Annotated in this window: 95 protein-coding genes and 4 tRNA genes (2 of these 99 running past the window's edge); 49 read left to right on the top strand and 50 right to left on the bottom strand. The window is 57.3% G+C overall.

Annotated features, from left to right (window positions below; genetic code table 11):
• Window positions 1-1,023, top strand: the 3' portion of a protein-coding gene (locus tag EC836_RS07990; protein ID WP_123331829.1) for a Na+/H+ antiporter. It extends 627 nt beyond the left edge of the window; only the last 1,023 of its 1,650 coding nucleotides appear in the window; its start codon lies off the left edge, out of view; its stop codon occupies window positions 1,021-1,023.
• Between the two features lie 42 nt (window positions 1,024-1,065).
• On the opposite strand, the gene EC836_RS07985 is transcribed toward EC836_RS07990, so the two are convergent.
• Window positions 1,066-1,968: a LysR family transcriptional regulator gene (locus EC836_RS07985; protein WP_123331827.1), complete on the bottom strand. Its 903-nt coding sequence runs from the start codon at window positions 1,966-1,968 to the stop codon at window positions 1,066-1,068.
• A gap of 109 nt (window positions 1,969-2,077) precedes the next feature.
• Between EC836_RS07985 and EC836_RS07980 the strand changes: the two genes are divergently transcribed.
• The 4 genes from EC836_RS07980 to EC836_RS07965 all read left to right on the top strand — a co-directional run bounded on the left by EC836_RS07980 (window position 2,078) and on the right by EC836_RS07965 (window position 5,316).
• On the top strand, window positions 2,078-2,509 hold the full coding sequence (locus EC836_RS07980) for a CidA/LrgA family protein (RefSeq protein WP_199735055.1): 432 nt from the start codon (window positions 2,078-2,080) through the stop codon (window positions 2,507-2,509).
• Window positions 2,502-3,200 carry an LrgB family protein gene (locus EC836_RS07975; RefSeq protein ID WP_123331825.1) on the top strand — a complete coding sequence of 233 codons (699 nt, stop codon included), beginning with the start codon at window positions 2,502-2,504 and terminating at the stop codon, window positions 3,198-3,200. Before EC836_RS07980 ends, EC836_RS07975 begins: the two co-directional genes overlap by 8 nt.
• Window positions 3,201-3,344: 144 nt before the next feature.
• On the top strand, window positions 3,345-3,890 hold the full coding sequence (locus EC836_RS07970; RefSeq protein ID WP_123331823.1) for a YfaZ family outer membrane protein: 546 nt from the start codon (window positions 3,345-3,347) through the stop codon (window positions 3,888-3,890).
• A gap of 451 nt (window positions 3,891-4,341) precedes the next feature.
• The gene (locus tag EC836_RS07965) at window positions 4,342-5,316 is read left to right on the top strand and encodes an Rpn family recombination-promoting nuclease/putative transposase (RefSeq protein WP_123331821.1); all 975 of its coding nucleotides are present in this window, start codon (window positions 4,342-4,344) and stop codon (window positions 5,314-5,316) included.
• A 66-nt stretch (window positions 5,317-5,382) separates the two neighbouring features.
• Here EC836_RS07965 and actP read toward each other — a convergent pair whose 3' ends face one another.
• The 3 genes from actP to acs form a co-directional block, all read right to left on the bottom strand.
• Complete coding sequence (gene actP, locus EC836_RS07960; RefSeq protein ID WP_123331819.1) at window positions 5,383-7,041, bottom strand: cation/acetate symporter ActP; 1,659 nt, start codon at window positions 7,039-7,041, stop codon at window positions 5,383-5,385.
• Complete coding sequence (locus EC836_RS07955) at window positions 7,038-7,349, bottom strand: DUF485 domain-containing protein (RefSeq protein ID WP_123331817.1); 312 nt, start codon at window positions 7,347-7,349, stop codon at window positions 7,038-7,040. Before EC836_RS07955 ends, actP begins: the two co-directional genes overlap by 4 nt.
• 160 nt (window positions 7,350-7,509) lie before the next feature.
• Window positions 7,510-9,465, bottom strand: coding sequence for an acetate--CoA ligase (acs, locus tag EC836_RS07950; RefSeq protein ID WP_123331815.1), 1,956 nt, complete (start codon window positions 9,463-9,465; stop codon window positions 7,510-7,512).
• Window positions 9,466-9,985: 520 nt separating this feature from the next.
• On the opposite strand from acs, the gene gltP reads away from it, so the two are divergent.
• Window positions 9,986-11,284, top strand: a complete 1,299-nt coding sequence (gene gltP / locus EC836_RS07945) for a glutamate/aspartate:proton symporter GltP (protein WP_123331813.1) — start codon at window positions 9,986-9,988, stop codon at window positions 11,282-11,284.
• Between the two features lie 146 nt (window positions 11,285-11,430).
• Window positions 11,431-12,198 (top strand): helix-turn-helix domain-containing protein, encoded by a 768-nt coding sequence (locus tag EC836_RS07940; protein WP_123331811.1) that lies wholly within the window; start codon window positions 11,431-11,433, stop codon window positions 12,196-12,198.
• Here EC836_RS07940 and leuA read toward each other — a convergent pair.
• Window positions 12,177-13,853: a 2-isopropylmalate synthase gene (leuA, locus tag EC836_RS07935; protein ID WP_123331809.1), complete on the bottom strand. Its 1,677-nt coding sequence runs from the start codon at window positions 13,851-13,853 to the stop codon at window positions 12,177-12,179. The two genes, EC836_RS07940 and leuA, sit on opposite strands and share 22 nt — an antisense overlap.
• Window positions 13,854-14,544: 691 nt before the next feature.
• On the opposite strand from leuA, the gene EC836_RS07930 reads away from it, so the two are divergent.
• Window positions 14,545-16,185, top strand: coding sequence for a dihydroxyacetone kinase subunit DhaK (locus EC836_RS07930; protein ID WP_123331808.1), 1,641 nt, complete (start codon window positions 14,545-14,547; stop codon window positions 16,183-16,185).
• 162 nt (window positions 16,186-16,347) lie between these two features.
• Here EC836_RS07930 and sbmA read toward each other — a convergent pair whose 3' ends face one another.
• Window positions 16,348-17,574 carry a peptide antibiotic transporter SbmA gene (sbmA, locus tag EC836_RS07925; RefSeq protein WP_123331806.1) on the bottom strand — a complete coding sequence of 409 codons (1,227 nt, stop codon included), beginning with the start codon at window positions 17,572-17,574 and terminating at the stop codon, window positions 16,348-16,350.
• A 452-nt stretch (window positions 17,575-18,026) separates the two neighbouring features.
• On the opposite strand from sbmA, the gene EC836_RS07920 reads away from it, so the two are divergent.
• On the top strand, window positions 18,027-20,105 hold the full coding sequence (locus EC836_RS07920) for an EAL domain-containing protein (RefSeq protein WP_123331804.1): 2,079 nt from the start codon (window positions 18,027-18,029) through the stop codon (window positions 20,103-20,105).
• Window positions 20,106-20,149: 44 nt separating this feature from the next.
• Here the strand turns inward: EC836_RS07920 and EC836_RS07915 are convergent, their stop codons facing one another.
• The 12 genes from EC836_RS07915 to EC836_RS07860 form a co-directional block, all read right to left on the bottom strand.
• Window positions 20,150-21,565 (bottom strand): MFS transporter, encoded by a 1,416-nt coding sequence (locus EC836_RS07915; RefSeq protein WP_123331802.1) that lies wholly within the window; start codon window positions 21,563-21,565, stop codon window positions 20,150-20,152.
• Window positions 21,566-22,531: 966 nt separating this feature from the next.
• Window positions 22,532-23,230 carry an L-ribulose-5-phosphate 4-epimerase gene (gene araD, locus EC836_RS07910; protein ID WP_370347050.1) on the bottom strand — a complete coding sequence of 233 codons (699 nt, stop codon included), beginning with the start codon at window positions 23,228-23,230 and terminating at the stop codon, window positions 22,532-22,534.
• The gene (locus EC836_RS07905) at window positions 23,227-24,084 is read right to left on the bottom strand and encodes an L-ribulose-5-phosphate 3-epimerase (protein ID WP_123331798.1); all 858 of its coding nucleotides are present in this window, start codon (window positions 24,082-24,084) and stop codon (window positions 23,227-23,229) included. The genes araD and EC836_RS07905 overlap by 4 nt, the downstream gene beginning before the upstream one ends.
• Window position 24,085: 1 nt before the next feature.
• Window positions 24,086-24,748 (bottom strand): 3-keto-L-gulonate-6-phosphate decarboxylase UlaD, encoded by a 663-nt coding sequence (gene ulaD, locus EC836_RS07900; protein WP_123331795.1) that lies wholly within the window; start codon window positions 24,746-24,748, stop codon window positions 24,086-24,088.
• A 3-nt stretch (window positions 24,749-24,751) separates the two neighbouring features.
• On the bottom strand, window positions 24,752-26,227 hold the full coding sequence (locus EC836_RS07895) for an FGGY-family carbohydrate kinase (RefSeq protein ID WP_123331793.1): 1,476 nt from the start codon (window positions 26,225-26,227) through the stop codon (window positions 24,752-24,754).
• Window positions 26,224-27,522, bottom strand: coding sequence for an MFS transporter (locus tag EC836_RS07890; protein WP_123331791.1), 1,299 nt, complete (start codon window positions 27,520-27,522; stop codon window positions 26,224-26,226). Before EC836_RS07890 ends, EC836_RS07895 begins: the two co-directional genes overlap by 4 nt.
• Entirely contained in the window at window positions 27,519-28,004 is a 486-nt protein-coding gene (locus EC836_RS07885; RefSeq protein ID WP_123331789.1) for a YhcH/YjgK/YiaL family protein, read from the bottom strand. Before EC836_RS07885 ends, EC836_RS07890 begins: the two co-directional genes overlap by 4 nt.
• Window positions 28,005-28,017: 13 nt before the next feature.
• The gene (gene yiaK, locus EC836_RS07880; RefSeq protein ID WP_123331787.1) at window positions 28,018-29,016 is read right to left on the bottom strand and encodes a 3-dehydro-L-gulonate 2-dehydrogenase; all 999 of its coding nucleotides are present in this window, start codon (window positions 29,014-29,016) and stop codon (window positions 28,018-28,020) included.
• Between the two features lie 284 nt (window positions 29,017-29,300).
• Complete coding sequence (locus EC836_RS07875) at window positions 29,301-30,152, bottom strand: SMP-30/gluconolactonase/LRE family protein (RefSeq protein ID WP_123331785.1); 852 nt, start codon at window positions 30,150-30,152, stop codon at window positions 29,301-29,303.
• Window positions 30,153-30,162: 10 nt separating this feature from the next.
• Complete coding sequence (locus EC836_RS07870) at window positions 30,163-31,263, bottom strand: substrate-binding domain-containing protein (RefSeq protein ID WP_123331783.1); 1,101 nt, start codon at window positions 31,261-31,263, stop codon at window positions 30,163-30,165.
• The gene (locus tag EC836_RS07865; protein ID WP_123331781.1) at window positions 31,260-32,357 is read right to left on the bottom strand and encodes an ABC transporter permease; all 1,098 of its coding nucleotides are present in this window, start codon (window positions 32,355-32,357) and stop codon (window positions 31,260-31,262) included. Before EC836_RS07865 ends, EC836_RS07870 begins: the two co-directional genes overlap by 4 nt.
• 40 nt (window positions 32,358-32,397) lie before the next feature.
• On the bottom strand, window positions 32,398-33,924 hold the full coding sequence (locus EC836_RS07860) for a sugar ABC transporter ATP-binding protein (protein ID WP_123331779.1): 1,527 nt from the start codon (window positions 33,922-33,924) through the stop codon (window positions 32,398-32,400).
• 336 nt (window positions 33,925-34,260) lie between these two features.
• Between EC836_RS07860 and EC836_RS07855 the strand changes: the two genes are divergently transcribed.
• Entirely contained in the window at window positions 34,261-35,073 is an 813-nt protein-coding gene (locus EC836_RS07855; RefSeq protein WP_123331777.1) for an IclR family transcriptional regulator, read from the top strand.
• A 113-nt stretch (window positions 35,074-35,186) separates the two neighbouring features.
• On the opposite strand, the gene EC836_RS07850 is transcribed toward EC836_RS07855, so the two are convergent.
• The gene (locus EC836_RS07850; RefSeq protein WP_123331775.1) at window positions 35,187-36,524 is read right to left on the bottom strand and encodes an MFS transporter; all 1,338 of its coding nucleotides are present in this window, start codon (window positions 36,522-36,524) and stop codon (window positions 35,187-35,189) included.
• A gap of 365 nt (window positions 36,525-36,889) precedes the next feature.
• On the opposite strand from EC836_RS07850, the gene EC836_RS07845 reads away from it, so the two are divergent.
• Entirely contained in the window at window positions 36,890-37,669 is a 780-nt protein-coding gene (locus EC836_RS07845) for an L-threonylcarbamoyladenylate synthase (protein WP_123331773.1), read from the top strand.
• 161 nt (window positions 37,670-37,830) lie between these two features.
• On the opposite strand, the gene EC836_RS07840 is transcribed toward EC836_RS07845, so the two are convergent.
• The gene (locus EC836_RS07840; protein ID WP_123331771.1) at window positions 37,831-38,727 is read right to left on the bottom strand and encodes a LysR family transcriptional regulator; all 897 of its coding nucleotides are present in this window, start codon (window positions 38,725-38,727) and stop codon (window positions 37,831-37,833) included.
• A 139-nt stretch (window positions 38,728-38,866) separates the two neighbouring features.
• On the opposite strand from EC836_RS07840, the gene EC836_RS24935 reads away from it, so the two are divergent.
• Window positions 38,867-39,037: a hypothetical protein gene (locus tag EC836_RS24935; protein ID WP_233599166.1), complete on the top strand. Its 171-nt coding sequence runs from the start codon at window positions 38,867-38,869 to the stop codon at window positions 39,035-39,037.
• Between the two features lie 193 nt (window positions 39,038-39,230).
• On the opposite strand, the gene EC836_RS07830 is transcribed toward EC836_RS24935, so the two are convergent.
• Both EC836_RS07830 and EC836_RS07825 read right to left on the bottom strand, forming a co-directional pair.
• Entirely contained in the window at window positions 39,231-39,857 is a 627-nt protein-coding gene (locus tag EC836_RS07830; protein ID WP_123331769.1) for a LysE family translocator, read from the bottom strand.
• 141 nt (window positions 39,858-39,998) lie between these two features.
• Window positions 39,999-41,417 carry an MFS transporter gene (locus EC836_RS07825; protein WP_123331767.1) on the bottom strand — a complete coding sequence of 473 codons (1,419 nt, stop codon included), beginning with the start codon at window positions 41,415-41,417 and terminating at the stop codon, window positions 39,999-40,001.
• A 465-nt stretch (window positions 41,418-41,882) separates the two neighbouring features.
• On the opposite strand from EC836_RS07825, the gene treF reads away from it, so the two are divergent.
• The 3 genes from treF (at window position 41,883) to EC836_RS07810 (ending at window position 45,510) form a co-directional block, all read left to right on the top strand.
• On the top strand, window positions 41,883-43,514 hold the full coding sequence (gene treF / locus EC836_RS07820) for an alpha,alpha-trehalase TreF (RefSeq protein ID WP_255416838.1): 1,632 nt from the start codon (window positions 41,883-41,885) through the stop codon (window positions 43,512-43,514).
• A gap of 112 nt (window positions 43,515-43,626) precedes the next feature.
• On the top strand, window positions 43,627-44,406 hold the full coding sequence (locus EC836_RS07815) for an ABC transporter substrate-binding protein (protein WP_123331765.1): 780 nt from the start codon (window positions 43,627-43,629) through the stop codon (window positions 44,404-44,406).
• Window positions 44,407-44,409: 3 nt separating this feature from the next.
• The gene (locus tag EC836_RS07810) at window positions 44,410-45,510 is read left to right on the top strand and encodes a DUF2817 domain-containing protein (protein ID WP_123331763.1); all 1,101 of its coding nucleotides are present in this window, start codon (window positions 44,410-44,412) and stop codon (window positions 45,508-45,510) included.
• Window positions 45,511-45,513: 3 nt separating this feature from the next.
• Here the strand turns inward: EC836_RS07810 and EC836_RS07805 are convergent, their stop codons facing one another.
• Together EC836_RS07805 and EC836_RS07800 are read right to left on the bottom strand one after the other, a co-directional pair.
• A complete protein-coding gene (locus EC836_RS07805; protein WP_123331762.1) occupies window positions 45,514-46,293 on the bottom strand; it encodes a 2OG-Fe(II) oxygenase in 780 nt (259 codons plus the stop codon).
• Window positions 46,294-46,402: 109 nt separating this feature from the next.
• Window positions 46,403-46,825, bottom strand: a complete 423-nt coding sequence (locus tag EC836_RS07800; protein WP_123331760.1) for an NUDIX hydrolase — start codon at window positions 46,823-46,825, stop codon at window positions 46,403-46,405.
• Window positions 46,826-46,981: 156 nt separating this feature from the next.
• On the opposite strand from EC836_RS07800, the gene EC836_RS07795 reads away from it, so the two are divergent.
• On the top strand, window positions 46,982-48,313 hold the full coding sequence (locus EC836_RS07795) for a VOC family protein (RefSeq protein ID WP_123331758.1): 1,332 nt from the start codon (window positions 46,982-46,984) through the stop codon (window positions 48,311-48,313).
• Window positions 48,314-48,478: 165 nt separating this feature from the next.
• On the opposite strand, the gene EC836_RS07790 is transcribed toward EC836_RS07795, so the two are convergent.
• Window positions 48,479-49,282 carry a Cof-type HAD-IIB family hydrolase gene (locus EC836_RS07790; RefSeq protein WP_199735093.1) on the bottom strand — a complete coding sequence of 268 codons (804 nt, stop codon included), beginning with the start codon at window positions 49,280-49,282 and terminating at the stop codon, window positions 48,479-48,481.
• A 230-nt stretch (window positions 49,283-49,512) separates the two neighbouring features.
• Here EC836_RS07790 and EC836_RS07785 point away from each other — a divergent pair, with 230 nt between their 5' ends.
• Window positions 49,513-50,250 carry a DeoR/GlpR family DNA-binding transcription regulator gene (locus EC836_RS07785; protein ID WP_158612774.1) on the top strand — a complete coding sequence of 246 codons (738 nt, stop codon included), beginning with the start codon at window positions 49,513-49,515 and terminating at the stop codon, window positions 50,248-50,250.
• Between the two features lie 372 nt (window positions 50,251-50,622).
• Window positions 50,623-51,288, top strand: coding sequence for a fructose-6-phosphate aldolase (gene fsa / locus EC836_RS07780; RefSeq protein ID WP_123331752.1), 666 nt, complete (start codon window positions 50,623-50,625; stop codon window positions 51,286-51,288).
• Window positions 51,289-51,495: 207 nt separating this feature from the next.
• Here fsa and EC836_RS07775 read toward each other — a convergent pair whose 3' ends face one another.
• A complete protein-coding gene (locus EC836_RS07775) occupies window positions 51,496-52,725 on the bottom strand; it encodes an MFS transporter (protein ID WP_123331750.1) in 1,230 nt (409 codons plus the stop codon).
• A gap of 104 nt (window positions 52,726-52,829) precedes the next feature.
• On the opposite strand from EC836_RS07775, the gene EC836_RS07770 reads away from it, so the two are divergent.
• Window positions 52,830-53,765 carry a LysR family transcriptional regulator gene (locus EC836_RS07770; RefSeq protein ID WP_123331748.1) on the top strand — a complete coding sequence of 312 codons (936 nt, stop codon included), beginning with the start codon at window positions 52,830-52,832 and terminating at the stop codon, window positions 53,763-53,765.
• 93 nt (window positions 53,766-53,858) lie between these two features.
• Here EC836_RS07770 and EC836_RS07765 read toward each other — a convergent pair whose 3' ends face one another.
• The gene (locus EC836_RS07765) at window positions 53,859-55,385 is read right to left on the bottom strand and encodes an MFS transporter (protein ID WP_123331746.1); all 1,527 of its coding nucleotides are present in this window, start codon (window positions 55,383-55,385) and stop codon (window positions 53,859-53,861) included.
• Between the two features lie 157 nt (window positions 55,386-55,542).
• Here EC836_RS07765 and EC836_RS07760 point away from each other — a divergent pair, with 157 nt between their 5' ends.
• Complete coding sequence (locus EC836_RS07760) at window positions 55,543-56,151, top strand: TetR/AcrR family transcriptional regulator (RefSeq protein ID WP_123331745.1); 609 nt, start codon at window positions 55,543-55,545, stop codon at window positions 56,149-56,151.
• Window positions 56,152-56,163: 12 nt separating this feature from the next.
• Here EC836_RS07760 and EC836_RS07755 read toward each other — a convergent pair whose 3' ends face one another.
• Together EC836_RS07755 and EC836_RS07750 are read right to left on the bottom strand one after the other, a co-directional pair.
• The gene (locus EC836_RS07755; protein WP_123331743.1) at window positions 56,164-57,216 is read right to left on the bottom strand and encodes an ATP-binding protein; all 1,053 of its coding nucleotides are present in this window, start codon (window positions 57,214-57,216) and stop codon (window positions 56,164-56,166) included.
• A 1-nt stretch (window position 57,217) separates the two neighbouring features.
• Window positions 57,218-57,922: a response regulator gene (locus EC836_RS07750; RefSeq protein WP_123331741.1), complete on the bottom strand. Its 705-nt coding sequence runs from the start codon at window positions 57,920-57,922 to the stop codon at window positions 57,218-57,220.
• Between the two features lie 154 nt (window positions 57,923-58,076).
• Here EC836_RS07750 and EC836_RS07745 point away from each other — a divergent pair, with 154 nt between their 5' ends.
• From EC836_RS07745 to EC836_RS07715, 7 genes are all read left to right on the top strand, one after another.
• Window positions 58,077-59,204, top strand: coding sequence for an efflux RND transporter periplasmic adaptor subunit (locus EC836_RS07745; protein ID WP_123331739.1), 1,128 nt, complete (start codon window positions 58,077-58,079; stop codon window positions 59,202-59,204).
• Window positions 59,205-59,234: 30 nt separating this feature from the next.
• Window positions 59,235-62,351, top strand: coding sequence for an efflux RND transporter permease subunit (locus EC836_RS07740; RefSeq protein ID WP_123331737.1), 3,117 nt, complete (start codon window positions 59,235-59,237; stop codon window positions 62,349-62,351).
• 427 nt (window positions 62,352-62,778) lie between these two features.
• Window positions 62,779-63,387, top strand: coding sequence for a fimbrial protein (locus EC836_RS07735; protein WP_123331735.1), 609 nt, complete (start codon window positions 62,779-62,781; stop codon window positions 63,385-63,387).
• Between the two features lie 90 nt (window positions 63,388-63,477).
• Entirely contained in the window at window positions 63,478-64,179 is a 702-nt protein-coding gene (locus tag EC836_RS07730) for a molecular chaperone (RefSeq protein ID WP_123331733.1), read from the top strand.
• A gap of 11 nt (window positions 64,180-64,190) precedes the next feature.
• Entirely contained in the window at window positions 64,191-66,677 is a 2,487-nt protein-coding gene (locus tag EC836_RS07725) for a fimbria/pilus outer membrane usher protein (protein WP_123331731.1), read from the top strand.
• Window positions 66,668-67,663 (top strand): fimbrial protein, encoded by a 996-nt coding sequence (locus tag EC836_RS07720; protein WP_123331729.1) that lies wholly within the window; start codon window positions 66,668-66,670, stop codon window positions 67,661-67,663. Before EC836_RS07725 ends, EC836_RS07720 begins: the two co-directional genes overlap by 10 nt.
• Before the next feature lie 14 nt (window positions 67,664-67,677).
• Complete coding sequence (locus EC836_RS07715) at window positions 67,678-68,328, top strand: fimbrial protein (RefSeq protein ID WP_370347026.1); 651 nt, start codon at window positions 67,678-67,680, stop codon at window positions 68,326-68,328.
• A gap of 36 nt (window positions 68,329-68,364) precedes the next feature.
• Here EC836_RS07715 and EC836_RS07710 read toward each other — a convergent pair whose 3' ends face one another.
• Both EC836_RS07710 and EC836_RS07705 read right to left on the bottom strand, forming a co-directional pair.
• Window positions 68,365-69,078, bottom strand: a complete 714-nt coding sequence (locus EC836_RS07710) for an EAL domain-containing protein (RefSeq protein WP_123331727.1) — start codon at window positions 69,076-69,078, stop codon at window positions 68,365-68,367.
• A 98-nt stretch (window positions 69,079-69,176) separates the two neighbouring features.
• Window positions 69,177-69,887 carry a flagellar brake protein gene (locus tag EC836_RS07705; RefSeq protein ID WP_123331725.1) on the bottom strand — a complete coding sequence of 237 codons (711 nt, stop codon included), beginning with the start codon at window positions 69,885-69,887 and terminating at the stop codon, window positions 69,177-69,179.
• A gap of 735 nt (window positions 69,888-70,622) precedes the next feature.
• Between EC836_RS07705 and EC836_RS07695 the strand changes: the two genes are divergently transcribed.
• From EC836_RS07695 to EC836_RS07680, 4 genes are all read left to right on the top strand, one after another.
• Window positions 70,623-73,130, top strand: coding sequence for a TonB-dependent receptor (locus tag EC836_RS07695; protein ID WP_123331722.1), 2,508 nt, complete (start codon window positions 70,623-70,625; stop codon window positions 73,128-73,130).
• Between the two features lie 160 nt (window positions 73,131-73,290).
• Window positions 73,291-73,803, top strand: coding sequence for a sigma-70 family RNA polymerase sigma factor (locus tag EC836_RS07690; RefSeq protein ID WP_123331720.1), 513 nt, complete (start codon window positions 73,291-73,293; stop codon window positions 73,801-73,803).
• Window positions 73,804-73,823: 20 nt separating this feature from the next.
• Entirely contained in the window at window positions 73,824-74,732 is a 909-nt protein-coding gene (locus tag EC836_RS07685; RefSeq protein ID WP_158612773.1) for a FecR domain-containing protein, read from the top strand.
• 211 nt (window positions 74,733-74,943) lie between these two features.
• Window positions 74,944-75,759 (top strand): TonB family protein, encoded by an 816-nt coding sequence (locus tag EC836_RS07680; RefSeq protein WP_123331716.1) that lies wholly within the window; start codon window positions 74,944-74,946, stop codon window positions 75,757-75,759.
• A gap of 332 nt (window positions 75,760-76,091) precedes the next feature.
• On the opposite strand, the gene EC836_RS07675 is transcribed toward EC836_RS07680, so the two are convergent.
• From EC836_RS07675 to aspA, 5 genes are all read right to left on the bottom strand, one after another.
• A tRNA-Phe gene (locus tag EC836_RS07675) sits at window positions 76,092-76,167 on the bottom strand.
• A gap of 110 nt (window positions 76,168-76,277) precedes the next feature.
• Window positions 76,278-76,856 carry a transcriptional regulator gene (locus EC836_RS07670; protein WP_123331714.1) on the bottom strand — a complete coding sequence of 193 codons (579 nt, stop codon included), beginning with the start codon at window positions 76,854-76,856 and terminating at the stop codon, window positions 76,278-76,280.
• Window positions 76,857-76,920: 64 nt separating this feature from the next.
• The gene (gene dsbD / locus EC836_RS07665) at window positions 76,921-78,804 is read right to left on the bottom strand and encodes a protein-disulfide reductase DsbD (RefSeq protein WP_123331712.1); all 1,884 of its coding nucleotides are present in this window, start codon (window positions 78,802-78,804) and stop codon (window positions 76,921-76,923) included.
• 178 nt (window positions 78,805-78,982) lie between these two features.
• Window positions 78,983-80,284 (bottom strand): anaerobic C4-dicarboxylate transporter, encoded by a 1,302-nt coding sequence (locus tag EC836_RS07660; RefSeq protein WP_123331710.1) that lies wholly within the window; start codon window positions 80,282-80,284, stop codon window positions 78,983-78,985.
• A 122-nt stretch (window positions 80,285-80,406) separates the two neighbouring features.
• Window positions 80,407-81,837 (bottom strand): aspartate ammonia-lyase, encoded by a 1,431-nt coding sequence (gene aspA, locus EC836_RS07655; RefSeq protein ID WP_123331708.1) that lies wholly within the window; start codon window positions 81,835-81,837, stop codon window positions 80,407-80,409.
• Window positions 81,838-82,294: 457 nt separating this feature from the next.
• Between aspA and EC836_RS07650 the strand changes: the two genes are divergently transcribed.
• The 3 genes from EC836_RS07650 to groL all read left to right on the top strand — a co-directional run bounded on the left by EC836_RS07650 (window position 82,295) and on the right by groL (window position 84,968).
• Window positions 82,295-82,756: an FxsA family protein gene (locus EC836_RS07650; protein WP_123331706.1), complete on the top strand. Its 462-nt coding sequence runs from the start codon at window positions 82,295-82,297 to the stop codon at window positions 82,754-82,756.
• Window positions 82,757-82,983: 227 nt separating this feature from the next.
• Window positions 82,984-83,277 carry a co-chaperone GroES gene (locus EC836_RS07645; RefSeq protein WP_105592113.1) on the top strand — a complete coding sequence of 98 codons (294 nt, stop codon included), beginning with the start codon at window positions 82,984-82,986 and terminating at the stop codon, window positions 83,275-83,277.
• Window positions 83,278-83,324: 47 nt separating this feature from the next.
• Complete coding sequence (gene groL, locus EC836_RS07640) at window positions 83,325-84,968, top strand: chaperonin GroEL (protein WP_123331704.1); 1,644 nt, start codon at window positions 83,325-83,327, stop codon at window positions 84,966-84,968.
• A gap of 73 nt (window positions 84,969-85,041) precedes the next feature.
• On the opposite strand, the gene EC836_RS07635 is transcribed toward groL, so the two are convergent.
• The 4 genes from EC836_RS07635 to EC836_RS07620 form a co-directional block, all read right to left on the bottom strand.
• Window positions 85,042-87,474 (bottom strand): fimbria/pilus outer membrane usher protein, encoded by a 2,433-nt coding sequence (locus tag EC836_RS07635; RefSeq protein ID WP_123331702.1) that lies wholly within the window; start codon window positions 87,472-87,474, stop codon window positions 85,042-85,044.
• A 51-nt stretch (window positions 87,475-87,525) separates the two neighbouring features.
• On the bottom strand, window positions 87,526-88,227 hold the full coding sequence (locus EC836_RS07630; protein ID WP_123331699.1) for a fimbria/pilus chaperone family protein: 702 nt from the start codon (window positions 88,225-88,227) through the stop codon (window positions 87,526-87,528).
• Window positions 88,228-88,302: 75 nt separating this feature from the next.
• A complete protein-coding gene (locus EC836_RS07625) occupies window positions 88,303-88,980 on the bottom strand; it encodes a DUF1120 domain-containing protein (RefSeq protein WP_123331697.1) in 678 nt (225 codons plus the stop codon).
• Between the two features lie 252 nt (window positions 88,981-89,232).
• On the bottom strand, window positions 89,233-89,889 hold the full coding sequence (locus tag EC836_RS07620) for a hypothetical protein (protein ID WP_123331695.1): 657 nt from the start codon (window positions 89,887-89,889) through the stop codon (window positions 89,233-89,235).
• 358 nt (window positions 89,890-90,247) lie between these two features.
• Between EC836_RS07620 and EC836_RS07615 the strand changes: the two genes are divergently transcribed.
• Window positions 90,248-90,592: a DUF4156 domain-containing protein gene (locus EC836_RS07615; protein ID WP_123331694.1), complete on the top strand. Its 345-nt coding sequence runs from the start codon at window positions 90,248-90,250 to the stop codon at window positions 90,590-90,592.
• Window positions 90,593-90,675: 83 nt separating this feature from the next.
• Here the strand turns inward: EC836_RS07615 and epmB are convergent, their stop codons facing one another.
• Window positions 90,676-91,704, bottom strand: coding sequence for an EF-P beta-lysylation protein EpmB (gene epmB / locus EC836_RS07610; RefSeq protein WP_123331692.1), 1,029 nt, complete (start codon window positions 91,702-91,704; stop codon window positions 90,676-90,678).
• 42 nt (window positions 91,705-91,746) lie between these two features.
• Here epmB and efp point away from each other — a divergent pair, with 42 nt between their 5' ends.
• Window positions 91,747-92,313 carry an elongation factor P gene (efp, locus tag EC836_RS07605; protein ID WP_123331690.1) on the top strand — a complete coding sequence of 189 codons (567 nt, stop codon included), beginning with the start codon at window positions 91,747-91,749 and terminating at the stop codon, window positions 92,311-92,313.
• Between the two features lie 138 nt (window positions 92,314-92,451).
• Window positions 92,452-92,583, top strand: coding sequence for an entericidin A/B family lipoprotein (locus tag EC836_RS07600; protein ID WP_105592104.1), 132 nt, complete (start codon window positions 92,452-92,454; stop codon window positions 92,581-92,583).
• Between the two features lie 85 nt (window positions 92,584-92,668).
• On the opposite strand, the gene frdD is transcribed toward EC836_RS07600, so the two are convergent.
• Genes frdD through frdA form a run of 4 tightly spaced genes read right to left on the bottom strand, consistent with a single transcriptional unit; the run spans window position 92,669 to window position 95,938 of the window.
• A complete protein-coding gene (gene frdD / locus EC836_RS07595) occupies window positions 92,669-93,025 on the bottom strand; it encodes a fumarate reductase subunit FrdD (protein WP_123331688.1) in 357 nt (118 codons plus the stop codon).
• A 9-nt stretch (window positions 93,026-93,034) separates the two neighbouring features.
• Window positions 93,035-93,430: a fumarate reductase subunit FrdC gene (gene frdC / locus EC836_RS07590; protein WP_123331686.1), complete on the bottom strand. Its 396-nt coding sequence runs from the start codon at window positions 93,428-93,430 to the stop codon at window positions 93,035-93,037.
• An 11-nt stretch (window positions 93,431-93,441) separates the two neighbouring features.
• A complete protein-coding gene (locus tag EC836_RS07585; protein WP_123331684.1) occupies window positions 93,442-94,176 on the bottom strand; it encodes a succinate dehydrogenase/fumarate reductase iron-sulfur subunit in 735 nt (244 codons plus the stop codon).
• On the bottom strand, window positions 94,169-95,938 hold the full coding sequence (frdA, locus tag EC836_RS07580; protein WP_233599210.1) for a fumarate reductase (quinol) flavoprotein subunit: 1,770 nt from the start codon (window positions 95,936-95,938) through the stop codon (window positions 94,169-94,171). The genes EC836_RS07585 and frdA overlap by 8 nt, the downstream gene beginning before the upstream one ends.
• 268 nt (window positions 95,939-96,206) lie before the next feature.
• Between frdA and epmA the strand changes: the two genes are divergently transcribed.
• A complete protein-coding gene (gene epmA, locus EC836_RS07575; RefSeq protein ID WP_123331679.1) occupies window positions 96,207-97,184 on the top strand; it encodes an elongation factor P--(R)-beta-lysine ligase in 978 nt (325 codons plus the stop codon).
• 116 nt (window positions 97,185-97,300) lie between these two features.
• Here epmA and mscM read toward each other — a convergent pair whose 3' ends face one another.
• From mscM to rsgA, 3 genes are all read right to left on the bottom strand, one after another.
• Entirely contained in the window at window positions 97,301-100,636 is a 3,336-nt protein-coding gene (gene mscM / locus EC836_RS07570) for a miniconductance mechanosensitive channel MscM (RefSeq protein WP_123331677.1), read from the bottom strand.
• 9 nt (window positions 100,637-100,645) lie between these two features.
• Window positions 100,646-101,545: an archaetidylserine decarboxylase gene (gene asd, locus EC836_RS07565; protein WP_123331675.1), complete on the bottom strand. Its 900-nt coding sequence runs from the start codon at window positions 101,543-101,545 to the stop codon at window positions 100,646-100,648.
• Between the two features lie 162 nt (window positions 101,546-101,707).
• Entirely contained in the window at window positions 101,708-102,769 is a 1,062-nt protein-coding gene (gene rsgA, locus EC836_RS07560; protein WP_123331673.1) for a small ribosomal subunit biogenesis GTPase RsgA, read from the bottom strand.
• Between the two features lie 102 nt (window positions 102,770-102,871).
• On the opposite strand from rsgA, the gene orn reads away from it, so the two are divergent.
• Window positions 102,872-103,417 carry an oligoribonuclease gene (orn, locus tag EC836_RS07555; RefSeq protein ID WP_123331671.1) on the top strand — a complete coding sequence of 182 codons (546 nt, stop codon included), beginning with the start codon at window positions 102,872-102,874 and terminating at the stop codon, window positions 103,415-103,417.
• A gap of 208 nt (window positions 103,418-103,625) precedes the next feature.
• Window positions 103,626-103,701, top strand: a tRNA-Gly gene (locus tag EC836_RS07550).
• A gap of 180 nt (window positions 103,702-103,881) precedes the next feature.
• Here the strand turns inward: EC836_RS07550 and EC836_RS07545 are convergent.
• Complete coding sequence (locus tag EC836_RS07545) at window positions 103,882-104,823, bottom strand: siderophore ABC transporter substrate-binding protein (RefSeq protein WP_123331669.1); 942 nt, start codon at window positions 104,821-104,823, stop codon at window positions 103,882-103,884.
• 293 nt (window positions 104,824-105,116) lie between these two features.
• Here EC836_RS07545 and EC836_RS07540 point away from each other — a divergent pair.
• Both EC836_RS07540 and EC836_RS07535 read left to right on the top strand, forming a co-directional pair.
• Window positions 105,117-105,192, top strand: a tRNA-Gly gene (locus tag EC836_RS07540).
• 597 nt (window positions 105,193-105,789) lie between these two features.
• Window positions 105,790-105,865: transfer RNA gene (locus EC836_RS07535), tRNA-Gly, on the top strand.
• A gap of 314 nt (window positions 105,866-106,179) precedes the next feature.
• On the opposite strand, the gene queG is transcribed toward EC836_RS07535, so the two are convergent.
• Entirely contained in the window at window positions 106,180-107,319 is a 1,140-nt protein-coding gene (queG, locus tag EC836_RS07530) for a tRNA epoxyqueuosine(34) reductase QueG (RefSeq protein WP_123331667.1), read from the bottom strand.
• Between queG and nnr the strand changes: the two genes are divergently transcribed.
• The 7 genes from nnr to hflX form a co-directional block, all read left to right on the top strand.
• Entirely contained in the window at window positions 107,318-108,841 is a 1,524-nt protein-coding gene (nnr, locus tag EC836_RS07525) for a bifunctional ADP-dependent NAD(P)H-hydrate dehydratase/NAD(P)H-hydrate epimerase (RefSeq protein WP_123331666.1), read from the top strand. The two genes, queG and nnr, sit on opposite strands and share 2 nt — an antisense overlap.
• A complete protein-coding gene (tsaE, locus tag EC836_RS07520; protein ID WP_123331664.1) occupies window positions 108,838-109,314 on the top strand; it encodes a tRNA (adenosine(37)-N6)-threonylcarbamoyltransferase complex ATPase subunit type 1 TsaE in 477 nt (158 codons plus the stop codon). The genes nnr and tsaE overlap by 4 nt, the downstream gene beginning before the upstream one ends.
• On the top strand, window positions 109,311-111,014 hold the full coding sequence (gene amiB, locus EC836_RS07515; RefSeq protein ID WP_199735052.1) for an N-acetylmuramoyl-L-alanine amidase AmiB: 1,704 nt from the start codon (window positions 109,311-109,313) through the stop codon (window positions 111,012-111,014). Before tsaE ends, amiB begins: the two co-directional genes overlap by 4 nt.
• 12 nt (window positions 111,015-111,026) lie before the next feature.
• Entirely contained in the window at window positions 111,027-113,039 is a 2,013-nt protein-coding gene (mutL, locus tag EC836_RS07510) for a DNA mismatch repair endonuclease MutL (RefSeq protein WP_123331662.1), read from the top strand.
• Window positions 113,032-113,982, top strand: coding sequence for a tRNA (adenosine(37)-N6)-dimethylallyltransferase MiaA (miaA, locus tag EC836_RS07505; RefSeq protein WP_123331660.1), 951 nt, complete (start codon window positions 113,032-113,034; stop codon window positions 113,980-113,982). The genes mutL and miaA overlap by 8 nt, the downstream gene beginning before the upstream one ends.
• 102 nt (window positions 113,983-114,084) lie before the next feature.
• Window positions 114,085-114,396: an RNA chaperone Hfq gene (hfq, locus tag EC836_RS07500; protein WP_123331658.1), complete on the top strand. Its 312-nt coding sequence runs from the start codon at window positions 114,085-114,087 to the stop codon at window positions 114,394-114,396.
• Window positions 114,397-114,595: 199 nt separating this feature from the next.
• Window positions 114,596-115,343, top strand: partial view of a ribosome rescue GTPase HflX gene (hflX, locus tag EC836_RS07495; protein WP_123331656.1) — the 5' portion only. It continues 533 nt past the right edge of the window; 748 of the gene's 1,281 nt are visible here — the first part of the coding sequence; it begins with the start codon at window positions 114,596-114,598; the stop codon falls past the right edge of the window.

The raw sequence follows: 115,343 nt of genomic DNA, 5'->3' as shown, positions 1-115,343 counted from the left end.
TTCAGCCGCTGGAGCGGTGACGATCCGGCAACGCAGACCGTGCTGCTGCTGCTACTGCCGTTTGCTTCCTACCTGATTGCGGAACATATCGGCGTGTCCGGCATTCTGGCCTCGGTCGCCGCCGGGATGACCATCTCCCGCTCCGGCATTATCCGCCAGGCCCCGCTGGCCATGCGGCTGCGCGCTAACGGCGCGTGGCAGATGCTGGAGTTCGTCTTTAACGGCATGGTGTTCCTGATGCTGGGCCTGCAGCTGCCGGGCATTCTGGAGATCTCCGTCAAACAGGCCGATGCCGATCCGAACGTGGAACTGTGGGCGCTGTTTGCCTCCGTCGTCACCATTTATGCCGCGCTGATGATAGTGCGCTTCGGCTGGCTGTGGGGCATGCGTTATATCAGCCGCCATATGCTGAAGAAGCGGCCGATGGAGTTTTCCAGCTACACCACCCGTGAGCTGTTGATTGCCTCCTTCGCTGGCGTGCGCGGTGCGATCACCCTCGCCGGTGTGCTGTCGATTCCGCTGCTGTTAAGCAACGGCAACGACTTCCCGGCGCGCTACGAGCTGGTGTTCCTCGCCACCGGGGTGATCCTTTTCTCCCTGCTGGTGGGCGTGGTGATTCTACCGCTGCTGCTGCGCGGCATTGAAGGGACGGATAAAACCGTTCACCGCCGCGAAGTACAGATGGCGCGGGCGGTGATGGCCGGCTCGGCGATTGAAAGCCTGTACAAAATGGAAGAGCGCCTGCTGGCCGACAGTGAAGAGACCTCCGATCCCGAGCTGTTGAAAGAGGTCAGCTCGCGGGTGATTGGCAATCTGCGCCGTCGGGTGGATGGCAAAGAGGATCTGGAGCGCGCGCTGTATGCGGAGAATCTGGAACGCCGCTTCCGCCTGAACGGCCTGCGTGCCGAACGCGCTGAGCTGTATCACCTGCGCGCGACGCAGCAGATCAGCGACGAAACGATGCACAAGCTGCTGCACGACCTCGACCTGCTGGAAACGCTGCTGAGCGAAAAAGAAGAGTAATATCAAAAAGGGCGGCCACCGAGGCCGCCCTTTTTGATGGCGTTAAACCGCCAGTCCGGGCGTGCTGTCCGGCCAGAATTCGCGGCAGCAGGCGATCCACGCCTGGGCGCTGCGTGACAGATAGCTTCCTTCCCGCCAGATCAGCCCCAGCTTCCACACCAGATCCGACTCCAGCGGCAGCCACAGCAGCTGGCTTTTATCCAGCCGCTGACAGATCGGCTCGGGCAGGATTGCCACGCCCATTCCCGCCTGCACCATCGCCGCCAGAAAGTCCCACTGCCCGCTGCGTACGGCGATTTGCGGCGTGAAGCCGCTGGCCTGGAACGCGCGCATCAGCTGGCGGTTGAGCGAGAACTCTTCGTTGTAGATCAGGATCGGCTGCCCGGCCAGCTCGCTGAGTTTTAAGTGCGTACGACGCAGCCAGGTTTCGGTGCGCGGCACCAGCACGCACAGCGGGTGGCTCATCAGCGGCAGCGAGTTAAGCGGCAGATCGTCGGCCACCGGCAGGGCGGTCATGGCAATATCCAGGCTGCCCGACAGCACCGCCTGCTGCACGGTCAGCCCGCCGAATTCGGAAATTTTTAGCTCCACGCCGGGATAGCGCTGGCGAAAAGCCGATATCGACCCGGCAATCTGCATGCCGACCATCGGCGGGATGCCCAGCCGCAGCTCGCCGGTTTTCAGCTCGTTGAGGTCGCTGATTTCCGCCTCCAGCTGCTTAAATTCCTGCAGAATGGTCACTCCACGCTGATAAACCGCCTGCCCGGTATCGGTCAGATGCAGCTTGCGGCCCTCGCGCATTAACAGGATGCAGCCCAGTTCGTCCTCCAGCTGGCGCAGCATTTTGCTGATGGTCGGCTGCGTGACATACAGCTGTTCAGCGGCCCGGGTAAAGCTTTGCTGGCGGACAACTTCAACAAAATAGCGTAGGGCGCGAACGTCCATAATCATTCCTGTTTGGCATAGTTGAAATAATATTAAGTCATTTTTTTCACGCTTTGTTACCCCTTTATAATAAAACCAGCAAAAATGCTCCTTCAGAGGTAATGAAGCAATGGCCACCATGACAGACCCGGTGAAAACGGGCTGGCTGCTACGGGTTCAGGTTCCGCTACAGGTGATGCTGTACGTCGGTTTGTTTGTTTTCTCACAACATCTGGTGGTCTGGCTGCACCTGCCGCTGCCGGCCAACATCGTCGGCATGCTGCTGCTGCTGGCGATGATTATGCTGCGTATCCTGCCCATCCGCTGGGTGAAGGCCGGGTCTAACTGGCTGCTGGCCGAAATGCTGCTGTTCTTTATTCCGGCGGTGGTGGCAGTCGTTAATTACTCCGAACTGCTACGGGTAGAGGGCTGGCGTATCCTGCTGGTGATTACCCTCAGCACGCTGCTGGTGCTGGCGGCAACCAGCATCGTGGTCGATCGCGTCAGCCGCTTTGAACTGTGGCTGGCCGCACGTAAACAGCAGAGGCAGCACGATGAATGATTTTGTCCTGAGTATCCTGTGCCTGCTGGCAACGCTGCTGATCTACTTTGCCAATAAACGGCTGTATCACCGCTGGCACCGGCTGCTGCTGATGCCGCTGGTGATGACCCCGATGGTGCTGGTGGCGCTGCTGGTGACCACCCATATCAGCTGGCAGGACTACATTGGCGAAAGCCGCTGGCTGCTGTGGCTACTCGGCCCGGCAACGCTGGCCTTTGCGGTGCCGGTGTATGAAAACACGGCGATTATCCGCCGTCACTGGCTGTCGCTGACCGCCGGGGTGATCACCGCCACGCTGGTGGCGATCTGCAGCTCGGTGTGGCTGGCGCGGCTGCTAACGCTGCCGGAAGAGATCCAGCGCAGCCTGGCGGTGCGTTCCATCACCACGCCTTTTGCGCTGGCGGCGGCAGAGCAGTTGGGCGGTAAGCCCGACCTCGTGGCGTTGTTCGTGGTGATCACCGGCGTCTTCGGCATGGCGGTCGGCGACCTGCTGTTCCTGCGCCTGGCGATTAAGCAGGGGATGGCGAAAGGCGCAGGTTTCGGGGCTGCCTCTCACGGTGCCGGTACGGCGCGTGCCTATGAACTGGGTCCGCAGGAGGGCGTGGTGTCCAGCCTGGTAATGATGCTCTCCGGGGTGCTGACGGTGATTATCGCGCCGGTAGTCGGCCATATTATGTGGGTCAGCGCCTGACGGAAATATCTGGTTACTTACTCTTTTGTAAGATTAATCAAATTTATTACCATTTAGTTCATTCTCATATAATTCTTAAAACAGTTGGTTTACGCTGCACCACCGCCGTTTTCAGGCGTGAGTAAATTAAATTGGGAGAGAACAATGAAAAAAGTGGCAATGACGACCGGCGCTCTGGCGCTGCTGGCGCTGGCAGGAACGGCTCAGGCGATTGATGGCGGCGTGAGCGTCGGCAAAGATTACACCGACGTTCACGTTGGTCTGGGCACCAGCACGCCAGGATTCGCCTTATCCGGTGACTGGCTGCGCAGCGATCATGATGGCAACGTCAGCAGCCTGGGCCTCGGCTATAACGTGGCAATCGGCGATGTGATGCTGTCCCCAACCATCAAAGCCATGTCCACTAACCCGAAAGACACCAAAGACGGCTATGCGATTGCCGTGGGCGGCGGTGTGAAGGTGCCAGTGACCAAAATGTTCAACGTTTACGGCCAGTACTTCTACTCGCCGGATTCCTTCTCCAGCCACATCGATAATTACCAGGAAGCCTCTGCCGGCATCAGTTTCCAGCCGATTTCGCTGGTTGACGTCAGCGTTGGCTACAAATACATGTCGATGAACGGCAAAGATGGCCGCAAAGATAACGTCGTCGCCGACGGCCCGTACGTCGGTGCCGCGCTGCACTTCTAATCGTGCAGGCGTAAACTTCTGACCGCGCTGGTCTGCGCGGCTGAAGCGGAGCGGGGTGAGCGGGCAGTGAGCCTGTTTCGCCCCGTTTGTCTGCTGCGTTATTCGTCCGTTGCGCCGTTGTCTTAAATCTGCTGATTGATAATTTTCACCCTGCTCCCTGCTCCCTGCTCCCTGTTCCCTGCTCCCTGTTCCCTGCTCCCTGCTCCCTGCTCCCTGCTCCCTGCTCACCGTTAGCAAATTTCTATCCTCGTTTATTCTGCCGTTCTGCTGAATTTAAAATACCCGACCGGCGGTTTTGACTGAAATAGGGAATGATAATTTCTGGATCGCGCTCGGCATTTTTATTATCGAAAACACGCCGTTTGCATAAAAAAGGAAGCGCTGCCGCAGGCGCAGAGAATAAATAAAAAAACGCCTTTCCCGTATCCGAAAAATCAATCATCTTGCGGTGATGAAAGGAACTCAAACGCCAACGCCGCATGATGCGATCTTTAAAAAGATATTAGGCCACCCGGATACCGCGCGTGATTTTTTGCAGATCCATTTACCGGCGGGCCTGCTGAATATCTGCAGTCTCGATACCCTCGCGCTGGAGTCAGGGAACTTTATTGAAGAGGATCTCCGTGCGTACTATTCCGACGTGCTTTATTCGGTCAAAACCACCGGAGGAGAGGGCTATATTTACACGCTGATTGAACATCAAAGCACGCCCGACAGGCTGATGGCCTTTCGATTAATGCGTTACGCGATTGCGGTCATGCAGCGCCATCTTGATGCCGGAAATGAACAGCTGCCGCTGGTGGTACCGATACTTTTCTATCACGGCCGGGTCACGCCCTATCCTTATTCGATGAGCTGGCTGCAGGCGTTTAGCGAACCGCAACTGGCGGCCCGGCTTTACGGTGGTGACTTCCCACTGGTTGATGTGACGGTTATTGCGGATGATGAAATCATGCAACATCGCCGAATGGCGATACTGGAACTGCTGCAGAAGCATATTCGCCAGCGTGATCTCATGGAATTGCTGGAGCCGCTGGTCACGCTGCTATTCGCTGGCTACACTGGCGAAGAGCAGCTAAAACCGCTGTTCAACTATATGTTACAGGTTGGCAGGACGCCCTCACCGCAGGCTTTTGCTCAGGAGCTGTCTCGCCGAACGTCTGGATACAAGGAGGGAATGATGACGCTAGCAGAATGGTTTGAGCAGAACGGCAATCAGTTTTTTTTCGAACAGGGAGAGGAAAAAGGAATTGAGCAAGGGATCGAACAAGGCATGGAAAGGGGACTGAAAAAAGGCCGCCTTGAAGGTGCGATGGATGTAACCAGGTCGCTGGCGAGAAAAATGCTGGCGAAGGGATTCGAGCGTCAGGCGATAGCAGACATTACCGGCCTGTCGGAAGATGAACTCGCCGAAATGGATCATTAATTACCCATCAAGGCAGCGCCACAGCAATAAAGGGGCAGGCACCCGGCCCGCCCCTGGGGTGATAAATTAATGCCCCTTACCGCCCTCAATACCGACGCCGGTTTGTGAACGGACGAACTGAGCCTGGAAGCGCAGACGCTCCTGTGCCCCTTCCGCAGAGTTATCGGTGACGGAGAACAGCCAGGTACCGATAAAGGCCGCCAGCATCGAGAACAGCGCCGGATATTCATATGGATAAACCGGCTTGTCGTGCCCCAGCACCTGTACCCAAACGGTCGGGCCGAGGATCATCAGCACGACGGCGGTAATTAACCCCAGCCAGCCGCCGATCATCGCGCCGCGGGTGGTCAGTTTTGACCAGTACATCGACAGCAGGATAATCGGGAAGTTACAGCTGGCGGCAATCGAGAAGGCCAGCCCAACCATAAAGGCGATGTTTTGCTTCTCAAACAGGATCCCCAGCGCAATCGCCACCACGCCCAGCACCAGCACGGTGATTTTGGAGACTCTCAGCTCCTCGCGCTCGGTTGCCTGGCCTTTACGGAACACGCTGGCGTACAGATCGTGGGATACCGCCGATGCGCCCGCGAGGGTCAGTCCGGCCACCACCGCCAGAATCGTGGCGAAGGCCACCGCTGAGATAAAGCCAAGGAACAGGCTACCGCCGACCGCGTCGGCCAGATGCACCGCCGCCATATTATTACCGCCAATCAGCGCTCCCGCGGCGTCTTTAAACGCCGGGTTGGCACCGACCAGCAGGATCGCACCAAAGCCGATGATAAAGGTCAGGAAGTAGAAGTAGCCCATAAAGCCAGTGGCGTAGAAGACGCTTTTACGCGCCTCGCGGGCATCGCTGACGGTGAAGAAGCGCATCAGAATATGTGGCAGGCCAGCGGTACCAAACATCAGGCCCAGGCCCAGCGACAGCGCGGAGATGGGGTCTTTCACCAGCCCGCCCGGGCGCATAATTTCAATGCCTTTCGGGTGGACCTTCATCGCTTCGGTAAACAGGTTATTGAAGCTGAAGCCGACGGTTTTCATCACCATAATCGCCATAAAGCTGGCCCCGAACAGCAGCAGCACGGCCTTGATGATCTGCACCCAGGTGGTGGCCAGCATGCCGCCGAACAGCACGTACATCACCATCAGAATGCCGACCAGAACGACCGCAACGTGATAGTCCAGCCCGAACAGCAGCTGAATAAGCTTACCGGCCCCGACCATTTGCGCAATCAGATACAGCGCCACCACCACCAGTGAACCGCAGGCGGAGAGGGTACGAATCGGCTTCTGCTTCAGGCGGTAGGAGGCCACATCGGCAAAGGTGTAGCGGCCAAGGTTGCGCAGGCGCTCGGCGATAAGGAACAGAATAATCGGCCAGCCGACCAGGAAGCCGAGTGAATAGATCAGGCCATCGTAGCCGGAGGTATAAACCAGCGCCGAGATGCCAAGGAACGAGGCGGCGGACATAAAGTCCCCGGCCATCGCCAGCCCGTTTTGAAAACCGGTGATATTGCCACCGGCGGTATAGTAATCACTGCGCGAACGGGTACGTTTTGACGCCCAGTAAGTAATGCCCAGCGTGGCCGCCACAAAAATCAGGAACATGATAATGGCTTCAACGTTGGTGGGCTGGCGCTCAACCGCACCGGTGATGGCATCGGCGGCCTGCGCACCGAAAGGCAGCAGGGCGGGCAGAGCCAGCGAGAGAAGGCGAAGTTTCATCCTTTCACCTCGTTCAACAGTTCACGGGTCAGGCGGTCGAACTCGCCGTTAGCGCGCCAGACGTAAACGCCGGTCAGCACGAAGGAGATAACAATCAGGCCGATACCGATGGGAATGCCGCGCGTAACGTTAGTGCCCTCATGCAGCGGCGTGCCCAGCCAGCCGGGAGCAAAGGCGATCAGCAGGATAAAACCGACGTAGAGCACCAGCATGATCAGGGACAGCAGGGTGGCAAAGCTCTGGCGTTTTCTGACCAGTTCTTTAAATCGGGCGCTTTTTTCTATGCGTTGATAAATGACATCGTTCATCACAGCGTCTCCAGAGGTAGAGTTATACCGGGACAGCAGAAGCACGGCTTCGGCAACCAGGTTTTTTTGTTATCACTTCATGGTGCTGAAAATTAAGACGAAAGACGACGGGCTGCTCTGCGGCAGTTAGGCAATGGGGGCACTGAGGCCCCCATCAGATTTATGGCATTTTAATCGATTGTTTCTCTTCCAGAAGTTTCTCCACCACGCCCGGATCGGCGAGCGTTGAGGTATCGCCGAGATTGCTGGTATCCCCGGTGGCGATTTTGCGCAGAATACGGCGCATGATCTTACCGGAGCGGGTTTTCGGCAGGGAGTCGGTCCAGTGCAGCACGTCCGGCGTGGCAATCGGGCCAATCTCTTTTCGCACCCAGTTACGCACTTCGGTATACAGCTCCGGTGAAGGCTCCTCGCCGTGGTTCAGGGTGATATAGGCATAAATTGCCTGGCCCTTCAGGCTGTGAGGAATACCAACCACGGCCGCTTCGGCAATTTTTGGATGCGAGACCAGCGCGGATTCGATCTCGGCGGTGCCCAGACGGTGGCCGGAAACGTTCAGCACATCGTCAACGCGGCCGGTGATCCAGTAGTCGCCATCGGCGTCACGGCGTGCACCGTCGCCGCTGAAGTACATGTTTTTAAAGGTTGAGAAATAGGTCTGTTCAAAACGGTCATGGTCACCAAACAGGGTACGTGCCTGGCCCGGCCACGAATCGACAATCACCAGATTGCCTTCGGCAGCGCCTTCCTGTGGGTGGCCTTCGTTATCCACCAGTGCAGGCTGTACGCCAAAGAACGGCTTGGTGGCCGAACCGGGCTTCAGGACGGTAGCACCGGGCAGCGGGGTGATCATAAAGCCCCCGGTTTCGGTCTGCCACCAGGTGTCGGAGATCGGGCAGCGGCCGTTACCAATTTTTTTGTGGAACCACTCCCAGGCTTCCGGGTTAATCGGTTCGCCGACCGAACCCAGAATGCGCAGGGAAGAACGATCGGTTCCCTCAATTGCCTTATCGCCTTCGGCCATCAGCGCACGGACCGCCGTTGGTGCGGTATAGAGGATGGTCACTTTGTGCTTATCGACCACTTCCGCCATCCGGCTCGGTTTCGGCCAGTTTGGCACGCCCTCGAACATCAGCGTCGTCGCGCCGCAGGCCAGCGGTCCGTAAAGCAGATAGCTGTGGCCGGTGACCCAGCCGACATCGGCGGTACACCAGTAAATATCTTCCGGGTGATAGTCAAAAACGTACTTAAAGGTGGTGGCGGCATACACCAGATAACCGCCGGTGGTATGCAGCACGCCTTTTGGCTTACCGGTCGAGCCGGAGGTATAGAGGATAAACAGCGGGTCTTCGGCGTTCATCTCAACCGGCTGATGTTCGCTGCTGGCATCAGCCACCAGTTCGTGCCACCACAGGTCGCGCTCGCTGTTCCAGTCACCATCGCGGCCGGTGCGGCGAAACACCACCACGTTTTGCACGCTGGTCACGGCCGGGTTTTTCAGGGCGTCATCGACGTTTTTCTTCAGCGGGATGCTGCGACCGGCGCGCACGCCCTCATCGGCGGTGATCACCAGTCTGGCGGTGCTGTCGATAATACGTCCGGCCACGGCTTCCGGCGAGAAGCCACCGAAAATCACCGAATGGATGGCGCCGATTCGCGCGCAGGCCAGCATGGCGACCGCGGCTTCGGGCACCATCGGCATATAAATTGCCACCACGTCGCCTTTGCCGATGCCCAGATCCTGCAGCACGTTGGCAAAGCGGCACACGTCGCGATGCAGTTCGCGATAAGTGAGGGTTTTACTTTCGCTGGCGTCGTCGCCTTCCCAGATGATGGCCGGATGGTCACCGCGCGTTTGCAGGTGGCGGTCCAGACAGTTGGCAGCCAGATTGAGGGTACCGTCTTCAAACCAGCGAATAGAAATATTACCCGGAGCGAAAGAGGTATTTTTCACCGTACGGTAAGGCGTGATCCAGTCAAGTATCTTGCCTTGCTCACCCCAGAATCCATCGGGGTCCTGCACTGACTGCTGGTACATCGACTGGTACTGCTGAGCATTAATCAGGGTATTTTCCGCAATGTTCGCGGGAACAGGGTACGTATGTATTTGGCTCATGGCTGGCCTCCTTGAAGATGTTAATAATATGTCAATCAATGGTTAAGTGAAGATACCTGCAAGGCTTTGTTTTCTTTTTGAGCGGCAGATCACGTCATAACCCGACGTCATGAAACAGCTGTAAGACATCGTCAGAAAGAGAGGGAAGCAATAGCAATAATGCTGATTTACACCGTACAGATGTACAAAAAAAGCGCAAGCAGACCGTTAATTTGATGCCACAACCGATAAGTTCATGCATAGTTATGTTGTTTTAGTGATTTCAAATTGTTAATCATAACAATAGCTTAGTTTGACGTGGTTAAAAACAGAGCTTTATTCTGCCGATAATTAACAAAATAGATACATCTCGCCCAGACTTGCATTAATACCGCTTAAAATGGTACTGATTACGCGCCTGAATACAGGTATCAACCATCCATTACCTGTGAATTGACCGGTTTCGGTCTGCCTCCCTTGAGTGTCATTCACTCCGCAAGCTCCGCGCGGAAAGCAGGTCATGTTAAGGAAAAGACGCGTTATGAAAGCAATAAAACTCAGCCTTGCCTGGCAAATTTTGATTGCGTTGGTACTGGGGATCGTCGTTGGGGCGGTTCTGCATAATCAACCAGGGGAACGTGAATGGTTAGTCACTAACATTCTCAGCCCGGCCGGTGACATCTTTATTCACCTGATCAAGATGATTGTTGTTCCGATCGTGATCTCCACGCTGATTGTCGGTATCGCCGGCGTCGGGGATGCCAAGAAACTTGGACGTATTGGCGTTAAAACGATTGTTTATTTCGAAGTGATTACCACCATTGCCATTGTGACAGGTATTACTCTGGCGAATGTATTCCAACCCGGTTCCGGCATTGATATGTCGACGCTGGCAACGGTGGACATCTCTAAATATGAAGCGACAACGGCACAGGTTCAGGGCCAGCCGCACAGCCTGGTGGCCACTATTCTGTCGCTGATCCCGCAGAATATTTTCGCCGCTATCGCTAAAGGCGACATGCTGCCGATTATCTTCTTCTCGGTGCTGTTTGGTCTGGGCCTTTCCTCGCTGCCGTCTGAACATCGCGACCCGCTGGTGAAAGTGTTCCGCTCCACCTCGGAAGCAATGTTTAAAGTGACCAGCATGATCATGCGCTACGCGCCGGTCGGGGTGTTCGCGCTGATCTCGGTGACCGTGGCCAACTTCGGTTTCGCTTCGCTGTGGCCGTTGGCCAAGCTGGTGATTCTGGTGTACGCCGCTATCGCCTTCTTCGCCTGTGTGGTGCTGGGCGCCGTTGCGCGTATCTGTAAGCTGCGCATCACCGTGCTGTTCCGCATCCTGAAGGATGAGCTGATCCTGGCTTATTCCACCGCCAGTTCGGAAACCGTGCTGCCGCGTATCATGGAGAAGATGGAGGCCTACGGCGCGCCGAAGTCGATCACCAGCTTTGTGGTGCCCACCGGCTACTCGTTTAACCTCGACGGTTCAACGCTGTATCAGAGCATCGCGGCGATCTTTATCGCACAGCTGTACGGCATCAACCTGTCGCTGGGTGATGAAATCATCCTGGTGTTGACGCTGATGGTGACGTCGAAAGGGATCGCCGGCGTGCCGGGCGTCTCGTTCGTGGTGCTGCTTGCGACGCTGGGCAGCGTGGGCATTCCGCTGGAAGGCCTGGCCTTTATCGCCGGTGTTGACCGTATCCTCGACATGGCCCGTACCGCGCTGAACGTGGTGGGCAATGCGTTGGCGGTGCTGGTGGTGGCCAAGTGGGAGAATCAGTTCGACGCCAAACAGGCCACGGCCTACGAAGCGCAGCTGAAAGCCGTTCACTCCTGATCAATTGCTGCAACGGGCGGGCCAGTCACGGCCCGCCTGATTTCGGTCCTTCTACCCACGCGACCCACAGCCCCTCTCTCCTCTTTTTTCCGCATTCTGCCCATACCTTTGTTAAGCTTGAGTTCCTGCCCACTCCCGGGGACCCTATGTCATCCTCCGTTGATTTCTCTTTTGCCACCCGACCGCTGGTGCCCTACGCCCATGACTATCGCCACGGCGACAGTGAACCGTGGCATTACCACAACTGCGCGCAGCTGGTTCATACGCTGAGCGGCGTGGTGCGTATTGAAACGGATCTGGGCCACTGGATTGTGCCGCCGGGGCGCGGCGTCTGGCTGCCTGCGGGCGTGCCGCATGCCTTGCAGATGACCGGCAACGTGGCGGCGCGCACGCTGTTCGTCGATCCGCTGGCGCGTGCCGATCTGCCCGCCAGCTGCCAGGTGGTGCAGGTTTCGCCGCTGCTGCGCGAGCTGATTGTCAGCGCGCTGGCGCTGCCGGAATCCTATGCCCCCGCCAGCCGGGCGGAGCGAATTTATGAGCTGATACTGGATGAGATCCGCGTGATGACCGAGCTGCCGTTCAGCCTGCCTGAGCCGCTGAGCGAGGCGCTGGTTTCGCTGTGCAACGCCCTGAGAGCCGAGCCGGGAGAGAGCTGGACGCTGGAGAACAGCGCCCGGCGGATAAACGTCAGCAGCCGCACGCTGGCGCGGCGCTTTTATCAGGAAACCGGTCTGCAGTTTAGTGACTGGGTGCGGCGCGCCAGGCTGATGGAAGCGCTGGCGCGTTTAGCGCAGGGGGATTCCGTGCTGACGGTGTCACTTGAGCTGGGTTATGAAAGCCAGAGTGCGTTCAGCGCGATGTTCCGCCGCATTATGGGCGTGGCACCCAGCGACTACTTCCCACCCGCCAACTGACCCTGCGCCAGCGCGTTCAGCAGCGCCTGCAGCGACGCGCGGGAAATGTCGCTGTCGATACCGACGCCCCAGGCGCTGTGATTCCCGGCAAAGGTGCAGTGCAGATAGGCGACCGAGCGGCTGTCGCTGCGCTGGCCGAGGGTGTGCTCATGGTAGTCCTGAATGGTGAAGGAGATGTCAAAGGCCTGGCGCAGCGCATCGACCGCCGCCGACAGCAGGCCGTTGCCCCGTCCGGCGACGGCGTATGGGCGGTCGTCCTGCTGCACGCTGGCCTCAAACTGCAGCTGCCCGTGGCTGTCGCTCTGGCTACGGTATTCGCCCAGCTGAAGCTGGGGTGCACTCAGACCATACGCCTGGCGGAACAGCAGCCAGATCGCCGCCTGGGTCATCTCCTTGCCCTCGCCGTCGGTGATCTGCTGCACCCGCTGGCTGAAATCCTGCTGCAGGGCGCGAGGCAGCACCAGGCCGTGGTTCTGCTCGATCATCCAGGCCGCGCCGCTCTTCCCCGACTGGCTGTTGACGCGGATCACCGCCTCATAGTTGCAGCCGATATCCGCCGGATCCAGCGGCAGATAAGGCACTTCCCAGACGTTATCCTGCTGTTCTTTACGGGCAGCAAAGCCTTTCTTAATCGCATCCTGGTGCGAACCGGAGAAGGCGGTAAACACCAGTTCACCGGCGTAAGGATGGCGGGGATGGACCGGCAGCTGGTTGCACTGCTCAACCAGATCCACCACCTGCTTCATCTGGCTGAAGTCCAGCTGCGGATTGATACCCTGGGTGTAAAAGTTCAGCGCCATGGTCACCAGATCGACATTGCCGGTGCGCTCGCCGTTGCCAAACAGGCAACCTTCCACCCGATCAGCCCCGGCCAGTAGCGCCAGCTCGGCGGCGGCGATGCCGGTACCGCGATCGTTATGCGGGTGGACGCTGATACAAACCTGCGGACGCCAGGAGAAATGGCGGCAGAAGTACTCAATCTGGTCGGCATAGACGTTGGGCGTGCTGACTTCCACGGTAGCGGGCAGGTTGACGATCATCGGGCGTTCCGCGCAGGGCTGCCACACGGCGGCAACCGCCTCGCAAATTTCCAGCGCGAAGTCGAGTTCGGTAAAGCAGAACGTTTCCGGTGAATATTCAAAGGTCCAGTTGGTCTGCGGCTGCTCCTCGCAGCGCTGGCGGATCAGGCGGGTGGCATTGACTGCCAGTTCGATAATCTGCTCTTTGCTCTGACGGAATACCAGCCGGCGGAACACGGGTGCAGTGGCGTTATAGAGGTGCACCGTGGCGTTTTTCGCGCCCTCCAGAGAGACAAACGTACGGTCAATTAGATCGCTACGCGCCTGAGTCAGCACCTGAATCGACACGTCATCCGGGATCATCCGTTCTTCAATCAGCTCGCGAACGAAATTAAAATCGGTGAGCGAGGCGGAAGGGTAGGCGACTTCAATTTCCTTAAATCCACACTGCAACAGTAGCTGCCAGAACAGCTTTTTACGCGTGCTGTCCATCGGCTCGGCCAGCGACTGGTTACCATCGCGCAGATCGGTAGAGAGCCAGCGCGGCGCCTGGGTCAGCGTTTTGCCCGGCCACTGGCGATCGCTCAGCGCGACCTGGGGAAACGCGCGGTATTTGCCGTTGGGTTGTTGCAGCATAGTGATTCCTCCTTGTTAACAGAGGCTCTATTCTGCGTCAGCATCGGGGGTGTTGGCCGTCGCAAAGCTGACAATCGGATGCTGAAAAGTGACAGGGTGAAAAAAAAGGAACAGATCGCTTAATCTGCCCCTTTTGACGCCCTGGTGTTAGCGTTTTAGAAACGATGGCCTTTCGGAATATCATCTGCCTTTTTCTGCGTTAACAGGCGGCTTTATCATCTGAATAGCCAGGTTGAAGACAAACTTATTTGGACATCTCTTATTATTTGTAGCCGTTTTTGCATTATTTTTCACCTTAATTAATCGGAAGTGTGATTGATGCTGCAATTTCATTTTTCATTTCAGAAATGGAAAATAAAGAACAAAGACATCGCAAGAAATAAATCTTATGCATTTCAATTTATTACTATTTTATTTTGGTTAAATATTGTAATTAAGTATGAATCAAATAATAGCGCTTGCGGTATCAGAAGTTGTTTCATTTACCTCGCTATTATTACTTAGATAACTAACCAGAATGACCGCGCTGTTTTTCCTCAGAATGCGGTCGGCGGATATTTCCGCGTCGTTAAACGTGTTGGAAATAGATTGCGCCGTTTCCACCACGATTACGCCAGGGATTTTTACTACAGTTATAGCATCGTGCAGGTGGCCGCCTGTGCAGAGAGCAGGCCTGAGATAAGGAGATAAGATGAGTCAGTTTTTTATGAACGAGAAGCAGCAGCTGGTCAATGAGGCGATAGAAGGTGCGTTGTTAAGTACGCCTTTTCATAATCTTAGCCGCCTCGCGCTGGGTAGCGATCTGCGTGTAGTGGTGCGCAGCGACTGGCACCGTTCGAAGGTCGCCCTGATTTCCGGCGGCGGTTCCGGGCATGAACCTGCGCATATTGGTTTTGTCGGTAAAGGCATGCTGACCGCCGCCGTGTGCGGGGATGTTTTTGCCTCGCCCAGTGTGGATGCGGTGCTGCACGCCATTATTAACGTCACCGGCGAGGCGGGCTGCCTGCTGATCGTGAAAAACTATACCGGCGATCGGCTTAACTTCGGGCTGGCGGCGGAGAAAGCTAAACGGCTGGGTTACCGGGTGGAAATGGTGATGGTGCGCGATGATATTGCCCTGCCGGACAACCCGCAGCCGCGCGGCATCGCGGGGACGGCGCTGGTGCACAAAATTGCCGGCTTTGCCGCTGAACAGGGGCAGGGCCTGGCCGAGGTGACCGCCGTCGCCCAGCGCGCCATTGAGATGACCGCCTCCATCGGCGTGGCCTTCAGCAGCTGCCACGTGCCCGGTGAAGCGCGTGACGATCGGGTGAAGCCCGGATCCTGCGAGCTGGGTATGGGGATCCACGGCGAGCCCGGAGCATCGACAATGAAAACCCAGAACAGCGTGGAGATTGTCGAGCAGATGGTACAGCGGCTGGCCGCTCATGCGGGCGACGGTCCGCTGGCGCTGTTGCTCAATAATCTCGGTGGCTTTTCGATGCTGGAGATGGCGGTGCTGACGCGGGAAGTGCTGCGCTCGGTCATCGGCAGGCAGGTACGCCTGCTGCTGGGTCCGGCCACGCTGGTCAGCGCGCTGGATATGAAAGGTTTTTCCCTCTCTGTGCTGCGGCTGGATGATGCACTGGAAAAGGCGCTGCTCTCGCCGGTTGAAGCCGCAGGCTGGACGGCGGCATTCTCACCGTCAGCCCAGGTCGAAACTCCGGCGAAAACCCTCGATTCGCAGCAAGCCTTTACCCCTTCCTCTAACGATAACGTCGGCGCGCTGCTGACCACCGTTTGCCGGACGTTAATTGCCGAGGAAAGCGCGCTGAACAACCTGGATGCGAAAGTAGGCGACGGCGATACCGGCTCAACCTTTGCCGCCGGGGCGAAAAGTCTTCTTAAAGCCTGCGAAGAGCAGGCGCTACCGCTCGATTGTGCCGGTCAGCTGCTGAACGTTATCGGTGAAAAACTGGCGACGGTAATGGGCGGCTCCAGCGGTGTGCTGATGTCGATTATGTTTACCGCCGCAGGGCAGCGCCTGGAAGAGGGAGAGCCGCTGCCGCAGGCGCTAAGCTATGGCCTGGAGCGTATGCAGCATTACGGCGGTGCCAGGGTCGGGCAGCGTACGATGATTGATGCGCTGCATCCGGCCTTTGCCGCGCTGGTCGCGGGCAAGGATCTGGCCGCCGCGGCTGACGCCGCCCGCGAGGGGGCCGAGAGCACTAGTCGGATGCGCAGCGCCGGGGCCGGGCGCGCCTCCTATCTGAATGCGGAAAGCCTGGACGGGGTGAAAGATCCCGGCGCGTATGCGGTAGAGAAAGTGTTTGCCGCACTGGCCGGGAAGTAACCTGTCGACGCACGATGGCTGCCCCGATCGGCGGCCATCATTCCAGCCTTGAGCTTCCAGGTGCCAGACTCACTGTACCTTTGCACCTTTGCACCTTTGCACCTTTGCACCTTTGCACCTTTGCACCTTTGCACCTTAGTACTCCGGTACTTGGGCGCGCCATCAGATTGCGCTGTTTTCCGCCTCCGGCATCGCGTCCAGCGTATGTTCAAAGCTGCGCAGACGCTTGTAGATCGACAGCAGTTCAACCAGCGTGGTCCACGAGTTGATCAGATACTGGAACGAGCCGCGCACCTGATCGAACACGTTGGTGATCTGCGTCAGCAGCCCGAGCGTGATCGCCCCGCTGATAATCGACGGGAACAACACAAAAATACTGAACACCGCGTCCAGCTGGATATAGAAAATGCGTACGATATTAAAGTAGAGATAGTGAAAGTAGAGGCGGAAATAATTGACCCGCACGTTGTGAAACAGCGATTTAACCGTCGGCGGCTGAGCGCGCTGCGGATCGTCCTCGCCGTACACCAGCTCTTTACGATAGGCGGCTTCCACCCGCTGATTGCGGAAAGACAGCCCCGGCAGCTTGATGCCGACCACCGCCAGCAGCCCGGTGCCGAGAATGGACCATGCGACGGCGGCGATCACCAGCGCGTAAGGTACATCGCCGATGATCGGTACGGTTTTGACATGTACCGACAGGGTCACCAGCACCGGCAGGAAGGCGATCAGCGTCATTACCGCGTTGATAAAGCTCACCCCCATATCTTCAAGCGTGGAGGCAAAGCGCATGGTGTCTTCCTGCACGCGCTGCGCCGCGCCTTCAATACCGCGCAGGCGCGACCAGTGCGACATATAGTAGTGGTTCATCGCTGAACGCCAGCGGAAAACGTAGTGGCTGATAAAGAACAGGTTCAGCACGTCAATCACCACGGCAATCAGCGCAATGCTGAGGAAGCCACCCACCTGGCCGTAAAGCGTGTCGATCTTTATCGTATTCGGATGCGCCATCGCCCGCTGTATCAGGTCGTAAAAGGGCTCATACCAACGGTTGATCGCCACGCCCACCTGCACGGAAAACCAGGTGACAAAAATAATTAGCGCGCTGCCGAGCACCGACCAGCGCTGCCACGGATGCGGACTGAACAGCGCCCAGAACCCGGCAAACAGCAGCGCCGCCAGCAGGTAGTAGCTGTAGAAACCCAGTTCGGAGGGCGCAATAAAGCACAGCGCGTTATTCGGCAAAGGGCCAAGGGCCACGGGAGAAAACTGCATCAGGTGCGCGAGGTGGCTACCGGCAAAGCCGAACCAGAACAGAACAGCCATCAGGCTCCACAGCGCCGCGCTGCTGAAGAACAGCAGAGGCCGGGGGAAAAAGGATTTGAACATAGAAACTCCACCGTGAATTTGTAACGGTTATACCGTGATTGATTGTGAGGAATCTCACTAACAGTGTTTCCATTAATTTCCAGGTCGATTCTCAGGGCGAAAATTTATCGTTTATGCTGATTTTATGCCTGGCTACTCTATTTTCCCTGCCTGAAGCCCACTATTTACTAACAAATGAAGTCAGATTAACGAAAAAACGCGATTTGCATTTTGAATGTTTATTCAACAAAGCAGATAATGAGCGCCGACGGAGCGACAGGCGAACGGGCCTGAGCACACAGCGTTTTTTGCCCCTCCCAGGGAGACTGTTCGTCGCAGGCACGACAGGAGTTGTGTTCCCACAGGATGTGGGCAGGATCAGCGTGTACGCCATCCGATGGCGTATTGATTGCATGCCAACAGTCACTTTCCATTGATGGGAAATAACGGTTAGCAACCGGGTGAAAATAATAATGAATGAAAACTCAGATGTAATGTATCGGCTTCTGGTTCAGAGCGTGGTTGACTACGCCATTTATATGCTGAAACCGGACGGCACCGTCGCGAACTGGAATACGGGCGCCCAGCGGGCCAAAGGGTATATGCCGGACGAGATCATCGGCAAAAATTTCAGCTGTTTTTACAGCGACCAGGATCAGCAAAACGGTTTACCGCAGTACGGACTGGGCATCGCCCGCGACACCGGCCGTTACGAAAGCAAAGGCTGGCGCTATCGCAAAGACGGCACTGCCTTTTGGGCACACGTGGTCATTGATGCTATTCGTACCGACAGCGGTGAACTGCTGGGCTTCGCCAAGATCACCCGCGACTGCACCGAGCTGCGCGAGTATGAAGAGCAAATGCGTGAAGCCCGCGAGCTGGCGGAGCGGCACAGCGAAAAAATGGCCGCGCTGTCGACCTTCCTGGACACCATCGTGACCAATATTCCGTCCAGTGTGATTGTGGAAGATGTGGTCACTCGTGAAATCCTGCTGATCAACAATAAGGCTCAGCAGCTGCTCGGCGGCGTGCAGGAAGACTTTATCGGCAAGAAGCTTTCGCAGTGTATGACGCTGGAAATGGGCGAATACTTTATGCAGCTTTCCGACACCGCACAGCGGAAGGGAGGTATGCACCGCAGCGAGCGCCTGCTTGACAGCCGGGGACGCGATCGGATTATTAATGCCACCGCCTCGATTATTCGCGGTAACGATGCGACCCACAATTACGTGCTGCTAATTGCCGACGACGTCACCGATCAGCGCGCCGCCGACGCGCGTATTCACCATATGGCGCATCACGATAATCTGACCAGCCTGCCGAATCGCGTGCTGTTCAGCCAGCGGCTAAACGATGCGCTGCGCGGCGACCGCGAAGAGCGCAAAATTACCGCCACGCTGTGCCTGGATCTCGATAACTTTAAAAACGTTAACGATGCGCTGGGCCACCAGATGGGCGACGATCTGCTGCGAACGGTGGCGGTGCGTCTGCGCAGCGTGCTGCGCGAGCAGGACACGCTGGCGCGTACCGGCGGCGATGAGTTCTCTATTGTACTGCCGGGACTGCGGCAGGCGGATGAGGCGGAAATTGTTGCCAGCCGCCTGATCGATACCATTCGTCCGCCGTTCAACGTTGACGGACACAATCTCTCCGTCGGCCTGAGCATCGGCATCGCCATTGCCGAACGCGGCATCAGCACGCCGGAGCACCTGCTGCGCTGTGCCGATATGGCGCTGTATGAAGCTAAACGTAACGGCCGTAACCGCTTTGAATACTTCACCGAGCAGATGGGCGAACTGGCGGCTAAGCGGCGGATGATCGAAAACGATTTGCGCGAGGCGATTAGCTGCCGCCAGCTGAAGCTGTACTATCAGCCGATTACCAATAATCAGCATCAGCAGATCATCGGCTATGAGGCGCTGATGCGCTGGCATCACCCGGAAAAAGGCATGATTATGCCGATGGACTTTATTCCGATTGCCGAGGAGACCGGGCTGATCCACAGCCTGGGGGCCTATGCGCTGCATGAGGCCTGCCGTGAAGCGGCCAGCTGGCAGGGAACGCAGAGCGTGGCGGTGAACCTGTCGCCGATACAGTTTAAAAACAGCGCGCTGGTGTCGGTGGTGGAAGCGGCGCTGAAGGAGTCCGGCCTGGCGCCGAATCGCCTCGAGGTGGAGATCACCGAGTCGGTGCTGCTGGACAATACCTCTGCGAATATCGATATCCTGCAGAAGCTGAAGGCCATTGGCGTGCGTATTGCGCTGGATGATTTCGGCACCGGCTACTCATCGCTGAGCTACCTGCGCTCGTTCCCGTTCGACAAGATCAAGATCGACAAGTCGTTTATCAACGATATGAAAGACAGCCGCGAGGCGCTGGCGATTATCCGGGCGATTACCGGCATGAGCCGCAGTCTGGATATTCAGATCACCGCCGAAGGGGTGGAGAGCAACGAGCAGTTTGAACGACTGAAAGAAGAGGGCTGTACGCTGTTCCAGGGCTACTATTTTGGTCGCCCGCAGCCCTCCGAAGCGCGTTTAAAAGAGTTCTGAGTGGATAAACGTCAGGGGCGACGCCGTGTCGCCCCTGTGTTGCATCAGATATCATCCAGATTGATGCCGCGCGTCTTCGGCCCGAAGATACCGATAGTCAGCATGACAATCAGCATGCTGACGACGATAAAGGCCACCACCCCCTGCGTTCCCGCCACCTGCAAAATCATCCCGATAATAATGCTGCTGAACACCGTTGAAAGGCGGCTGAACGAGTAGCAGAACCCGACGGCGCGAGCGCGGATAAACGTAGGGAACACCTCGGTCTGATAGGCGTGATAGCTGAAGGTCAGCCAGGCGTTGGAGTAGGTGATGCAGAAGCCGCAGATAATCAGCAGCAGTGGGTTGGTCTGCAGGGCAAACAGCGTGCCGAAAATCACCGTCATCAGCGACGACAGAACGATCTGCCATTTATTCTCGATCTTATCCGCGTAGCGGCTGCAGATCAGCGAGCCCAGCGGGTAGGCGAGGGTGATGAAAAAGGCATACAGCAGGCTGTGGGTGATGCTGGCCCCTTTGCCCGACAGTAGCGCGGGCAGCCAGTTGCCGAAGCCGAAGAAGCCTATCGCCTGGAAAATATTCATCACCACCAGCATCAGCGTGCGCTGGCGATACTCCGGCCGCCAGATATCACGAAAGCGCCCCTGCGGTTTCTGCGTGACTCCCGTATCGATGTCGGCAACGCCCGGTGCGGTTACCGGCACGCCGCAGCGGATTTCCAGGCCGCTGACCACCTGATGGGCTTCCTGATGCCGACCCTGCTGCGCCAGCCAGCGCGGCGATTCCGGCAGATTTTTGCGCACCAGCCAGATAACCATCGAGCACACCGCACCCGCGATCACCACCCAGCGCCAGCCGGTCAGGCCCAAAATAGTCTGCGGCACCAGCCACCAGGACATCAGCGCCACGGCGGGCACCGAGAGGAACTGCACAAAGAAGGCAAACGCGAAGGCTTTACTGCGCAGCCGCGACGGGACGCATTCGCTGAGGTAGGTATCGATGGTCACCAGCTCAATACCCAGGCCAATCCCCACCAGAAAGCGGCAGAAGATGATCCACTCCGCCTGGCTCTGGAACGCCATCAGCATGGAGAAGCAGCCGTACCAGGCCAGCGCGAACATAAAGGTCATGCGTCGGCCAAAGCGGTCGGCATGGGGTGCCAGCAGGCTGGCGCCGAGGAACAGGCCGAGGAAGGTGGCGGAGGCAAACGCGGCCTGGTCAGATATGCCAAATACGCCGAGCTCACCCAGATGAAATATGTTTTCGCTGATTAAACCTGAACTAATGTATCCCGTCTGGAATAAATCATAGAGTTCAAAGAAACCACCCAGCGAGAGTAAGGCTATAAAGCGCCACAGCCCTGCGGTGGCCGGTAGGGCGTCGAGGCGATCGGATAATTTATTATATTTTATAGGGTTATTTTGCGGGGAAGGTATTCCCGGCGCGCAGGCTTCACTCATTTTTCTTTTCAGACCTTGATAGCAGAGGACAATAACTTTTCATGCTAATAGTTAGCAGCAAAATTTAAATTTTGAATTGCATCCGCTATGAAGAAAATTAAGCATAAAAAACGCTTATAGTTAAATTTTGTTGCGTTAAATATCGGGTCAGGGTGATTGGTGTTTATGGCTGAGTTTAGTTGCGATCGAATCCGTGTATGGCTTATCGGTGTCGGTCAGGTTCGCGGACGCGCCGTGAACACGTCCGTGTGGGCTCGGTTCGCGCATCCCTGCGCTCAACGGTCCGCGAACCCGCCCGTCACCGATTGCCCACCGGCAGCGGTTTTGCTGCGAGTAAACGAAATGCGGTGATTCGCTTGGGCTGCTGCTTATCGCTGGGTTTAGTCGCGATTGATGTCGTGTCTGGCGTATCGGTGTCGGTCAGGTTCGCGGACGCGCCGTGAACACGTCTGTGTGGCCTCGGTTCGCGCATCCCTGCGCTCAACGGTCCGCGAACCCGCCCGTCACCGATTGCCCATCGGCAGCGGTTTTGCTGCGAGTAAACAGGATGGCCGCATTAGCCCGGGCGTATTACTGAAGATGTTTTTTTGGATCGTATTTCAATGCTAAGTGCCAGCTCGAATTGTAGACGAAGAGGTGTAGAACCGAACTGAACCGATGGTCCGAACGGTGCATGTAGCGGGCGAAATCAAAGCGATACGATCTCGGAGAGGTGAACGTAACGGGGCAAACTCAAAGCGATACGGTATTCAGAAAGGAGAACGTCAGGGGGCAGATAAGCCGGGTGTCTGCGGCAAGGATGCCGCAGCCAAGCCCCCAGGGACCGGGTTTACGGCGACCCGGCGTTCTGCCCCCTGACGGTCGCCCGGGCACAGAACCTGAAGCAACAATGATGCTTCAACATACCCCACCCCGTAACGTCCACCGGGGCACGATCGCTAAAGCGAAACGACAAGCCGTCGTCACTCACTGCCCGTAATACGCATTCGCCCCGTGCTTCCGTAAATAGTGCTTATCCAGCAGCACCTGCTGCATATCACTAATCCCCGGCGTCAGCTGCCGCGAGAAAATCCCCATATAGGCCACTTCCTCCAGCACTACCGCATTATGCACCGCGTTATCCGCATCGCTGCCCCAGGCAAACGGACCGTGGGCGTTCACCAGCACCGCCGGAATGGCCGCCGGGCTGATGTCGCGCGAGCGGAACGTCTCGATAATCACTTCGCCGGTGTTGTGCTCGTAATCCTCTGCAATCTCCTGCGCCGTCATCAGCCGCGTGCAGGGGATCTTGCCGTAGAAATAGTCGGCGTGAGTGGTGCCCCAGGCGGGCAGATCCAGACCGGACTGCGCCCAGATAGTGGCGTGGCGCGAGTGGGTGTGCACGATGCCGCCGATGGTTTCAAAGGCGCGATACAGCGCCAGATGCGTTGCCGTATCGGAAGAGGGCTTCTTGCTGCCTTCCACCACGCGGCCGCTCTCCAGATCCACCACCACGATATCGTCCACCGTCATCACGTCGTAATCCACGCCGGAAGGCTTGATCGCCACCCGGCCGCTGGCGCGGTCGATTGCGCTGACGTTGCCCCAGGTAAAGGTCACCAGATTGTGGCGCGGCAGGGCGAGGTTGGCCTCAAACACCTGTTCTTTCAGAGTCGTTAAGCTCACAATAATCCTCCTTCCTGCATTTTTTGTTCAATCCAGCGCCGCGCCTGCACGATCTCGGCCACCGGCTCTTCGGCTTTTTCGGTCCACATTTCAATCAGGAACGCGCCGCGATAGTTAATCTGCTTCAGCGTGCGGAACACGCTGACAAAATCGACGCAGCCTTCGCCAAACGGCACGTCGCGGAACTGGCCCGGCGAATCGTTGGTGACCGGCAGGGTATCCTTCAGGTGAATGGCGGCGATGCGATCGATGCCCAGCGCCAGCTCGGCGCTGACGTCATTGCCCCAGGCGCTGAGGTTGCCGACGTCCGGGTAGACGGTGAACCACGGCGAGGCCAGCTGGCGATCCCAGTGCTTCCACTTGCTGATGGAGTTCATAAACTCGGTGTCCATGATTTCCACCGCCAGCATCACCTGCGCCGCCGCCGCACGTTCCACCGCCCAGGCCAGCCCTTCGGCGAAGCGGGTGACGGTCCCGTCATCGTGCGATTCGTAATAAACGTCGTAGCCCGCCAGCTGGATGGTGCGAATGCCGGTGTCTTTGGCCAGCTGGATGGCGCGATCCATCAGATCGTACGCCTGCTGGCGAATGGCCGGATCGCGGCTGCCAAACGGGAAGCGGCGATGCCCTGAAAGGCACATCGACGGGATATTGACCCCGGTTTCAATCATCGCGTCCACCAGCGACAGGCGCTGGGCTTTGGTCCAGTCCAGGCGCGCCAGGCGGGCATCGGTTTCGTCCACCGACATCTCAACAAAGTCAAAGCCGCAGGCCTTGGCCAGCGCCAGACGTTCCGGCCAGCTCAGATGCGCGGGCAGGGCTTTTTCATAAATACCTAACGGGTGCTGACGCATGTTATTTCCCCCAGATGCTGTCGATCGCCTGATGGAACTCGGCGGCGGTGGCCAGGCCGTTGGCGCTTTCCGTCAGCGCGCGGCCAACGATAAAGGCGCGCACGTCGATCTCTTTGAACTGCGGCAGCTCCTGCGGGGTGATCCCGCCGGTGACCGACAGCCCGAAGCCAAGGTCGGAAAGCGCTTTCATCGCGTTGAGATCCTGCTGGCTCCAGCGCTGCCCCTGGGCCTGCGCATCGCGGCCACGGTGGTAGATCGCCTGCTTCAGGCCGAGGGCGCGCCAGCTGCGGGCGTCATCCATCGTCCAGTTGCCGAACAGCTCAATCTGGATCTCGCCCTGATAGCGCTGCGCAACGTCATGGGCGCTGGCAAAGGTGGCCAGCGGCGCGGCGCAGATCACCGTCATCCAGTTAGCCCCGGCCTCAAACGCCAGTTCGGCCAGCGTCGATCCGGCATCGGCAACTTTAAAATCGGCCACCAGGGTTTTCTCCGGCAGGCGCTGGCGCAGCTGGCGCACCGCGTCCACGCCCGCACTGAAGCAGAGAATGGTGCCGGCTTCCACGATATCGACGTGCTCGTGCAGACGATCGGCGGCATCAAGGGCGGCGTCCAGCCGGGTATGATCCAGCGCCAGCTGCAGCTGAGGAACAGAGGAACGGCTCATAAGTTACTCCTGGTTGGCGGCAATCAGCGCCGTAATAAGTTTTTGATAGCGGGCGTATTTTTTCTGGTAAAGCGCGTGGCGTCCGGCGTCCGGCCGGTAGCTGACGATCGCCGGATCCAGCGCGCGCTGCGCCTGCTGTAGCGACGGCTGCGCGCCGGTTCCGGTCATCGCCACCAGCGCCGCGCCCAGGCAGCCGCTCTCTTCAATCTGCGGGATTTCCACCGGCAGGCCGCTGATATCGGCAAACATCTGCATCCACTCGGCCGAACGCGTGGGGCCGCCGGTCAGGCGCAGGGCGCTGACGTTGGGGAAGCGTTTGAGAATGCGGTTCAGGTGGGTCAGATGCGAGAACACCACGCCTTCATAGATCGCCTGCACCAGATGGCCGCGCTGGTGGCCGGCCTGTAATCCGTAGAAGCTGGCGTGCAGGTTGGCCCCGGCGTTATTGCCGTAGAGGAACGGCACGAACAGCAGCGAGCTGGCCGCCGGAGGCAGCTCCGCCACCCACTGATTCAGCTGCGCGTAGTCGTCGATGCCCCACTGCTGGCAGAACCATTCCAGATTGGCAGCGGAAGTCGGGCTGGCTTCGTGAACGATGTACTGGCCGTCAATGGCATAGCGGCCATATACGAACGGGTAATCCACCTCGTCGCTCAGGCGGTCGGTAATGCCGCTGGTCACTGACCAGGTGCCCATCACCGCATTCAGCCGCGTGTCGTCGTACAGTCCGGCGCACAGCGCGGTGGAAACGACATCGAACAGTCCGCCCACCACTGGCGTGCCTTCCACCAGCCCGCACTGCGCGGCGGCGGCGGCCGTAATGTGGCCCGCCACGGCGCTGGAACCGACGATCGGCGGCAGGGCGGGCAGGATTTCGGCGATATCCAGCTGCTCCGCCAGCGCGGGCGACCAGTCGCCCTGCTGCATGTCATACAAGTTGGATTCGGAGATATTGGTTTCTTCGCAGGCTCGTTCACCGGTCAGGCAGAAACGCAGATAGTCGTGCGCCATCATCACGCTGCCGATCGCCGCATAGCGTTCCGGCTCGTGCTCCTTAACCCAGCGCAGCAGAGAAACCGGATGCCCGGTCCACAGCGTCTGGCGGGTCACCGGATAGAGCGCCTGCGGTACGCCCTCACGCTGCCACCGCTGAACCAACTCCAGCGCGCGGCGGTCGGAGGAGAGAATGCCGTTGCCCAGCGGCTGGCCCTGCTTATCGAGCAGGAACAGGCCTTTACCCTGAGCGGAGATCCCCATGCCGCGCACGTCTGCGGCATCGATCCCGCCGTTTTCCAGCACCTGACGGATCACCGTGGCGGCCACCTGCCAAAGCTGATTCATATCGCGTTCTGCACGGCCCGGTTCCGGCACCAGCACCGGTAGGTTCTGCCGGGCCACCGCCTGTTCGCGACCGGCTGCGTCATACAGCCCGGCCTTAATAAAGGTGCCGCCGCAGTCCAGTCCTAACCAGTAGCTCATGCGGCCCCCTTCTGCGGTGCATCGCAGCGGGCAGGCAGCGTCAGCGCCAGCACCGAGGCAATCGCCAGCGAGATCGCCAGGCTGTAAACACCGGCGTCTTTGCTGTATTCGGCAATCAGCACGCCGACCATGTACGGACCGCAGAAGCCGCCGAGGTTGCCCAGCGCGTTGATGACGCCGCGCGCGCCGCCCGCCACTTCGGCGTTAAACAGGCGCGGAGGAATACTCCAGAACACCCCGGCCGCCGACTGGATAAACACTCCACAGCCGACCAGCGCGGCGTAGGACCACCAGATATGCGCCTTCAGCAGCACCGACAGCGCCATGCAGATGGCAAATCCGGCCAGCGGCAGCGCAACAAACAGCTTGCGGCGTCCGGTGGCATCGGACAGCGATGAGAAGATAAACATGCCGAAGATTGCGCCGACGTACGGCAGGATGGCCAGCCAGCCTACCTGTTCGATATTGCCGTTGGTCAGCCCTTTCAGAATGGTCGGCAGCCACAGCGTATAGCCGTAGATCCCCGTCTGATAGAAGAAGTTGACCATAATCAGTCGCCACATCACCGGCTCACGCATTACCTGGCGCAGCGAGGCTTTGCGGGTATTTTTGCCCTTAATGACCAGCTGCTCATCGTGCAGGGTTTTGATCAGGTAATTTTTTTCGGCCTCGGAGATCCACTTCGCCTCCTGCGGACGGTTGCTGATGGTGAAGCACCACAGCGCCATCACCACCAGCGACAGGCCGCCTTCCACGAAGAACAGCATGCGCCAGTCCCAGCTGGTAATGATCCAGCCGGAAAGCGGGGCGGTGAGGATCCCGGCGATCGGTACGAACATGATCACGATCGCGTTGGCGCGGCCGCGTTCGGAATCCGGGAACCAGTTGCCGATCATCGTCAGCACCACCGGCAGCATGCCCCCTTCGGACACGCCGAGCAGGAAGCGCAGCCCCAGCAGCTGATACTGATTGGTGGCCATACCGGTGAGAACAGAGATCACCGCCCAGGCCAGCAGCGACCAGCCGATAAAGCGTTTACCGTTGCCGTAGACCGCCAGCTTGCCGCCGGGAACCTGCAGGAACAGATAGCCGATAAAGAAGATCCCACCCGCCAGACCGGCCATGGAGGCGCTGATGCCCAGCTCGTCATCCATGCCGCCCGGCATGGCGAAGGCGATATTCACGCGATCCATATAGGAGATAATGCAGGTGATCAGGATCGGGGGAATGATCCGCAGCCAGCGCGTGGTCGGAATCGACGCGCGGGATGCCACAGAACTTGAGGTCAGGCTCATAGCGTTCTCCCGGAAGTAACGAACTCGGTAAGAGGGATCTTGACCACGACTTTACGGATCGCCTGTGGGCCGTCGATCATCAGGTTTGGACGATGCAGATCCTGCGGGAAGAACACGGCGAAGTTGCCGGGCTTCATCAGCAGCAGGGTTTCATTCGGCGCATCGCGATAGAAAATAATGTCGCGCTCGGCGTTGTACGGCTGGTGGATCGCCAGCTCGGCTTTTTCGGTTGCCACGCCGATCAGCTCCTCACCGTCCACCAGAAACTGCACGTCCACAAAGTGACGGTGCGCTTCCGGGAAGCTTTCGTCGCGCGGGCCGGTCTGTAAATCCAGCACCTGCACCACCCAGCCGGTCTGGTCGTGCTGGTAGCGCCCGGCGGCCATCGCGCGCAGATCGTGGCGCGCCAGATAGTCCACGGCCTGGGCAACGGCGACAGGGTAGTGATGCGCTTCGGTATTATTGATATGTCCAAAAATCATCGGTTTACTCCTGTTACAGCGCCTGAATACGTGCCCAGACGCGTTCGTCGACCGGAATACCCTGCTGCTGGTTTTCAGCGCGGATGCCGGGGAATTTATGGCCCGGCAGGCGGATGGCCTGTTCATCGTTAGCGCGCTCGGCACCGCTGATGGACTCAATAATGCGTGCCAGCTTGGCGTCGCGGGTTGGGCCATCGATCAGGCGATCGACGTCAATGGCAATAAACACCTGCGAGATACCAAATTCGTCGCCGTTGTCCTGGGTTACCTCAGTGACGGATGAACCGTTAGAGAGCAGGGTGGCCAGCATATCCAGCACGATGGAAAGCGCGGAGCCTTTCCAGTAGCCCATCGGCAGGATGCGGCGGTTTTCTTCAATCGTGGCCGGGTCGCGGGTGTAGTTGCCGTCGTTATCAAAGCCGCCGTCCACCGGCAGGGTTTTGCCCGCCAGGCGGTTAATTTCCAGCATGCCGTAGGAGAACATCGACATCGACATATCTACCATGGTGATCGGTTCGCCCGGTACGGCGACGATCAGCGGGTTGGTGCCGATCGCGCAGTTTTTCGCGCCCCACGGCGGCATCACCGCAATCGAGTTGGTCCAGCAGATGCCGACATAGCCTTTCTCCGCCGCCTGCCAGCCGTAGCTGCCGCCGCGCATCCAGTGGTTAGCGTTACGCAGCGCCACCAGGCCGATACCGTGGCTGTCGGCCAGTTCCATCGCGCGGTCCATCATGTCGGTGGCGGTCAGGTTGCCGATAGCGCGATGTGCGTCCCACTGTTCAATCGCGCCCAGCGAGAGGATTTTTTCCGGGGTTGCCGTCGGCACGATATGCCCGGCGTCCAGCTGCTGAATAAAGCGGGGAAAGCGGTTCACGCCGTGGGAGTAAACGCCGCTTTCACTGGTGTCGGCAAACAGGGTGGCACAGGCTTCGGCCTTCTCCGCCGCCACGCCGCGCGCCAGTAAAACCCGCAGGAACTCCTGCTTTAACTGCTGGTAGCTGATTCTCATGCTTCTGTTACTCCCGCTGGTGTGTATTTCAATATGTGGAATCTCGTTCCAAATAAATCCTATGAGGTTATCCGATTGAAGTCAAAAAAACGGGGGGTGAATTTAGCGTTAAAAAACAGTGGGATAAAATTATTACTGGCTTCTGTGATCGCCGCCACACCCGGTCAAAAACGGGCATGAGAAAGCCGGCAGCGAAGTTTCCTTCGCACCGGCTGCGGGAAGCTGACGGCGCCGGGCGGTACGGCCGGTATGGGCAGCGATCCGCTCAGCGCCGCCGTTCACGACTAGAGTCTGATGCGCACCCGGTACAGCGAACGGGTGGCGGTGATATACAGCTCGTCACCCTCCGGCCCGCCGAAGGTGCAGTTAGAGACGCATTCCGGCAGCGGGATTTTGCCGATGCGGTTACCGCTGCTGTCGAAGGCAATCACCCCGTCGGCGCAGCTGCACCAGACGTTGCCCTGGCGGTCAACGCAGAAGCCGTCCGGGATCCCCGGTGCCACTTCGGTGAACCATCTGCCGTTGCTCAGCCGATCTCCCTCAACCTGGTATACCCGCAGCTCGCGGCGTCCCAGGGTGGGGAAATCAATCACCGACATATCCGCTACGTACATCAGGCTTTCATCCGGCGAGAAGGCCAGCCCGTTGGGGCGCTGCAGATCGCTGGCGGCGATGGTCAGCTTGCCGCTGGCCGGATCGAAGCAGTAGAGATAGCAGCCGATCACCTGACTGTGGGCGTGATAGCCTTCGTCATCGCTGGTGATGCCGTAAGGCGGATCGGTAAACCAGATGGTGCCGTCCGAGCGCACGACCACGTCGTTAGGCGAGTTAAAGCGCCTGCCGTCCACCTTCTCCACCAGCAGGGTGACGCTGCCGTCGTGCTCGGTACGGCTGATGCCGCGCCGACCGTGCTCGCAGCTGATCACCCGTCCCTCTGCATCCCGCGCATTGCCGTTGGCGAAGTGAGACGGGGAGCGCCACACCTCCAGCTCGCCGTTGCGCTGCCAGCGAAACATGCGGTTGCCCTTGACGTCGCTGAACACTACCGCATCCTGCTGCGGTAGCCATACCGGGCCTTCCGCCCAGATCGCCGGGGAGCAGAGCGTCTCAATAACCAGATCGTCGGTGATTGCCATAGTGCCTCCGTTACTTCACGCCCCAGATGGTTTTGTAGTGGCCCTGATAGTCGTTCTGCGGATCGTAATGGTTCTGCGGACCGCCGTCGCTGCCGATATTTTCTTTGGTGATCAGGTGCGCCGGGGTGACGTAGCCTGACGGCGGCTGCCCGGCAAAGGCGCGGTTAAATTCGTCCAGCAGCTGCCAGCCGTGCAGCTTCAGCGGCTCGGCGACGGTGCCGATCTGGCTGTCGCCGCTGCGAATGCGCTGGAAGGCGGAAACGGAGCCGTCACCGGCGGAGACGTTAAACGGCGCGTTGCTGCCGCCTTTGCCGGCGGTTTTCAGCGCCGGGGCCATAAAGTCGAAGTAGAGATCGTTAATCGCCAGCGCGTACTGGAACTTATCGCCGTATTTTTGCAGCAGGCTGAAGGTCATCGACGGCATGCGGTTGGCGGTATCGGCCAGCGGCGTATCGATAAACTCCACGACTTTACAGCCGCTGCACTTCTCGATTTCCTGCTTCATGGTGTTGGCTTTATCCAGCGCGATTTGATACAGCGAATCGGTAAAGATCAGCACGCTGGCCTTGCCGCCGGAATGCACCACCGCATACTGCGCGGTCAGACGCGCCACCTCGGTGGAATCAGAGGTTATGTTGGTGGCGACGCCGTACTGTGGGATCGGACCCGGCTGCGGCACCGCGTGCCAGGCCATCAGCACGATTTTTTGCTGCGCGGCCTTCTTCAGCAGCACCTTGGCCACGTTCGGGTTCCAGCCGCCGATTACGATGCCGTCCGGGCGCTGGGCAATCGCCTGATTCAGCGCGGAGAGCTGATCTTTCACCGAGCCGCCGCCGTCCAGGGTGTCGAGCTTCCAGCCCGCCGCCTTCGCGGCTTCGCTCAGCCCCTGCTGGACGCCCTGCACGCCGCCGTTTTTCATATCGGAGGCGATGAAAATCACCTTTTTATTCGCCTGTAGCTTAGGGCCGGTGGTCGGGCCGTCCCATTCGGTCACGCTGGCGGTGGCTTTGGTGACTGCCGCCGTGGCCTGGTCGAGATAGCTGTCGGCGTGTGCCGGCAGGGCGGCGGCCAGCAGGGTACTGAGGGTTAAGGCAAGAACGTGAATTTTCATAGCTGACTTCCTGTAGTGGCGTTTTGGTTATTGTCAGGAGGCGTGGCCGGGGCGCTCTGGCTGCGAACGACGGCTTTCTGGTTTAACATCCGGCGGCGCTGGGCGTAGCCGGCAAGACTAATGGAGAGCAGCAGGGTGGCCCCGTTGAACAGCGGTTCAACCCAGAACTCACCGCCAAACTGCTGGATACCGGCGATACCGATCGCCAGAATGGCAATCCCGACCACCGTGCCCCAGACGTTGACCCGTCCCGGACGAATGGTGGTGCTGCCGAGGAACGCGCCAACCAGGGCGGGCAGCAGATAGTCCATCCCCACGCTGGCCTGGCCGACGCCCTGTTCGGCGGCGATCAGCACGCCGCTGAAGCCGGTCAGTACGCTGGAGGCGATAAACGCGCCGATGGTGAATTTATTCACCGCAATGCCGTTCAGCCGCGCCGCCGCCGGGTTGCCACCCACCGCGTACATGCAGCGGCCAAGCGGGGTATGTTCGGTGATCAGCCACAGCACGATAGCCACCGCCAGCACGTAGAACGCGCCAATCGGGATGCCAAAGATTTCGGTGTAGTGCAGGGCGGTGAAGGCGTCGGGCAGGTCGCCGACGATCTGACGGCCGCCTGAGTGCCACAGCGCGATGGCGTACAGCACGGTGCCGGAACCCAGCGTGGCGACGAAGCTGTCGATATCCGCCAGCGCCACCAGAATGCCGTTCAGCAGGCCGTACAGCGCGGAGATGGCCAGCACCGCCAGTACCGCCATCTGCCAGGAAAAGCCGTACTGCACCTGCAGGGTGATAGCGAGGATGTGCCAGAGGACGATACCGAAACCGACGTTAAGATCGATTTTTCCGACGATCATCGGGATCGTCGCCGCCAGCGCCAGCAGGGCGATCTTGGCCTTGCTGGAGAGGATCGCCTGCAGGGTCAGCATGCTGGCGAACGACGGCGACAGCGCGGAGAACAGCACCACCAGCAGCACGCACAGCAGCAGCAGGCCGTAGCGGGTGACGATTTGCATCGACCACGGGCCTGCGCCGTGCTGGCTGAGACTGACCCGCTGCTCCAGCGCGGTCGATTTGACGGACGTTTTAGACATAGATCTTCTCCTGCCACCGCCTGCGGGGTGGCGTTAAATTTCACACGGTGGCGACGGTGGGTTCGCTGCTGGCGGAGGCCAGCTCAAGTAGGTTGGCAAAGCTGACGCGATCGTTTTTCAACTCGCCGACGATCTGCCCGCGGTTGAAGACCAGCGCCCGGTTGCAGATGTGGGCGATCTCTTCGAAGTCGCTGGAGATCACCAGCACCGCCACGCCTTCTGCCAGCGCTTTATTCAGCAGGTGGTAGATCTCTTCACGCGCGCCCACGTCGACGCCCGCGGTGGGATCTTCCAGGATCAGCAGCGGCGCATTGAGGTGCATCCAGCGCGCCATCACCACTTTTTGCTGGTTGCCGCCGGAGAGGGCGCTGATATCGAGGCTGACGTCCTTTGGCCGCACGTCGAACAGCTGCATTTTCCACCAGCTGGCTCCCAGCTCGGCACGGCGTCCGTAGTGGGAAAGCAGGCGATGGCCGCTGGCGCAGGGATTGATAAACAGGTTTTCACGCACGCTCATCGACATCACCAGACTTTCGCCGGTACGATCTCCGGCCACCAGCGAGACGCCCGCCGCCATTGCCTGCTGCGGTGAGCTGGCCTGATAGTGCTGTTTGCGGAAGGTGATGCTGCCGCCGGTGCGCTGGCGCAGGCCGAACAGCAGGCGGCCAATCTCTTCCTGCCCGGCACCACGCAGCCCGGCCAGCGCCAGCATTTCGCCGGGCTGCAGGCTGAAGGACACCGGGCCAACCTCATCAATGCAGACCCTGTCGAAGGTCAGGACCGGATCGGCTTTTTCCGGCAGCGGCTCGCGCTGGTTGCCCTCCACCGCTTCGCCAACGATCATTTCCACCAGGTTACGCAGGCTGTAGTCCCGGGTGAAGCCGCCCGCCACGTGCCTGCCGTCGCGCATTACACAGACGCGGTCGGCAATTTCAATCACTTCGTCCAGGCGGTGGGTGACGTAAATCATCCCCACTTTTTTGCTTTTCAGGCGTTCGATAACGCTGAACAGGTGGCGCACGTCGTTGGCGGGCAGGGAAGCGGTGGGTTCATCCAGCACCAGCACTTCGGCGTTGACCGCCACCGCGCGGGCGATGGCCAGCAGGGATTTTTCGGTGCGCGACAGTTCGAACACGCGTGAGTCCGGGTCGAGGGCGATACCGACCTCTTCCAGCGCCTGGCGGGAACGTTCGCGCACCGCCCGCCAGTCAATCAGCCCCAGCCGACGGGTAAAGCCCATCACCAGCGCCATATTTTCGGCCACCGTCATCCACTCGATCAGGCCGAGATCCTGATGAATAAAGGCGATGGGCTGGCGCTGGGTGGTTTTCAGCGCTGCGGCGGAGGTAATGGTGTCGTCGTGAAAGCGGATATCGCCGCCGTCGCGCGGGTAAACCCCGGCGAGGACTTTGATCAGCGTGGATTTGCCGGCACCGTTTTCGCCCAGCAGCGCCAGGACTTCACCGGGATGAACGTCCAGGCTGACGTCATTGACGGCAATGTTGCCGCCAAAGCGTTTAGTGATATGGCTCAGCGTCAGAACCGCTGCCCCGGGTGTATTCTGCATAACAGTCTCCTGCAACAACAGACAAGTATCAACGGCGGCGACAGCATAATAAAAACACCGCTTGTTCCAACATGCGAAATCAAGTTTCAAAAATAGTATTCTTACTGCGGGCGGAAAGCAAAGGTGTGGAAGTTTTTTTTATTTATCTAAATCAATAGCTTATTTTTAATGTTATAGATCTGTGATGAATCGCTCACTTCGCTTTTGCCGGTTTAAGCGTCTATGATGGGGCAATATCAGTGTTGAAACGTCGTTCCATATTCACAGCCGGAGAGGCATGAGTTACCATCAAACAAAGCCCCGTGAGGGCGTGCGGGAAACTAAGAGGAACCGTGAATGAGCGTAAAGGCGGAAACCGCAAAGGACGATAAAAAGGATCAGCCAGCGGGTACTCAGAGCCTGTTTCGTGGCCTGCAGCTGATTGAAATATTGAGTAATTACCCGAACGGCTGTCCGCTGGCGAACCTGTCAGAACTGTCCGGGATGAATAAGAGTACCGTACACCGTCTGCTGCAGGGGCTGCACAGCAGCGGCTATGTCACCCAGGCACCGTCGCCCGGCAGCTACCGGCTGACCACCAAGTTTATCTCGGTGGGGCAGAAGGCCCTGTCGTCGCTGAACATCATTCACGTGGCGGCTCCGCATCTGGAGAAACTCAATCTGGAAGTGGGTGAAACGGTGAACTTCTCCAGCCGGGAAGACGATCACGTGATCCTGATTTACAAGCTGGAGCCGACCACCGGGATGCTGCGGACCCGGGCTTACATCGGCCAGCATATGCCGCTGTACTGCTCGGCGATGGGCAAAATCTTTATGGCCTGGGGCAGCGAGGATTATCCGGCGCACTATTGGGAATCGCATCAGGATGTGATTCAGCAGCTGACGAAAAACACCATCACCACGCTGCCGGAAATGCTGGACGAGCTGAAGGTGATTCGCGAGCAGCAAACCGCGATGGACAGGGAAGAGAACGAGCTGGGCGTATCCTGCCTGGCGGCACCGGTGTTTGATATCCAGCAGCGGGTGCCGTTTGCCGTTTCCGTGTCATTACCGACCGCCAAGCTGCAGCAGGTCGGCGTGAAAAAGCTAATGGCACCGGTGGTGGCCACCGCCAGGGCTATCTCCGCCGAGCTGGGGTTTAACGGTTAAGCCTGGCCTGTCCAGGATTTAATGGGCGACGACGCTGCCGTTTGCTCAACCGGCCTGGCTTCTGCCGCCGGGCTGCACCTGATAAATGACGTGCTGGCCAGCGGCATTTGAGGTTACCGATGATGTGGAACCGCTGCCGCTTCCCCACCCATTCCGCGCTGGCGGCGCATCATCCGCCGCAGCGGGTAAAGCATCAGCAGGCCGTAAATCCCCCAGCCGATAAACCACACCAGCCCGTTTTCATTGCTGCCGGTCAGCTGGGCCACCACGCCAAATCCGTACGGCCCGATAAAGCCGCCGACAATGCCGAAGGCGTTAATCCACGCGATGCCGACCGCCGCATCGGTGCCTTTCAGCAGTCTTGCCGGGAAGCTCCAGAAAATCGGCTGCCCGGCGAAAATGCCAAAGGCGGCGAGGCACAGTGCCAGCATGCGCCATAGCGGATCGTTAAATATCACACTGAGGATCAGCCCGGCCACGCTGAGTGCCAGCGTCACCCCGATATGCAGAAATGGCGTATTGTGCCTGGCTGCGGATCGCGGCACCACGATCACGGCCACGGCCGCGGCCAGCCACGGCAGGGCAGAGAGCAGGCCGGTCATCATCACCGAAGTGCTGAATTTATTGATGATGCTGGGCAACCACAGCATCAGGCCGTAGCCAACAATCGGATAGCACATCAGGAAGGCAATCAGCATCATAATCCGGCGATCCTTCATCACGCTGAGCGGATGATGCTGCTGACCGGGCGCGTCGGTGACGCCGTTTTGCTGTTGCTCCTGCTGAATATCGCTGGCGATCTGGCTGCACTCCTGGTCGTTAAGCCAGTGCGCCTGCTGCGGCGTATTCGGCAGCGAACGCAGGACGATCAGCGACAGCAGCACCGGCGGCAGGCCCATCAGAATAAACAGCCACTGCCAGCCCGCCAGCTGATACAGGCCGTCCATCTGCATAATCAGGCCGGAGAGCGGGCTGCCGATCACCAGCGCTAGCGGATTGGCGAGGAAGAAAATGCCGATCACCTGTCCGCAGCGCGACGGGGGGAACCATTTGGTGATGAAATAGATAATGCCCGGATAGAACCCGGCTTCTGCCACGCCGAGTAAAAAACGCAGCGCGTAAAACGACCACGGACCCTGCACGAAAGCCATCAGAATGGTAATGATCCCCCAGGTGACCAGAATGCGGGAGAACCAGATCTTCGGCCCGAATTTAAGCATCAGCAAATTGCTGGGTACTTCGCAGAAGGCATAAGAGATAAAAAACAGCCCTGCGCCCAGGCCAAACGCGGCGGCGCTCAGGCCCACATCGGCCTCCATTTCCAGCCAGGCAAAGCCGACTATGGTTCGGTCGATAAACGCAAACAGATAGCAGACCACCAGCAGCGGCAGCAGATAGCGCATGTTTTTGCGATAAACGTGTGAGCGACTTGGGGCGTGATATGTGTCCATGATTTTCCCCCGGTGAGTGATTCACCTGACCCGTTAAGCTTAATGGCTGTAAATGCATCAACGGCGCGGAGGGCGGTTTATTTAATAAACTGCGAGCCAGCTCAATAATGATGCTGGGAAAATGAAATGAATAAACCTTATCTTTATTAACAGGTTAATCGGGGAAATATCACCGCCAGCTTTTTTGATGGAATATTCTTTTCGCCAAATCGTCGCTTTCACCCTTTCCATATCGCAACGATTGTTTCTGTATGGAAACAATATGACCATGATCGCGTTTATTGTTGCAGGAAAAACTGATTGTGGCAGGATGGTTTCAACGGGTGATTACCCTCCTAATTTAAACCGAATCCGAAGGTGTCATGATGAGCAATAAAGTCGTTAACTGGAATGGTGGCTTACAGCCGGAAGCCGTTGAAATCCTGTCTGCTGAAGGCGGCATGATCGTTTGCCCTACCAAAGTGGGCTACATCATCATGACCTCTGACGCTAAGGGCCTGGAGCGCAAGTTCGACGCCAAGCAGCGTAACCGTAACAAGCCGGGCGTGGTGCTGTGCGGCTCGCTGGAGCAGCTGAAAGAGCTGGCTCAGCTGAACCCGGAAATCGAAGAACTGTATCAGCAGCACTGGGACAAAGACGTTCTGCTGGGCTGCATCCTGCCGTGGAAAGAAGAAGCCGTAGCGCGCATTCCGGAAGACGGTTCTAAAGACCTGATGATGGACCGCCGCCAGACCAGCTGCTTCGTGATCAAGTTCGGTGTCCCGGGCGAAAATCTGGCGAAAGAACTGTGGGAAAACCACGGCAAGTTCTCCTTCGCCAGCTCGGCTAACCCGTCAGGCAAAGGCAACCGTGGCCTGGTAGAAGGCATCGGTGACCGTATTGAGCAGCACGCTGACCTGATCATCGCGGCAAACGACTATGTGAAATCAATCCAGCCTAACGAATCTGAAAAGACCCGTTACGAGCAGGGCGTGATGGTCGCAATGGTCGATGAAAACGGTAAGCTGGTGCCTGAGCAGAAAGGCGAGCGTAACATCACGCCTTGCCCGGTACTGATCCGTAAAGGCCTGGACGTGGATAAGATTATGTCAATGCTGTCCGACATCTTCACCACCTGGGATTACCGTCACGGTAACTACTACTGATTATCGCTTCTGCACCTGAGACGACGGCATATGCTGCTATCTTCAGGCGCGAATAACGCGAAATAAAAAGCGCCCGCGAATGCGGGCGCTTTTTATTGTTCATAACCGGGAGTTAACCCGGAGCGTTAATTACTGCCATCTACCGGTCTGAATCCGAAATGTTAATTATCACCCAGCGCCTTTTGTAGCGCCTCGACGAATAGCCTGACGCGCGGGGAAATATAGCTGTCCGTTTTCATGAGTACGTAGGATTTATAAATATCCATTTCCCAGTCCGGCAGCACCTGAACTAATTTACCCTCATCAACGGCTTCCTGCGCAATATAGCTCGGCAGATAAGCGATGCCGGTCTGGGCTATTGCGGAGTTCACCAGCGCAATACTGTTATTGGCGCGGAAACGACTGCGGACTTCAATATCTTTTTTCTGTTTTTCTTTTCGGAACGGCAGCGAAATGGTGTGGGCCGGACCGCGAAACAGAATAAAGTCATGGCGGGTCAGATCGTCCGGGCTGGTGATGTCGGCATGCTGTTTCAGGTAATCCGGCGCGGCGTAAATTCCCCAGGTAATATCCATCAACGGGCGATAGTTGCGGTGGCCGGGAAGCTCGCGCTTAATCACCACCGCCAGATCGAAGTTATCGTCCTCAAGGCTGACCGGGCGGTCGGTGAGGTCGAGATCGACGCTGACGTGGATATTGCTGGCCACAAAGCGGTTGAGTACCGGCACAATGCACTGGCAGCCAAACGTCACCGGTGCAACCACGCGCAGGCTGCCGGTAGGTTCTTCGTGGAACTGACGGATAAACAGGTCGGCGCTTTTCACCTCGTGCAGGATACGATAGCAGTAGTGATAGTAAGTCATGCCGACTTCGGTCACCTGAATACGCCGGGTGGTGCGGGTCAGCAGTTTGGCCCCGAGACGCACTTCCAGCGCTGAGATCTCCTTACTGACCGAGGATTTTGCCAGCCCGAGCACTTTCGCCGCCTCGGTGTAGCTCAGCGTTTCCACCACTTTGGCAAAAATAATCATCCCGTGCAGGTTTTCAAAATCACTCATTATTTTCCTGGATTGTTTTTAAGGAGAAACAATAAAGGATACTAGCATATTTCACGTTTCTGGCGCACCGAAAAGAGATAGGGTAATTACAAGTAATTGTGATCCATCGGAAAAATAATAGCGTAGAGAGAAAATTAAAATGGGTCAGACAATCAGTCAGAAAATACTCGCCCGTGCCAGCGGGCGCGAAAGCGTCACGCCTGGTGAAATAGTCTGGGCGAAGGTGGATATATTAATGTCACACGATCCCTGTATGCCGGGCGTTGCCAGCGTATTTAAAAAAGAGTTTGGTGAGCAGGCGAAAATATAGAATCCGCAGCGTTTGATTCTTATTCCTGACCATTTTGTTTATTCCGCCGGTCCGCAGGCGAATAAGCATATTCGGGTTATGCGTGAGTTTGCCCGCGAGCAAAGTCGTTTCAATACCGGGAAGGCGTGATGTGCTGTAGAAACTGATGCTGATGCTGTAAAACAGCAGGGCCGCGGTGAGGCGGCCCTGAAGGTTACTTCGCGGAGATGGCCAGTGCGCCACCGGCAAAGACAAACAGACTGCCGGTTGAACGGTTAAGCATCCGCAGCCGCTTCGGATTAGAGAACAGCCCGGACAGGCGACGGCCGGCGCAGGCGTAGCTGAACATAATGCTGAAATCCAGCGCGGCCCAGGTGATGGCCAGGGTGGCAAACTGCAGCGCGTGCGGCTGGCTGGCGTCAATAAAGTTCGGGAACAGCGCAGCGAAGAACAGCAGATCTTTCGGGTTGCTGATGCCGACCATAAAGCCTTTACGGAACAGGCGCAGCGCACTCGGTGCGTCTTCCATTTCCGGGGTGGCCACCGGCGTTTCGTGGCTGTTATCGCGCCATGCCGAAATACCCAGCCAGACCAGATAGGCGGCACCGACCACTTTCAGAATGGTAAAGGCGGTAGTGGAGGCGGCAAGAATGGCACCCAGACCCAGCGCGGAGGCGGTCATCAATACCATCGCCGCCAGCACGCCGCCGACCACCGTCGCCAGCGCGTGTTTGCGGCCGAAGCGCAGGCCGTGCGTCATGCTGATTAAGGCAGACGGGCCGGGAATGGCAATCAGTGCAGCAATCACACCGGTATAGGCCAGCCAGAGGTGGAGCGTCATACAGGATCCTTTCTTTTAAAACCCTCGGCCTGAGGGTTTTCACGGTAAGCGTTAAATGGATTTCGTTAAAATACGAAGGAGCAATAGTTTATTTTCCCGGCAGTGATAAGTAAATCACATGACAAAGATTTTCCCGCAGCGTTAAGGCTGCCGCTGCAATACGTGCTCGCCGGTTCCGGCCTTCAGTCGCAGATTGTCCAGTAACGCCAGCATCGACAGCAGGCTGACGGCCAGAAACGCCCAGGAGAAATCCACCGGCAGCGGCTGGGGGTGCGCCTGTAAAGACATCGAGGCGCGCAGCGCCAGCGCGGCAAAGGCGATCCCGGCACTCATGCTGAACTGGAAGAACATGCTGAACAGCGTGGAGGCGGCGCTCATCTGCGGGCGCGGCACGTCGGCAAATCCCAGCGAGTTATAACAGGTGAACTGCATCGAGCGCGAAAGCCCGCCGATAAACAGCACCAGCGCCAGCAGCGGGTAGGGCAGCGCCGGGGTGATAAAGGCACAGACGGCAATCGCCGCCGTGCTGATAAGGCCGTTGACCAGCAGTACCTGGCGGAAACCCCAGCGGCGCATCACTGCCGTGGTGAACGGCTTCATCGTCAGATTTCCGGCGAACACCCACAGTACCAGCACTCCCGCCTCCATTGCCGACAGGCCAAAACTGACCTGGAACATCAGCGGCAGCAGGAAAGGAATGGCGTTGATGGCGGCACGAAACAGCGAGCCGCCCTGCAGGGTGCTGCGAAACGAGCTGATGCCGAGTGAATCGATCGGCAGCATCGGTGCCGCCGCCCGGCGCGCGTGTTGCCAGGCCAGCCGGGCGCTCAGGCTGCCCAGCAGCAGCAGTGCCGCGCCCGCGACCAGGCGGCTCTGGCCCAGCCACTCCAGCCCGGTAATCAGCGCCGCGCAGGCGATAGCGGTCAGCAGGAAGCCCGGCAGGTCGAAGGGGCGCGGCTGGCCGCGTTCGCCTTTCGGGATCAGCCAGAAGGTGCAGATCAGCGCCGCGATGCCCAGCGGGATATTCAGCCAGAAAATCCACGGCCAGTGGCCGACGGTAACGATCAGTCCGCCGAGCGGCGGGCCTAATACCGGGGCGATAAGACCGGGCCAGGTGATCAGCGCAATCATGCGCACCAGATCCTGTTTTTCCGTCACCCGCAGCACCAGCAACCTGCCTACCGGCACCATCAGCGCACCGCCAATCCCCTGAAGCACGCGGCTGAAGGTAAACATCGGCAACGAGGTGCTCAGGCCGCACAGCAGTGAAGCAAGGGTGAACAGCACGATGGCGCTGGCAAAAATGCGCCGTTCGCCAAAGCGGTCGGCCAGCCAGCCGCTCAGCGGGATAAACACTGCAACCGCCAGCAGAAAGGCGGTGATGCCGACGTTCATATCCACCGCGCTGACCGAGAAATCGCGCGCCATCTGCGGCAGGGCGGTGGCGATCACCGTGGCATCCAGGTTTTCCATAAAGAAGGTGACGGCCACCAGCAGGGCTATCCACCAGGTTTTCGGCACTGGCGAGGTGGAAGAGGTGGCGGGTGTGCCAGATTGCATGATGGCTCCGTGAGGCCGGTGAGCAAAAAAATGCCGGCCGCTTAAAATTTACAAACACGTAACATAACAGCTGCTGCCTTCGGCGCCCAGCGGGGCGGGCCAGCGCGGGGAAAAACGTACTAATCTGCTGTTCGCACTGAAGATTGCCGCTAAAAAAGCTGAGAAATTCAGCGACCGCAAAACAGTGAGCCGGGTCACATTAACCTGCTGTTAATCGGCGGCTATTTTTAATAAACAGGGCTGAAAGGTAAATTTGTCAGTTTATGTTTATTCATTCACCCTGACATTATCTTTTTTTTATAAAAAAACCGTATTTAACGTTTCATTTATTTTTTGAAATAATATCTCATTAAGATTAATAGAAACATTGGGTTGCGCGTAGAGACGCCCGTACTATACTAACAGGCAGTACGATAAATTCATCATGTGAATTCTGTCGGTAATATCCGACAGCAGGAGGCTTTTATCACTTTCAATCACACTGAAACGATAAACAACATCCCCGGCGAATTTGAGAACTGGTATCTCGACTATGAAGCTGGCCCAGAAGCGGTCATGGAGCCACAGCCGGAGCATATCCGTGGGCTGCCGGTTTCCGATATCCTGACGCCCTCAGACCGCTATCAGGAACTGTTCGTTGCGGTGCAAACATCGCGTATTTTTAGCGACAGTAAAACCTTTGCCGACTGTGCGCCAAAATTCGATCCGGAACGTATTATGTTTCGTTATTATCTGGCACGTGAACGCGATGATTTTAATTTGCTTCACTTCGTGCTGGAAAACTTCGACCTGCCGCAGGTCAATGAAAGCCATTATGTTTCTGACCCGGAAAAAACCATGGCGGAACATATTGATGCACTGTGGCCGGTATTAACCCGTCACCCGAAACAGCACTGTGAATATTCCTCGCTGCTGCCGCTGCCGAAACCCTACGTGGTTCCCGGCGGTCGCTTTGGCGAAACCTACTACTGGGATTCCTACTTCAGCATGCTGGGCTTTGCCGCCGCCGGGCGCTGCGATCTGCTGCGTAATATGGCGGACAACTTTGCCTGGATGATCGACCGCTACGGCCATATTCCCAACGGTAACCGCACCTACTACCTCAGCCGTTCGCAGCCGCCGGTCTTTGCGATGATGGTGGAGCTGTTTGAAAAGAACGGCGTCAACGAGGCGCAGCGCTATCTTCGCCATCTCAAAAGCGAATACGCTTTCTGGATGGACGGGCGGGAAAACCTGGAGCCGAACCAGGCTTATCGCCACGTAGTGATGCTGCCGGACGGTGCGGTGCTGAACCGCTACTGGGACGACCGCGATACGCCGCGTGACGAGTCTTATATTGAGGACGTGGAAACCGCGCGTGACTCATCGCGCCCGTCCAGCGAAGTCTATCGCGATCTGCGCGCCGGAGCGGCGTCGGGGTGGGACTATACCTCGCGCTGGCTGAGCGAACCGGGGCGTCTGGCCAGCATTCAGACCACCAGCATTATCCCTATCGATCTCAACGCGTTCCTCTACAAGCTGGAGATGGCGATTGCCCGTCTGTCAGCGGCCAGGGGCGACGAGGCGACCGCCGAACGCTATCAGCAGCTGGCGCACCGTCGCCAGGAAGCGGTGAACCACTATCTGTGGGATAACAATACCGGCCTGTACCGCGACTACAACTGGCGCGACGGCGAGCAGGCGACCTTCTCCGCCGCCGCCGTCACCCCGGTTTACGTCGGCATGGCGAGCCTCGACCAGGCGAACCGCACGGCGAAAGCGGTGCGCGACTATCTGCTGGCGCCGGGTGGCCTGCTCTCCAGCATGGAACAGACCGGTGAGCAGTGGGACAGTCCCAACGGCTGGGCACCGCTACAGTGGATGGCGGTGAAGGGCTTCAGCATTTACGGCGACGAGAACCTGGCGCATGAAATCGCCAGCCGCTGGCTGAGAACCGTGTCATCAACCTATCAGCAGCACCATAAAATGGTGGAGAAGTACAACGTCAGCGGCGATGCCGCGCTGCTGGGCGCCGGGGGGGAATACCCGCTGCAGGACGGGTTTGGCTGGACCAACGGCGTAACCCGCCGTCTGATGGAGATGTATCCCGAGGGGTGAATATCACCCCTGCTAATTATCGGCCCTGCTTTATAAGCTAAAAACCTTATTTCTCCGCGATTAATCATGGTATTACTTGGGGATAAACGCCTGATTAATCCGGAGATCTACCATGAAAAAACTCACCCTTACCGCGCTGGCCCTGCTGGCCGCCTTCAGCACTGCCTCGCAGGCTGCGGAAGAACTGCGCTTTGGCGTCGATCCGACCTTTACCCCGTTTGAAAGCAAGGCGGCGGACGGATCGCTACAGGGGTTTGATATCGATCTGGGCAATGCCGTGTGCCAGCAGATGCAGGTGAAATGCGTCTGGGTGCAGACCGCCTACGACGGCATTATTCCGGCTCTGCAGGCGCGTAAATTCGATGCGATCCTGTCGGCGATGGCGATGACCGAGAAGCGCCGCCAGCAGGTGCTGTTCACCGATATGATCTACAACGTGCCGAGCGCGCTGCTGACCTCTAAAGCCAGCAAGCTGCAGCCGGATGTTGCCGTGCTGAAGGGCAAAACCGTCGGCGTGGCGCAGGGCACCACCCAGGAGGCGTTTGCTAAGAGCGTCTGGGAAACGCAGGGCGTGCAGGTGGTGAGCTATCAGAACGAAGCGGAAATCTACCCGGATCTGGCCTCGGGACGCCTGGATGCCACCTTTATTAACGCCGCCGCCGCCGAAACCGGCTTCCTGAAAACGCCGCAGGGCGCGGGCTATCATATCGCCGGGGAACCGATGTACGACCAGAAATACTTTGGTGAAGGCATCGGCATTGGCCTGCGCAAGGACGATACGGCTCGGGTCGAAAAGATTAATCAGGCGCTGGCCGAACTGCACAAAAACGGCACCTACGATAAGTTAGCGAAGAAGTACTTTAGCTTTGACGTCTACAAGCTACCGGAATAAGTGATGACCACGACAGCTCTTCCTGATTTCACCGCGCAGCGGGCGCGCTTTCTGGCGGCGGTGGCGCGCAACGGCGGCAGCGTAACCCGCTACGACCACCCCTTAACCGGTCCCGGCGGTGAAGCGCTCTCCACCGACGTCGCGGTGCTGGGCCGCGCCGATGCGCCGCGCGTGATGCTGATTATTTCCGGCACTCACGGCGTAGAGGGCTACTATGGTTCCGACAGCCAGATCGCCTGGCTTGAGGCGCTGGAGGGCCAGGCGCTGCCGGATGACGTGGCGGTGGTGCTGGTTCACCTGCTGAATCCGTGGGGAACCGCGCATTTGCGCCGGGTGAACGAAGACAACGCCGACCTCAACCGCAATTTTATCGACTTCGCCGCCGGTGCGCCGGACAACGCCGCGTACCGCGAACTGCATGCAATCTACACCTGCCGCGACGTGAACGGCCCTGAACGGACCGCCGCCGACACCATGCTGGCAGAACAGTGCGCCGGGCGCGGCTGGAGCGGGGTGAAGCAGATTGTGGAGGCCGGGCAGTATCAGTATGCCGACGGCATCTTCTTCGGCGGCAGCCGGGCCAGCTGGTCGCATCTGACGCTGAAACAGATTATCGCCAGCCATCTGCAGCACGCGCAGCGCATTATCAGCTTCGATCTGCATACCGGCGCGGGCGCCTGGGGGCATCCGATGCTGCTGGCGATCGCGGAACGGCCTTATCCGGCGCTGGACAAGGCGCGGCAGATTTTCGGCGAGTGGCTGACGGTGCTGATCACTGGCGCAGGCCGCGACAGCGAAACCGGTGTGACCGCCACGGCCACCGGCTATCTGTCGCAGTTCCTGCTTGATAATCTGCCGAAAACCGAGCTGATCCAGCTGGTGGTGGAGTGCGGTACCTATGCCGGGGATGAGATGCATCGCCGGGTGCGCGACGACCACTGGCTGCATCTTTACGGCGAGCTGGCAAGCGAGCAGGGACGGCAGCTCAAATGGCAGATCTTTGAAGGCTTCAATCCGCAGGATGCCGACTGGCAGGCGCTGGTGGCGTTCCGCACCCGGCAGATTTTCCAGCGCGGCTGGGCGGCGCTGCTCGCCGCCGGTTAAGGGTTACAGGCGTCCGTAGAAGGTCATGCGGGCGCTTTCCGACAGCGCAATACCCGGCTGGGCATTCCAGGCCAGCACCACCAGCATACGGGTGATGTCACCCTCGGTTGGCGTTACCCGATGCAGCGCGTTGCGCCCGCGAAACAGCACCAGATCGCCCGGTTCAATCTCCAGCTTTTGTACCTCCTGCTCGCCGTTCAGCACCTTACCCACGCCGTCAAAATTCATCTCTCCGGCCTCTGCATCACGCAGATGGCTGACGTATTCAAAGACGCCGCCCGCTTCGGGTTTCTGGATCAGCAGGGTGATGGCAAACGACGAGTTGTCAAAATGCCAGCCCAGCTCCTGCCCGGTATGTGCATAGTGCAGGTTGATCGATGACAGGCTGTCGGCGTAGGGATACAGCTTCTGTTCGTCCAGCACGCGGCACAGGAAGGCTTTGAATTCCTCCGAGTCGTACAGCGCCCGCAGCGGCGAGTCCGCCGGGATCTCTTCGTCGGTGATACAGCCCTTGGAGGAAACCACCTGGCGGTTACGCGGGTGGTTGGCGGGCAGTGTCTCATCGGTTTTTTGCAGATAAACGTTGTGCTGGCTTTTGGCGTAGAAGGCCAGATGCTGATTCGCCTCACCCTCTTTTTTGATGATCTCCAGCGCGGCCGGGGTCAGAAAACCGCGCAGCACCAGCGCGCCAGAGTCCGCCAGCTGAAGGCGACAGCGTTCGGTGTAAGCGGCATCATTAATCGGGTGAGCGGGCAGATTGAGGAGCGAGGTCAGTGCGTTCATCGGGTTCTCGTCAGCGGCGGAGTATAAGCTTCACTCTACGGCTTCACCCTGCCGCTGACTATCTGTTTTCGCACGTCTTTTACGCTTTTGCGACCGATGCCGCACCGTGTTAAATCGAGTCTTTTGCCAGCGCGGCCAGGTTGCCTTCCTGTGCCAGCAGCGAGCGCAGCGGCGCAAACAGCGGCTGTGGCAGATCGGCGGGATCGAACCACTGCCAGCCCGCGCATTTTTCCGGTTCGCAGCGCTGCGGTGTGCCGCTGGCCGCGTGGGCCAGCACGAACAGCGTGACGTAATGCTTCTGCTCGGCGTAAAAGACATCGTTGGTAAACGGTCCCAGCGTGGTGGCACCGAGGATCAGTCCGGTCTCTTCCAGCACTTCGCGGGCAGCACACTGCTGCGGGGTTTCACCAAATTCCAGATGGCCGCCGGGGGCTGACCAGTCGCCCTCGCCGTGGCTGCCCAGACGCCTGCCGAGCAGGATTTTGCCGTCGCGAAAAATCAGTACGCCAACGCCGATGCGGGGTTGAGGCATAGGTATTCTCCCTGAAATGAAATGACCGCGATGATAATAGCCGCCTTCCGGGGCTGATTCACAATATTGATAATCTGTGATGCAAACGGTACTCAACTTGCGGCGGGGTGACTATGCTGCCAGTGGGATAATTTGAGCTTTTTCAGGAGAGCTGCAATGAGTGACAGATTTATCAGTGCCGACCGGATACGCGACCGTTTTTCGAAGGCCATGTCGGCGATGTACCAGGCGGAAGTGCCGCAGTACGGCACGCTGCTCCAGCTGGTACGGGAAGTGAATCAGCAGGAATCCGCGCGGGATTGCAGCGCATTATCCCCGGAAGAACTGAATCGCCTGAGCGTGGAGCGCCACGGTGCGATTCGTCTGGGAACCGCGGCCGAGCTGGCCACCATGCGCCAGCTGTTTGCGGTGATGGGCATGTCGGCGGTGGGCTATTACGATCTCTCTGAGGCTGGCGTGCCGGTGCATTCCACCGCCTTCCGCCCGGTCAGTGAAGCCTCGTTGCTAATCAACCCCTTCCGCGTTTTTACCTCGCTGCTGCGGCTGGAGCTGATTGAGGATCCGGCCCTGCGTCAGCGGGTGGCCGATGTGCTGGCCGGCCGCGATATCTACACGCCGCGCCTGCGTGAGCTTCTCGTTCTGTGGCCGCTGCAGGGGGGCTTCAGCGAGAGCGAGGCCGACGAGTTTGTCCACGAAGCGCTGGAAACCTTCCGCTGGCACCAGCAGGCGGCGGTGGATCTGCCCACCTACAATGCGCTGCTGGCCCAGCACCGGCTGATTGCCGATGTCGCCTGCTTCCGCGGGCCGCACATCAACCACCTGACGCCGCGTACGCTGGATATCGACCGCGTGCAGCAGCTGATGCCGGAGTACGGCATCAGCCCGAAAGAGGTCATCGAAGGCCCGCCGCGCCGCCGCTGTCCGATCCTGCTGCGGCAGACCAGTTTTAAGGCACTGAATGAAGAGATCCGTTTTTCCGATCGCGAGCAGGGCACTCACACCGCCCGCTTTGGCGAAATCGAACAGCGCGGCGTGGCGCTGACCCGCAGGGGGCGTGAGCTGTACGATCGACTGCTGCGTGAAGCCTCCGTGCAGAAGTTCAGCGATAACGTCGCCCATCAGCAGCACCTTAGTGCCGTGTTTGCCGCGTTTCCCGACAGCGATGCCGAACTGCGTCAGCAGGCGCTGGCCTACTACCGCTACCGGCGCAATCCGGGCGTTGCGGCGCAGCCGGGGCAGGATCTGGAGGCGCTGATTGCCAGCGGCGCGGTGATTGCCGAGCCGATCATCTACGAGGATTTTCTGCCGGTCAGCGCGGCGGGGATTTTCCAGTCCAACCTCGGCAGCGATACCAGCAGCGTCAGCAGCGGCAATCCCAGCCAGGCGGCGTTTGAGCAGGCGCTGGGCTGCGCGGTGCAGGATGAGTTTGCGCTCTATCAGCAGCTGCAGGACGACTCGCTCGATCGGCTGCGTGAGGAACTGAGCTGAGCTAATGTTCTGAGTGAGGGGGCGTGGCGCTGGGATGAGGGCAGCCCTGGCCGCGGAAACTGAGATTTATCGCCCAAGGACGGTAAAGCGCGTCGTTCAGGCTGCCCGGATGATGGCTGTCGATTTAGCTGGAAGCGCCAGCTTGTGCAGGCGCTGAATAGCGAATCAGTTGCTGAAGGGCGCACTGTGAGTCAGCACGCGCTCGATAACGTTAAGCGCCCCCTCGTCGTTATTGCTCTCGGTGTGGTAGCGCGCAACCTGTTTGACCGCAGGCTGCGCGTTAGCCATCGCAAAGCCGAAGCCCGCATGCGCCACCATCTCGATATCGTTGCCGCTGTCGCCGACGGCCACCACTTCCTCATCGGCAATGCCCCACTGCCGCTGCAGCAGCGCCAGGCCATGTGCCTTGTGTACGCCGGGGATAATCAGATCGACAAAGCCAAAGCCGCTGGAAACCGGGGTGACAATGCCGTCCAGCGCGTGGCCGACGTGCGCCATCAGTTCGGGGATGTTCTCATCCGGCAGATTCAGTGAAAACTTAAAGACGCTTTCATTCAGGTGGTCAAAGCTCTCGCGCATTTCAAGGCGGTGGTAGTGTTTGGACATCAGCTTCACCAGCGCGTCCGGTGAGGAATCCAGCATCCAGGCGCTGCGCGGGCCGCAGACCACCACGTGAACATCCGGAAACGCCGACAGCACCGCCAGCACGCGCTGCACGCGATCTTCACTGAGCGCGCCACAGAACAGGGTTTCATCGCGATCGATGATATAGGCACCGTTTTCGGCGACGAAGGCGATTTCCTCACGGATTTCCGGGAAGAAGCTGATCAGCTGGTAATACTGGTTGCCGCTGGCCACCACAAATCGGATGTTCTGCTGTTTAATTTGCTGATACTGCGCCAAAAAACGGGCTTTGTTATAGGTTTTCTGGTCAGAAAGAAAGGTGCCGTCCATATCGACGGCGATCATTTTAATCACGGTTCCATGCCCTGAAGTAGAAAAATCATCCGCTATTTTCGTCGGAAAAGATGCAAAAAAAAAGAGGCGAATTTTGCACCTTTGTGCCGCTTTTCTGTCGTTTTTGCGATGCAGACCGACTCGCGATGATTGTTATCGTCACTGGGGTTTCATAATATGAAAGTCATTATTTACTAATGAAACTTTTTTCGCTGCCAGCGGTGCGGCACTGTGAGGATAAGATGAAAGAGCGGCAGCGGCTGATTCTGGATCGGGTGGAAGAAAAGGGGAAGGTCAGCATTCAGGACCTGGCGCAGCAGTTCGCGGTATCCGGCGTGACCATTCGCAAGGATCTGGTCGAGCTGGAAAAGCTGAATTACCTGACCCGTACCCACGGCTATGCGGTGTCGCTTAACGATCTCAGCGAGCGGGTCAGCAGTAATTTCAGTACCAAAGAGGCGATGGCGAAGCGCGCGCTGGGACTGCTCTGCGAGGGCGACACGGTGTTTATTGAAGCGGGCAGCAGTAACGCCCATCTGGCCCGCGAAATTGGCCGTTCCGGGCTGGATGTGACGGTGATTACGCCCTGCGTCTATGTCGCAAACGAGCTGAAGAACTGCCATCAGGAAGTGGTGTTAATCGGCGGCGTGCTGCAAAAACGCAGCGAGTGCCTGGTGGGGCCGCTGACGCATCTGTGTATCAATAACATCAACTTCAACAAGGTGTTTATTGGTATTGATGGCTACAGCCCGGAACACGGTTTTACCGGCCGCGACGTGATGCGCGCTGAGAATATCCGGCTGGCGATTGAAAAACGGGTGCAGAACTTCGTGATTGCCGAGTCCGCCAAATTTGGCAAACTTTACCCCTATAATGTGGCGAAGCATGGCGATATTGATACGATTATCACCGATCGGCATCTTTCCGGGGAGTTTGTTGACAGCCTGACCCATCAGGGAGTCAAGGTGCTGACCGCCTGACCGCCTGACCGCCTGACCGCCTGACCGCCTGACCGCCTGACCGCCTGACCGCCTGACCGCCTGACAGGTGACTCGGGCGCGCTGGGCGATTTTATGACTGGCGGTTAATACGGGCAATTTCTTTCATAGTTTCTTTCTTTTGTTTCGAAACCTTCGACTGTTGCGAACTCCACTTTCAGCATATAAAGATTTTTACCTCATCTCTTAATAAAAATGATAAAAAACAGCTATTTATTGTTTATTTTGGCAGTTTTATACAATGTGATAGCGATCGCATTTTATACAAAGATACAGATTTATTTTTCAATGAAATAAAAATATATTGCATATGAAACTTTTGATTATGAATCGTAGTATGCACCGGAGGTCACCATGGAATTCTATTTAGATACTGCTGACGTTGCGGCAGTCAAACGTCTGGCGGCCGTTCTGCCGATTAAAGGCGTAACGACAAATCCAAGCATCGTTTCACGCAGCAAGCGCCCGTTAAGCAGCGTGCTGCAGGAACTGGTGTCGATTTTGCCTGCCGACAGCACGCTGTTTGCTCAGGTTATCGCCCATGATGCCGCCGCAATGGTGGATGAAGCGCTGCACCTGCGTGAAATCGTCCCGTCGCTGGTAGTGAAAGTGCCGGTAACACACAACGGGCTGACGGCGATCAAAGCGCTGACGCAGCAGAATATCCCAACGCTGGGCACCGCAGTGTACGGTGCGGGGCAGGGCTTTTACGCCGCGCTGGCCGGAGCCAGCTATATCGCACCCTACGTTAACCGCGTGGATGCCCAGGGCGGCGACGGCATTATGCTGGTCAGAGAGCTGCAAAAGCTGCTCTCGCTCCACTGCCCGCAGAGCAAAGTGCTGGCGGCCAGCTTCCGCACGCCGCGCCAGGTGCTGGACTGCATGCTGGCAGGATGCGAGGCGATCACCGTCGATCCGGATGTGGCCGAGCTGTTCCTGCTCGATCCGGCGGTGGACAGCGCGCTGCAGCGCTTCGATCAGGACTGGACGGCAGCCTACGGCGACCTGAAAATTTCCTGATGGGCTGATGGGCTGATGGGCTGATGGGCTGATGGGCTGATGGGCTGATGGGCTGATGGGCTGATGGGCTGATGGGCTGATGGGCTGACTAAGCATTCATAAAAAAATGCGAACCCGATAAAAGGGTTCGCACTGTTTGAGTTATCGCGGCCTTCCGCGACGTAATTGGGATCTCAATGACGAGTTCATACGTCATCCGCTTCCCGACTATTTTGCCGCCGTTATCGCGTCCCGAGTCTCCGCGCTGCGGCCCCACATTCTCACCACAAAACTTCCGGCACCGGCGACGGTCAGCAGCGCCACCACGCCCGGCCAGCCCGCCCGTTCCAACATCAGGCTGCCCAGCGCAGAACCAACGGCCATACCGATAAAGACCCCGGTGAACATCAGCGCGTTCAGACGGCTGCGTGCCGCAGGCTCCAGACCGAAAATCAGCGTCTGATGGGAAACCAGCGTGGCCTGTACGCCAAAATCAAAGCCGAGAGCAGAGATAACAATCAGCGCCAGCTGAGCCGGAACCGGCAGCAGAGGCAGCAGGAACAGCGCAGCAAACGAAACGGTTGCCAGCGCCGTGGCCAGCCGGGTTACCAGTGCCGGGCCGTGGCGATCGGCCAGCATTCCCGCCAGCGGTGCAGCCATCGCACCTGCTGCGCCAGCCAGACCAAACGCACCCGCCGTGGCGCTGCCCAAACCGTAATGGTTATGCAGCATCACCGCCAGCGTAGACCAGAAGGCGCTAAAGCCAATCGACAGCAGACCCTGCGCCAGCGCGGCGCGGCGCAGTTCACCGTGGCGCAGCCACAGATGGCGCATTGAGGCCAGCAGATCCGGGTAGCTCATCGCGGTGCTCGGCGCGATATGCGGCAGGCGACGCCAGAGGACCAGAGTAATCGCCAGCACCAGCACGGCGGCGAGAATAAACATCGTGCGCCAGCCTGCGTACTGCGCCACCACGCCGCTGACCACCCGAGAGAGCAGGATCCCCAGCAGCAGCCCGGTCATCACCGTACCGACGGTTTTGCCGCGCTGCGATGCCGGTGCCAGATGGGCGGCAGCCGGGACGATATCCTGCGCCATGGTGGCGGCGATCCCCACCGCCAGGCTGGCGACCAGCAGCACGGTGATATTACCGGCAGCGGCGCTGAGCAGCAGCGCAAGGGTCAGCAACAGGCCCTTGATGCTGATAATGGTGCGACGATCGTGGCGATCCCCCAGCGGGGCCAGCAGCAGGATCCCCAGCGCATAGCCGATTTGCGTCAGGGTCGGCACCAGGCCGCTGGTGGTCACGCTGGCGTGAAGCTGGCCGGATAAAATTTCCAGCATCGGCTGGCTATAGTAGATAGACGCCACACTGAATCCGGCACCGGTGGCCAGCATCAGCACGGTTGAGGCCGCCAGAGGGCGTTCGTCGTTCGATGATTGAGTTTGCGTTGACATGGTTATTACCCGTTGTTCGTGTCGTCAGAAGATGGCGCTATTGTTCCCGGTTAAGATGACGGTTGGTAGTCGCCCGCCAGGTAGAACTGTTATACGATAGGCGTATGAGCAAAGACATTTTACCCGGCGTTGATCGTATAGAGCTGATGCAGACTTTTGTGCGCATCGTTGAAGCAGGCAGCCTGTCTGCGGCCGCGCTGCGCCTGTCGACCACCCAGCCGACCGTCAGCCGTCGCCTGCAAACGCTGGAAAAGCTTCTCGGCCTGAAGCTTTTGCAGCGTAATACCCACGTGATGAAGCTGACCGAGGACGGTGAACGCTGTTACGCCCACGCGCGTACGCTGCTGGAAAGCTGGCAGGGGATTGAGGACGATCTGCGTGGCGTGACGGAGGAGCCGCAGGGCGTGCTGCGGGTGCTGGCCCCGCATGCCTTCGGCCAGGATCAGATGATTGCCCCGCTTCAGGCCTACCTGCAGCGTTATCCAAAAATGACCGTGGACTGGATGCTGAGTGACCGCACGCCGGACTTTATTGCCGAGGGCATCGACTGCGCGGTGCACGTTGGGCCGGTGACCGAACCGTCGGTGGTGGCGGTTCTGGTGGCCGAAGTGCCGCGGATCGTCATCGCCTCACCCGCGCTGCTCGGCGATCGTTCTCTGCCGGAACAGCCGCAGCAGCTGCAGGATCTGCCCTGGCTGGCACTCAGCACCTTCTATCGCCACAGCGTATCGCTGACGCACGATACCAGCCGCGAGGTGCAGCGCTTTGATATTCAGCCGCGTTTGATGACCGACAGCCTGTATGCGCTGCGCAATGCCGTGCTGGCTGGGATGGGCGTCGGCATCGCCTCGTCCTGGATGGTGCAGCAGGATCTCGCCGAAGGCAAACTGCTGCATTTGGCTCCTCAGTGGCAGGCGGCGGCGCTGCCGGTTTACCTGGTCTATCCTCACGCGCGCTACTATCCCGCCAGGCTGCGCATGTTTCTGGCGATGATGCGGGAGTCGATGCCGGTGCTGACCGGCACCCAGCACCCGGCTTAATCCTGTCGCGTGATAAACCGGATAACTGTCTGCCATGGTAGCGGCAAGCGCACTCGCCCCTTAGCCTGTGGCGTCATTCAGGAAGATGACGGATCAATCCTGTGCGGCATCCGAGGCAAGCGCCTTTCCGGCAGAACGTTGGCGGAAGCGAGGATGCCGAACCATCAGCAGCATCGCCATCGCCAGACTGACCAGCCCGGCCCACAGCATTGCGCTGCCGAAGCCGCTGGCAACGGCGCGGGTTATCTCACTCATCAGCTTTTCACCTTCCACGCCAGCGGGCCAGCGATGCTCAACGATCGCCGCGTGGGCCAGCGCCTCCGGCTGGCTGAAGCGGGCGGTCCGCAGGCTGGCGGCAAGCACGCTCTGGGCATGCAGGTTCATCAGCGTTCCCAGCAGAGCAATACCCAGCGTCATACCCGCCTGCCGTAGCGCGTTCATTATTGCTGAGGCGATCCCCGTGCGTTCCGCCGGTGCGGTGCGCATTACCAGCGCGCTGGTCGCGGGCATCGCCAGGCCCATGCCCGCGCCCAGTATCGCCAGCAGCAGGGCAACGAAAAGAGCCGGGCTGCTGGCCTCAAGCTCAGACATCAGCAGCAGGCCGACGGCCATCAGCGCGTAGCCCACCACCGCCATCATCAGCACGCTGAAACGGGCCGACAGGCGGCCAAAGGCCATCGCCAGCATCGCCATGGCAACGAACTCCGGGGCCATGCGCCAGCCGGTTTCCAGCGCGTTCCATCCCTGCGCCTGTTGCAAAAACAGGGAAACAAAGAACACGCTGCTGTAGGCGGAGAAACCGAGCACCGCCGAGGCCAGATTGCAGACGGTAAAGTCAGCGTTGCGGAACATATCGAGCGGCAGGAGCGGGCGGAGGGCGAATTTCTCTACCCGCAAAAATGCGGCAAACAGCAGCAGCGCGGCGAGCAGTGAACCGGCGCTCAGCGGACTGCGCCAGCCGTGCTCTCCGCTGGCAATCAGGCCATAGGTCAGCGCGCCCAGCCACAGCACGCTCAGCAGCTGCCCGGCCGGATCCAGCGACAGGCGTGCTCTCGAGGCGCTTTCACGCAGGCCGTAGTGGCCCAGCAGAAGGGTGACGATCCCGATGGGCAGGTTGATCAGGAAGATCGCCGGCCAGCGGGTGATGTGCACCAGTATGCCGCCGAGCAGCGGACCGGCAACCAGCGACAGGGCGCTGACCGCCGACCAGATACCAATCACCCGAATGCGCTGCAGTTCATCGGGAAAGGCGCGGGTGAGCAGCGACAATGCACCCGGAATAATCGCCGCTCCGGCAATGCCCTGCACCACCCGGCCCGCCAGCAGCGCGGGCAGCGATCCGGCGAGCGCGCAGAGGGCCGAGCCGACGGTAAACAGGGCGATGCCGCACAGCCATACGCGCTTATGGCCAAAACGCTCGCTGAGCGGGCCGGAGGAGAGAATGCAGGCGGAAAGGCAGAGCGCATAGGCATCCACCACCCACTGTAGCCCGGACAGGGTGGTATTCAGCGCAGTCTGCATCGCGGGCAGCGCAACGTTAACAATGCTGATATCCAGCGAAGTCATAAAGGTGCCGAGGCAGATGGCTGCCACCAGCGAAACCCGGCGTAAGCTATGCATAACGTCTCCGTGATCCTGTCGGTTTTATTGATAACGATTCTCAATATAGTTATCGACCGACCGTCGGTCAATTAAATGGTACCGCGGATTTTGCGCTTCTCTGGTCAAGGAAAGGGACATTGGTTACGATGGCAGCCGGGCAAAATGGGACGCAAAAATGAATTCACCACAGGAAAATACACGGCCGCAGCCGCGCACGAAACCGGCTGAGGTTCGGCTGGACGAACTGATGGACGCCGCCGAGAATCTCTTTATCAGTAAAGGGTTTGAGGCCACCACGGTCAGTGAGATTGTGCGCGATGCCGGGGTGGCGAAGGGTACGTTCTACCACTACTTTCCGTCAAAAATTGAGGTGCTGGGCGCGCTGCGCGAGCGCTTTACCCGCCAGTTTATCGACCGGATCCAGCTGGCGATGGATGCCTGCCCGGCGAACGATGCGGTTGCCCGCCTGCACGCCTGGTGCAACAGCGGCGTGGCGGCGTATTTGGACAGCATGGCGGTGCATGATGCGCTGTATCACGATCACCACTACCCCACGCGCGGCAATCAGGATCGCGATACGGTACTGGATCAGGTGCTGGCCCTGCTTAACGAAGGCATCGCGCTGGGGGCATGGCAGCTGGACAACCCGCGCCTGACGGCGATGCTGATGTACCACGGCATGCACGGCGCGGTGGATAATCTGGTGGTCAGCGAGGATCTGCGCGGCACCGATTTGGGCGCACAGCTGTCACAGCAGTTTTTACGCCTGCTGGGCTGCGGCTAGCACACGACAACGTTAGCTCTCCGGGAAAGTCAGCGTAAACGCCGCGCCGCCCAGCTCGCTGGTTTCACAGCGTGCTTTTCCGCCGTGGGCCTTGGCGATGGCCTGAACCACCGCCAGGCCCAGCCCGGTGCCGCCGCTTTCCCGTGAGCGCGACTGATCGCCCCGAGTGAAGGTATTGAACAGGGTGCTGCCGATTTCGGCCGGAATGCCCGGCCCCTCATCTTCTACCGCGATGGTGACGCCCTCAGGGCTGCGGAAACAGGACACCATCACGATCCCCGGCGTGGCGTAGCGCCGCGCATTGTCCAGCAGGGCCAGCAGCGCCTGGCGTATTCGCGCGGCGTCGCAGTACAGGGTGATATCATCCAGCCGCAGCACCAGCGACAGCCTGCGTTCAGCCAGCGAGAGCCGCATCAGCTCCGCTACGGCAGAAATCTCCCGGCTGATTTCGCTGTCTTCGTAGTGCAGCGGCATATGGCCGCTTTCCGCCAGGCTCAGCGTGCGCAGATCCTCAATCAGCCGCGCCAGGCCCTCGGTCTGCTTCACCAGATTAACGAACAGCGCCTGATCCGGCGGAAATACCCCATCGGCCAGCCCCTGCAGCCGCCCGCGCAGGATGGTCACCGGGGTGCGCAGCTCGTGGGCGATGGCGGCATTCCAGGTGGTGATCTCGCCCGAGGCCGTTTCCAGCCGCTCGGCCATGGTATTAAAGTCGTCCACCAGCGCGGCGGTTTCCGTCAGCCTGCGGTCCCCGGCTTCGGCGCGGGTGCTCAACTCGCCGCCGGCGATTTTACGCGCGCTGTCGGCCAGAGAGTTCAGCGGATACAGCACCTTGCGGGCAAATCTGACGGCGGTCAGGATCGCCACCGCCAGCGACAGCGCGGTCGAGATGCCGAACTGCAGCCATTCCCCGCTGGTTGGCTCGTAGCTCACTTCTTCCATATTGGTGAACAGCAGCGCCAGGCCGTACCAGGCGTAATACACGCCGAAAGAGATAATAATTGATGAGCAGGTGACCTGGGTCATCAGCACGATCAGATGGCGGCTCAGGCCGGATCCCTTCATGCTAATCCCCCAGCCGGTAGCCGAGGCCGCGCACGCTTTCGGGCATGCCTGAAATCCCGGCCTCTTCCAGCTTTTTGCGCAGCTTGCTGATATGGCTGTCCACCGTACGCTCCAGGGTTTCCCCCTCGGCCAGGCAGTTTTCCAGCAACTCCAGGCGGCTGAAGACCTTTTTCGGATAGCGCATCAGGTGGGCCAACAGGCGGAACTCGGTGGTGGTGAGCGCGATACCCAGCTCTTCTCCGGTGAGGGCATTCAGCACCCGAAACTCTTCCGGATAGAGCGCCAGTCGGGGCGTCTTCAGCACCTGCGGACCGGCCGAGGCAGGGCGTTGCTGATACGCCGCACGCCGCAGAATAGCGTGGGTGCGGGCCACCACTTCATCGGGATTAAACGGTTTGATCACGTAGTCATCGGCGCCGATGCGCAGTGCGGCCAGCTTATCGGTATCGCCATCGCTGGCCGTCAGCATCAGTACCGGGGTGTTGCCGCGTCGGCGAAGCTCGGAGAGCACCTGCCAGCCGTTCATGCCGGGCATGCGGATATCCAGAATCACCAGGCAGGGGGCATGCCGCGCATGCAGTTCAAGCGCGTCGACGCCGTTGGCGGCATAGAGTGTGTCAAAGCCATCGCGTTGCAGATACGCCTGGACGATCTCAGCGATCTCCGCTTCGTCTTCGACCACAAGGATCGGGAATTGTGTGTTCATAGGGCCTCACAATATGGCATCGGCAGCGGGTTGTTAAGGCCATAATTTTTATTTTTTGTCTCCACACTCCCTCCACATTCGCTCCACCGATTCTGCATAAAACCGCGCTAGTCTGCCGCCTTTCATCCTTGTAACTTTTGGAAATTATGCCGCTATGAATATTAAAGGACGGGTGCTGTTGCTGGCCGCTGTTGTCCTGTCGATCGCCGGCTGTGGGCAGGAGGAGGAGACGGCCGCTCAGCCGCCTGAATCTACCAAAGTGACGGTGACCTCGCTGGAGGCGGGGGACGTTTCGGTAACCCGCAGCTGGCCGGGGCGCGTGGTGGCCCTGCGCACCGCGCAAATCCGGCCGCAGGTGGGAGGGATTGTCACCGCGCGGCTGTTTTCTCAGGGATCGGAAGTGAAAGCGGGCCAGCCGCTGTTTCAAATCGATCCTGCGCCGTTTCGTGCGGAAGTGGCAATGGCGGAAGCCACCCTGGCCAGGGCAGAAGCCTCCCACCGCCAGCTGCAGCAGAAGGCCAACCGGCTGAGCCAGATTCAGCATAGCGGCGCCATCAGCCGTCAGGATTTTGACGATGCGCTGGCGAACAGCGCCCAGGCGGCGGCCAGTGTGGCGGAGGCCAAAGCCTCGCTGCAGCGGAAAAAGCTGGACCTGGCGTATTCCACGGTAAAAGCCCCGGTCAGCGGGCGGATCGATCAGGAGTTTGTGACCGAAGGCGCACTGGTCAGCGCGGCGGATACCCAGGCGATGGCCATCGTACAGCAGACGGAAAAGGTCTACGTCGATGCCCGTCTGCCCGCATCGGAGCTGCGCACTATTATCGACCGCCCGGGGGCCGATGAAACCTCACCGAATGCGCTGAAGGTCAGCCTACTGGATGAGGCCGGTAAGGCTTACGACGTGCAGGCCCAGCTGCTGTTCTCCGGGGTGAGCGTCAATAACGAAACCGGCGACGTGGTGCTGCGCATCGTGGCGGATAATCCGGCGCGTGAACTGCTGCCGGGGATGTATATCCGCGTCAGCATCACCCGACATCTTGCGAAAGACGGGCTGGTGATACCCGGCCAGGCGATACAGCGCCTTAACGGCAGCAGTTATGTCTGGACGGTCGATAGTAATGGCGCTGCGCGGAAGGTTGGCGTTGAGCTGGTGGGCGAAAGCGGCCAGGGAGAGATCGTCAAAAGTGGCCTGCAGGCCGGAGCAAGGCTGGTGGTCGAAGGCCAGGACAAGCTGCAGGAAGGCATGGCGGTGACGGCCGTTCCGCTGAAGCCTCGTGCGTAATTCCCGCTCTACTCAGTACAGGAAAATCTGATGCCGCAATTCTTTATCAACCGCCCGATCTTTGCCTGGGTTATCGCGCTGTTTATCGTGCTGTTCGGGCTGATCGCCATTCCACAGCTGCCGGTGGCGCAGTATCCGTCTGTGGCACCGCCGAGCGTGTCGATTACGGTGAACTATCCCGGCGCTACGCCGCAGACCATGAACGAATCGGTGATTTCCCTGATCGAGCGTGAGCTGTCCGGCGTGGACGATCTGCTCTATTTTGAATCCTCCAGCGACACCTCGGGGATGGGGACGATCACGGTGACCTTTAAGCCGGGCACCGATATCAAGCTGGCCCAGGTCGACGTGCAGAACCAGATTAAGGTGGTGGAGTCACGGCTGCCGCAGACGGTCAGGCAAAACGGGCTGACGGTTGAGGCGGCGTCGTCGAACTTTCTGATGATTGTCGGGCTGAACTCGGCACCGGGGCGCTTTACCGAGGCCGACCTGAGCGACTATTTCGCCCGAAATCTGACGGAGGAACTGCGTCGGATCGATGGCGTGGGGAAAGTGCAGTCGTTCGGCGCGGAGAAGGCGATGCGGGTGTGGGTCGATCCCGCACGGCTGATTTCCTATTCTCTGACGATTAGCGATATTACCAACGCCATCAGTCTGCAAAATGCGCAAATCGCGCCGGGCCGCATCGGGGATTCGCCGACGATTGACGGCCAGCGTTCGGCGTACCCGCTGACCGTCAGCGGCCAGCTGGGTACGCCGGAGGAGTTCCGTCAGATCGTGTTGAAGGCGAACACCAACGGTTCACGGGTGACGCTGGGCGACGTGGCGCGCGTGGAGCTGGGGCTGCAAACCTACTCCTTCTCCATCCGCGACAACGGCGTGCCGTCTACGGCGGCGGCGATCCAGCTGTCGCCCGGTGCCAATGCGGTGAAAACCTCGGCGGCGGTACAGGCACGGCTGGCCGAACTGGCCAGTACCATGCCGGAAGGGATGAGCTATTCCGTGCCGTTTGATACCGCGCCGTTCGTTAAAATCTCCATCGAGAAGGTGATCCATACCTTTATCGAGGCGATGGTGCTGGTCTTCCTGGTGATGTTTCTGTTCCTGCAGAACGTTCGCTACACCTTTATTCCGGCCATCGTTGCGCCGATCGCACTGCTGGGCACCTTCACCGTGATGATGCTGAGCGGTTTTTCGATCAACGTGCTGACGATGTTCGGCATGGTGCTGGCGATCGGCATCATCGTTGATGATGCGATTGTGGTGGTGGAGAACGTTGAGCGCCTGATGGCGGAAGAGGGGCTGTCGCCGCGCGAAGCGACGGAAAAGGCGATGCGCGAAATCACTGGCGCGGTGATTGGCATTACGCTGGTGCTGACCGCCGTGTTTATCCCGATGGGGCTGGCCAGCGGCTCAGTGGGGATAATCTACCGGCAATTTACCCTGTCGATGGCGGTGTCGATCCTGTTCTCCGCCTTCCTGGCGCTGACGCTGACCCCGGCACTCTGTGCGACGATGCTGAAGCCGGTTACCCCGGGATCTCACCATAAAGGGCGTTTCTTCAGCGCGTTCAACCGCGGTTTCGATCGGCTGTCTTCCGGCTATGCCTCGTGGCTGGGCCGCCTGCTGAAAAAAACCGGCCGGATGATGCTGCTGTATGCGGTACTCTGCGCGGTGCTGGCCTTCGGCTTTAAAATCCTGCCGTCCTCTTTCCTGCCGGAAGAGGATCAGGGGTATTTTATTACCTCGCTTCAGCTGCCTTCCGATGCGACGACGGAGCGCACCACCGACGTGGTACAAAAGCTGGAGGCGCTGATCGCCGACCGTCCTGGGATCGATCGTAACCTGTCGATCCTCGGCTTCAGCTTTGCCGGATCGGGCTCCAACTCCGCGCTGGCCTTTACCATGCTGAAAGACTGGGGTGAGCGATCCGGCGCAACGGCACAGGGAGAAGCGGCCTGGGTGCAGGAGGCCATGTCCTCTGTTCCCGATGCGACGGTGATGAGCCTGCTGCCGCCGCCCATCGCCGAGCTGGGCAACTCTACCGGCTTCACGCTGCGGCTGGAGGATCGCGCCGGGCACGATTATAAAACTCAGATGGCGGCGCTGCATATGCTGTTGGGCGCGGCTGCTGGCAGTGCCGTCGTGCAGGATGTGTATCCTGACGGCCTGCCCGACGGCACCAGCATTAACCTGCGTATCGATCGTCAGAAAGCCGAAGCGATGGGCGTGACCTTTAGCGATATCAGCCAGACGCTGTCGGGCGCGATGGGATCGTCATACGTTAACGACTTCCCCAACGGTGGACGTATTCAGCAGGTGATTGTGCAGGCCGATGCGCCGTTCCGCATGCATCTGAAGGACGTGCTCTCGCTTTACGTGCGCAATAAAAGCGGCGGTATGGTGCCGCTGTCGGAGTTCGTGCAGGCCGACTGGCAAACCTCGCCGCTGCAGCTGATTCGCTATCAGGGCTATCCCGCCTTCCGTCTGGCCGGTAGCGCCGCGCCGGGCTATTCAAGCGGGGATGCGATGGCCGAAATGGAGAGGCTGGCCGGAGAGCTGCCGACGGGGTTTGCCGTCGAGTGGACCGGTCAGTCGCAGCAGGAGCTGCAGTCGGCTTCACAGGCGCCGATGCTGATGCTGCTGTCGATGCTGGTGGTGTTCCTGGTGCTGGCGGCGCTGTATGAAAGCTGGACCATCCCGCTGTCGGTAATGCTGGTGGTGCCGCTGGGGCTGCTGGGAACCGTGGCGGCGGTGCTGCTGCGCGAGATGTCCAACGACGTGTTCTTTAAGGTGGGGATGATCACCATCATCGGCCTGTCGGCGAAGAACGCCATTCTGATCGTTGAGTTCGCCCGCCAGCTTTATCGCGAAGAGGGCAATATCGTCAGCGCGACGCTGCGCGCCGCCCGCATGCGTCTGCGGCCGATCCTGATGACCTCGCTGGCCTTTACCCTCGGCGTGGTGCCGCTGATGCTGGCCACGGGCGCGAGCGCGACGACCCAGCACGCTATCGGCACCGGGGTATTCGGTGGCATGGTTACCGGGACGATCCTGGCGGTGTTCTTCGTGCCGGTCTTCTTTATCTTCGTGATGGCGGCGGCCGACCGGCTGCGCGGTCTTACGGGTAAATTTAAGCGCGAATAAGGTGTTAATGCAGGCAGTCCGCCCGGGCTGCCTGCTGAGTGACAACGCCCTCACGCTTACTCGCCCCTGCATTACCAAATTGTCTGCGTTATCCCACTCCACCTTAAATCTCTGACGAAATTCGCCGATCTTTATCATTCATCATATCTATTGTTCCTTAAAAATTAATAGCCGCTCGCTGTTAAAGCAGCCGCCATTAAGATGTGAATAAATGTATATTTGTCGCCGAAATAGCATTCTTTGACGCCGACAGTATTAACGAAACCTCCTTAACGAGGCTCGCTATCTGACGCCTTAATCTTGCGGCTTCCGGTCAGTTGAAGTTTCTATTCACCATTGCACAAATACGTATGGCAAAAAGTCGACGACTTTGTGCAGGACCGCTGTTGGCTAATTGATAAATAACTCTCTCCGACAAGGATAAGCAATGAAAAAGGTAATTCTTTCCGCCGCGATGGCGACTGCGTTTTTAGGCCTGTCTGCAGCTAATGCGGCTGACCAGAATGTAGGTGGTGGTCAGGTTAATTTCTTCGGTAAAGTGACCGATGTTTCTTGTACTGTTTCCGTTAATGGCCAGGGCAGCGATGCCAATGTTTATCTGTCTCCGGTGACCTTAACGGAAGTGAAAGGCGCATCGGCGGATACCCTGCTGAAACCAAAATCTTTCACCATCGACGTGTCTAACTGCCAGGCCGCTGACGGCACCGCGCAGGACGATCTGACCAAGCTGGGCGTGAACTGGACCGGCGGTAACCTGCTGGCTGGCGCGACCAGCAAGCAGCAGGGCTACCTGGCGAACACCGAAGCCGCGGGTGCGAAAAACATCCAGCTGGTTCTGGCTACCGATAGCGCCACCGCGCTGACCAACAAAATCATCCCGGGCGACAGCACCCAGCCGAAAGTATCCGGTGATGCGACTGCCGTGCAGGACGGTGCCCGGTTCACTTACATCGTGGGCTACGCATCAAGCACCCCGTCGACTGTGACGACCGGTGTGGTTAACAGCTACGCAACTTACGAAATTACCTACCAGTAATGACTGCCTGAATTAAACCGGCCTTTAAGCCGATTTAAACAGTGATAAAGCGGCACCCGCTGCCGCTTATTTTTTTATTCTGAGGTCAGCATGAAGTCGATTGCCCTTTTTTTCTTTTCCATTTTTAGCGTTGCGGCCAGCGCCAACAATATTATTGTTAACGGCACCCGCTTTATTTATCCGGGAAATGAAAAAGAAATAACGGTGCAGCTTTCCAACACCGCCGATCGCCCGGCGCTGGCGCAAACCTGGCTGGATAACGGTAATCCCGACGCCACGCCGGATACCATTACCACGCCGTTTATTATTACCCCGCCAATTTCCCGCGTGGATGCTAAAAGCGGCCAGACCCTGCGTATCAAACTCGGCAGCGATGCCGGATTAGCCAAAGATAAAGAGACGCTGTGGTGGCTGAACCTGCTGGAAATCCCGCCGGTGGTGGCGAGCGGCAAAAATGAGGGGCAGAACGTCCTGCAGCTGGCGATCCGTTCACGATTTAAATTTATCTATCGCCCGACCGGGCTGGGCAACCGCGATGCGGCCGTGGAACAACTCGCGCTGGCGGCGAGCGGGACTCGCTTATCGGTTTCGAACCCCACGCCGTTCTATATCACCGTCAGCCGCATCTCACGCGACGGCGGCAAGCCGCTGAATGGCAAAACGGTGATGCTTGCCCCTCAGTCGAGCCAGGTGGTTGTGCTGAACGCGGCGGTAAGCAAGGGCGAGACGCTGACTGTTAACAATATCAATGATTATGGTGCCGATGTTGCTGTGAAAGTCGCCGTTAAATAAGGGTGAAAATGATGAAGCAGAAGTCATTCTGCCCGGCAGGTTTACGCACGGCGATTGCAGTTGCGCTCTGCGGTCTGCCGTTAGTTTCCAGCGGACAGGAAAACCCAGGGGCGACCTACACCTTTAACGACGGTTTTATCGTTGGCAGCCGCGAAAAAGTCGACCTGTCACGATTTTCTACCAGCGCCATCACTGAGGGAACCTATTCACTCGACGTGTACACCAACGGCGAGTGGAAAGGGCGCTACGATCTCAATGTCACCCGCGATCAAGACGGGAAAATGGGGATCTGCTACACCCGCGCGATGCTGACGCAGTTTGGTATTGCCGCAGAAAAGCTTAATCCCACGCTCAGCCAGCAGGCGGGTTTTTGCGGCCGTTTGGCGGCGTGGCATAGCGAAGACACGATTAAAGACAACCTGATTCAGTCCTCCCTGCGGCTGGAAATCTCCGTGCCGCAAATCTATGAAGATCAGCGTTTTAAAAACTTTGTCAGCCCGGAATTCTGGGATAAAGGCATTACCGCGCTGAATCTGGGCTGGATGGCGAACACCTGGACCAGCCATGCGTCGGCCGGGGACAGTTCGGATAACAGCAGCGCCTATCTGGGCATTAATGCGGGATTCTCCTGGGACGGCTGGCTGCTGAAGCACGTGGGGAATCTGAACTGGCAGCAGCAGCAGGGCAGCGCACGCTGGAGCAGCAATCAGACCTACGTCCAGCGGCCGCTGCCGCAGGTGGATTCCATCGTCAGCGCCGGGCAGATCTTCACCAACGGTGAATTCTTCGACACTATCGGCGTGCGCGGCGTGAACCTGGCGACCGACGACAATATGCTGCCGGACGGGATGCGTTCCTACGCGCCGGAGATCCGTGGTGTGGCGCAGAGCAACGCGCTGGTGACGGTGCGCCAGGGCGCGAACATGATTTACCAGACCACGGTGCCGCCGGGGCCGTTTGTGTTAAAAGATGTTTATCCTTCAGGCTACGGCAGCGATTTGGAAGTGTCGGTGAAAGAATCCGACGGCAGCACCGAGGTGTTTAACGTGCCCTACGCCTCGGTGGCGCAGCTGCTGCGCCCGGGGATGACGCGCTATGCGCTTTCCGCCGGTAAGGTTGATGACAGCTCGCTACGCAACCGGCCCGTCCTGTATCAGGCCACCTGGCAGCGCGGTCTGAATAACCTGTTTACCGGCTATGTTGGCGCCACCGGCTTTAATGACTATCAGGCCTTCCTGCTCGGCACCGGGATGAATACCGGCTTTGGTGCGGTCTCCTTTGATGTCACCCAGTCGCGGCTGAAGAGCGATACGCTGAATGAAAACGGCCAGAGCTACCGCGCCACCTTTAACCGGATGTTCACTGAAACCCAGACCAGCATCGTGCTGGCGGCCTATCGCTACTCCACCAAAGGCTATTACAACCTGAACGACGCTTTGTTTGCGGTCGATCAGGAGAAATACTACGACAGCAATTACACCCAGTGGCGGCAGAAAAACGGCCTGACCTTTACCGTGAACCAGAGCCTGCCGGACGGCTGGGGCGGTTTCTATCTTAGCGGTCGGATATCTGACTACTGGAACCGCTCCGGCACTGAGAAGCAGTACCAGCTTAGCTACAACAATATGGCTGGCCGTTTGTCATGGTCGGTTGGCGCTCAGCGCGTTTATACCCCGGACAGTTCCGGCCACAGCCGCGACGATCGCGTATCGCTCAACTTCAGCTATCCGCTGTGGTTTGGCGAAGGCCGTACGGCCAACCTGACCTCGAATACCTCATTTAATAATTCGCATTTCGGCAGCTCGCAGATTGGCGTCAGCGGCTCGCTGGATAGCAGCAATAACCTCAACTACGGCATTTCCACCACCACCTCCAGCGGTGGTGAGCATGATGTGGCGCTGAACGGCAGCTATCGTACGCCGCTGGCCACGCTGAACGGCAGCTACAGCCAGGGCGCGGGCTATCGCCAGAGCGGGCTGGGCGGCAGCGGTACGCTGATTGCCCACGGCGGCGGCGTGGTGCTGTCACCGGAAACCGGCACCACGATGGCGCTGGTCGAGGCGAAAGATGCCGCCGGTGCCGAGCTGCCGGGTTCACCGGGGACGCGCGTGGATAAAAACGGCTATGCGCTGCTGCCGTATCTGCGCCCCTACCGTATCAACTCGGTGGAAATCGATCCTAAAGGCAGCAGCGACGACGTTGCTTTCGAGCGGACGGTGGCCCAGGTGGTGCCGTGGGAAGACAGCGTGGTGAAAGTCGCCTTCACGACCTCCATCCAGCACAACATCACACTGCTGGCTCGCCAGGCAAACCGTGCGCCGCTGCCGTTTGCCGCCTCGGTTTACGATACGGACGGTAAGGCCATCGGCGTAGTGGGGCAGGGCAGCATGCTGTTTATCAGCGACGCCAGCGCGCGGCGCGCGGTGGTGAAGTGGAGCGGCGGAGAGTGCTCGGTTGAGCTGGGCCAGGAAAATAATAAGGAACGGGTATGTCGCTGAGTAAGCAGCTGTTGGTGTTGATGGGACTGATGATGATGGGAACAACGTCTGCCTGGGCAGCCTGTAGCCGTCTTTCTCAGCCAACTGTGCAGCTGGATATGGTGGTGGGCAGGGTGGTGGTCCCGCCCGATCTGCCGGTGGGGTCGGTGATTGCCACCCGCAACTGGACGATGAATGCCCCAGGCGGATCCAGCTACACCTGTACCTCGGGTACCAACCGCTTTGTGGCAAAGATGGCGCTGGCGGGCAGTACCAACCTGGGTAATAAGGTGTTTTCCACCAACGTGCCGGGAATTGGCATGCGCTTCAGCCGCGGCGGGGCGACGGTGAATATCGTCTATCCGGATACCTTTTCCTCAACGGTGACCCGCACTACCAGTTATTCGCTGGAGGGCTCGCGCTTTACCCTGGAGATTATTAAAACCGCGACCACCACCGGGAGCGGCACCCTGGCGGCGGGGAAATATACCAGCTACGACTGGGAAAACGGCAATAACCCCATTCTGGATACCTACCTCAGCGCCAATGCGATCACCATTGTTTCGCCATCCTGTACGGTATTAAGCGGCACCAATATGAACGTGGATGTGGGAACCATTAAGCGTTCCGATTTAAACGGGGTCGGTACGACTGCGGGTGGCAAAGATTTCAATATTCAGCTGCAGTGCAGCGGCGGTTTAAGCGCGTCCGGCTTCGCGAACATCAATACCACCTTCTCCGGGAATCTGGCTACCAATACCACCGCGACCAAAGGGGCGCTGATTAACGAGAAAACCGGCAATTCGGCGGCGAAGGGAATTGGTGTGCAGGTATTGAAAGACGGATCGCCGATCGAGTTTAATAAAAAATACAGCATCGGTACCCTGCAAAGTCAGGAAACGCGCTATATCAGCTTGCCTTATCGCGCTCGTTTCTATCAGTATCTGCCGACCACCTCGACCGGTGAAGTGGAATCTCATATGGTCTTTAACCTGACGTACGATTAACCCGGGAGAGGGAGATGAACGGATCGGTATCGTATTTAACCCTTAAAAAAATCGTTCAGATGATGCTGCTGGGCTGCGGGGTCTGCGTCTTTTCATCCCAGGGGCAAACACCCTTCTATGATGACGGACGCATCGACTTTCGCGGACGCGTCAGCGATACGTCATGCAGCGTGGCGCTAAACGGCAGCAATAATGCCGGCAGCGGGAATATCTGGCTGGCACCGGTAAGCCTGAGCGAAGTTCACCAGCGAGGGGCGGGGGCGTTTATGAAACCTCAGCCCTTTACGCTGGAACTGTCGAAGTGCCAGCTCAATGCTCCAGGCGCGGAAGATCGGCAAATGCCGCTGCCGGTCGTTAGCGTACGCTGGATTACGGGTGTGGGAATGAGTGCGGTGAATAACGACAGCGCGGAGTATCTGGATAATATTTTACCCGACGGTGCGCGGAATATTTATCTGGCTCTGGCGACGAATGACGGCAGCACGCTGGCGGCGGAAAATAAAATTGTCCCGGCCGACCCGCAGCAGAATCAGGTGCAGATGCAGGGTCAATCGGCAAGCAGCGGAATATTAACTTACTACATTGGCTATGTGACGACCTCGCCGCAGCAGGTGACCAGCGGACCGATTAGCAGCCTGGCAACACTGGAGCTGGTGTATAATTAGTTCTCGTGGTGAATGATGCCGGATAACTCCGGCGTCTTAGCTGATTATCGGTTCCTGCACTAATTGTTCGATGCTGACTTCCTGCCAGTAAAATCCCTGCATGGCAAACCACTCCATACCGCTTAGCCAGCGTTGATGTTCTTCATTTTCCACACCTTCAATAATGACACGGTGATTGTTTTTCGACAGAAAGGTAATGAGTGCCTGCATTAACTGGCGTCCGTGATCTTTTTCCTTTAAATGCCAGAAAAATCCCTTGTCAATTTTTACATAATTAAAATGATAACCACGAATGGCATTGATCCCGGCGTAGCCGGAACCAAAATCATCCAGCCAGAGTGAGGCTTTCAGCGGGGGTAAATGGCTCGCCAGCGCGTGATTCAGTAAACTTATGGAGTATTCAGCAACCTCAAAATGAACGTATCCCAGCCTTTCAATTCTTTCGGCAATATCATGACGCTGTAGAACAGAGAGAATATGATCGTCGATATTAATGGTGAGAAACACCGCGTTCTCCAGGAACCAGTCCCGGTGCTGCTCGGCCTGCGCCAGCTGCTCAATAAAGATAGCTTCCCGCAGTGAGTTGTTTACATTACGAAAAAAATCCTCGGGCGAGACGGCGCTTCGGTCGAAGCGGCTAAGGCATTCAACGGCAACGAGTTTCCCCTCGGGGGAAAACATCTTCTGATAGACATAACGAATGGCTATGTCGCTACGAGATAACGGATCGTTAAGCATTGTATTGCTCATTATTTTTTCAGGTGTGAGTGCTCATTTGATTTGTCATCGCCGAGGGCAATGACAACCAGAATAGACAACAGTTATCCAAATATAAAATTAATCGATTTCTAAAATCGTCTGGCCTTAAGTTTTTGGTCAACGGTTATTTTTAATACGGTGTCCTCAATGTATTTTTTTGTCTCGGGATTTTTATAGTTAAACTTACAGGAGATGCGAAATACACTTCGTTCATGTGAACGATCCTGATAGACCGGCGTGACGTTAACCACTTTCAAACTGGTGACAATAATACCGTATTCCGCAAGTGAAATCTCCACATTGTCTAATGCCATTCCTTTATCCATAAACTTTTTTTTGAAGGAGTCAGAGATAAATGAGCATCCTCCTTCGGAAAGATCGTTGATAGTACATTTATAGCTTTCACCGCTTTTATGCCGACCCGAGCAGAAAAATTCCGGGTCGTTCTTAACACGTACGCGTTGTGTTAAGCGGCGTTGCAAAATGTTAATGCGATCGGGCAAAAAAAAAGCAATGGCATTGGTGGTGTTTTGACGGTCACACGCCGTATTGAGTACTGCACTAAACTCAATTTTTCCTAACTGGCTGTGCAGTACAAATGAAAACGCAGCATCATCAATAATAGATGAAAAATCAGTATCACCAGGATTAATATAAAAACATGAGAAATCAACCTTTTTAATATTTGCTGCCCACAGTTCTCCTTGATAATAAATATCTATTTCAGATTTAACTCTGCACTCTTCTCGCAGGATGGCCAATATTTCATACTTCGACTCTTTTAAGATCCCCACTGACATTCCTTATCCTCTCATGCTATTTTTTAGTACCATTTTGGTCTTTATCCTATAGGAAAAAATGGCCACTTAGTGCAAGAGATTGCGAGGGACGTCTATTGTTAATGTTTAAATAATAGATGAAGACAATTAACAGGTACTTGACAGTTTGGTTGTTTATTCTCCCGCGTTGTATAAATTCAAATAACACTTATTTATTATGTGGTTATTGTTGTGTTGTTTAAACGAATGATAAACATACTTCTGGTAGCAGATTTGTTACGGTGAATAAGCCACGGGTGCTCTATTCTATTTTTTATTTTGTACTAAGAGCGGGGATGAATTTTAGGGCTTTTATCCTGGACTCAATTTTTCGCCCCCACTGGCCGGGTGATGTTTATCGTATTTTTAGTGGTAGAGAATCACAGGGAGAAATAGCCGGAATGAGGAGCGTCGCACCTGAGGGCCGCAGGCGGGGATTTTATTTCACTGCGCAGCTCAATTCTCCTGCCCATGGCCCGGCATGTGTTTCCCCCTGAAGCCAGGCTCCAGGGGAATAGCTGGAAATAAGGTTTGGAGCGGCGACGTTATTTTGGTGACTCCGAAATTATCGTCCTTTCCTCGCCGTACCAGAGCTGTGACTGCGCCAGGTCGACAAACTGGCGCTCGTCGGCAATTTCTTTTTTTTTCTGCCCGATTTCTCTCCTCGCGTGACCTCTTTGATGAGCTTTCGATTCAATACCTTCAGGGAACCGCGTAATGACCATAAAAAATACAGTCCGGCCGACGCGCGCCGGGGCCGCCTCTGGCCGTAGTCGCCTCGCTATTGCTATCACCGGCCTGCTGGCCGCCACCGCCGTCGTGCCCGTTGGCGCGCTGGCGCAGTCCGCTACGTTGCAGCAGCCAGCAGCGCGGACCTTCGCGGTTCCGGCCGGGGATCTGGCGGGCGCGCTGCGCAGCGCCGCCGGCCAGGCAGGCGTCATCCTGATTTTCACCCCGGAGCAGACCCGCGGGAAAAACAGCGCCGGCGTGCGCGGCAGCTACGGCGTTGAGCAGGCGCTGGACATCCTGTTAGCCGGCAGCGGCCTGCGCGCTGAACGGACCGACAGCGGCTACCGGCTGGTCGACAGCGCGGCGGAACAGGTTCTTGCCATTCCTGAGCTGTCGGTGGTCGCCGGGCTGTCCGACAGCACCGCCGCCGGACGCTCCACGCTGGACCAGCAGGATATCGACCGCATCCAGGCCGACAACGTCGCCAGCCTGCTCGACAAGCTGCCGGGCGTTTCGATGGCCGGTTCGCCCCGTCCGGGCGGGCAGAGCCTGAATATCTGGGGCATGGGCGACATGGAAGACGTTAAGGTGGTGCTGGACGGCGCGCCGAAGGGCTTCGAAAAATATCGCCAGGGTTCGGTATTTATTGAGCCGGAGCTGCTGAAGCGCGTGAGCGTCGACAAGGGGCCGCATAACATTCAGAACGCCAACGGCGGCTTCGGCGGCACCATCACGATGGAAACCAAAGACGCCGGCGATATGCTGCGTCCGGGTGAAGATCTCGGCGGCCTGCTGAAATACAGCTACCACACCAACGATCGGCAGGGTATTTACAGCGGCGCGCTGTACGGCCGCAGCGAGGAGGGATTTGCCGACGGCGTGCTGTACGCCAGCCGCCGCGACGGCGGTAACATCAAGCGCCCGGACGGTACGCGCTTCGCCTATTCTGAGAACGATCAGACCTCCTACCTGCTGAAAACTAACCTCTATCTGACCGACTCGCAGACCCTGACCCTCTCGGCGATGCGTTCCGAATCCGACGGCTGGCAGCCGTTTGCCGCCAAACGCGACGACATCGCCGCACCGAGCCAGGCGAACATCGACCGCTACGGCTATGAGGAGGCCTGGCGCCGTATTCTGGTCTACCGCGATCAGAAGGACAGCAACTACTCGGCGAAGTGGAACCTCGCCCCGGAGTCACAGCCGCTGGTCAATCTGACCGTGGCGCTGGCCTATTCGAAAACCGAGCAGCACGACCGGCGTCCTGATTCCGCCTCGCAGTCCAGCTATCTCGGCACGCTGGGCAACGAGAGCTGGGTGAGCTACACCGACCGCCAGCTGGACGTCAGCAACGTGAGCGAGTTCAGCAGCGGGCCGCTGGAGCACAAGCTGCTGGTTGGTATGCAGCTGCACAAGCACGACCGTGATACGTTGATGTACTACCCGTCCGGCGCGACCAACGCCAGCTACAACTACGGCTACTTCCAGCCTTACTATATGCCGGCGGGTAAACAGGAGACGCGCAGCGTCTATCTGCAGGACGCGGTGAGCTACGGCGACCTGACGATCACTCCTGGCCTGCGCTACGACCACGTCACCAACACCGGGCGGCCGAACCTCGCGCCGCGCTATAACGACAGCGATCCGCTGGCCGGCCACGACTACAGCAGCGTGACCTACACCGGCTGGTCGCCGCACCTTGGCGCCATCTGGAAGGCGACGCGTAACGTCTCGCTGTTTGCCGACGTCAGCCGCACCTGGCGCGCGCCGGTGATTGACGAGCAGTACGAAGTGCAGTCCGCCGCTTCCAGCGTGCCGGGCACCAGCCGCAATCTGCAGGTGGAGCGCATTACCGGTATCCGGCTGGGTGCGGTGCTTGACTTCAACGACCTGCTGCTGGACAAGGACAGCCTGCAGATCCGCACCACCCTGTTCCGCAATCGCGGAAAGAACGAGATCTTTTACCGCCGCGGCGTGCTGTGCGAAGAGGGCAGCTGCGGCCAGCCGCTCTCCAACTACCGCAACCTGCCGGGCTACACCATTGAAGGGTTTGAGGTTGAGTCGTTCTACGACAGCGAAAGCGTGTTCGGCAGCCTGTCGCTGTCATCGATTCGCGGTAAGCGCGACGGCTCACCGCGCGACCCGTGGGGCAATGAAACATGGATCGCCGAAATCCCGCCGACGACCGCGCATGCGATGCTCGGCCTGAAGGTACCGCGTGCCAATCTGGCCTTCGGCGTAACCGGCGACTTCGTGCGCAAGCAGGATCGCTCGCCGGTGGATGGCGATCCTCAGGCGGCGGTCTGGGCGCTGCCGAAAACCTCCGGCTACGCGCTGTACGGCCTGTTCGCCTCGTGGGAGCCAAACTTCTGGCGCGGTCTTGAGGCGCGGGTCACCGTCGATAACCTGCTGAACCACAACTACTATCCGTACCTCGGCGAATCGGTTTCCGGCGTCGGGCGCAATTTCAAGTTCAGCGTCAGCCAGCGTTTCTAAACCTTCCTCCCAGCGGGGGCCACAGCGGCCCCCGAACCGCACGCGCTGCCGCATACCGGGGTAAAGCGCGTTAAAATTCAGCAATAACTTGACACGCCATTTACATTATCTAAATAATAATGATTGTTATTTTCACTATCATTACTATCGGGTGTTTTGCATGGCGAGGAAACAGACCGCAGCGTCCCACGGTTTTGCCGAACAGCTCTACCTTGAGCATCACAGCTGGCTGTGCAGCTGGCTGCGCAACAGGGTTAGCTGCCCGTCCCATGCGGAAGATCTGGCGCAGGATACCTTTATCGGCATCCTGCTCAGCCCGCAGCTGTTAACGATCCGCGAGCCGCGCCCGTTCCTGGCTACGGTGGCACGTCGCCTGGTCGCCAACTTCTACCGGCGTAAAAAGATTGAAGATCACTACCTGCAGGCGCTCGCCGAGCTGCCGGAAGAGGCGATCCCTTCGCCGGAAGTGCGCCAGCAGGCGATTGAAATGCTGGAACAGCTCGACCGGGCGCTTGACGGGCTGCCGCCGCACGTGCGCGAAGCGTTCCTGCTGGCACACCTGCAGGGCATGCGCTACAGCGACATTGCAGAACGCCTGCGCGTCTCAACCAGCTCGGTGAAACAGTATCTACAGCGTGCCAACCTGCACTGCTTCTTTGCGCTGTCGGCGTAATGACGGCGGAGGGAGGCACGATGGCCGAAGAGATTGACCCTCAGAGCGCCCGCGAGGCGGTGGCGTGGCTGACGCAGCTGATGTCGGAAGAGGCGGACGGCGAGGATAAGGACGGCTGGCAGCGCTGGCTGGCGGCAAGCCCGGAAAACGTGCGGGCCTGGCAGCATATCAGCCGCTTCTCCTCGCAGTTCTCGCAGCTGAACGGCGAGGCGGCGCACCGCAGCCTGTCGACGGTCGCCAACCCGCAGCGCCGTCGGCTGCTGCGCTGCGCGGTCGGCCTTGGCCTGATCGGCGCGGTCGGCGCCGGGACGCTGCCCTGGCGTTCGTGGCAGGCCGACTACCGCACGGCGATCGGCGAGCAGCAGCGGATTACGCTGAGCGATGGCACCGATCTGCTGCTGAACACCCAGACCGCGGTGAACGTCAGCCTGCCGCAGATCAGCCTGCTACAGGGCGAAATGCTGGTCGCCTCGCCGCGTAGCGGCATGCCGCTGCAGGTGTCGCTGCCGCAGGGCAGCGTGCAGGCGCACAACAGCCGCTTCAGCCTGCGGCTGCGCGACGACTATAGCGAGCTTGCGGTTTTCCACGGCCAGCTTAGCGTCACGCCTCTGGATGGCGGGCGCACCACCCTCAACGCAGGCTACGGCGGCCGGTTGAATCTCAGCGGTTTCCGCGAGGTGGGCAGGATCAGCGGGGAACCCGGCTGGCAGCAGGGAATGCTGTACGCCGACAATATGCGGCTGGATGACTTTCTCACCGAGCTGGCGCGCTACCGACGCGGCGTAATCCGCTGCGGTCAGCAGGTCGCCGGCCTGAGGTTGTCGGGCGCCTTCCCGCTTGCTGACACCGATCGGATTATCGCCTCGCTGCCCGGCACGCTGCCGGTTCAGGTCAGCTCGCTGTCGAAATACTTTATCAGCATCTCGTAGCTGGCCATTAACAGACGAATACGCTCAAAAAGAGTGATGTTAATATTCACAGTAGAATATAAAACTACGATAAATACAGTTTAAGATAAATAACCCCATAATTCAGCGCGGTTCTGCCCTTTTCCCTCCCCTCGGGTGACCCCAAGGTAATCCCCCGATTGTTCTCAGGCATATCGGGCACCTTTCACGGCCAATCCGGGTACCGCTGCTTATGATCGCTCACTTCGTCCTTCCCTCCAGCCCGTTTCCCGCCCCGCTGCGGCAGCGCCGCCGGGTCGCGGCCGGCCTGTTTACCCTGGCGCTGCACGGCGCGCTGCTGCTGTGGTTGAGCTACCGTGCGGCGCCCCCACCGCCGCTGCCCGCTGCACAGCCGATGCTGCTGCTGGCGGTCGCCCAGCAGGCCGAGTCGGTGCCGGACAGCGAGAAAAGGCCGACCGGCGTGCGCCAGGTGCAGGCGATCGCCGCGCTGGCCGAGCCAACCCGGCAGGCCGCGCCGCAGCTGGCGGAGGCGCCCGACGCCCTTATTCACCGCACGACCGCCGCCGCACAGCCAGACAAAACCCCGGTGGAGAAACAAAAAAAACCGAAGCGCCCGGTGGAAAAGGCGCTGCCGAACCCGCCCTCCCGCGCGGTGGCGGCGCCGGATACCAGCGCGCCGCCGCCGATGGCGGGCAAAATCGTTGCCGCCCCGCGTAACCAGGCCGCAGTCCAGCCCAGCCGCAACGCCTCGGCGTGGAGCGGCGAACTGCTGGCGCATCTCAGCCGCTATAAGCGCTACCCGGCGATCGCGCTGCGCCAGCAGCGGCAGGGCGTAGCGCAGATTAGCATTACCCTCGACCGCCAGGGCAAGGTGCTGGCGGTGAAGCTGCTGCATTCGAGCGGCGTCAGCTCGCTGGATCGGGAAACCACCGAACTACCGCTGCGCGCGTCGCCGGTGCCGCCACCACCGCCGGAGATGGCCGCAGGCATGGCCGAGGTCAGCATCAGCCTCCCGGTGCGCTTCGACCTGAGCGAAGCCCGTAAATAGCCAAAAGCGCCGACGACGTAGCAGACTCATTCCACCGTCGCTGCGCCCACTTTTAACTGTGAGTTCATCGTTTTTTTACGTGCAGGAAAGGTGTCAAAGCACTTTCAGAATGAATGTCTGGGAGGTCATGATCATAGGGTCGGAATAGTGTGTATGGGCAATTTGAGGTGTGGCAGGCAACGTCACAGCGGCTCGAAAAGCGGGTAACTGCGCGTGAGAAATGCTCAGGCTGGATGGAAGTGGCAGAGTTGCGACATATGTGGCTAAGACGACCGGAAATCTACCGGAACGCTGAAAAGCAAAAACCCGCCGTTAGGCGGGTTCTTTAAATATGGTGCCCGAACCCGGAATCGAACCAGGGACACGGGGATTTTCAATCCCCTGCTCTACCGACTGAGCTATTCGGGCAACGGGGCGCATTAAACCGTAATGGCCGTTCGGCGTCAACGGCTTTGTCATAAAAAATACCTAAATCCCCGCCAACTGCCTGCTTTTTGCTCTGATGGCGCAAAAGCTGCTCAGGACAGTGCACCGTTCTTGCGGCACATCGCGATAGCCAGCACGTCCTCGGCCAGCCGGCGGGCGGTTTCAACGTCCTGCACCTGACGTTTCACCAACAATCGTGACAGGCAGCCTTCCAGAATTAACTCCATCTGATGGGCGACCAGCGTGGGATTATCCGCGCCCAGCGTAGCCAGCAGCTCGTGGGTATACTGCCAGGATGCCTTCTTTTGCTGTTCAGCAAGCTGGTGGATCGGATGGTCGGCCTGCGGATAGAAGCTACAGGCGGCAATAAACAGACAGCCGGGATAGCGCTGGTTATTCACCGCATCTGTCAGCACCTGGTAGCGTGCCAGCAGCTTCTGCCCGGGGCTCAGGTTTTCATCCAGCAGCAGCTGGCGACGCCAGACGTCAATTTGATCGCCGTGATAGCGCAGGGCGTCATACAGAAGCGCTTCACGATCGGGCCAGAAACGCTTGATCTCTTCTTCTGAGCAATCCAGCTCTCCGACCAGCATGGTAAGAGAGGTTGTTGCCGCCAATCCGTATTTCTCGAGGATATTCAGGGCATGCTCGAGTACCTGTTCACGCTGCAATTGGCTCTCCTTTTCTGTTCCGGTCTGGCATCGCCACGGATGCGCAATAAGACCTTAGTGTTGTTTATGGTGTCACTTTCTGCAAATGCTGGTGGAAATCATCCGGCTTCATAAAGCCGGTGACGCGTGAGCCAGGGATCTCGTGACCACCGGCATCGAAAAACAGGATGGTCGGCAGCCCCAGCACCTGCAAATGCTGCAGCAGCGCGCTGTCCGTGCTGCTGTTGCGGGTGACATCGGCCTGTAGCAGCTGCACGTTGCTCAGCGCTGACTGCACCTGCTTATCGCTAAAGGTGTATTTCTCAAACTCTTTGCACGCCACGCACCAGTCCGCATACAGGTCCAGCATGGTGATTTTTCCACCGCTGGCCTGTAACGTCTGGTCGAGCTGCGCCGCGCTGCTGATGCGCTGGAACTTAAGATGTACAGCGGACGCAGCGCTGGCCTGATGCCCAAACGCCCAGTCCTGCAGCGGACGCGCGGCAATCAGCATTGCTGCCAGCAGGATCACCTGAAGTACGCGCAGCCAGCCACGACTGCCCTTCAGGCTGCTGATAAACGCCCAGCCGAAGAAAGCGACACCGAGCAGGCTCCACAACCGTAGCCCCCAGACATCGCCGATCACTCGTTCCAGCAGGAACACCGGCAGGGCAAGGATCACGAAGCCAAAGCCCTCTTTGACCGTTTGCATCCACGGGCCGCTCTTCGGCAGCAGGCGGTTGCCAAACAGCGTAATGGCGATCAGCGGCAGGCCCATACCCAGCGCATAGAGGTAGAGCGTACCGGCTCCCGCCAGCATATTGCCGCTCTGGGCGATATACAGCAGGATCGCGCTCAGCGGCGCGGTGGTGCAGGGGGAGCAGATTAGCCCGGCCAGCGCGCCCATCAGGAACACGCCCGCCAGCGATCCGCCCTGCTGGCGATTGCTCCACAGGGTAAGCCGGGTTTGCAGGGAGGAAGGCAGCTGTAGTGTAAACAGACCAAACATTGATAGTGCCAGTACGATAAACAGCACCGACAGGCCGATCAGCACGGCAGGGGCCTGAAGCGCCGCCTGGAAGCGCAGACCCGCTGCCGCCACGACGATACCCATTATCGTATAGGTAAGCGCCATCCCCTGGACATAAATCATCGCCAGCATAAACAGGCGGCCCAGGCTGAATTTGCGGCTGCCGCCGAGAATGATGCCGGAAATCAGCGGGTACATCGGCAGTACGCAGGGTGTAAAGGCCACGCCGATACCAATCAGTAACGCCCACAGCGGGGAGAACGGCAGCGACGTGGGCTCATCCACCGGCGCTGCGGTAGCGGACGGGTTATTTGCGGCACCCTGTGCCGCATCAGCAGCGGACGGGGTGCTGGCTGCGAGTGGGGAAGCGGCAACGGCGGACGTATCGCCGTGGGCAAGTGGCGAAGCTTCAGCGGCAGACGGAGTACCGGTTGTGGCAGGGGAATTCTCCATCGGTGGCGTCGCGACGGGTGCGCCCGGCGCGGACGCGGATTCCTGCCCGAAGACTGCGCTAAGCGGTACGCTGCGGGTTTCCGGCGGATAGCAAAATCCAACGGCAGCGCAGCCCTGATAGGTGACGGTGAGCTGCGCCCCGGCACCCGCCTGCTGAATAGTAAACGGCAGCGTCAGGTTTTCAGGGTAGATTTCGGTTTTGCCGTAGAACTCATCCTCATGCGGCTTGCCGGCAGGCAGCTCCCATTTCGCCAGCGTGGCGTTTTGCACGCGAATCTGCATCTGCTGACGATAGAGGTAGTAGCCGGGCTTGATCTGCCAGCTGAGCGTGAGCTGTTTATCCTGCTGACTGAAGTCAAAAGCAAAAGCCTGATTAACCGGCACAAACTGGCTGTTACTGCCCTGGCCGAAAAGCGATGCACTGCCGCTGACGCTGAACAGGGCACACAACAGCAGTAAAAAAGAAGTTAAAATTCGTGGGATCATAACGGGCGTTGGCTCTCTCCATTTGGGGCTGAAACAGACCGCGAAGCGGATCCGTCGGCTATTCCTTGTACGGCAAGTGCAGATGATAGCATGGCAAAACGGGGATGGCTTTTATCGGGATGGTGTCGACGGGGGATAAGGGCCGCACGCTGTGGCGAACGGCCCGAGACAGGCTGAACTACAGCACTAAATGCCCAATCAGGAAGCCAAACGCGACGGAGAGCATAATCGCCAGCGTTCCGGGGATCAGGAAGGAGTGGTTGAAGACGAAGCGGCCGATGCGCGTGGAGCCGGTATCGTCCATCTCAACGGCGGCTAGCAGCGTTGGGTAGGTCGGCAGCACAAACAGCGCCGACACCGCCGCGAAGGAGGCCACCGCTGTCACCGGTGAAACACCGAGCAGCAGTGCGGCGGGCATCAATGCTTTGGTGGTCGCCGCCTGGGAATAAAGCAGTGTGGAGGCGAAGAACAGCACGATCGCCAGCATCCACGGATAGCTGTCCAGCAGATCGCCGGCGACGGTCTGAATTTCGCCTATGTGCGCTTTGACAAAGGTGTCCCCCAGCCAGGCAACGCCCATCACGCAGACGCAGGCGCTCATACCGGATTTAAAGGTGCTGGCGCTGAGGATCTCACCGGTATCCACCTTGCAGGTCAGGCAGATCAGCGTGGCGACGGTCAGCATAAACACCACAATCGCTTCGTTGCGCGGCAGTACCGGATTCTGGATCAGACCAACGGCGTCGCTGATGGCCGTGGCGTAGAACACCACCGCCACGATGCCGACTAAAAACAGCAGTACGGACAGCTTCGCCCCGGGTTTCTCTTCGAACTGACTGGCACCGCGCAGCGAAACCTCGCCCTTCGCCAGGCGCGCCTGGTAAACCGGATCGTCTTTCAGCTCCTTACCGAGGAAGTTGGTCACCAGCGCGGCGATAAAAATCGCGGCCATCGTTGAGGGGATCGCCACCGCCAGCAGCCCAAGGTAGCTGACGCCTTTCGGTTCCAGCAGCGCGGCCAGAAACACCACGGCGGCGGAGATAGGGGAGGCGGTAATGGCAATCTGCGAGGCGACTACGGCGATCGACAGCGGGCGGGAAGGGCGCACGCCCTGCTCCTTCGCTACCTCGGCAATCACCGGCAGGGTGGAAAACGCGGTATGTCCGGTGCCCGCCAGCAGCGTCATGCCGTAGGTGACCAGCGGTGCCAGAAAGGTGATATAGCGCGGGTGCTTACGCAGCAGGCGCTCGGCCAGGTTGACCAGGTAATCCATCCCGCCGGCGATCTGCATCGCGGCAATCGCAGCAATCACCCCCATGATGATTTCAATCACGTCAAAAGGAATGGCACCGGGTTTTATCTGGAACCCCAGGGTCAGCACCAGCACGCCTAAACCACCGGCAAAACCAATACCGATCCCGCCCAGCCGGGCACCGAGGTAAATGGCCAGCAGGACAACGACAAGCTCGGGTAGCAACATCATGTGCTCCTTAAATTACTGATAATAAGTTGTTAATGATTTGTAGACCGTGAAAAGTAAAAAGGCACGTCGTTCGCTGAACTGACGTGCCTTAAAAGGGCTATCGGGTAAATCGCTTATTTTTAGTTATCATCAGTGTAGCGTTTTGCTTTATAGACCGGGAACATCAGGTTCTGGGTGGAGAAAATGTCATCCAGCTCGCTTTCGGTCAGCAGACCGCGCTCCAGCACGACTTCACGCACGCTCTTACCGGTTTCGGCACAGATCTTACCGACGATATCGCCGTTGTGGTGGCCGATATACGGGTTGAGGTAGGTGACGATGCCGATGGAATTGAATACGTAGGCTTCGCATACCGCTTTGTTGGCGGTGATGCCGTCGACGCATTTTTCCAGCAGGTTGTAGCAGGCGTTGGTCAGAATATGCACCGATTCAAACAGCGCCTGGCCAATCACCGGCTCCATCACGTTGAGCTGTAGCTGGCCCGCTTCGGACGCCATGGTGACGGTAATATCGTTGCCAATCACCTTGAAGCAGACCTGATTGACCACTTCCGGCACCACCGGGTTCACCTTGGCTGGCATGATGGAAGAACCCGCCTGCAGCTCCGGCAGGTTGATTTCATTCAGGCCGGCGCGCGGGCCGGAAGAGAGCAGGCGCAGATCGTTACAGATTTTCGACAGCTTCACCGCCAGGCGCTTCAGCGAGCTGTGCACCATCACGTAGGCACCGCAGTCGGAGGTCGCTTCAATCAGGTCCTCGGCAGGAACGCACGGCAGGCCGCTGACTTCGGCCAGTTTCTGCACCGCCAGCTGCTGATAGCCGTCCGGCGTATTCAGTCGGGTACCGATCGCCGTGGCGCCCAGGTTCACCTCCAGCAGCAGCTCGCCGGTGCGCAGAATGCTTTTGATCTCTTCATTCAGCAGTACGTTAAAGGCATGGAATTCCTGGCCGAGGGTCATCGGTACCGCGTCCTGCAGCTGGGTACGGCCCATTTTCAGGATAGTCTGGAACTCAACCGCTTTGCGCTGAAAACCTTCGCTCAGCTGGGCAATGGCATCAAGTAGTTTGAGGATCGAGCTGTACACCGCGATGCGGAAGCCGGTTGGGTAGGCATCGTTGGTGGACTGACATTTGTTCACGTGATCGTTCGGATTCAGGTACTGATACTCGCCTTTCTGGTGGCCCATCAGCTCAAGGCCAATGTTCGCCAGCACCTCATTGGTGTTCATGTTCACCGAGGTGCCCGCGCCGCCCTGATACACGTCGATCGGGAACTGATCCATGCACTTGCCGTTGTTCAGCACTTCATCACAGGCGCTGACGATGGCATTGGCGACGTTGCGGGGGATAGTTTGCAGCTCTTTATTGGCCAGTGCGGCGGCTTTTTTCACCATCACCATGCCGCGAACAAATTCGGGTATATCGCTGATTTTACTGTTACTGATGTAGAAGTTTTCAATCGCACGCAGAGTATGAACACCGTAGTAAGCATCCGCCGGAACTTCACGTATACCTAACAGGTCTTCTTCGATACGAATGTTATTAGCCATGAGAACCTTCTTGTTAGAACTGCCGGGAAATCTACACAATTTAAGCGCCTGCCTTCTCTGGCAACAGGTACTGAACGTTTCGTCAGCACGGAGTCGATCCTGCGTACTGTCCGTGTACAACGTATGTCAGCAACAATAACCAGCTCGGAATCAGGTCACCGGGGATTATCGTGGCGTTAAACGCCCTGAGCCGTATTTTATCCGTTCGTGACCGCTCAGGCACGATCATATTCTGTTGCCAGCAAAAAGACGGAATCCAGATCACTTAAAGTGCGTGCCATTTCAAACATCTTCAATAATATGTGATCGTTCCGGCAAAAGATGCGGAGGGATGAAATTCCACATTTATGGTTGAAAACGGGCCAGGCCGCTCCCATCTTCTATAATATCGGTCCTCAGGATCGCCATTTTCTGCCGCTCCGCCTCCAGCGGGGTGGCCACTACAGAGGAGAATACGGTGCGTTGGTTACCGTTCTTAGTCATCTTCGTGCTGGTCTGGATTGAGATTTCACTCTTTATTCAGGTTGCCCACGTCCTTGGGGTCTTACTCACCATGCTGCTGGTGATTTTTACCTCCTGTATCGGCATCTCGCTGGTTAAAAACCAGGGGATGAAAAACTTTATGCTAATGCAGCAGAAGCTTAACGCGGGCGAGAGCCCGGCTGCCGAAATGGTCAAAAGCGTTTCGCTGATCCTGGCGGGCTTCCTGCTGCTGATCCCCGGCTTCTTCACCGACTTTGTCGGTCTGTTACTGCTGCTGCCTCCGGTGCAGAAGCATCTGACGCTGAAACTGATGCCGCATCTGCGCGTCTGGGGCGGTGGCCGAGCCAACGGCAACAGCGGATTCACCGTTGATGGTGAATATGAACGCAAAGAGAACAATCTTATCGAACATGACGATCGCGACGATCGGCGTTAAGCCCTGAACGTCACGATTCCCGGCGGCGCGGACCTGATGGTCGCGCCGTTTTTTTTGCTGCCGATTGCTTAAAAACCACGCAAATGGCGACATATGTAAAAAAAATAATTTCCAGCCCTTGAAAGGGGCAGGGTTCGTCCTTATCTCTTCCGTCACGAGGCCAGCTTCGAGCGAAGCCCGGCATTCATCCCAAAAGACTGATTGGACTTCTCAAAGGAGAGCTATCAATGAAAATTCGTCCACTGCACGACCGTGTGATTGTTAAGCGTAAAGAAGTTGAATCTAAATCTGCAGGCGGCATCGTGCTGACCGGTTCCGCAGCGGGCAAATCAACCCGTGGCGAAGTACTGGCTGTAGGTAACGGTCGTATCCTGGAAAGTGGCGAAGTGAAGCCGCTGGATGTGAAAGTTGGTGACGTGGTGATTTTCAACGAAGGCTACGGCGCAAAAACCGAGAAGATCGACAACGAAGAAGTTCTGATCATCTCTGAAAACGACATTCTGGCGATTGTTGAAGCGTAATTAACGCCAAACTCACTGAACCTAAAGAATTTAAGGGAAATTAGAAAATGGCAGCTAAAGACGTAAAATTCGGTAATGACGCTCGCGTAAAAATGCTGCGCGGTGTGAACGTACTGGCAGATGCAGTAAAAGTTACCCTGGGCCCGAAAGGCCGTAACGTGGTTCTGGATAAATCTTTTGGTGCACCGACCATCACCAAAGACGGCGTGTCCGTTGCGCGTGAAATCGAACTGGAAGACAAGTTCGAGAACATGGGCGCTCAGATGGTGAAAGAAGTCGCTTCTAAAGCTAACGATGCTGCGGGCGACGGTACCACCACTGCAACCGTACTGGCTCAGTCCATCATCACCGAAGGCCTGCGTGCAGTTGCAGCTGGCATGAACCCAATGGATCTGAAGCGCGGCATCGATAAAGCCGTTGTTGCAGCCGTTGAAGAGCTGAAAAAACTGTCCGTTCCTTGCTCCGACTCTAAAGCTATCGCTCAGGTTGGTACCATCTCTGCTAACTCCGACGAAACCGTGGGCGAACTGATCGCTCAGGCGATGGAAAAAGTGGGCAAAGAAGGCGTTATCACCGTTGAAGAAGGCACCGGCCTGCAGGACGAGCTGGACGTGGTTGAAGGTATGCAGTTCGACCGTGGCTACCTGTCCCCTTACTTCATCAACAAGCCAGAAACTGGCGCCATCGAGCTGGAATCTCCATTCATCCTGCTGGCTGACAAAAAAATCTCTAACATCCGTGAACTGCTGCCAGTACTGGAAGCCGTAGCGAAAGCCGGTAAACCACTGCTGATCGTGGCGGAAGATGTTGAAGGCGAAGCGCTGGCAACGCTGGTTGTGAACACCATGCGCGGCATCGTGAAAGTGGCTGCGGTTAAAGCACCAGGCTTCGGCGACCGTCGTAAAGCCATGCTGCAGGATATCGCTGTGCTAACCGGTGGTACCGTGATCTCTGAAGAGATCGGTATGGAACTGGAAAAAGCCACCCTGGAAGATCTGGGTCAGGCTAAGCGCGTTGTGATCAACAAAGACACCAGCACCATCATCGATGGTACCGGTGACGAAGCGGCGATTTCTGGCCGTGTTGCTCAGATCCGTCAGCAGATTGAAGAAGCGACTTCTGATTACGATCGTGAAAAACTGCAGGAGCGCGTAGCGAAACTGGCAGGCGGCGTAGCCGTTCTGAAAGTAGGCGCAGCAACTGAAGTTGAAATGAAAGAGAAGAAAGCACGCGTTGAAGATGCCCTGCACGCGACCCGTGCTGCGGTAGAAGAAGGCGTGGTTGCTGGTGGTGGTGTGGCGCTGGTTCGCGTGGCTTCTAAGCTGCTTGACCTGCGTGGCCAGAACGAAGACCAGAACGTGGGTATCAAAGTTGCGCTGCGCGCAATGGAGTCTCCACTGCGTCAGATCGTTGCCAACGCCGGTGAAGAGCCATCTGTAGTGACCAACAACGTGAAAGCGGGTGAAGGCAACTACGGCTACAACGCACAGACTGAAGAATACGGCGACATGATCGACTTCGGTATCCTGGACCCAACTAAAGTGACTCGTTCTGCTCTGCAGTACGCGGCATCCGTTGCTGGTCTGATGATCACCACCGAGTGCATGGTGACCGACCTGCCTAAAGGCGATGCGCCTGATTTAGGTGCTGGCGGCATGGGCGGCATGGGTGGTATGGGCGGAATGATGTAATCCCCCCTGCGCTGCGAACCTGCAGCGCATCCCACAAAACGCCTCGTCAGGGCTATCTCTGACGGGGCGTTTTTTATTGGCAGGTCACCTCAATCTTTTTATACAGCATTTTGTCGTCATCTTGCTCATCGCTGAGCTGATAACTCAGAGTGCATTGCTCAGTTGAGTGGGCAATTTTTACGTTTAAATTGGCCTTGTTAGCTGCATTACTAAGAAATATCACGCCCTCGTCCACGGCTTCCGCCACGATACGATCCTCTTCCCATAAAGTACTGCCTTTTGGTAATAGCCTGCCGTCCGCCAGCCTGGCGGTGATCAGTAACCGGATGCCGGTAAGCAAGGTCATCTGGACTTTTTTAAACGTGCCGCGGGCCAGATGCAGCGTACGGTGACCATTAATAACGTCAATGTTTTTCGGCAATTTATCGACATCAATATTCAGTGAACTGTCCTGCCAGGGGGGAATATAAGGCAGTATGGCTTTGCCGCGCCAATCGGTCCACGCCGTGCCACCTGACGTGATGATGGGAACTCCCGCCAGAGGTTTATTGAGCGCTAAAACGCCGTAAGTGTCCGACAGAAGATTATTGCTGAAGCCAACACCATAAGGGTAAAGGGCCACCGCGCCCTGAACACCAAGTGTGTAATTACTGAAATGGCGATTATCTCGCTGGGCGGACAAACTCAGGCGTGTATAACGCATATCGCTATTAAGGGCGGCCTGAACGGAACGCGTACGATCGCTGTTATCTTGCTCAACGGACAGGTTGTAATCGCTGCTGTCAGACAGGTGCCCATTTATTTCACTGCCGACAACCTCACGATGATTGTACGAACGGTAGTAGTGGCGGAAATGTTTCTCACCCATCGACCAGTTAACGTTCAGCATGATATTTTTGTTTTTCTGTTTTCCGCCGCTGCCCGTTGAAGCGCTCAGTGACAGGCGCAAATTCTGGCCAATGCGACGGTTCCAGTTCAGCATGGTATAGCGCCACAGGCGGGCGTTCTGATAGCTACGTGTTCGACTGTGGCTAAGAGACAACGACCCCAGCCACTGCGGGGACCAGTTAATGGAAAGGCTCAGTTCAGTATTCTGGTGGTTCTTTTGTTCCGCAGATCCCAGCATCGCCTCATTGAGCGTAACAAATGTTGGGCTGTTTTTACTGAGTCCGGCGGAGAGTGAAACGTTTCTCGTCAGGTTGTGATTGCCCGACAGCAGCAACTGTAAACCGTTGCTGTGATGGTAGCTGTTCTGCTCTGCTATCGCTTGAAGTGAAAAGGAAGCCTTGCCGGCAAGGATGGGCGGTACCCCATCCAGCGCCAGAGCGACAGAATGATATCGCTCGCTGAGTAATGCGCCATTACGTAATGACCACCATGCCCCCGGCTGCCAGTTTTGGTTGAGTGTCAGAATGGCGGGAACACCGCGGCCGTCCGGCACATTCTGAATTTTACCTACTGCCAGGCTATATCCGGGAGGGGTACCACGCGTAAAACGTCTGAGCTGTGTGACAGGAACCACAAATTGCTGGCTGGCACCATGGGTTTCGACCACCGTGACGTTGAGGGGAGCATTGAGATTTTGAACAGGTATATTATCCAGGCTGAAAGGGCCCGCCGGAACTAATGTCGTGTAAACCAACTGGTCGTACTGACGTACTTCAACCCGAGCCTGAGGCGTATTGGCGCTTCCCTCAACCACAACGCCGTTTCCTCCGTCATTATCCTCTGACAAGATGTAATCCGGCGACAGCTGCACGCCTTTTATCGTGTCCAGTGCGAAGAGGGTGTTATGTACCGTGATTTCCCCAATTTCAAATGTCTTATTTAATTTGCTGAGATAGTGCTCCAGATAAGTGGAGTTCACCGTCGTCGTCAGCCCCTCATCGTCCTGCTGAAAATTTTGTTGGCTGTGAAGCATCCAGTTATGGACGTTGAGGCTGCTATCAAGCGTCAGCCAGCTGTAGCCGTTGCGCTGTTCGCGGGAGATATTCAGGCTGGAGAAATAGTTATAGTTGATGCCAAGTGCTGTTCCCCCAGTCTCGCCTTCCTGGCGGCGGTTCACTCGCCATGCAGCGGGCACAACAATACTCAGCGACTGGGTTTCCTGCTGCCAGGCCAGGCTGATTTGATTATCACTATTTGCCCAGTCATAACAGCCGTCAGAACGCGCCGTATCGGGAAAGGGCAGGCCCATTTCTTCTAAAATTTCAGGAGTAAAGCAGATCACGCCCTGGGGCGTGACCCTTAACTGAAATGAGCCCATAAAATCGCCGTTTAGGCTAATATCAACCACGTTTGTCCCGGCGGGGATCTTACCCAGCCGATCCAGGTTTTCCATGACATCCGCAGCCAGGCCGTGGCGTTTTAATGTTTCCAGGTCCCAGTCTTCAGTTGAACCCTGTGCAGAGGATTGAACGGTCGATTTTTCTTTTTCAGCGGTGGCATTACAGTTTGCTGCCAAAAAAAACAGACTGATGGGCAGCAAAAAAAGTGTCTTATGCATTATCCCTTGTCATTTTATCGGCAGGCGATAATTATCCTTTTATCGCTAAAATTAATGTGTCACGGGCATTTCAATCTTCCCGGTTTCGAAACCATATTTAGACACGGTTTCGATGCTGACTTTTTGTATAGAAGAGAGCTGTACGGCGTTGTTCACGACTAAAGAAAGTGTTTGCTGTGGCAGAATATATGTCTTCGATAACAACGCTTTTTTATCCTGAGGCAGCAGAGTAACCTGCTGCGAGAGCCGGACCACATAAGGGCTGGGATTGTTCACGGTCAGCGTATTGTTCTTGACGTTCCACACTAGTGCTTTCCAGGGTTCATCATTCATGGCTAATCCCTTCGGATGAATAATGACCGGGATATTCTGGCGGATGTTGACGTCAATTCTGTTTTCATTATCATGCGTTTTCGGACGAATACCTTCGAACGTGACACGTTTTAAGTGTTCTTCCTGTAACGGATGGTCGCTGTTGAGAATAAAACGCACTAGCTGTGTTTTTCCAGATTCGAGGCGCATGACGGGCTGAGTGACATACAGCTTAGGCTCGGGGTCATCTTTCATTTCATGAATTTTGACATACAATAACTCGGTCTGGTCGTCAGTATTCGTTACGTTGATGCTGCCGCCCCCGTCTTTCTCCATAATGAACAGCATGGGTGTTTCCGGTTTCATCGTGGCGCTAGATGTGTTTGCCCACATAAAACATGCCAGAGTCAGCAAAGTAAGGTTAATGGAACGCGGGTGCATAGTACCTCTGAAAATAGAACGGAGTGCTACAGATCGTAACACTCCGATATTAAAGCGAAAATAAAGACGGGGTAATTACAGATAAACCAGGTCGTATGTCGCTTCGCCCTTGATATCAATATTTTCAGTGGTTTTTAGCGTCGAAGCAGGGGCAATAAATGGAGAGATTTCCAGCTTGATGGAATGATATTTACCCATAGCAGGTGCAGTCGCATCGCTGCCCATTGCCCATGAGTACATGTTCTGTCCATTGCTTGAGATCGCTTGTGAACTGTCAACGTTATGCCAGATGCCTGAGCCTACAGGTGCGCTGATAAAGCTGGTGATGCCTTGATTATCAACTTTTGTTTCACCGGAGTTCAGTTTCACCATATAACCGCCAATAACGGTACCGTCAGCGGTGGCCCCAAGGCTGAAAGCATCAGGTGCTTTAACACCCATGTAATTAACCTGACCCGCTTTCTCAGCAACATCAGTAGGCTGGATGCCGACTGCGGTGAGCCCGGCACACTGAATATCAATGGATACTGTACGGCTAGGTAGCAGTGTTTCGGAATCAACATTCAGTTTGTCTGCCTGCAGTTTGCCCAGCAGTACTGTTTTTGCACTGGCACCGTTGCCAATATCACATGAAGCGGGGACGATGGTGCCTTCAACTTTCAGGGTGAACTGCGAGTTTTTTGCGTTGGCCATGCCGGATGTTGCCATGATGGCTAATAAAGAGAGGCTTAGTGCTGTTTTTGTCAAGTTCATTAATATAGTCCTTTATGGGGTTTATCATGAACCCTCATCTCAAACTTAGAGAGGAGAGTATCCATTTTTGTGAAACACTATTACTTAAAAACCAGGAACAGAGTTCCTTATTGATATTAACAGTCTTGGTATAGAATTAAATATCGCATTTAAAAATCATAAAAGTGAAAATTAAAGGCATTGTCTGGGCTACATATCAGTCAATTTCTGGAAGCAATAGTCATTTAGGTGATGCTTTAGTTTTTTTATAACTTAAAGATAGACAATTTCAAATGTTGTCATTCCGTCAATTTTTACAGCATCGGCCTGGTTAAGATTGAAAATGAAAGGCTTCAATAAAATGTTGATATTAACCTGCCGAGCGCTTCCGGGCGTTGACTGATTTCCCCAGGAGTAGATGTTTTCACCAGAGGGGGACAGCTTATATTGCCCGGTTCGCCAGGAAACACCTTCGTTACTGGAAATCAGGACATCAGGAATACGCTTCCCGTCCATCAGGGAGCGTTCCGGGTCGATAAAGGCCAGATAGCCCCCTATTGACTGTCCGCTATTAGTCAGACCGAGACTGAAGATGTCACGTTGCTGTTCGCCCGCAAGCTGAACATTGCCAGCATTAGGTGCAATATCTCTTGCCCGGAAAGCAAATGAGGTCGCTCCCTGACAGCGAATCATAAATCCCAGGTTTTTAGACGGAAGCTGTATGCTGTTTTTGTTAGCACTTTCTCTAGCTATGTTTGAAGGCGTTAATATGATGCTGCCCGCCTGATCCATCGAAATATCACACGAGCTTGGAATGATTTGACCCTGTAGCTTAATAGTGTATTGAGATGAAGCGAATGTCTGGCTTGAACTCAATGCCAGCAGTATCATCATCACGGAGTATGAAAGCGGATACTTTATATTTTTCATGCATAGTCCATTATTTGAGTGCAGGCACTTTCCTGTTGGCTACCCTGAGCATAAATAGGGAAGGCTGGTATTATTTATGAACGTAAAAATTTAGCACGACAATCGTATCTGTTTAGCTATCTAAATTTTGTCTAAAAGTGCTGTTTGTTTTATTTTCATGGTTTTATTGATTTGTTATTTTGATGCTTTATTTAAATGTCGGCGTTGGATTTTGAATATATTATTTTCATGGTTTCAGATTTATTTTAGGGTAAAACCTACCAAAAATGCCAACAAAGGCCTCAACGGAGGTTGTTCTTTTGCCAGTGAAAAGAGTATAAATAAGGTCGTATAATTTTTTACAATTTTGAGGAAAAGCATGCGTATTCACGTACTGGGATTCTCGGCGCTTGCGCTGTTATTGGCAGGCTGTAGCTCATCTAACACGCTGAGTTCTGCTGGGGAGCGCGTCACTTTTACCGATCAGCAGCCGGCCAGCACCTGCCAGCTACTGGGTAACATTACCGGCTCACAGAGTAACTGGTTCTCCGGTTCCGGCGGCGAAGGCAGCTCCCTGCGCGGCGCGGCAAACGACCTGCGTAATCGTGCAGCGGAAATGGGCGGCAACGTGATTTATGGTGCGACCAGCCCAACGCAGAATATCTGGTCCAGCTTTGCGCCGCTGGACAGCAAAATGAGTGGCCAGGTATATAAGTGCCCGTAATTTCGTTGAAATAAGTTTCGAATTGGATTGAAAAAGGGTGACCTCGAGGTCACCCTTTTTGTTAACGGCAGAAATCGCGGCTATCACTGCTGCCGCAGTTGTAAATCGAGCGGAGTTTTGCTCGGCTCGCCGCCAATTTCACGTGCCAGCTTTGGCACCATATAGCCCGACACCATTCCCAGTAGCTCACGCACGATAGCGCGCGCCCGGTCATCGTCGACGTAGAAATGCGCCGCGCCCTGAACCTTATCCAGCACGTGCAAGTAATACGGCAAAATACCGGCATCGAACAGGGCATTGCTCAGTGCGGCCAGCGCTGGAGCATTGTCGTTCACGCCGCGCAGCAGCACGCTCTGATTCAGCAAGGTCACCCCAGCACGTTTCAGCATGCGCATTCCGTGACGCAGATCGTCGTCAATCTCCTGGGCGTGGTTAATATGGGTCACCAGCAGCGTCTGCAAACGTGACTGCGCCAGCCGCTGACACAGCGCCTCGGTAATGCGTCGTGGGATCACTACCGGCAGGCGGCTGTGAATACGCAGGCGCTTAATATGCGGAATGCGTTCCAGTTCGCCGATCAGCCAGTCCAGTTCGTGATCTTTTGCCATCAAAGGATCGCCGCCGGAGAAAATAATCTCATCCAGTTCTGGCTGCTGTCGGATATACTCGAGCGCCTGCTGCCAGTTGCGCTTATTGCCCTGATTATCTTCGTAGGGGAAATGACGGCGGAAGCAGTACCGGCAGTTGACGGCGCAGCCGCCTTTAACCAGCAAAAGCGCGCGATTTCGATATTTATGTAACAGACCCGGCACCACGCTGCTCTGCTCATCCAGCGGATCGGTACTGTAACCTGGCGCATCAACAAACTCCTGCTGCGAGGTGATCACCTGCAGTAACAGGGGATCCTGCGGATCGCCCCTGCGCATGCGCGCAGCAAACGCCCGCGGCACTCGCAGTGCGAAAAGTCGGCGTGCTCCATGGCCTGAAGCGAGTTCAGGGTCATTCTGCAACGCTAAAAGTTGCAGTAATTCATCGGGATCGGTGATTACATCGGCAAGTTGATGCAACCAATCTTCTCGTGCAGGGGTATTTAGGGTTACAATGTGTGCCATTTTTTTGGCTTAGTACCAGTAATAAAATTGTAGAGGGCCTTTATGGCGACTTATTCTAGCAACGATTTCCGTCCCGGTCTTAAAATCATCTTCGAAGGCGAACCTTATGCCGTCGAAGCCAGCGAGTTTGTTAAACCAGGTAAAGGCCAGGCTTTCGCACGCGTAAAAATGCGTCGCCTGCTGACCGGTACTCGCGTAGAGAAAACCTTCAAGTCTACCGACTCTGCTGAAGGCGCTGACGTTGTCGATACTAACCTGAACTACCTGTACAACGACGGTGAGTTCTACCACTTCATGCACCCGGAAACCTTCGAACAGCACCCTGTTGAAGAGAAGACCGTTGGCGATGCGGCTAAATGGCTGCTGGACAATGCAGAGTGTATCGTGACGCTGTGGAATGGCAAACCAATCCAGGTTCTGCCACCGAACTTCGTTGAGCTGGAAATTACCGATACCGATCCAGGCCTGAAGGGTGATACCGCAGGTACCGGCGGCAAGCCAGCCACGCTGAGCACCGGCGCAGTAGTGAAAGTGCCTCTGTTCGTACAGATTGGCGAAGTGATTAAAGTTGATACCCGTTCTGGCGAATACGTTTCACGCGTAAAGTAAGCCTGAATTAACAGGGGTTCGGTTCACCGGGCCCCTGTCCGCACTCTTTTCCTTTTTATCATTGCCTTCAGAGCAATTGAATAAATTACGGCTATGCTTAAAGCGCTGTTCTTTATCAATGATTAAAAGGAAATTGCCATGAAGAAAAGTATTTTAGCCATTCTTTCTGTTCTGGTTCTCTCTTCCGTTCTGACAGCCTGTAACACCACGCGTGGCGTGGGTGAAGACGTTGAGGCGGGCGGTAAGGCAATTCAAAAAAGTACCCAGTAATCAGCTTGTCAGGCCGGTGCATGGCGCTGGCCTGACAATCCGTTCTGATGCTCTCTTCGCTCGTTGAAACCTTTCTATCCGGCTGCTATAGCGTAATAACACCAATCAAAGCCACCACACTTAATATCGCCGCCAGCCCGTAGCACAGCCATTTACTGCCGGGAATATGCAGCTTCAGATCGTGCAGTCCGTGATGAAGACGATGCAGGCTGCACCACAGCGGCAGGACGATGGCCAGCAGCAGGATAATGCGGCCGGGGAAAGAGGCCGCAAAGGCCATAATTCGCGTGTAGCTGAAGGCCTCTTCCGGTGACCAGCCCAGCGGCAACAGCAGGCCGACGAGCAGAATCAGTGCCGGACTGAACATCGCTGTCCACATGCCCCCGGCACCAAATAATCCCCAGAAAATCGGTTCGTCAGAACGTTGCGGTAATGCTTTCATTCAGGCTCCTTACGCCCACAGCGCGGCGGCCAATACCACAGCGCTGAGCACGATCATGATGATCCATAACCCTTTAATCAGCGGCTCCGGCGGCAGCTTTTCCCCTTTAACGATAATTATCGATGCCTTGGGCGCCAGATCGAACCAGGTCTTGCTGTGCAGCAGCGCGGCGATTAGCGCCAGCACGTTGAGCAACAGCGTCACGGGATGTTGTAAGAATGCCACATAACCCGCCCAGCTTTCCGCACCGTGTTTAAGCGCAAACAGGCCGAAGATCAGCTCCAGACTGAACCACAGCGCCGGTATTGCCGTGCTTTCCCGCAGCATATAGAAGCGGTAAAACGGCAGCGATCGCCACCAGCCGGACTCCATCGGGCGGCAGTAAGGATTGCGTTTTGTCGTCATATCGGTCTCCCTTAATGAGGTTTCAGCGTGGCGATCATGAAGTCCCGACTGCTCTCGATTTTCCCCTGCTGGATAGCGGCCGCCGGATCGACGTGTTTCGGGCAAACTTCGGAACAGAAGCCGACGAAGGTGCAGCTCCATACGCCGTTTTCCCCGTTGAGCTGCGGCATGCGCTGTGCTTTACCGCGATCCCGACTGTCCAGGTTGTAACGATGGGCGAGGGTGATGGCCGCAGGGCCGATAAACTCCGGGTTAAGCCCGAACTGCGGGCAGGCGGCGTAGCATAAACCGCAGTTAATACAGCCGGAAAACTGATGGTACTTCGCCATCTGCGCAGGCGTCTGGCGTCCGGGGCCCTGAGCAGCATCCCCCGGATTGCCGATGATCCACGGCTTGATCGCCTCCAGGCTTTCGATAAAGTGGGTCATATCCACAATCAGATCGCGTTCGATGGGGAAATTGGCCAGCGGCTCTACCTTCATTCCCTGCGGGTAGTCGCGCAGGAAAATTTTACAGGCGAGTTTGGGCACGCCGTTAACCATCATGCCGCAGGAACCGCAGATGGCCATGCGGCAGGACCAGCGGTAGGACAGATCGAAGGCGAGGTTATCCTTGATGTAGCCCAGTGCATCCAGCAGCGACGTTTGTTCATCCCAGGGCACGCTGAAGATTTCATGGCGCGGCAGCCGGTCGCTTTCCGGGTTGTAACGCAGAATATCGATTTTACGCAGGGCGTTATCACTCATTTACGGGCTCCTTGGGGCGGTTATCCTCCGATGCGGCACCGTACACGCGCTGTGCCGGTGGCAGATGGGTAATGGTGACCGGATCCCAACTGACGGTGGGGGCGGCCTGTGAATTAAAGAACGTCAGGCTGTGCTGTAGGTATTTTTCATCGTCGCGCTCCGTACAACCCTCATCCAGCCGCTGATGCGCGCCGCGAGACTCTTTACGCTGGATCGCCGAATGCGCCATGCATTCCGCAACATCCAGACCGTGCTTCAGCTCGATGGTGTACAGCAGCTGCGTGTTGAAAACGCTGGAGCTATCGGTTATCGCCACGTTTTCGACCCGCTGCTTCAGTTCGGCCAGCTTATCGATGGTTTTCTGCATCAGTTCCGGGGTGCGATAGATACCGCAGCCTTCTTCCATCGCCATGCCCATCTCATCACGCAGCACCGACAGATTTTCACCGCCCGACTGGTGGGTCAGCGCATGCAGGCGACGTTTGATATCGCTGCTTTGCGCGCTGATAACGTTGTAGGAGATCGGATGCGGCTGCGCGCAGCGCTGTGCGGCCTGCTCTCCGGCAAGGCGGCCAAACACCACCAGCTCCGCCAGCGAATTTGAACCCAGGCGGTTGGCTCCGTGCAGGCCGACGGAAGAACATTCTCCGACGGCAAACAGCCCTTTGATGCGGGTTTCACAATGGACGTTGGTTTCGATACCGCCCATGGTGTAGTGAGCGGTAGGGCGTACGGGGATCGGCGCACTGACCGGATCGACGCCGACGTAGGCTTTGCTGAGTTCGCAGATAAACGGCAGGCGTTCATGCAGCTTTTTCGCGCCGAGGTGGCGTAAATCCAGATGCACCACGTCCCCACGTGCGGTGGCAATGGTGTTGCCCTTGCGCCACTCGTGCCAGAACGCCTGAGAGACTTTGTCGCGCGGGCCCAGCTCCATATATTTGTTTTTCGGCTGGCCGACCGGCGTTTCTGGCCCCATACCGTAATCCTGTAGATAGCGATAGCCGTCTTTATTCACCAGAATGCCGCCTTCACCGCGGCAGCCTTCGGTCATCAGGATCCCTGATCCCGGTAGGCCGGTCGGGTGATACTGCACAAACTCCATATCGCGCAGTGGCACGCCGTGACGGAAGGCCATCGCCATGCCGTCGCCGGTAACGATACCGCCGTTGGTGTTGTAGCGATAAACGCGACCCGCGCCGCCGGTGGCGAGGATCACCGAGCGGGCGCGAACCTCAACCAGCGTGCCTTCCATCATACTGAGCGCGACCAGGCCGCTGGCGACGCCGTCATCAACCAGCAGGTCGAGGACAAAATATTCATCCAGCCGCTGGATTTGCGGGTACTGCAGCGAGGTCTGGAACAGCGTGTGCAGCATATGGAAGCCGGTTTTGTCGGCGGCGAACCAGGTGCGCTCGTTCTTCATGCCGCCAAACCGTCGTACGCTGACGGAGCCGTCCGGCTGGCGGCTCCATGGGCATCCCCAGCGCTCCAGCTGCGCCATCTCCTGCGGACAGTGTTCTACAAAGTAGTCCACCACCGGCTGTTCGCAGAGCCAGTCTCCACCGGCAACCGTATCGTGAAAGTGAGAGTCGAAGCTGTCCTGCGCGGTGGTGACGGCGGCGGCACCGCCCTCAGCGGCAACGGTATGGCTGCGCATCGGATAGACCTTAGAGATCAGCGCTATCTTCAGCCTCGGGTTCGCTTCTGCGGCAGCAATGGCGGCGCGTAGTCCTGCACCCCCTGCACCCACAATGACCATGTCGACAGTCAGGATTTGCACATGTTCCTCCCTGCTGGGTTTTTTATATACTATTCAGAGTGTTGGCGAGGTTTCTTCACCAGTCTGTGCTCAGTATACGTTGGCTGAACAGGTGCTAACTTGATGTGTTCGGGTATTTGGGCGGGTAGTGTAGAAAAATCATACAAAGGGTTTCTGGCGGTGAGGATCGGTTTTATTCCGCGCAGAATTGTGTGTTACGCCAGGGACAGGTAGACTTCTTGCCCTGACTGACTTTGGAGTAGAAAAGATGAGCGAAACGGCCAGCTGGCAGCCGAGTGCATCCATCGCTAATTTATTAAAACGAGCGGCGATCATGGCTGAAATCCGGCGTTTCTTTGCCGATCGTGGCGTCCTGGAAGTGGAAACCCCGGCGATGAGCCAGGCCACGGTGACCGACGTCCACCTGTTCCCGTTCCAGACGCGTTTTGTCGGACCCGGCGCATCGGCAGGCCTCGATCTTTATCTGATGACCAGCCCGGAATACCACATGAAGCGGCTGCTGGCGGCGGGCAGCGGGCCGATTTATCAGCTGTGCCGCAGCTTCCGCAACGAAGAGATGGGGCGTCACCATAACCCCGAATTCACCATGCTGGAGTGGTATCGCCCGCATTATGATATGTACCGCCTGATGAATGAGGTGGACGATCTGCTGCAGCAGGTGCTGGAATGTGCCCCGGCGGAAACGCTCTCCTATCAGCAGGCGTTCATCCGCCATCTGGAGATCGATCCGCTCTCTGCCGATAAGCCCCAACTACGGGAAGCGGCTGAAAAGCTTGGTGCGGGCGATCTGGCAAACCGCGAAGAGGATCGCGATACGCTGCTACAGCTGCTGTTTATGCTCGGCGTGGAGCCGGAAATTGGCAAAGACCGCCCGGCCTTTGTTTATCACTTCCCGGCCACTCAGGCCTCGCTGGCGGAGATCAGTACCGAAGATCACCGTGTGGCGGAACGCTTTGAGGTTTACTTCAAGGGGATTGAGTTGGCAAACGGCTTCCGCGAGCTGACCGACAGTCGCGAGCAGCGTCAGCGTTTTATGCAGGATAATAAAAAGCGTGCTGCGGCCGGTTTGCCGGAGCAGCCGATCGATAACAATCTGCTGGATGCGCTGGCGCACGGTTTACCGGAGTGTTCCGGCGTGGCGCTGGGCGTCGACCGTATTATTATGCTGGCATTAAAGGCGGAGCAGCTGAGCGACGTGATTGCCTTTACGGTGGATCGCTGCTGATAAACCCTTCTCAGCGATAGATCCCGTTTCGGGATCTATCGCACTCGATATCGCTATCTGAAAAACCGGAAGTGCAGCTAAATTAGCGACCTGCTGACGCCTGACGCGGTTGCAGTTTATAAGCCACCCGATTTATACGTTCTTGCCACCGGCGCCCCGTTGCTGGCCGGCGTTTTACGGCCGATGGTTTCCATCCGCACCTGGAACGGTGGGAACGGCATCTCCAACCCGTGTTCCTGATAGCCGCGCAGAATTAGCTGATGCAGCTCATGGCGCAGCGGCATGCGGTGCCCCATCTCTGCGGCGTGAATACGCAGTTCAAAAAGCTGGATCCCCTGCTGCAAATCAACCAGGAAGGCTTCCGGCTGCGGCGTTTCCAGCACGTAGCTACAGCGATGGGCCGCCTGCAGCAGGACGTTGGTCACCTCTTCACTGTTGGCTTCGGCCGCTGCCGGGATGGTCAGCACCACGCGCGTGACCGAGTCGGAGAGCGACCAGTTCACGAACTGCTCGGTGATAAACGCCTTGTTCGGCACGATAATCTCTTTGCGGTCCCAGTCGGTAATGGTGGTCGCGCGGGTATTAATTCGCGTTATGCTGCCGGTGAGATCGCGAATAGTAACGGTATCGCCGATACGAATCGGTTTCTCAAACAGGATGATCAGGCCGGAGATAAAGTTCGCGAAAATCTCCTGCAAACCAAAGCCCAGTCCCACACCCAGCGCGGCGACCAGCCACTGTAGTTTCGACCAGTCAACGCCAATCATTGAGAACCCGGTCAGTCCACCGACCAGAATCAGCAGGTACTTAGTGACGGTGGTGATGGCATAGCCGGTCCCCGGCGTCAGATCGAGGTGCTGCAACAGCGCCAGCTCAAGCAGGGCAGGCATATTGCGCACCAGCTGGGTGGTAATAATTAGCACCAGCACGGCAATCAGTACCGAACCGAGTGTGATCGGCTGCAGGCTTTCCACGCCCTGAATCGTGGTGTTGACGTCCCACAGGCGAATATTTTCCAGGAAGCCAAATGCCGAATGAATTTCTGACCAGAGCACAATCACCGACACCAGCGCAATCAGCGTCAGAATCGAGCGCACCAGCCGCAGAGACTGGGCGCTGATGGCATCAAGATCGATCACCGGCTCTTCCACATCAATGCTGTCGGCGGCGCTCTGCTGTGCGGCGGTGTCTTCTTCCCCGCGTGCGCGCTGGGCAAGGATCTCTGCACGGCGATGACGGGCGCGATCGAAGGCGATACGACGTCGTTGGATCAGCATCCAGCGGCGAATGATGTGGTAGATCACCAGTAGCAGGAACCAGATTGCTACCGAGGTTTCCAGCCTGGCCAGCAGCGCCTGAGCCGTTGCCAGATAGCCAATGCACGACGCCAGCGCGGCAATCAGCGGAATGGCAATCATCGCATTCCACAGGACGTTATTAATGAAATTCTCGCCGTTGCCCTCTTTATCCAGGTGCAGCGGGATCCCGGCACGCTTGAGGCTGACGGTCACCAGGCTCAGCGCGCCGCAAATCAGAATAAAGCACAGGCGACCCAGCGTGGCGGAGAACTCGCGGTCTTCGAGGTTATCGAAGGCGATAAGCACCATCATCAGCGGCACGACAAGGCCAATACACAGCGTGTAGAAGCGCATGGCGCGCGCCACGCGGGTTTGCGGCCAGCGGAAGTGGATGATAAACAGCCCCTGCGGGCGGGCGAAGGTGGCGCTGATCATAAACGCCCACAGCAGCGGAACGCTTGCGGTGACGCCATCGCCAACGGCGACTGCGATCGGATAAGGCCAGGCGTGCTGCAAGCCATAGCCCAGCGCGGCCCACAGTACCGGCAGCGGCAGGGCCACCAGAATGGACCAGAACACGGTACGCAGCGTCAGGCTGAAGTGATCGAGGGTGACTTTACCAACCTTGCTGGACGCGCGTTCGAGGAAGTTACGGAAGTGACGGCGCGAGCTGATACTGAAACCGACCAGCAGAATCGCGCCCAGGAGCGGCATTACCGTTTCACGGCTGGTGACCATCATCACCAGCGCGCCGCCCAGCTGACCCAGGGTATCCAACGACAGCAGGCGTTGCAGATCGCGCGCCAGCTCAAGCGGATAGCTGATGCCGATCGGGCTGACGTCAGCGGTCCAGAACAGGTAGCGGTGGGTGGCCTCTTTCACTTCATTCAGCGCATCGACCAGCTGGCTGTTGCCCACCTTCAGCTTGGTTACGCCGAGGATCAGATTATCGCAGCCTGAAAGCAGCGAGGTCAGCAGCTCGCGCTGGGTTTTTAGCTGCGCATCCAGAATGCGGCGCTGTTCGCTGGTCAGATTACTGTTGTCATCCTGGCGCAGCTGCTTCAGCGTTTGCTGGCGCTCCAGCAGATCTTCGTAGTGCAGTCGCTGCACGCGCAGCTGTGCCATTTCGTTGTCAAGCTGCTGCGGTTTTGGCATATCGGGCAGGCGCGAAACCTGGGCACGAAGGGCTTCACCGAGAACGTTGGACATGCCCAGCCACTGAGACTGCTCGCGCAGCGTGCTCAGCGCCTGGCGCACCTGGATCGTCTGGTTGGCGGCCGTACGCTGCTGCGAGGCAACCAGGTCCATCCGCTGCGCCTGCTGATTCAGTGCGGCGGAGAGCTCGCGGTTAACGCGAAACTGCTCGGCGATGCCTTCTGGCATATCACCGCTGTTTTCGGCCAGCTGCTCCGTGCGTGCCAGCGCCATTTCCGCTTCGCGCTGGCGCAGGCCGTTAAGCTGGTTGCGCAGATCCTGCAAATAGGCATCCAACTGGCTGGCTTTCAGCTGGTGGACTTCCGCCCGCATCCGCGCCAGTTCCTGCCGGTTGTTCGCGGACAGCTGCGCCAGTTCCAGTTCGTCAACCCGCGCCTTTTGTGCGGCGGATTCCGCCTGGCGCGATGCCAGCTGCGCCTGAGCGAGAGGCGTGGTGGCGGTTGGCTGACCCTGCAGGCGGCGTTCCACCTCGTTCAGGCTGCGACGGGCGTCGGTTTGCTGCAGCGGCAGCTGGGACAGGGAATCGCTGATTTCGCGGGCGCGATCCTGCTCCTGCTGCGACAGGCGGCCTTCTTCCAGCAGCTGGCTGCTAACCTGCAGGATCTCCTGATCGAGATCGGCCGCGCTCATATTGCTGCGCAGCTGTTTATTGCTGTCGGTCAGACTGGCGATCTGCTGGCGCAATTCGCGAGAAATCTTTGGAAAATCATCGATGATCTGCTGATATTCCTGCGTTTTTTCCAGCGAGGACTTTTGTTCGTCCAGCCAGTTCAGGGTGGACTGCAGGGCATCGACAACTTCCGCCTGATTCGCAGTGGTTTTGTCTGATTTCGCCTGTTCAAGTTCCTGTTTGATTTGCGCGGCATCCGGTGCGCTGGCGGCATAGAGCGGCTGGAGAAGACTCCAGCCTAACAAAATAGTGAGAATCAGGCGTGACATGGCAATCCGCTATGGATGATGGAGAACGTCTTCCGCACTGTCTTTTTGCAGTGCGATGGCCAGCGTCTCGCCCAGGCGGACTTTGCTTTCCGCTGCCAGGCTTTCAGCCAGTTTTACTTTGCCTTCGGCAAACAGGTTAATCACCGTAGAGCCGAGCTTGAAGCGGCCCATTTCCTGGCCTTTCAGCAGTACCACGGAGCCTTCGGCATCCGCGCCCGGGAAGCTCCAGCGCTTGATCACGCCTTCACGCGGTGGCGTAACGGTACCGGCCCAGACGGTTTCAATGCTGCCCACGATCGTGGCACCAACCAGAATTTGCGCCATCGGGCCAAATTCAGTATCGAACAGGCAGATGACCCTCTCATTACGGGCAAAGAGATTCGGGATGTTCTGCGCGGTCAGCGGGTTTACGGAATAGAGATCGCCGGGAACATAGATCATCTCACGCAGGATGCCGTTGCACGGCATATGCACACGATGGTAGTCGCGCGGTGCCAGGTAAGTGGTCACAAACTCGCCGTTACGGAACATCTCCGTCATCTTTTCATTGCCTGCCAGCAGGCCTTCCAGCGAGTAAGTGTGGCCTTTGGCCTGGAAGATTTGCTCACCGTCAATGTGGCCCAGCTGGCTGATGGCGCCATCGGCAGGCTGCACCAGCAGGTTGGGATCGGCAATCAGCGGGCGCGCATCATCGCGCAGCGGGCGGACAAAAAAGTCGTTAAAGGTGCGATAGCTGGCGGTATCCGGCTTCTGCGCCTCTTTCATATCGACTTTGTAGAACCACACAAAGACGTCGATGACCGCTTTGGTCAGCCATCCACCGCGTTTGCTGGCACCCCAGCCCGCAAGTTCAGTCAGGGCCTTTTTAGGCAATAAATTATTCAGGCCGAGTTTAAAACGATCCAACACGTGAGCCTCCTGGCTTAATCAGACAGCGAAAAATAAATGGGGGCGGATTGTAACAGCGTCCGGCGGTTAAGGCTAATGCCTGACCGGGCACCCTCGGTCAGTTGAGGGGCTGCAGCCCAATTCAGACGGGCTGTATCAATTAACATGTTAAAAGACAGACTGTTAATCTTTGTCAGAGCTGAAGTTGCGGCGGGTTTTGGCCTGTACTTCAGACATGCTTTCCAGAATATGGTGGTAGTTGACGAAACGTGACTCGTCGATTTCGCCATTATCTACCGCTTCACGGATAGCACATCCCGGATCGGCATCATGCTTGCAGTCACGGAACCGGCATCCGCCTAAATACTTACGGAATTCGACAAACCCCAGAGTGATTTGTTCCGGTTCCAGATGCCATAAACCAAATTCACGGACGCCCGGGGAGTCAATCACGTCGCCGCCGTGTGGGAAGTGATAAAGGCGTGCGGCGGTGGTGGTGTGCTGGCCAAGACCGGAAACATCGGAAACGTCGTTGGTGAGGATCTCATTGCTGCCGAGATCCAGGCCGAGCAGGGCGTTGAGCAGGCTCGATTTGCCGACGCCGGACTGGCCGGCAAAGATGCTGACGCGCCCGGTCAGCGCCTCTTCCAGTTCGACAAGTCCCTGTTTTTCATGGCTGGAGACCATCAGCACCCGATAGCCAATATGGCGATAGATGTCCATTTGCTCATCAACGAATTTGCGGCCTTCTTCATCCAGCAGATCGGTTTTGTTCAGCACCAGCAGCGGCTCAACGTCCAGCGTTTCGCTGGCAACCAGGTAGCGATCGATAATATTCAGCGACAGTTCGGGCAGAATCGCAGAGACAATAACAATCTGGTTAATGTTGGCGGCGATAGGTTTCACCCCATCGTAGAAATCCGGGCGGGTGAGGACCGAGGTTCGCTCGTGTACCGCTTCAACGATACCTTTCACCGTTGCACCACCTTCCACGCCCGGGCGCCACAGTACGCGGTCACCGGTCACTAACGAACGGATGGTACGGCGAATATTACAGCGGTGTACCGAACCATCCGCATCTTCCACGTCAACGTGCATACCAAACCGGCTGATCGCCACGCCATCCCGCGCCTCGCCGAACAGACTGTCATCCGGTTCCGGCTTATCGGCACGCTGCTTCAGGCGGCGATCGTGGTTAGCACTTACGCGACGTTGTTGACCTTTGGATAGTTTGTTTTTACTCACTGTTCCTCACACGAATCAGGCATATTTCGCCCTACGCGGGCAAAACGTCTATCATACACGCTAATTAACGACAATGCCGCTTTGACCACAGTGAGATGCACTATGACCGCGAATGCTAATAACCTGATTTGGATTGATCTTGAGATGACGGGCCTGGACCCGGAGCAGGATCGGATTATCGAGATCGCCACGCTTGTTACCGATGCCAATCTGAATATTCTCGCTGAAGGGCCGGTCTTTGCCGTGCATCAGTCCGACGCGCAGCTGGCGCTGATGGATGACTGGAACGTGCGTACGCACACCAACAGCGGGCTGGTTGAACGCGTGAAGGCCAGCCAGCATGACGATCGCGCGGCCGAACTGGCCACTATTGAATTCCTCAAAGAGTGGGTACCGGCCAACAGCTCACCGATCTGCGGAAACAGCATTGGCCAGGATCGCCGCTTCCTGTTTAAATACATGCCGGAACTGGAAGCCTACTTCCACTATCGGTACCTGGACGTCAGCACGTTGAAAGAGCTGGCGCGCCGCTGGAAGCCGGAAATCTTGCCGGGCTTTAAAAAGCAGGGCTCGCACCAGGCAATGGATGACATCCGTGAATCCGTAGCCGAACTTTCCTACTACCGTGAGCATTTTATCCAGCTGTGATGAGGGGAAGGCGGGGCGTTAAATTTTCTTTTTGCCGGATACCCGCCGCGCTTAGACGGCGATTTGCTGATAAATTCACCTCTTTGGCGTATTTATCAGCAGTTGGAAAGAAAAATTCAAAATTTTACGACGACAGGATTGCGCAGAGAGTAAATCTCCGTATAATCCGCTCCCCGTACCGGTGAAGAAATTACATCGCTACGACTAAGCGGGAATAGCTCAGTTGGTAGAGCACGACCTTGCCAAGGTCGGGGTCGCGAGTTCGAGTCTCGTTTCCCGCTCCAAATTTTGTTTCGCTGCGAAAGCGGTAAAACAGTGAAAAAAGGACCCTTAGGGTCCTTTTTTTATGCCTGTAATTCTGACGTTTGCTGGCAATTTCCTGTACACCAGGCAACTTATCACAGCGATATATCCTGCTAAGCTCGGCGAAACATCAGGGCGATGCCACCACCGCCCTGACGATATTACTGGCTGTTGCTCAATACGCCATAAATACGCTTCACCTGCTGGTCATAGGCCGTTAACCCACCCGCGGAATAAATCGCTTTGGCGTCCAGATAAACAATATGGCCGTCTTTTGCCGCTTTGGTTGCACGCACCAGCGGATCGCCCAGCAGTTTCTCCGCATTCGCCGCTCCCTGACCGATAGCGCTGTTGCGGTCGATCACGAAGATCCATTCCGGGTTGGCTTTTTTGATGCGGGCCGCATCAACGATCTCACCGAAACGCCCCTTGCCCTCGACCTGAGTGGCTTCTTTAAAGCCCAGCAGATCGAAGATAAAACCGTAGTGATCGCCATAGCCATAGGCCATCAGCTTATCGCCGGTCACCAGCACGGTCATCGCGGTACCGGCTTTTTCCGCCAGCGGACGCGTTTTTTGAATATCCTCATTAAACGCGGCGAGTGCCCGCTCTGCCTGCGGCTGCTTATCAAACAGCTTGCCTAAGGTGCGGGTGCGATCTTCCAGGCTGCTCAGCAGGTGGGCATTATCCACGGTCAGATCCAGCGTGGGTGCCACGGCGCGTAATTTATCCGTCGATTCAAACGCGCGGCTGCCGCCGATAATCAAGTCCGGCTTGTGCTGCTTCAGCACCTCGAAGTCGGGTTTAAACGGGTTGCCGACGTTATAGTAGTTGCCCGACTCATATTTGCTGAGGTAAGCCGGGTAAGCGCCTTTCTGTTTCGGTAACGGCAGCCCGGAAACCTTGACTCCCAGTACATCAAGAATATCCAGCATCGCCAGATCGTAGACGACGACATTCTGCGGGTTCTTATTCAGCGTCTGGGTATTGATGCTGTCGGTCACGGGGATGTTGGCGGAAGAGGTTTCTGCAGCAAAGGAACCCGATGCCGCGAATAACACGCAGGTTGCTAGACAGGTGCGAGTAAAACGAGGTAGAGACATAAAACAACATCCTTTGTAAGTGTAAATGGTAATCGTTCTCACTTGATGATACTGCAAACGTTCTCTATGTACATAGGGTTGTTAACCGTCCGAACGTGCTGATATTTGCCGGTTAATTATTCTTTTTGGGGAAATTTATAGCAGTCGGTGTGATTAAGACGAAAAAGCGCGGAAGAGGGCTTGTCAGCTCGCTGCATCTGGTCCATAATGGCGCCCATTCCTGATTAGGGAATGAAGTAAAAAATTTAAATATCAAGCAATTACCTACTGTTTGATAGCAACACCACTCCTAAGCGGGAATAGCTCAGTTGGTAGAGCACGACCTTGCCAAGGTCGGGGTCGCGAGTTCGAGTCTCGTTTCCCGCTCCAAGTTTCTTCAGTTTTTCTTTTTTTCCTCACTGCGTCATTTAAATATCATTTCAAATTGACGAACAGTCGAAAACTTGCCTGAAATCATCCTGTTTTACTGCTGTTTCTCCCATGGACTAATCCCTCATTTTTATTGTGTTGCCTCTGTTTATGTCGTTTTTCAACGGTGAACACTGGCGCTGAAACACGACGGGAAAGTGAAAATCCGGGCAAAGGGATCCTCTGCAAGGATGGGGGCGACAGAAGCAGAGAGGACATTCATCATGAGGTCATTTCTCAGATCCTTCCGTTGCTGGCAAAAAGTCTTAATATTGCAACACCGTGATGGTTTTCTAGCTCCTTAGATAATTGACTGAAATCTAGCCATAAATTATTCGATGACAATCTCCTTCCCGAACGAGGGAAATGAGGCTTATCGTCAAGCCCCGTGGCGATTTGTAGAAAGAATGAGATCCGTGTGAATTTTTTTTGACGCAGGTCTTGCCAGCGCTATCAAACAGGTCCATAATAGCGACCTCTCCTCGGGAATGAACGAGGAAAGCTATAAAAATCAGTGAGTTACAGATTTTTAGTGCAGTAAAGCAGCAACACTTCCAAGCGGGAATAGCTCAGTTGGTAGAGCACGACCTTGCCAAGGTCGGGGTCGCGAGTTCGAGTCTCGTTTCCCGCTCCAAAAATAGTTTTATCTCATCAAAAAAATCAAATTATCCACAGCAATTGCTGCCGGGTATTGATTTTCTCATTACTAAGCCAAAATTGTTTTAAACAGAGTTATCCACAGGATGCTTTTCATCTGTCGGCGATTGCCTGATAAGCAAATTCTTACGTTTTATTTATAACTTATTGTTTTTTATCTATTTGTGAATATTTCAAATTGTTATCTGGATCGCTTGTCATTTCTGTGAAGGTTGAATGACAACGGTTTTTTATTTTTATTCACAGCATGTGGAAAAACTTGCTGGCATGAAAATCGACCCGATTGTGCATTTAAGCATCACGCGGTAATCCTTTCTCAACCGCACGCACCAGGCGCCGCTGCTGGCTGCTCTGAACATCAATCGCATTTTCATCGCGTTTTGCCAGCTGGCAGGCGACCGACCAGCGAATATGCTCATCCAGCATCTCATTCTCCCCCAGCCTTGCCTTTAAAGCCTGAACATGTGATGCGTCCCACGGTGCATTACCTAGCGCCACGGCCACGTTTCGCAGCCAGCGCAGGTGCCCGATACGACGGATGGCAGAGCCTTCTGTTATCCGCAGAAATTTTGCCTCGTCCCAGGCGAACAAATCGACCAGCGGCGGTGCGTGCAGTACGGCACGCGGGCTGAAGTCATCCTCATCGGTAAGCTGACCGTAACGGTTCCATGGACAGATTAGCTGGCAGTCATCGCAGCCGTAGATGCGGTTACCGATCAGCGGCCGGAATTCTTCCGGGATCGCGCCTTCCAGCTCAATGGTCAGATACGAAATACAGCGACGGGCATCGACTTTATAAGGTTCGACAATTGCCCCGGTCGGGCAGGTGGTGATACAGGCCACGCAGCGCCCGCAGTTTTCTTCCACCGGGCCGTCGACGGGAAGAGGCAGGTCGATCAGCAGCTCGCCAAGGAAAAACCACGATCCGGCTTCACGATTAAGGATCAGCGAATGTTTACCGGTCCAGCCCAGCCCGGCTTTTGCGGCAAGAGGGCGCTCCAGCACCGGGGCGGAATCAACAAAGGGACGAAATTGCGCTTCCGCACAGCGTTCCCGGATCATATCGCCTAACTTTTTAAGGCGATTACGCAATACTTTGTGGTAATCACGGCCCAGCGCATAGCGGCTAACATAGCCCAGACGAGGATTTCTTAGCGTGCTGGCAAAGGCCGCTTTCGCCGGAAGATAGTTCATGCGCACGCTGATGACCCGCAGCGTGCCGGGCATCAGTTCATGGGGACGGGCGCGCATCATGCCGTGACGCGCCATCCAGTCCATTTCCCCGTGATATTGTTTATCCAGCCAGGCCTGCAGGCGCGGCTCCTCCAGCGTTAAATCGGTATCGCAGATACCGACCTGCTGAAAGCCGAGCGCCAGCCCCCACTGTTTAATATCCAGGGCAAGTTGATGGAAATCGAGAGGATGTGACATGAAAAACCTGAACCAGCAGAAAGACAGCCTTAGTTTACCCTATTCTGTCTGGCCTGTGGAGGCGACAGCTCAGCTTGAGCGGGAAGGGGCCGATGCGCTGGGGATTACCCTGTTTGAACTGATGCAGCGGGCGGGGGAAGCGGCGTTTAACCAGATGCGGAGCCTGTGGCCGGATACCCGCCACTGGCTGGTGCTCTGCGGGCAGGGCAACAATGGGGGAGATGGTTTCGTGGTGGCGCGGTTGGCGAAGGCCGCGGGACTGACGGTGACGCTGCTCGCCGTGGAGGGACGTAATCGGCTACCGGATGAAGCTCAGCGGGCGCGTGATGCCTGGCTGGCCGCAGGCGGCGTGGTCCACGATCCCGCCATCGACTGGCCGGATGATGTGGAGGTGATTGTCGATGCGCTGTTGGGGACCGGAATGAATCGGGCACCTGGCGTGCCTTACGATCGCCTGATTGAGCAGGCAAACCGTCATTCTGCCGCCGTTTTTGCCGTCGATGTGCCTTCCGGGTTAGTGGCCGCTAACGGTACTGTGCCCGGCGTGGCGATAGAAGCGGCATTTACCCTGACGTTTATCGCCCTCAAGCCGGGTTTGCTGACCGGAAAGGCGCGTGACTATGTTGGGCAGCTCGATTATCACAGCCTAGGGCTCGATCCCTGGCTGGTGACGCAGCAGGCACCGATTGCGCGTTATGATGCCGGTTATCTCTCCCGCTGGCTGACACCGCGACGAGCCACGTCCCATAAAGGCGATCACGGCCGCCTGCTGCTGATTGGCGGCGATCACGGCACCGCAGGCGCGATACGCATGGCGGCTGAAGCTGCGCTGCGTACGGGCTCAGGGCTTGTGCGAGTACTTACTCACATTGAGAACGTTGGCCCGCTGCTGATGGCACGCCCCGAGCTGATGGTCCAGGAATTGACCGCTGCCGCGCTGGATGATGGGATGGAGTGGGCTGATTTCATTGTGATCGGACCGGGGATGGGACAGGGGCCGTGGGGTAAAAAAGCGCTGAAAAAGGTAGAAAACTCTCATAAACCGATGCTTTGGGATGCCGATGCGCTTAACCTGCTGGCAATCAGCCCCGATAAACGTCAAAATCGGATTATGACGCCGCATCCCGGCGAGGCCGCGCGCCTGCTGAACGTGAAAGTGAGTGAAATTGAAAGTGACCGCTTACTTGCGGTGCGGCGGCTGGTCAAGCGCTATGGCGGAGTGGTGGTACTGAAAGGGGCCGGAACGCTTATCGCGGAAGAGAACGGTAAACTGGCGATAGCCGATGTGGGCAACGCTGGTATGGCCAGCGGTGGTATGGGCGATGTGTTATCCGGCATCATCGGCAGCCTTGCGGGGCAAAAGCTCCCGCTCTACGATGCTGCCTGCGCAGGGTGCGTTACGCACGGCGCGGCAGCCGACGCGGTGGCCGCCCGCTATGGTACACGCGGCATGTTAGCCACCGATCTGTTTTCCGTGCTCTATCTGTTTGTTAATCCTGAGATGTCGAATAAAAAAGAATGATGACCTGTGTAATCGCGTTGCCCGATGAGGCAGCAACCCTCGCATTGGGTGCCCGACTGGCCCGCGTCTGTGACGGCGCGGCAACTCTTTATCTGTACGGCGATCTGGGCGCGGGAAAAACGACGTTCAGTCGCGGGTTTTTGCAGGCTTTAGGGCATCAGGGTAACGTCAAAAGTCCGACCTATACGCTGGTAGAACCTTACGAGTTGGTCGATCGTCGCGTGTATCACTTTGACCTGTATCGCCTGGCCGATCCGGAAGAACTGGAGTTTATGGGCATTCGTGATTACTTCACCAATGACAGTATCTGCCTGGTGGAATGGCCGCAGCAGGGAACCGGCGTGCTGCCGGAACCGGATATGGAACTGCATTTGAACTATCAGGGGCATGCGCGTCAGGCCGAGTTGCGCGCCCGCTCGGCCGCTGGTGAAACGATGCTGCAGCAGTTTGCATCACAGCAGGGTGAGGTATGATGCGGCAGATTAAATCCTTGATTTTGCTTTTCCTGTTTTTCTGCTCGTTTGCCTCCATGGCGGCAAGCCTGTCCGACATTAAAGTTTCCAACGGCAGTGACCAGGCCAAAGTGACGTTGAGCTTTGCCGGGCAGCCTATTTACGCTTTCTTCCCGCTGCATAATCCTGACCGCGTGGTGCTGGATATCCGCCAGAGCGGTATTGTCGGCGGGTTGCCGCTGACCTTCAGCGGCGAAAATATTGTTAAACGCATTCGCTCCAGCGAGGCGAAGGACAGCCAGAGCATTCGACTGGTATTTGAACTGACCCAGCCGGGTAAAACACGGGCGGTGACCCAGAAAAACGGCAGCAGCTACGACGTGGTGTTTACGATCAGCGGCTCGCGTCCGGCGAAAGTGGCCAGCCGTCCGGTACCGGTCACTAACAGTCAGGCATCACGCACGGCGGCCAGCAGCAGTTCGGCTTCACGCCCGGCCAGCCAGCCGGAGAAAAATCCGTTTAATGCCAATCCGGTGACGGCCGTCACCAGCGGAACGCAAACCGCGCGCCCGCGCAGCACCTCGTCCAGCAGCGGCGATACGGTGATCGTGGCCATTGATGCCGGACACGGCGGCCAGGATCCCGGTGCTATCGGCGGCGGTGGGCTGAAAGAAAAGAACGTTACCATCGCCATTGCCCGCAAACTGAAGGCATTGCTGAACGACGATCCGATGTTTAAGGGCGTGATGACCCGCGACGGCGATTACTTTATCTCCGTGATGGGTCGTTCTGACGTGGCGCGTAAGCAAAATGCCAACCTGCTGGTTTCTATCCACGCGGATGCAGCCCCTAACCGCAGCGCGTCGGGCGCATCGGTGTGGGTGCTCTCCAACCGCCGCGCCAACAGCGAAATGGCCGGCTGGCTGGAACAGCACGAGAAGCAGTCTGAACTGCTGGGCGGCGCGGGTGACCTGCTGGCCAACAGCCAGGCGGATCCGTACCTGAGCCAGGCGGTGCTGGATCTGCAGTTCGGCCACTCGCAGCGGGTGGGCTACGATGTCGCGGTAAAAGTGATTGCCCAGCTGCAGCGCGTGGGTGCGCTGCATAAACGTCGTCCGGAACATGCCAGCCTGGGCGTTCTGCGCTCGCCGGATATTCCGTCCCTGCTGGTGGAAACCGGCTTTATCAGCAACCCTTCGGAGGAGCGACTGCTTGGCAGTAGCGCTTACCAGCAGAAGATTGCCGAGTCGATTTATAAAGGCTTGCGCAATTACTTCCTGGCGCACCCGCTACAATCCGTCCCAAAGGAGGAAAACCGACCGTTGCAGTCCGCAGCGGCGGTTGAAGTCGAAGCTAACCCGGCACCGGCAGGAACGCTCTACACCGGTGCGACCCAGCGCCACGTGGTGAAACGCGGCGAAACGCTTTCCGGCATTGCCGCGCATTATGGCGTCAGCATGGCAACGCTGCGCTCCCTGAACACGCTGAAGAAAGATGTGGTCTGGGTCGGCCAGCGCCTGAAAGTGCCAGCGGGGAGCGTAAAGCAGATCGCCAGTACGGTGAAAGCCGTGAAACCGCAGCGGCATAAAGTGGTCCGGGGTGATTCACTCACGGCCATTGCTGCCAAATATGGCGTCAGCCCGCAGGCGATTCAGCAGGCGAACAAGATGAAAACGCAGAACGTGATGCTGGGTCAGACCCTGACCATCCCTACATCGTAATCGAGGAAAGCTATGCCCATTCAGGTGCTACCACCGCAGCTTGCTAACCAGATTGCCGCTGGCGAAGTGGTAGAGCGCCCGGCCTCCGTGGTGAAAGAGCTGGTGGAAAACAGCCTGGATGCGGGTGCGACACGGATTGAGATCGACATCGAAAAGGGCGGGGCAAAGCTGATCCGTATTCGTGATAACGGCTGCGGCATCGGCAAGGACGAGCTGGCGATGGCGCTGGCCCGGCATGCCACCAGTAAAATCACCACGCTCGACGATCTTGAGGCGATTATCAGCCTCGGTTTTCGCGGCGAGGCGCTGGCCAGTATCAGCTCGGTCTCCCGTCTGACGCTCACCTCGCGCACCGAAGCGCAGAGCGAAGCCTGGCAGGCGTATGCGGAAGGCCGCGATCAGGCGGTAACGGTGAAGCCCGCTGCGCATCCGGTCGGCACCACGCTGGAAGTGCTCGATCTGTTTTATAACACCCCCGCCCGTCGCAAATTTATGCGCACCGAAAAGACCGAATTTACCCATATCGACGAAGTGGTGCGCCGCATTGCGCTGGCGCGTTTCGATGTGGCGATTAGCCTCAGTCATAACGGCAAGCTGGTGCGGCAGTACCGTGGCGTCACTGATGATGCTCAACGTGAACGGCGTCTCGGGGCGATTTGCGGTACCGCGTTTATCAGCCACGCGCTGGCTATTGAGTGGCAGCACGGGGAGCTGACGCTGCGCGGCTGGGTTGCCGATCCCGCCGGCTCAAAGGTGCTGAGCGAGCTGCAGTATTGCTATGTTAACGGGCGCATGATGCGCGACCGGTTGATTAATCACGCGATTCGCCAGGCCTATCAGGATAAGCTGGGCGAACAGCACCAGCCCGCCTACGTGCTGTATCTTGAAATCGATCCGCATCAGGTTGATGTCAACGTTCACCCGGCCAAGCACGAGGTGCGCTTCCATCAGTCGCGGCTGGTGCATGATTTTATTTATCAGGGCGTGGTGAGCGTGCTGCAGGAAACCGGTCAGGAAACGCTGCAGGATCTGGAACCGGGTATTCCCGCAGAACGCTGGCAGCCTGAAAACCGCCAGGCGGCGGGGGGAAATCATTTCTCCACGCCTGCACCCTCCGGTGCAGATTATTCTGCTGGAGCTGGAGCTGGAGCTGGAGCTGGAGCTGGAGCTGGAGCTGGAGGGGAGTTCCGTCTGGACTCCGCAGCAGCAGATGCCCCGCGTGCATCTGGTGGATCATCATCCTCTCCAACAGGATCACGCAACCCTTCCGGCGAGTCTGCCTCAGAACGCCCGTCCGGTGGCCTGGCTGCAGCAATGTTCCCACACCGGCGGCAGGAGCCGGTTTATCAGAAACGTGAGGGCGCGGCTTACCAGCAGCTGATGAATACGCCGCCGCCGCGATGCAACGAGCCCGCTCTTCCGGTGCCGGAAAAAAGTCCCGAGCCGCTACCGGAGCCGCTCCGCGGCCACGCGCAGAGCTTCGGCCGCGTGTTGACGGTTTTGCAGCAGCACTACGCGCTGGTAGAAAGTGCAGAATGCCTGTCGCTGATTGCCCTTGCCGTTGCCGAACGCTGGCTGAAACAGGCCCAGCTGGAACCCGGCTCAGAAGGCCTTAAACCGCAGCCGTTACTGATCCCGGTGCGCCTCAAACTGGATAAAGCCGAGCGTGGGGCGATGGCCGATTCGGCAACGTTGCTAAATCAGCTGGGTATTGAACTGCTTGCGGAGGGTCAGCATGTGATGCTGCGCGCGGTGCCTTTACCATTACGCCAACAAAATTTACAAAACTTGATTCCAGAACTGTTAGGCTATTTGGCCCGGCAGCAGGATGTTTCAGCCAGTCAGACAGCGCAGTGGTTAGCGCGTCAGTCTGTTTCTGAACATCAGCACTGGAATCACTCGCAGGCGATTGCTCTGCTGGCCGATGTTGAACGACTCTGCCCGCAGTTAGTGAAATCGCCACCTTCTGGATTATTGCAGACCATCGATATAACTACGGCGATGAACACCCTGAAGTATGAGTGAACAATCCACGGCTGGCCTGCCTAAGGCAATATTTTTGATGGGGCCGACGGCCTCCGGTAAGACCGCGCTGGCGATAGCCCTGCGCCAGGCGCTGCCGGTAGAGCTGATTAGCGTAGATTCCGCACTGATTTATCGCGGAATGGACATCGGCACCGCCAAGCCTTCTGCAGAAGAGCTGGCATTAGCGCCCCATCGTTTGCTGGACATCCGCGACCCCGCTGAAAGCTATTCAGCGGCCGAGTTTCGTCGCGATGCGCTGGCTGAAATGGCGGAGATTACCCAACGTGGGAATATTCCGTTGCTTGTTGGTGGCACCATGCTTTATTACAAGGCGTTACTGGAAGGATTATCCCCACTGCCCGCGGCCGATCCTGAAGTGCGTCAGCGTATAGAGCAAATGGCGAGTGAAAAGGGCTGGGAAGCGCTTCATCGCCAGTTATGTGACGTAGATCCCGTTGCTGGACGTCGTATTCATCCGAATGATCCCCAGAGACTTTCGCGAGCACTGGAAGTTTTTTTTATTTCGGGTAAAACTTTAACGGAACTGACAAAAACGTCTGGAGATGCGCTGCCCTATGATGTTCACCAGTTTGCTATCGCGCCAGCGAACCGCGAACTGATCCATCAGAGAATAGAGTTGCGTTTTCAACAGATGCTGGCGTCAGGATTTGAAGCGGAGGCTCGGGCGCTCTTTGCACGAGGTGATTTGCATACGGATATGCCTTCCATTCGTTGTGTTGGTTATCGCCAGATGTGGTCATTTTTGTCCGGTGAAATTGATTACGATGAAATGGTTTATCGGGGAATTTGCGCGACCCGGCAGTTAGCTAAACGTCAGATAACCTGGCTACGCGGTTGGAAAGATGTCCACTGGCTTGACAGTGAACGGCCCGACGAAGCGTATGCCAGAGTGTTACACGTTCTTAGTGCGAAGCCTGGGTGATTGTGTACAATTGGTGCGTTATCGCGCGCAAATTTTTTACGTCGTATTTCGAACCGTCAGGTTCTTAAGTTACAAACAACAAGCATATAAGGAAAAGATAGAATGGCTAAGGGGCAATCATTGCAAGATCCGTTCTTGAACGCACTGCGTCGTGAACGTGTTCCGGTTTCGATTTATTTGGTAAATGGCATCAAACTTCAGGGCCAGATCGAGTCGTTTGATCAGTTTGTAATTCTTTTGAAGAATACGGTTAGCCAGATGGTGTACAAGCACGCGATCTCGACCGTTGTCCCGTCCCGTCCGGTTTCCCACCACAGCAACAATGCGGGTGGCGGTAGCAGCAACTATCATCACGGTGGAAGCAACCCGGGGGCGTCTTCTCAGCCTCAACAAGACAGTGATGACGCCGAGTAACTAGCGTCGCTGTCCATCCATGACGGGGAATCGTTCCCCGTCCTGGCAAATGTGTTATCCCGTTTTTCTCATCTCGCTTTGGGCGGGATGATATTGCGTAAAAATATCGTTTATTGAGCTGTGTGCGCCATGTTTACGCTGTTTTGATGCAGTATGGCCATCGGGTAGCAGGTTCAACCAGGTTCTGAGAGGTTTAAGTTTGTTTGACCGTTATGATGCCGGTGAGCAGGCCGTACTGGTACACATCTATTTTTCGCAAGACAAAGATATGGAAGATCTGCAGGAGTTTGAAAACCTCGTGTCTTCCGCTGGCGTAGAAGCGCTCCGTGTCGTGACCGGCAGTCGCAAAGCGCCACATCCTAAATACTTTGTCGGTGAAGGAAAAGCTGTAGAAATTGCCGAAGCGGTAAAAGAGAGCGGGGCTTCCGTGGTGCTGTTTGACCACTCGCTCAGCCCGGCCCAGGAGCGTAATCTTGAAGCGCTCTGTGAGTGCCGCGTTATCGACCGTACCGGGTTAATCCTGGACATCTTCGCGCAGCGCGCCCGAACTCATGAAGGTAAATTACAGGTAGAACTGGCGCAGCTGCGTCATCTTGCGACCCGTCTTGTACGCGGCTGGACGCACCTTGAGCGCCAGAAAGGCGGTATCGGTTTGCGTGGCCCGGGTGAAACCCAGCTCGAAACCGACCGTCGGTTATTAAGAAACCGTATAACGCTGATTCTTTCCCGTCTTGAACGTGTTGAAAAGCAGCGCGAGCAGGGCAGGCAGGCACGAAGCAAAGCCGATGTGCCGACCGTATCGCTGGTGGGTTATACCAACGCCGGTAAGTCCACCCTGTTCAACCGCTTAACGTCTGCCGATGTCTATGCGGCAGACCAATTGTTTGCCACGCTGGACCCGACGCTGCGCCGGGTCAACGTTGCTGACGTCGGTGAAGTTGTGTTGG

The sequence above is a fragment of the Erwinia sp. JUb26 genome (assembly GCF_003751505.1).
Classification (GTDB): Bacteria; Pseudomonadota; Gammaproteobacteria; order Enterobacterales; family Enterobacteriaceae; genus Erwinia.
The sequence above is the reverse complement of the archived record's forward strand: the minus strand, read 5'-3'. Positions and strand labels throughout refer to the sequence as shown.

Excerpts from the sequence above, each read along its gene's own strand:
- EC836_RS07985 (WP_123331827.1), bottom strand. The coding sequence starts at position 1,968 with ATGGACGTTCGCGCCCTACGCTATTTTGTTGAAGTTGTCCGCCAGCAA.
- EC836_RS07980 (WP_199735055.1), top strand. The coding sequence starts at position 2,078 with ATGGCCACCATGACAGACCCGGTGAAAACGGGCTGGCTGCTACGGGTT.
- EC836_RS07975 (WP_123331825.1), top strand. The coding sequence starts at position 2,502 with ATGAATGATTTTGTCCTGAGTATCCTGTGCCTGCTGGCAACGCTGCTG.
- EC836_RS07970 (WP_123331823.1), top strand. The coding sequence starts at position 3,345 with ATGAAAAAAGTGGCAATGACGACCGGCGCTCTGGCGCTGCTGGCGCTG.
- EC836_RS07965 (WP_123331821.1), top strand. The coding sequence starts at position 4,342 with ATGAAAGGAACTCAAACGCCAACGCCGCATGATGCGATCTTTAAAAAG.
- actP (WP_123331819.1), bottom strand. The coding sequence starts at position 7,041 with ATGAAACTTCGCCTTCTCTCGCTGGCTCTGCCCGCCCTGCTGCCTTTC.
- EC836_RS07955 (WP_123331817.1), bottom strand. The coding sequence starts at position 7,349 with ATGAACGATGTCATTTATCAACGCATAGAAAAAAGCGCCCGATTTAAA.
- acs (WP_123331815.1), bottom strand. The coding sequence starts at position 9,465 with ATGAGCCAAATACATACGTACCCTGTTCCCGCGAACATTGCGGAAAAT.
- gltP (WP_123331813.1), top strand. The coding sequence starts at position 9,986 with ATGAAAGCAATAAAACTCAGCCTTGCCTGGCAAATTTTGATTGCGTTG.
- EC836_RS07940 (WP_123331811.1), top strand. The coding sequence starts at position 11,431 with ATGTCATCCTCCGTTGATTTCTCTTTTGCCACCCGACCGCTGGTGCCC.
- leuA (WP_123331809.1), bottom strand. The coding sequence starts at position 13,853 with ATGCTGCAACAACCCAACGGCAAATACCGCGCGTTTCCCCAGGTCGCG.
- EC836_RS07930 (WP_123331808.1), top strand. The coding sequence starts at position 14,545 with ATGAGTCAGTTTTTTATGAACGAGAAGCAGCAGCTGGTCAATGAGGCG.
- sbmA (WP_123331806.1), bottom strand. The coding sequence starts at position 17,574 with ATGTTCAAATCCTTTTTCCCCCGGCCTCTGCTGTTCTTCAGCAGCGCG.
- EC836_RS07920 (WP_123331804.1), top strand. The coding sequence starts at position 18,027 with ATGAATGAAAACTCAGATGTAATGTATCGGCTTCTGGTTCAGAGCGTG.
- EC836_RS07915 (WP_123331802.1), bottom strand. The coding sequence starts at position 21,565 with ATGAGTGAAGCCTGCGCGCCGGGAATACCTTCCCCGCAAAATAACCCT.
- EC836_RS07905 (WP_123331798.1), bottom strand. The coding sequence starts at position 24,084 with ATGCGTCAGCACCCGTTAGGTATTTATGAAAAAGCCCTGCCCGCGCAT.
- ulaD (WP_123331795.1), bottom strand. The coding sequence starts at position 24,748 with ATGAGCCGTTCCTCTGTTCCTCAGCTGCAGCTGGCGCTGGATCATACC.
- EC836_RS07895 (WP_123331793.1), bottom strand. The coding sequence starts at position 26,227 with ATGAGCTACTGGTTAGGACTGGACTGCGGCGGCACCTTTATTAAGGCC.
- EC836_RS07890 (WP_123331791.1), bottom strand. The coding sequence starts at position 27,522 with ATGAGCCTGACCTCAAGTTCTGTGGCATCCCGCGCGTCGATTCCGACC.
- EC836_RS07885 (WP_123331789.1), bottom strand. The coding sequence starts at position 28,004 with ATGATTTTTGGACATATCAATAATACCGAAGCGCATCACTACCCTGTC.
- yiaK (WP_123331787.1), bottom strand. The coding sequence starts at position 29,016 with ATGAGAATCAGCTACCAGCAGTTAAAGCAGGAGTTCCTGCGGGTTTTA.
- EC836_RS07875 (WP_123331785.1), bottom strand. The coding sequence starts at position 30,152 with ATGGCAATCACCGACGATCTGGTTATTGAGACGCTCTGCTCCCCGGCG.
- EC836_RS07870 (WP_123331783.1), bottom strand. The coding sequence starts at position 31,263 with ATGAAAATTCACGTTCTTGCCTTAACCCTCAGTACCCTGCTGGCCGCC.
- EC836_RS07865 (WP_123331781.1), bottom strand. The coding sequence starts at position 32,357 with ATGTCTAAAACGTCCGTCAAATCGACCGCGCTGGAGCAGCGGGTCAGT.
- EC836_RS07860 (WP_123331779.1), bottom strand. The coding sequence starts at position 33,924 with ATGCAGAATACACCCGGGGCAGCGGTTCTGACGCTGAGCCATATCACT.
- EC836_RS07855 (WP_123331777.1), top strand. The coding sequence starts at position 34,261 with ATGAGCGTAAAGGCGGAAACCGCAAAGGACGATAAAAAGGATCAGCCA.
- EC836_RS07850 (WP_123331775.1), bottom strand. The coding sequence starts at position 36,524 with ATGGACACATATCACGCCCCAAGTCGCTCACACGTTTATCGCAAAAAC.
- EC836_RS07845 (WP_123331773.1), top strand. The coding sequence starts at position 36,890 with ATGAGCAATAAAGTCGTTAACTGGAATGGTGGCTTACAGCCGGAAGCC.
- EC836_RS07840 (WP_123331771.1), bottom strand. The coding sequence starts at position 38,727 with ATGAGTGATTTTGAAAACCTGCACGGGATGATTATTTTTGCCAAAGTG.
- EC836_RS24935 (WP_233599166.1), top strand. The coding sequence starts at position 38,867 with ATGGGTCAGACAATCAGTCAGAAAATACTCGCCCGTGCCAGCGGGCGC.
- EC836_RS07830 (WP_123331769.1), bottom strand. The coding sequence starts at position 39,857 with ATGACGCTCCACCTCTGGCTGGCCTATACCGGTGTGATTGCTGCACTG.
- EC836_RS07825 (WP_123331767.1), bottom strand. The coding sequence starts at position 41,417 with ATGCAATCTGGCACACCCGCCACCTCTTCCACCTCGCCAGTGCCGAAA.
- EC836_RS07815 (WP_123331765.1), top strand. The coding sequence starts at position 43,627 with ATGAAAAAACTCACCCTTACCGCGCTGGCCCTGCTGGCCGCCTTCAGC.
- EC836_RS07810 (WP_123331763.1), top strand. The coding sequence starts at position 44,410 with ATGACCACGACAGCTCTTCCTGATTTCACCGCGCAGCGGGCGCGCTTT.
- EC836_RS07805 (WP_123331762.1), bottom strand. The coding sequence starts at position 46,293 with ATGAACGCACTGACCTCGCTCCTCAATCTGCCCGCTCACCCGATTAAT.
- EC836_RS07800 (WP_123331760.1), bottom strand. The coding sequence starts at position 46,825 with ATGCCTCAACCCCGCATCGGCGTTGGCGTACTGATTTTTCGCGACGGC.
- EC836_RS07795 (WP_123331758.1), top strand. The coding sequence starts at position 46,982 with ATGAGTGACAGATTTATCAGTGCCGACCGGATACGCGACCGTTTTTCG.
- EC836_RS07790 (WP_199735093.1), bottom strand. The coding sequence starts at position 49,282 with ATGATCGCCGTCGATATGGACGGCACCTTTCTTTCTGACCAGAAAACC.
- EC836_RS07785 (WP_158612774.1), top strand. The coding sequence starts at position 49,513 with ATGAAAGAGCGGCAGCGGCTGATTCTGGATCGGGTGGAAGAAAAGGGG.
- fsa (WP_123331752.1), top strand. The coding sequence starts at position 50,623 with ATGGAATTCTATTTAGATACTGCTGACGTTGCGGCAGTCAAACGTCTG.
- EC836_RS07775 (WP_123331750.1), bottom strand. The coding sequence starts at position 52,725 with ATGTCAACGCAAACTCAATCATCGAACGACGAACGCCCTCTGGCGGCC.
- EC836_RS07770 (WP_123331748.1), top strand. The coding sequence starts at position 52,830 with ATGAGCAAAGACATTTTACCCGGCGTTGATCGTATAGAGCTGATGCAG.
- EC836_RS07765 (WP_123331746.1), bottom strand. The coding sequence starts at position 55,385 with ATGCATAGCTTACGCCGGGTTTCGCTGGTGGCAGCCATCTGCCTCGGC.
- EC836_RS07760 (WP_123331745.1), top strand. The coding sequence starts at position 55,543 with ATGAATTCACCACAGGAAAATACACGGCCGCAGCCGCGCACGAAACCG.
- EC836_RS07755 (WP_123331743.1), bottom strand. The coding sequence starts at position 57,216 with ATGAAGGGATCCGGCCTGAGCCGCCATCTGATCGTGCTGATGACCCAG.
- EC836_RS07750 (WP_123331741.1), bottom strand. The coding sequence starts at position 57,922 with ATGAACACACAATTCCCGATCCTTGTGGTCGAAGACGAAGCGGAGATC.
- EC836_RS07745 (WP_123331739.1), top strand. The coding sequence starts at position 58,077 with ATGAATATTAAAGGACGGGTGCTGTTGCTGGCCGCTGTTGTCCTGTCG.
- EC836_RS07740 (WP_123331737.1), top strand. The coding sequence starts at position 59,235 with ATGCCGCAATTCTTTATCAACCGCCCGATCTTTGCCTGGGTTATCGCG.
- EC836_RS07735 (WP_123331735.1), top strand. The coding sequence starts at position 62,779 with ATGAAAAAGGTAATTCTTTCCGCCGCGATGGCGACTGCGTTTTTAGGC.
- EC836_RS07730 (WP_123331733.1), top strand. The coding sequence starts at position 63,478 with ATGAAGTCGATTGCCCTTTTTTTCTTTTCCATTTTTAGCGTTGCGGCC.
- EC836_RS07725 (WP_123331731.1), top strand. The coding sequence starts at position 64,191 with ATGAAGCAGAAGTCATTCTGCCCGGCAGGTTTACGCACGGCGATTGCA.
- EC836_RS07720 (WP_123331729.1), top strand. The coding sequence starts at position 66,668 with ATGTCGCTGAGTAAGCAGCTGTTGGTGTTGATGGGACTGATGATGATG.
- EC836_RS07715 (WP_370347026.1), top strand. The coding sequence starts at position 67,678 with ATGAACGGATCGGTATCGTATTTAACCCTTAAAAAAATCGTTCAGATG.
- EC836_RS07710 (WP_123331727.1), bottom strand. The coding sequence starts at position 69,078 with ATGAGCAATACAATGCTTAACGATCCGTTATCTCGTAGCGACATAGCC.
- EC836_RS07705 (WP_123331725.1), bottom strand. The coding sequence starts at position 69,887 with ATGTCAGTGGGGATCTTAAAAGAGTCGAAGTATGAAATATTGGCCATC.
- EC836_RS07695 (WP_123331722.1), top strand. The coding sequence starts at position 70,623 with ATGACCATAAAAAATACAGTCCGGCCGACGCGCGCCGGGGCCGCCTCT.
- EC836_RS07690 (WP_123331720.1), top strand. The coding sequence starts at position 73,291 with ATGGCGAGGAAACAGACCGCAGCGTCCCACGGTTTTGCCGAACAGCTC.
- EC836_RS07685 (WP_158612773.1), top strand. The coding sequence starts at position 73,824 with ATGGCCGAAGAGATTGACCCTCAGAGCGCCCGCGAGGCGGTGGCGTGG.
- EC836_RS07680 (WP_123331716.1), top strand. The coding sequence starts at position 74,944 with ATGATCGCTCACTTCGTCCTTCCCTCCAGCCCGTTTCCCGCCCCGCTG.
- dsbD (WP_123331712.1), bottom strand. The coding sequence starts at position 78,804 with ATGATCCCACGAATTTTAACTTCTTTTTTACTGCTGTTGTGTGCCCTG.
- EC836_RS07660 (WP_123331710.1), bottom strand. The coding sequence starts at position 80,284 with ATGTTGCTACCCGAGCTTGTCGTTGTCCTGCTGGCCATTTACCTCGGT.
- aspA (WP_123331708.1), bottom strand. The coding sequence starts at position 81,837 with ATGGCTAATAACATTCGTATCGAAGAAGACCTGTTAGGTATACGTGAA.
- EC836_RS07645 (WP_105592113.1), top strand. The coding sequence starts at position 82,984 with ATGAAAATTCGTCCACTGCACGACCGTGTGATTGTTAAGCGTAAAGAA.
- groL (WP_123331704.1), top strand. The coding sequence starts at position 83,325 with ATGGCAGCTAAAGACGTAAAATTCGGTAATGACGCTCGCGTAAAAATG.
- EC836_RS07635 (WP_123331702.1), bottom strand. The coding sequence starts at position 87,474 with ATGCATAAGACACTTTTTTTGCTGCCCATCAGTCTGTTTTTTTTGGCA.
- EC836_RS07630 (WP_123331699.1), bottom strand. The coding sequence starts at position 88,227 with ATGCACCCGCGTTCCATTAACCTTACTTTGCTGACTCTGGCATGTTTT.
- EC836_RS07625 (WP_123331697.1), bottom strand. The coding sequence starts at position 88,980 with ATGAACTTGACAAAAACAGCACTAAGCCTCTCTTTATTAGCCATCATG.
- EC836_RS07620 (WP_123331695.1), bottom strand. The coding sequence starts at position 89,889 with ATGAAAAATATAAAGTATCCGCTTTCATACTCCGTGATGATGATACTG.
- EC836_RS07615 (WP_123331694.1), top strand. The coding sequence starts at position 90,248 with ATGCGTATTCACGTACTGGGATTCTCGGCGCTTGCGCTGTTATTGGCA.
- epmB (WP_123331692.1), bottom strand. The coding sequence starts at position 91,704 with ATGGCACACATTGTAACCCTAAATACCCCTGCACGAGAAGATTGGTTG.
- efp (WP_123331690.1), top strand. The coding sequence starts at position 91,747 with ATGGCGACTTATTCTAGCAACGATTTCCGTCCCGGTCTTAAAATCATC.
- EC836_RS07600 (WP_105592104.1), top strand. The coding sequence starts at position 92,452 with ATGAAGAAAAGTATTTTAGCCATTCTTTCTGTTCTGGTTCTCTCTTCC.
- frdD (WP_123331688.1), bottom strand. The coding sequence starts at position 93,025 with ATGAAAGCATTACCGCAACGTTCTGACGAACCGATTTTCTGGGGATTA.
- frdC (WP_123331686.1), bottom strand. The coding sequence starts at position 93,430 with ATGACGACAAAACGCAATCCTTACTGCCGCCCGATGGAGTCCGGCTGG.
- EC836_RS07585 (WP_123331684.1), bottom strand. The coding sequence starts at position 94,176 with ATGAGTGATAACGCCCTGCGTAAAATCGATATTCTGCGTTACAACCCG.
- frdA (WP_233599210.1), bottom strand. The coding sequence starts at position 95,938 with ATGGTCATTGTGGGTGCAGGGGGTGCAGGACTACGCGCCGCCATTGCT.
- epmA (WP_123331679.1), top strand. The coding sequence starts at position 96,207 with ATGAGCGAAACGGCCAGCTGGCAGCCGAGTGCATCCATCGCTAATTTA.
- mscM (WP_123331677.1), bottom strand. The coding sequence starts at position 100,636 with ATGTCACGCCTGATTCTCACTATTTTGTTAGGCTGGAGTCTTCTCCAG.
- orn (WP_123331671.1), top strand. The coding sequence starts at position 102,872 with ATGACCGCGAATGCTAATAACCTGATTTGGATTGATCTTGAGATGACG.
- EC836_RS07545 (WP_123331669.1), bottom strand. The coding sequence starts at position 104,823 with ATGTCTCTACCTCGTTTTACTCGCACCTGTCTAGCAACCTGCGTGTTA.
- nnr (WP_123331666.1), top strand. The coding sequence starts at position 107,318 with ATGAAAAACCTGAACCAGCAGAAAGACAGCCTTAGTTTACCCTATTCT.
- queG (WP_123331667.1), bottom strand. The coding sequence starts at position 107,319 with ATGTCACATCCTCTCGATTTCCATCAACTTGCCCTGGATATTAAACAG.
- tsaE (WP_123331664.1), top strand. The coding sequence starts at position 108,838 with ATGATGACCTGTGTAATCGCGTTGCCCGATGAGGCAGCAACCCTCGCA.
- amiB (WP_199735052.1), top strand. The coding sequence starts at position 109,311 with ATGATGCGGCAGATTAAATCCTTGATTTTGCTTTTCCTGTTTTTCTGC.
- mutL (WP_123331662.1), top strand. The coding sequence starts at position 111,027 with ATGCCCATTCAGGTGCTACCACCGCAGCTTGCTAACCAGATTGCCGCT.
- miaA (WP_123331660.1), top strand. The coding sequence starts at position 113,032 with ATGAGTGAACAATCCACGGCTGGCCTGCCTAAGGCAATATTTTTGATG.
- hfq (WP_123331658.1), top strand. The coding sequence starts at position 114,085 with ATGGCTAAGGGGCAATCATTGCAAGATCCGTTCTTGAACGCACTGCGT.